Here is a 94,234-nt window from a genome sequence, read left to right as displayed (position 1 = left end):
CCGCAAGGCCAAGACCGACCCCGACGCCCTGCCCTCGGACGTGGACGGGCTGGAAGGGCGCCCCGAGGCGCGCAACCTGGTCAACATCTATGCCGCGCTCAGCGATCAGACGGTCGAGCAGGTTTTGGCCGAGGTCGGTGGCAAGCAGTTTGGTGAATTCAAGCCGATGCTGGCCGATCTTGCAGTCGCAAAGCTGTCGCCGATCTCGACCGAGATGGCGCGGCTGATGGGCGATCAGGCCGAGATCGACAGGATCCTGGACCGTGGCGCGGAACGGGCGCGGGAGATCGCGGCTCCGATCCTCAGCCGCACCTACGAGATCGTGGGGATGGTGGGCGCCGGCCGCGCCTGAGAACCAGATGGAAACAGCAACGCCGCCCCGGATCCGGGGCGGCGTTTTTCGTTGCAGATCAGGCAGCCTGCGGGTGAAGTTTTTCCTCGACGATGGATTCAGCCACCACATGGGGGCTGACGCCATCCACCTTGGCGCGGGTCAGGATGCGGTCCATCGTCCGCTCCAACGCCTCGAGCCGCTGACCGACCCAAGCTTCGCGGTCCTTGATCTTCAGGATTTCGGTCGCCACGTTCACGATCCCGCCGCCATTGGCCACGAAATCCGGGGCGTAAAGGATGCCGCGGTCATGCAGTCGCTGCGCGTCGACATCGGTTGCCAGCTGGTTGTTGGCCCCTCCGGCCACTGCGCCGACCTTCAGCAGCGGAATGCTGGTTTCGTTCAGGATGCCGCCGATCGCGCAGGGCGCGAAAATATCCGCCTCGGCTGCATAGACCGCATCGGGCGCGACGGCCTGCGCCGCGAACCGGTCCGCCAGCCGGGCAGTCTGGCCCGCATCGATGTCGGTAATCACCAGTTTCGCCCCTGCGTCATTCAGCAGCGCACACAGGTGTTCGCCCACATGGCCCAGCCCTTGCACCGAGACGGTCTTGCCGCTCAGGTCGTCGGACCCGAACCGATGCCGCGCAGTCACGCGGATGGCGTTGAAGATCCCGCGGGCGGTGATGGGCGACGGGTCGCCGCTGGCGAACGGGCCATCGGGCAGACCGGCGACATATTCGGTTTCGGTGCCGATCTGGGCCATGTCGGCCGGGGTCATCCCCATGTCCTCGGCCGTCCAGTACCGGCCACCAAGGCTTTGCACAACGCGCCCGAAGGCCTGCAACAGCCGGGGCGTCTTGTCCGCGCTCGGGTCGCCAATGATAACGGCCTTGCCCCCGCCCAGCGGCAGATCGGCCGCTGCGTTCTTGTAGGTCATGCCCCGCGACAGGCGCAGCGCATCGTCCAGCGCCTCGGACGGGTGACCATAGGTGCGCATCCGCACGCCGCCCGCTGCAGGCCCCAATTGCGTGGAATGGATCGCCACAAAGCCCGAAAGCCCGCTAGCGGCGTCTTTGAATTCGACCACACGCTCGTGATCTGGCGCGTCAATCGTGGTTATTTCCATTTTGCTCCTCCGGAAAGACAGATAGAGTTTGCCACATCGGACCGAGCGATTTTCGCCAATAGATGCTGGTCAGAACATACCTCTTGGCGATAATAATAATCTAAGCCGACTATTTTAGGGATTTTCTCCATGGACCAGATCGACCGCAAGATCGTGCGCGCGCTACAACAGGACGGGCGCATGACCGTTCTGGACCTGGCCGAAAAGGTGGGCCTGTCGCCCACACCCTGCGCGCGACGCCTGGAGCGCCTGCGCCGCGACGGGGTGATCACCGGATATTCGGCGCAGGTCGACCCCGAGAAGTTGGGCTTTGGCGTCACGATTTTCGTGTCTGTCGAACTGGAGAAACAGGACCGCAACGCCATCGACGCATTCGAACGCGCCATCCTGCGCTGTGACGAGGTGATGGAGTGTTACCTCATGACCGGCTCGCGCGACATCCTGCTGCGCGTCGTGGCGCGTGACCTGACCGCCTTCGACGCGTTTCTGGAGAACCGGCTGATGCAGATTCCGGGCATCCGCAACCTACGCTCCAACTTCGCCCTGCGCGCGATGGTCAAGCGCGACGTGTTGCCATCGTCGGCCGGATAATCTGCTGGACCTCGGGCGCGCGCGCTCCTACGGTTCGGCGGAATTGACGGAGGGCACAATGGCAGTCGGCAAGAATATCCGCACCTATTTCGATGGAACATGGCACGATGGCGATGCCCCGATCATGCGGGCCGCGGACCACGGGGCCTGGCTGGGATCATCGGTGTTTGACGGCGCGCGCTATTTTGACGGAATGGCGCCCGATCTGGCGGCGCATTGCGACCGGGTGAACCGCTCGGCCGAGGCGCTGATGCTGACCCCAACGGTGTCAACGGAACGGATGGGCGAGCTGGTCCAGGAAGGGCTGGCGACCTATCCCAAGGATGCCGCGGTTTACATCCGCCCAATGTACTGGGGCATCGACGGCGACGCGACCGCGATCGTGCCGCAGGCCGGAAGTACCGGGTTCGCGATCTGCCTGGAAGAGATCCCGATGGCCCCCGAAACCGCCTCGGCCACCCTGACCACCACGCGGTTCCGCCGGCCGGTCCTGGAAAACGCCGTGGTCAACGCCAAGGCCGGGTGCCTGTATCCCAACAACGCGCGCATGCTGACCGAGGCCCGCTCCAAGGGGTTTTCCAACGCGCTGGTGGCCGATGCCCTTGGCAACGTGGCCGAAACTGCAACCGCCAACATCTTCATGGTTAGGGATGGCGAGGTCTTTACCCCCATTCCCAACGGCACCTTCCTTGCCGGCATCACCCGCGCGCGGCACATCGACAACCTGCGCCGCGACGGGGTGACCGTGCATGAAACGGTGCTGTCCTTCGACGATTTCCGTGCGGCGGACGAGGTGTTCATGTCCGGCAACATGAACAAGGTCACACCGGTGACGGCCTTTGACGACACCCAGTACCAAGTCGGCCCCGTCACGCGCCGGGTGCGATCCTTGTACTGGGACTGGGCCGCAAGCGCCCGTTAGTCGGCCCGACCGAGTTGCCAGACTGCGAAGGCTCGGGCATGATCGCCAAAATCTTGAGAGGACAGTCATGCGCAAGTTCCTTGTAGTTCTGGATGACAGCCGCGAATGCCTGAATGCCATGCGCTTTGCTGCCATGCGGGCGGCGCATACGGGCGGCGGCGTGACCATCCTGTCGGTCATTCCGCCGGATGAGTTCAATCACTGGATCGGCGTGTCCGAAGTGATGCGCGAAGAGGCCCGCGAACGCATCCACGCCCATTTCGAGGTGTTCGCGAAATGGATGCGCGACAAGCAGGGGATCGAACCCGAACTGGCGATCCGCGAAGGCGAGCCGGTGGCCCAGATCATCGAACATATCCGCTCGGACCCGGAAATCGGGGTTCTGGTTCTGGGGGCCGGCACGGGCAAGAAGGGGCCCGGGCCGCTGGTCACACAACTGACCCGCAACGCCGGCGGCTTGCCGATTCCGATCACCATCGTGCCGGGCGACCTGAGCAAAGAAAAGCTCGAAGAGATCACCTGATGCCCGCCACCCTGCACTTCTGGTTCGATTTCGCCTCGACCTATTCTTACCTAAGCGCCATGCGTGTAGAACGGGAGGCGGCGCGGCGCGGGGTGCGCGTGGAATGGCAGCCATTTCTGCTGGGTCCGATTTTTGCCGAACAGGGCTGGACCACCTCGCCTTTCAACATCTACCCGACCAAAGGCCGGTACATGTGGCGCGACATGGAGCGGCTGTGCGCCTTGCGCGGCCTGCCGCTGACCCGTCCGGACCCGTTTCCGCAGAACAGCCTGAAAGCGGCGCGCCTGGCGCTGGCGCTTCCAGACTCCGGCCCACGGGCCGCGTTCGCGCGGGCCGTCTTCTCGGCCGAATTCGGAGATGGCCGCAACATATCCGACGACACAGTCCTGCAGGATGCGCTGTCCCAGGCAGGCGCCGCACCCGAGATGCTGGACCAGCTGTCAGATCCGGCCATCAAGGCCGCCCTGTTCGAACAGGTCGACCGCGCCAAGGCATTGGGCCTGTTCGGCGCGCCCAGCTTCGTGGCCGGCTCGGACCTGTTCTGGGGTGACGACCGCCTGGACATGGCGATCGAGCATGCAGCCCTGGATTAGAATCGTTCCAAATCTTGACTTCCCCGCGCCCGGCGCGCATATCAGACGCAAGCGATACGGAGCGCCGCCATGTTCATCCAGACCGAATCCACGCCGAACCCGGCAACTCTGAAATTCTTGCCCGGCCAGACCGTGCTCGAGGCGGGCACAGCGGATTTCCCGACGGCCGAGGCCGCCGAAAACTCGCCGCTGGCCAAACGCATCTTTGCGGTAAAGGGCGTAACGGGTGTGTTCTTCGGCAACGACTTCGTGACCGTAACCAAGGATGACGACGTTCAGTGGGACCACATCAAACCCGCGATCCTGGGCGCGGTGATGGAGCATTACCAATCCGGCCAGCCGGTCATGGGGGCCGGGGCGGATGCGGCCTCGGGTCACGCGGAACACACCGGCGAAGATTCTGAAATCGTCAATCAAATCAAGGAACTGCTTGACAGCCGTGTCCGCCCCGCCGTGGCGCAGGACGGTGGCGACATCACGTTCCACGGATTTGATCGTGGCGTTGTCTATCTGCACATGCAGGGGGCCTGCGCGGGCTGTCCGTCTTCGACCCTGACTCTGAAGATGGGGATCGAGAACCTGCTGCGCCACTACATTCCCGAAGTGACCGAGGTTCGCCCCGTTGCCGTCTGAGCCCAAGGTTCTGGCCTTTGACACATCGGCCGCGCATTGCGCGGCCGCTTTGATTTGCGGCCCGGACATCATCGCCAGCCGTGCCGAACCCATGGCCCGCGGTCAGGCCGAGCGATTGATGCCCTTGCTGCAGGACATCCTGACCGAGGCCGGGCTGGACTGGTCCGGGCTGGACGCGATCGGCGTCGGAACCGGGCCAGGAAACTTCACCGGCATCCGCATTTCGGTCTCGGCCGCGCGTGGTCTGGCGCTGGGCCTGAACAAACCCGCAGTCGGGGTGTCGGGGCTCGAAGCCCTGGCCGCGCTGGCCCCTTCGGGCCACATTCCGGCCATCCCCGCCCCGCGGGACCAGGTCTATTTGCAGAAGCCGGGCGCCGCACCGCAAGTTCTGCCTCGGGATCAGGCAGAATCACTGGGGCCGCTGTTTACCAACGACGACCCGGAGCAGCTGGCCTGCGCGATCGCGCGCATCGCCGCGCAACGCCGGACCCTGCCGCAAACACCGCCCGCGCCGTTGTATCTGCGCCCGGCCGATGCCGCGCCGTCGCGCGACGCGCCGCCGGTCCTACTGGATCCATGACGCCACAGGAGATGGCCGAAACCCATGCCGCGGCCTTTACCCAGTCGCGCCCCTGGACCGCGTCGGAGTTTGCCGATCTGACTGCAGGCCGTTTCACGCATGTGCTCGGAAACAAATCTGCTTTTGCCCTGTTCCAGGTCATTGGCGACGAGGCCGAGCTGCTGACCATTGCAACCCATCCCGACCGCCAGAGGCAGGGACTGGCGCGGGCGCTCATGCAGGGCTGGCAGACGCGCGCCAGCGCTCTGGGCGCGTGCCGCGCCGTTCTGGACGTCGCGGCCGACAACATTCCGGCCATTGCACTCTATCAAAGTTGCGGTTATGCGCCCTGCGGTCTGCGCCGGGCCTATTACAGGCGTCCCGGGGCGAACAATGTCGATGCAATTGTGATGGAGCGCACGCTGCCCTGACGAAAGCCGAGCGATTCCGAGACCAATTGGTCAAAAAGCGGTTGACCATGTCAGTTTCAGACGGCCTTAATTGCCGCTATCACAGCAGTTCTGCTCGCTCTGAGCGGGGCTGGGCGTAAGACCCGGTCCCGAAGTCATAATAAACAACGGGAGTATATGATGACCCTGATGAAATCCTTGATGGGCGCAGCCGCCGCCTTTGCACTGACGGCAGGCGCAGCCATCGCCGAACCGGCAATCATCTTCGATCTTGGCGGCAAGTTCGACAAATCGTTCAACGAAGCGGCCTATAACGGCGCCAAGCGCTGGGCCGACCAGACCGGCAAATCCTTCCGTGAAATCGAGCTGCAGTCGGAAGCGCAGCGCGAACAGGCCTTGCGCCGTTTTGCCGAAGCTGGTTCCAACCCGATCATCACCATGGGCTTTGCCATGGCCGATCCGCTGGCCGCTGTCGCGCCCGATTACCCGGACACCAAGTTCGTCGCTGTTGACGTAACCTGGCTGGACGCGCCCAATATCCGCCAGATCGGTTTTGCCGAGCATGAAGGTTCGTACCTGGTAGGCATCCTGGCGGCCATGGCCTCGAAAAACGGCACCGTTGGCTTCATCGGCGGTATGGATATCCCGCTGATCCGTCATTTCGGGTGCGGCTACGCCCAGGGCGCCAAATCGGTGAACCCCGATATCAACGTCGTCGCCAACATGACCGGCACCACCCCGGCCGCATGGAACGACCCGGTGAAGGGCTCGGAGCTGACCAAGGCGCAGATCAGCCAAGGCGCTGACGTGATCTATGCCGCGGCCGGCGGCACCGGCGTGGGTGTCCTGCAGACCGCTGCAGACGAAGGCATCCTGTCGATCGGCGTAGACAGCAACCAGAACCACCTGCACCCGGGCAAGGTTCTGACCTCGATGCTCAAGCGCGTGGACGTCGCCGTGTATGACGCCATGAAAGCAGGCGAGGACGTCGAAACTGGCGTGTTCACCATGGGTCTGGCCGAAGACGGCGTGGGCGTGGCCATGGACGAGAACAACGCGCCGCTGGTGACCGACGAGATGATGGCCGCCGTTGAGAAGGCGCGCCGCGACATCATCGACGGCAATGTCACCGTCGTCAGCTACTACGAGAACGACAGCTGCCCGGCACTGCAGTTCTGATATCGCACGGGGCGGGGGAGGGCCTCCCGTCCCGCATCCACTCATGCCGCTGTTTCGCAACGACCCGATGATCGCGAGTTCAGCGCAGCTTTTTCGGCAATCGAGGACAAGACATGACAGTCCCCGCCATCGAGCTCAAAGGGATTTCCAAAGCCTTTGGGCCAGTTCAAGCGAACAAGGACATCTCGATCAGCGTCGCCCCCGGCACGATCCACGGGATCATCGGTGAAAACGGTGCGGGCAAATCCACGCTGATGAGCATTCTTTACGGCTTCTACAAGGCCGACAAAGGTGAAATCTGGATCAACGGCAAAAAGACCGACATTCCCGACAGCCAGGCCGCGATCGCCGCGGGTATCGGCATGGTCTTTCAGCATTTCAAGCTGGTTGAAAATTTCACCGTTCTGGAAAACATCGTTCTGGGCGCCGAAGATGGCGGGCTGCTGGCCCCCTCGCTGGCCAAGGCCCGCAAAGAACTGAAAGAGCTCGAGCAGGAATACGAGCTCTTCGTAGACCCCGACAAGCGCATCGACGAGATCGGCGTGGGCATGCAGCAGCGGGTTGAGATCCTCAAGGCGCTGTATCGCAAGGCGGAGATCCTGATTTTGGACGAACCCACCGGGGTGCTGACCCCGGCCGAGGCCGACCAGCTGTTTCGCATCCTCGATCGGCTGCGCGCCGAAGGGAAGACCATCATCCTGATTACCCACAAGCTGCGCGAGATCATGGAGGCCACCGATACGGTGTCGGTGATGCGCCGCGGCCAAATGACCGCCACGGTCAAGACCGCCGAGACCAACCCCGAGGAGCTGGCCGAGCTGATGGTCGGGCGCAAGGTTCTGCTGCGCGTCGACAAGGTGCCGGCCAAACCCGGCAAGCCCATTCTGGAAATCGAGAACCTGCGGGTGACGGATTCAACCGGTGTCGAGCGCGTCAAGGGCATCGACCTGACGGTTCGCGCGGGCGAGATCGTAGGCATCGCGGGCGTCGCCGGAAACGGGCAGTCCGAGCTGCTCGAGGTGTTGGGCGGAATGCGCCCCGGATCGGGGACGATCAGGATGAACGGCGTTCCTCTGGCGTTGAGCGGGCCAGGGTCGGACGGGCAAGCGCGCCGCTCCCAGGGCATCGCCCATGTGCCCGAGGACCGGCAGCGGGAAGGCTTGATCATGGATTTCCACGCCTGGGAAAACGTGGCGTTCGGCTATCACCGCGACCCGGCCTATCAGCGCGGGATCTTCATGGACAACGCCGCCCTGCGCGCCGACACCGAACGCAAGATCGAGAAATTCGATGTGCGTCCGCCGAATGGCTGGCTGTCGGCCAAGAATTTCTCGGGCGGGAACCAGCAGAAGATCGTCGTGGCGCGCGAAATCGAGCGAAACCCCGACCTGCTGCTGGTGGGTCAGCCGACCCGCGGTGTGGACATCGGGGCGATCGAGTTCATTCACAAGCAGATCGTCGCCCTGCGCGACCAAGGTAAGGCGATCCTGCTGGTCTCGGTCGAACTGGAAGAGATTTTCTCTCTGTCTGACCGGATTGCCGTGATGTTCGACGGACATATCATGGGCGAGCGCCTGCCCCATGAAACGGATGAAAAAGAACTGGGCCTGTTGATGGCCGGTGTTGCGGGGGAGGCCGCGTAACATGGACAAGATGCCAAAATGGGCCGACGTCATTCTGATCCCGCTGATCAGTCTGATCCTGGCCGCGATCCTGTCGACCCTGGTCATTCTGGCCATCGGCGAAAACCCGGTCGAGGCGGTGAACCTGATGGTCACCGGCGCGCTTGGGTCGACCTATGGCTGGGGCTACACCCTGTATTATGCCACCAACTTCATGTTCACCGGTCTGGCGGTCGCGGTGGCATTCCACGCGCGTCTGTTCAACATCGGCGGCGAAGGCCAGGCAATGTTGGGCGGACTGGGCGTCGCCATGGTTTGCCTGTATGTGCCGTGGCCGCACTGGAGCATCGCCCTGCTGGCGGCCATGGCCGCCGCGATGCTGTTCGGGGCGGCCTGGGCGGCGATTCCGGCCTATCTGCAGGCCAAGCGCGGAAGCCATATCGTGATCACCACGATCATGTTCAACTTCATCGCTGCGGCATTGCTGAACTACATGCTGGTCAACGTGATGCGGCCAGCCGGTTCGCAAGACCCGGCAACCGCCCGCTTTGCCGAGGCGGTACATCTGCCCACGCTGCACGAGATGCTGGCACCGATAGGAATCAACTTCTCCAAGGCCGCCCCGGCCAACATTTCGCTGATCGTGGCGCTGTTGGCCTGTGTCGTGGTCTGGGCGCTGATCTGGCGCACCCGTCTGGGCTATGAAATCCGGGCCTATGGGCATTCGGAGACCGGTGCGGTCTATGCCGGTATCTCGCCGGTGCGCATCACCATCGTGGCGATGCTGATCTCGGGCGCTTTGGCGGGTCTGATGGCGATCAACAACGTCATGGGCGAGGCCGAGCGGCTGGTTCTGAACTCGACCGAGGGCGCAGGCTTCATCGGCATCGCCGTGGCCCTGATGGGCCGCTCGCACCCGTTCGGCGTGTTCCTGGCGGCCATCCTGTTCGGCTTTCTGTACCAGGGCGGCGCGGAACTGGCGCTGTGGACCTCGATCCCGCGCGAACTGATCGTGGTGATCCAGGCGCTGGTGATCCTGTTCACTGGGGCGCTGGACAACATGGTGCGCATGCCGCTTGAAAAGCTGTTCCTGGCCCTGCGCAAGGAGGCGAACTAATGGACTCCTTCCTGACACTGATTCAAGTTCTGGATTCGACCGTCCGCTTGGCCACGCCGCTGCTGCTGGCCTGTCTGGCAGGGCTGTATTCGGAACGCGCGGGCATTTTCGACATCGGCCTCGAGGGCAAGATGCTGATGGCTGCGTTCTTCTCGGCGGCGGTTGCGGCCGTCACCGGATCGGTCTGGCTGGGCCTGCTGGCCGGGATCGCAGCGTCGCTGGTGTTGTCGGCCCTGCACGGGCTGGCCTCGATCACCTTCCGCGGCAATCAACTGATTTCGGGCGTGGCGATCAACTTTCTGGCGGCAGGCCTGACCGTGCTGATCGCACAGGACTGGTTCCAGCAGGGCGGCCGCACGCCCTCGCTGTTCGGAGGCGGCCGGTTCGAACCGATCACATTCCCCTTTGCCGAGGCGCTGAGCGGCGTCCCGATCATCGGGCCCATCTACTCCGAACTGCTGTCGGGCCATTCGATTCTTGTATATGTGGCGTTTCTGATGGTTCCTGCCACGTGGTGGGTGCTGTTCCGCACCCGTTTTGGGCTGCGGCTGCGCGCGGTCGGGGAAAACCCCGCCGCCGTTGATACCGCAGGGGTTTCGGTGGTCGGCCTGCGCTATGCCGCCGTGGCCATCTGCGGTGTTCTGTGCGGGATCGCCGGGGCCTATCTGGCAACCGGGTTGCAGGCCGGTTTTGTCAAGGACATGACCGCCGGCCGCGGGTTTATCGCACTGGCAGCCCTGATCTTCGCCAAGTGGCGCCCATGGCACGCCATGTGGGCCTGCCTGCTGTTCGGGCTGCTGCAGGCGGTGGCGCTGCGGTTCCAGAATATCGATCTGGGAGGCATCGTGATCCCGGTGCAGGCCATGGACGCGCTGCCCTATATCCTGACGGTCGTGATCCTGGCCGGTTTCGTCGGCAAGGCCATTCCCCCGAAGGCAGGGGGCGAGCCGTACATCAAGGAGCGATAAGGCCAGTTCGGGACTGATTGGCAGTCCTGTTCGCTGCACAGCGGCATGCAGAGTTGATTTTGCATGCCGCAACCGCTCTAAAGGGGTATGCACGTCTACCATCCCATTGCCGAAGTGTCCGTGAGCCCCTTCCTTTTGCTGGGGACCGGAATCACGGTCGGATTCCTGTCGGGAATGTTCGGCGTGGGCGGCGGCTTCCTGATAACCCCGCTGTTGTTCCTGATCGGCATTCCGTCGGCCGTCGCCGTGGCGACCTCGGCCAATCAGGTGGTGGCATCTTCGTTTTCGGGTCTACTGGCCCATCTGAAAAGACGCACCGTCGATCTGAAGATAGGATCGATTCTGCTGGGCGGCGGCCTGCTGGGCGCCACGATCGGAATGATCGCTTTCAACGCCCTCAAGCATCTGGGACAGGTCGATCTGGCGGTCCAGCTTTGCTATGTGGTGTTCCTGGGCCTGATCGGCAGCATGATGTTCGTTGAAAGCGTGCTTTCCATCCGTCGGGCTCGGCAGGCAGGCGGTACCGTTTCCGCGGGCCGCCATCGGCGCGGATGGATTCATGGCATGCCGTTCAAGACCCGGTTCAGGGCCTCGAACCTTTATGTCTCGATCATCCCGCCGGTGATGGTGGGCTTTGGCGTCGGGGTCTTGTCGGCCGTCATGGGCGTGGGCGGTGGGTTCATCATGGTGCCGGCCATGATCTATATCCTGGGGATGCCGACCAAGGTCGTAATCGGGACTTCTCTATTCCAGATCATCTTCGTCGCCGGCTTCACGACGATAATCCATGCCTCGACCAATTTCAGCGTCGATATCATCCTTGCCCTTTTCCTGTTGATCGGAGGCGTCGTCGGCGCCCATTTCGGAACCGGTTTGGGCGCCCGCCTGAAGTCCGAGCAGCTGCGCATCCTTCTGGCGGTGATGGTCATGATCGTCGCCGCCAAGGTTGGGCTGGACCTGACCATCGATCCTGTCGAACACTACAACCTGTCTGAATTTCTTGGATAGAACTTATGGTCCGGCACCGCTTCGACACTCACTCACGACCGCCCCGAGAATCCACTGGGCTTGGGCCGGCACTGTCTCCGGCCCCCGCGTTCAGCCCTGCCCCCGCAGATTCAGGAGCGTGTTGACAGCATGTATATTTACCTTCCCATTGCCGAAGTCTCCGTAAATGCCTTTCTTCTGTTGGGGCTGGGCGGAATGGTGGGCATCCTGTCGGGCATGTTCGGCGTCGGCGGAGGCTTTCTGATGACCCCGCTGTTGTTTTTCATCGGCATCCCGCCGGCCGTCGCGGTCGCCACCGAGGCCAACCAGATCGTGGCGTCGTCATTCTCGGGGGTGCTGGCGCATTTCCGACGAAAGACTGTCGATCTGAAAATGGGCTGCGTTCTGCTGGTGGGCGGCCTGTTAGGGGCTGCGCTGGGTGTCCTGGTGTTCAACTACCTCAAAAGCCTCGGCCAGGTCGATCTGCTGGTCAAGCTTTGTTACGTGGTATTCTTGGGCGTCGTCGGCGGCCTGATGTTCATCGAAAGCCTGAACGCGCTGCGCAAATCCCGCCGGGCCGGAGGGCCGGTGGCCAAACGCCGTCAGCGCGGATGGATCCATGCCCTGCCCTTCAAGATGCGGTTCCGGACCTCGGGCCTGTATATTTCGGTGATCCCGCCGGTTCTGGTGGGTCTGTGCGTCGGCGTACTGTCGGCCATCATGGGGGTCGGCGGTGGCTTCATCATGGTGCCTGCAATGATCTATCTGCTGGGCATGCCGACCAAGGTGGTCGTAGGGACATCGCTGTTTCAGATCATCTTCGTCACCGCCTTCACCACAATGTTGCATGCCACCACGAACTATACCGTGGATATCGTGCTGGCGGTGCTGCTGCTGGTCGGAGGTGTGATCGGCGCGCAAATCGGCACCGTCATCGGATCACGCATGCCCGCCGAACAGTTGCGCGTGCTGCTGGCCGCGCTTGTTCTCGCGGTCTGCGCCAAACTGGCACTGGATCTGCTTCTCCAACCGGCCGAGCTCTATTCGCTCGGCACCGACGGAGGGCACTGACGTGTTGCGCTGGATTCTAGCCATGGTGTTGCTGTCCCTGCCCGCTGCGGCAGCGCAGGAACAGGTCGTTCTGGGCCTCAGCCAAGACCGGGTCGCCATCACCGCCGATTTCGACGGTTCCGAAATTCTGATTTTCGGCGCCGTCAAGCGCGAGTCGCCCATTCCCGACGGGCCGCCGCTGGAGGTGATCGTGGCCGTGGCCGGCCCGTCCGAACCGGTCATGGTCCGCCGGAAGGAAAAGAAATTCGGCATCTGGGTCAACACCGACAGCGTCCTGGTCGATTCCGCGCCCAGCTTTTATGCCGTGGCGACCAGCGCCCCGTTCAACGAGATCATCAGCGACACCGAGGACCTGCGCTATCGGATCTCGATCAAGCGCGCGATCCGCTCGGTCGGGGCCGCGATGCATATCCGGCAGGCGCAGGACTTTGCCGAGGCGGTCGTCAGAATCCGCGAGGACGAAGGCCTGTACTCGATTCGTGAAAACACCGTTGCCGTGGATGAACAGACGCTGTTCCGCACCTCGATCGACATGCCCGCTGACCTGACCGAAGGCGACTATCTGACCCGCATCTTCCTGATGCGCGGCGGTCAGGTGATTTCGGAATTCGAAACCACTATCGACGTACGCAAGGTCGGGCTGGAGCGGTTCCTGTACAACATGTCCCGCCAGCAGCCTGTCTGGTACGGGCTGATGTCGCTGGTGATCGCGATCGCGGCGGGATGGGGGGCATCCACGGCCTTCCGGCTGCTGCGTGAAAGTTGAGGCCTAGCCGCGGCCGATATAGGGCATCGTGGTCGCCATGACGGTCATGAACTGAACATTCGCCTCGGGCGGCAAGCTGGCCATGTGCAGAACCGACCGCGCCGCATCCTCGACCGCCATCGTCGGGTCCGGCTCGCGCCCTTCGGCAATGGCCCGTTCAACCAGACCCTGCACCATCGGGGTACGCGCGTTTCCGATGTCGATCTGACCGCAGGCAATGCCGAAGGCCCGCCCGTCCAAGGACAGGCTGCGCGTCAAACCGGTTATGGCATGTTTGGTAGCGGTATAATGCACCGAGTTCGGACGCGGCACATGCGCCGCGATCGAGCCGTTGTTGATGATGCGTCCACCTTGCGGGCTCTGCCGCCGCATCGCACCGAACGCGGCGCGGGCGCACAGAAACATCCCATTCAGATTCACGTTGACGCTCTGATACCAGTCGTCCAGCGCGATCTCGTCGATCGTTCCGGCGGGCGGAAAAATGCCGGCGTTGTTGAACAGAACATCCAACCGTCCGGCCTGCACCTGAAACGCATCGAACGCTGCCGACACCGCTTGGGGGGCCGTCACGTCGGCCAACAGCGGAATAGCGTTTTCGCGCGCGGCGGCCATCTGGTTCAGCTTGTCCGCACTGCGCGCCAGCAGGCCGACCTTCCAGCCCTGATCCAGAAACAGTTCGGCGGTGGCTCGCCCGATCCCCGAGCTGGCACCGGTTACGATGATCGTCTTCATGTCTCCTCCGCCTCCAGCGTAAGTTTTGCGGCCGGGACCGCGCGCAGGTCGTCAACCTGCAACGGGTGGCTCGGCTTCGAAAGCCTATTTCGCACCACCCAGATCAGCCGCTCTTGCGCCCGGGTGATGGCCACATAGGCCAGCCGTTTCCAAAGGGGTTGCCCGGCCTCAGTCCGGCCCATCCGGGCGGCGGCGTAAAGGTCAGGGGCAAAGACCTGCACCGTGTCCCACTGCGAGCCCTGCGCCTTGTGGATCGTCACGGCGGCCCCATGCAGAAACGTGGCCCCCATGCGCGCGGCAAAGGGGATGAAGGGCTCTTCCTCGTCCGGTTTTTCGATCTGCACGATCGAAGCGGCGCTCACCTGCGGGTCCTCGGCCCCCATGACATGCAGCCGCGAGAACCCCGGCTTGCGCCCCGGTCCCAGATAGATCACCTGCGCGCCCTTGATCAGCCCGCGCGCCTCGAGGTCGAGCCGCTTCTTGCGGTGCTTCAGCGGCAGCTCGATCCCATCGCAAATCAACGGTTCGCCTTCCAACAGCTCGGTCTCGGGGGCCCCATGCACCTGGCGGAAGGCCTGGATCAGCCGGATACGCGTCGCGTTCCGCCAGACCAGAACCGGGCTGCGGGCCATCAGGTCGACCTCGACCCGCTGGCCCCAGACCACGCGGTCATCCGTGCGGGCGGTCTGCTCGACAAGGCGTTCGAAATCCTCGAACCCCATCGCCGGATCGGCCAGCGCATGGGCCAGGTCCAGAATGGGGTTGTCGGCCTCTTGCCGGTGCACCCGGTGCAGGATCAGCTTGCGAGGTTCCGGCAAAGCATCGAACACCATCGACCCGGACTGGTTCACCGGCGCCAACTGCGCCGGATCGCCGAACAGCAACAGGGTGGGAAAGATCTCCTTGAGATCCTCGAACTGCCGGTCATCCAGCATCGAGGCTTCATCGACGAACCCAATATCCAGCGGCTCGTCGCGCCGTTTCCAGCCGGTGATGAAATCCGACCCGCGCAGGCCGGCGGCGGCCAGAGCACCGGGGATGGACTTGTTGTTGGCGTAAAACGCGGCGGCGCGGTCCAGCGCCTCGTCGGTCAGGCCTTCAATCTCGGGGCGGTCGTCGTTGCCCGCCAGCCATTCGGCGATCCGCTCGTATTCCGGATCATAGACCGGCGTGTACAGAATCCGGTGAATGGTGGTGGCCGGAACACCGCGCAACCGCAACACGCTGGCGGCCTTGTTGGTCGGGGCCAGAATGGCAAGGCTGCGCTTGTCCTTCGATTTGCGGCTTTCATAGTCGCCCGAGACGATCTGAACTCCGGTCTCGGCCAGCGCCTTGTAGAGTTCGGCCAACAGCAGTGTCTTGCCCGACCCGGCCTTGCCGATCACCGCCATCACCCCCGACTCGCCTTGGCCGGGCAGCTTGAGCAGCGCATCGTCTTCCAGGTCCACGCCTGCGGTTTTCAGCATCTGGGCGATGCTGTCGAAGGCGGCGGCCTGATCTTCGGAAAATGTGACCTTGGGCAGAGACATGGCGCGACCCTACAAGGCCGCGCCAGTCTGCGCCAGATGCGGAATCCAACGTCAGGCAGACAGTGCGAACCGATGCCGCGCGGTGGACCCAAAGGCTGTTCGGAACCACAGCCGCGACAGCTCGCGCGGGATGCCCGCCCGCTCGGCCACACGGTTGCAGTCCTCGGCCGAATAGGGCCACAGTCCGACCGAGATCTGGTCGCGCCCAGTTCCCTCCGAGCCCAGCACGATCGGAGACGACCCGATCAGGCGATAGATGCGAATCATGCGCGCATCAAAGACCCCCGCGATGTGGGTCAGGCCAAAGCCCTCCATCACTTCGCCGCCGCTCAGCATGATGGCACCGGCCGTGTGCGGGCTGGCCCCGCGCGACAGGCAGAATCGGGTCACTTCCCAGATCAGGGGGCTGCAAATCGGCCGACCTCCGGTCAGATGTCCAAACACGTCATTCACCATGACCGAGCCCGTCGTCGGCAGAATTCGCATGGACCCGCCATGGCTGCCATCCGGCTCCTCCCAGATCACATACAGCGGGTTCAGATCATCATACTGGTCCCGCTCCTCGCCTTTTTCGTTGACGTGAACGTCCCACCCCAGGCGGGTCTTGAATTGATCGGCGCGGTCGCGAAACATCCCCTCGGCCAATTTCGGAAATTTATGAAGTTCGTCAGCGTATAAATAACGCAGCATGACTTTTCCCCTTGTCGTCCAGTGCTGGAACGAAGGGGGTACAAAGCCATGGTTAATTTACTGTGTTTGGGGCGCGCGGCCCTTAAACCACTATTAATCCCCGGCTCAGGGCTTTTGCGATGGCGTGCGTGGTGTTCAACGCCCCCAGCTTGGCCCGCGCGCTTTCGATATAGACCCGCAGCGTGTGTTCGGAAATCGACAGGGAATGGGCGACCTGCGCCCGACTGTAACCAAGGGCCAAAAGTGTCATGGCATCAATCTCGCGCGGCGACAGCGAACGGGGCGAATCCGGTTGCCGGGACCGCTCGAATTCCAGCGCCTTTCGGTTGAAGTAATGCGCGATCAGGATCAGTTCGCGGCCATATGCGCCGATGAAGGCCTGCCACGCGTCATCCGTACATGAATGGTTCACGGTAAAGAGGGCAAACTGGCCATTCGGGCCGCGGATAGGTATCGAGTAGCCTTGATTGCCGACCCCGTGCGCCAATGCATCCTTCAAAAAGGCCTTGGCGACCTTGCCCGACCAGTCCAGCGCCTTCCAGTCAACCGGCTGGAACCGTTGGAAACAGCCCAGAATGACCGGATCGATGCGATGATAGTTGCGCTCCTGATAGCGCTCGGCCCAGGCGTCGGGATAGGTCGTGCACCCATATTGGTCGCCGCCGCCATCGACCCAGTGATACACGATGTGATCGATTTTCAGCTTGTCGCGAAGCCCGACGGCAACCGCGCCCAGCTCGTCAAGCGTGCTGGTGTTTTCCAAGTCCTCCAGGACCTGACTCAAATCGACCTGCGTTCCCATTCGACGGTGCCCGCGCCTCACGCTCGAGGGACGCAATCTCGGCCGCTGCAATCAGCTTCGTGTCATCAAGCTGTTCGGCCAAAGCCGTCAGCCCATTGGCAACTGCGAAGGCGTTGAGGTCCGACAGTACGTCCAGTATCCACTCATTCTGCGCCATCAGGGTCGCTCCGAAACAGTTAACGAAGGGTTAACACAACCATAACATGTGTGTGAATTTGTTGCATATTCACTTCTTTCTACTCCCCAAAAATGGCGGGTCCGCAATCTCCAAGCGACTGAAGTTCAAGCAGGGGCTGCAAAACAGAAAACGCCCGCGAGTCGCCGGAACGATTCGCGTGCGTTAATGTGTTTCAATGCCCCGCTCAACCGCGGGCGTCCAAGACCTCCTCGAGGGTGCGCAGCCCGGTGCGCGGCGCCTGAACCAGAACCGACATGTTTCCTGGCTTGTGCTCGTTGCGCATCATCTTCATGTGGGCTTCGGGCAGTTCGTTCCAGGGGAACACCTCGGACATGCAGGGATCAAGCCGCCGTTCGAGCATAAGTCGGTTCGCCGCCGAGGCCTGCTTGAGATGCGCGAAATGCGACCCCTGCAAGCGTTTCTGGTGCATCCACATGTACCGAACGTCGAAGGTCAGGTTGTAACCGGTGGTGCCGGCGCAGATGACCACCATGCCGCCCTTCTTCACCACGAAGGTCGAGACCGGGAAGGTGGCTTCGCCGGGGTGCTCGAAAACCATGTCGACATTCACGCCCTTGCCGGTGATGTCCCAGATCGCCTTGCCGAATTTGCGGGCTTCCTTGAACCATTCGGCGTATTCGGGTGTGTTGACCGTAGGCAACTGACCCCAACAGTTGAAATCCTTGCGGTTGATGACACCCTTGGCGCCCAGCCCCATGACGAAGTCGCGCTTGCTTTCGTCCGAGATCACGCCGATTGCGTTGGCGCCCGCCGTGTTGATCAGCTGGATCGCGTAGGAGCCCAGACCGCCCGACGCGCCCCAGACCAGAACGTTCTGGCCCGGCTTCAGGTCATGCGGTTCATGCCCGAACAGCATCCGATAGGCAGTGGCCAGCGTCAGCGTGTAGCAGGCGCTTTCCTCCCAGGTCAGATGCTTGGGGCGCGGCATCAGCTGCTGCGCCTGCACGTTGGTGAATTGCGCAAACGACCCATCGGGCGTTTCATAGCCCCAGATCCGCTGGCTGGGTGAATACATCGGGTCACCGCCGTTGCATTCCTCGTCGTCGCCGTCGTCCTGGTTGCAGTGGATCACGACCTCGTCGCCGACCTTCCAGCGTTTCACCTTGTCGCCCACCGCCCAGACGATGCCTGATGCATCCGAGCCCGCGATGTGATACGGGGCCTTGTGGCCATCAAAGGGGCTGATCGGTTTGCCGAGCGAGGCCCAAACGCCGTTGTAGTTGACGCCCGCCGCCATCACCAGAACCAGTACTTCGTGGCTGTCCAGCTTGGGCACATCGACCACTTCCAGCTGCATCGCAGTGTCGGGCTCACCGTGGCGCTCCTTACGGATGGCCCACGCATACATCTTCTTCGGCACATATCCCATCGGCGGGATTTCACCCATTTCGTAGAGGTCTTTTTCCGGTGCCTCGTAGGACGCGATGCCGCTGTCGGTGTCCAAAGCCATTGTGGCCTCCTCTGTCAAACATGTTCGCCGCGACGCAGAATCGCGCGCTTCATAGGCTGGAATATTGGCCCATGAGTAATTTTGCAACCCATTTCGGATCATTATTGAAATTTTATGACCCAGCAGCCGCAGAAATTTCTTTTGCAGCCGCAGAACCATCCGGGTCTTCGCTGATGGGCGCTGAGGCGGCATAATACTGCATCAGATCCAGCCGCTCGACCGATGGCGACAGCATACCGTTGTTTCTGCTCAGTATTCGCCGTTCGACCAGTTGTTCGATCGCTGGCGGGATGGCCTTCAGGTCTTCGTCTGTGGCGCCCTCCCGCCGCATCAGCTCGGCGATCCGTGACTGAACGTCAGACTCGGAGATGGTGCCGTTCTCGCGAACGAGCCAACACGCGGCGGGCGCTGGTACCAAAGGAATCGCCCGACCGATCCGACGCATCAGTTCTCGGGCCAGATCCGTCATCAAGTCCGGGCCAGCTTGTTTGCGGAACTCCTGCAGCGAAATGGGCAGGCCGTACCGAACCGAGGCCAAGCCGAACCGCTTGTAGCGCCCGATGATACGGCGCCATACCTGTTTCAGGCTCCACCTTGTGATCACGCCGATCCGAGCGCGAAACCGCCGTTCGCTGCCTAGGGCGGCAGCGGTCAGGATCGTATCCTCCAGCACCCTGTCATAGTTCAGCGCAACCGGCACGAACACCACATCCCGCCCATCGGGGCTGGTGCCGTCGATGATGTATTTCAGCAGCCCCAGCTTGGGTCGGCCCAGCGCCCCGGTCAGGCTTAGGCCACCTTCAGGAAACATCGCCTGCGTGACACCGGCATTGGTGGCCAAGCGCACATAGCTGGCCAGAACCTGCCGGTAGAGTTCGCTGCCGGACTTGCGCCGGATGAAATAGGCTCCCATCGCGCGGATCAACCGGCTGAGCGGCCAGACCCGTGCCCACTCGCCCACCGCATAGGACAGCGCCGACTGTTGCGCGGCCAAATAGGTCACCAGAACATAATCCATGTTGCTCCGGTGATTCATTACAAAGACCACGGTTGCTTTGGGATCGATCTCCTTCAATGCGGCCTCGTCCTCGTGGCTGAGGCGGACATTGTAGAACGCGTTGCTCAACCATCGAGCCAACCGAATGGCAAAGCTGAAATACATGAAGGCCGAAAACGACGGGACGATTTCCCGGGCGTATCGCCGGGCCTGCTCGAACGCGACCGCTTCGGGGATACCATGTTCTTCGGCGTGGTGCTGAACAGCCTGACCAACCTGCGGGTCATAGATCAGGCGTTGGATCATGTCATGACGCTCGGCCAGTTTGAACGGCTGGATTGGCCGTTGCAGGCGCTGGTTCAACCGTTCAACAGCCCGTTCAAGCCGGCGGCGAAAGAACCAGCGCACCGACGGGAACAGGAAATGCGAGGCAAAAGTGACCGCGGCAAACACCACGATCAGAACAAACAGCCAAATCGGTAGCTCAACGGTCTGCGTCATGCCGGCACAGTGCCATCAAACCGCCGCCGTCACAATCGGCAGCACACCGTACATGCCGCAACGCAGCGAATTGACATGTGCTGAAAATTGCGCTTTAGAACCCATGAGAGAAATATTGTTACCCATCTACGCATGAGGCTCTGACCATGACGCAGACGCAGAAAGACCGCCCCTGGCTCATCCGAACCTATGCCGGTCATTCCACGGCCAAAGCCTCGAACGCGCTGTACCGGTCCAACCTGGCCAAAGGGCAGACCGGTTTGTCGGTGGCCTTCGATCTGCCGACGCAGACGGGTTATGACAGTGATCACACTCTGGCCCGGGGCGAGGTCGGCAAGGTCGGGGTGCCGGTCTGCCACCTGGGGGACATGCGGGTTTTGTTCGATCAGATCCCGCTGGAGCAGATGAACACGTCGATGACGATCAACGCCACAGCCCCTTGGCTGCTGGCGCTGTATATCGCGGTGGCCGAGGAACAGGGCGCCGATGTGTCCAAGCTGCAGGGCACGGTACAGAACGATCTGATCAAGGAGTATCTCAGCCGCGGCACTTATGTCTGCCCACCCAAGCCCTCGCTCAAGATGATCGCGGATGTGGCCGAGTACTGTTATTCGAACGTACCGAAATGGAACCCGATGAACGTGTGTTCCTATCACCTGCAAGAGGCCGGCGCGACGCCCGAGCAGGAGCTGGCCTATGCGCTGGCCACCGCCATCGCGGTCCTGGACGAGTTGCGTCCCCGCGTTCCGGCCGAGGATTTTCCGGCGCTATGCGGCCGCATCTCGTTCTTCGTGAATGCGGGCATCCGATTTGTCACCGAAATGTGCAAGATGCGGGCCTTTGTCGACCTTTGGGATGAAATACTGCAACAACGTTATGGCGTGGAAAACCCCAAGTTCCGCCGATTCCGCTATGGCGTTCAGGTCAACTCGCTGGGCCTGACCGAGCAGCAGCCCGAGAACAACGTCTATCGCATCCTGATCGAGATGCTGGCCGTGACCCTGTCGAAAAAGGCGCGCGCCCGGGCGGTGCAATTGCCCGCTTGGAACGAGGCACTGGGCCTGCCGCGCCCCTGGGACCAGCAATGGTCGATGCGAATGCAACAAATCCTGGCCTATGAGACAGACTTGCTGGAATATGACGACCTGTTCGACGGCAACCCGGTGGTCGATGCCAAAGTCGAGGAACTGAAGCAGGGCGCCCGGGCCGAGCTGGCCAATCTGGAGTCGATGGGCGGTGCGGTTGCGGCGATCGACTACATGAAATCGCGGCTGGTGGATTCCAACGCCGAGCGGCTCAACCGGATCGAGCGCAACGAGACCATCGTCGTCGGCGTGAACCGCTGGACCGAGGGTGAGCCCTCGCCGCTGCAGACCGAGGATGGCGGGATCATGGTCGTCGATCCGGCGGTCGAACAGGAACAGATCGATCGCCTGAACGACTGGCGTGCCGCCCGCGATGACGCCGCCGTGAGCGCGGCGCTGGCCGATCTGCGCGCCGCCGCGCAATCGGGCGCCAACATCATGGAGCCCTCGATCGCCGCGGCCAAGGCCGGCGTCACCACCGGCGAATGGGCCGAAGAGATGCGGCGCGTCTTTGGCACCTATCGTGGCCCGACGGGCGTTTCGGGGTCGGTCTCGAACAAGACCGAAGGCTTGGACGACCTGCGCGCGGCGGTGGATGCGGTCAGCGACCGCCTGGGGCGTCGCCTGAAATTCCTGGTGGGCAAGCCGGGGCTGGACGGCCATTCCAACGGTGCCGAGCAGATCGCCTTCCGCGCCCGCGACTGCGGCATGGACATCACCTATGACGGCATCCGCCTGACCCCCGAGGAAATCGTGAAGTCGGCCAGGGATCAGCAAGCTCATGTGATCGGCCTGTCGATCCTGTCGGGCAGTCACCTGCCGTTGGTTCAGGAAGTTATGACACGCCTGCGCGAAGCTGACTTGGGTGATATTCCTGTTGTCGTCGGGGGCATTATCCCGGACGAAGACGCGGATCGCCTCAGATCGATGGGTGTTGCCAATGTCTATACTCCCAAGAATTTCGAACTGAATGCGATCATGGGAGACATCGTGGCGTTGGCAGATCGAAAAACGATCGCCGCAGAATAAAACAGAAATGAGCGCGCTTATTATTCGATTTCAGTAAAAAAGATTAGAAAACAAAGAAAGTTCTCCTTACCGTGTGCGGACAATTCGCAACCGAAATTGACAGGTACGGGGAAAATGGCGATCAATCTTGAAAAAATGTCGCGTCAGGAACTTCTGGAATTGCGCGGCCAAATCGACACGGCCTTGGAGAATGCCGAGGCCCGCGAGCGCGAAGAAGCCCTGAAAGCGGCTGAACAGGCCGCGGCGGCTTATGGGTTCTCGCTGTCGGACCTGACGGTGAAGGCGTCCAGATCTGGAAAGAGCGGCAAAGCCAAGGCAAAATACCGGAATCCGGCTGACCCTTCGCAAACTTGGACGGGGCGCGGGCGCAAACCGAAATGGGTACACGAAGCGCTGAAAGCCGGAGCAGACATAACCGATCTCGAAATCTGAATGAGGGTTTTGTACCAAAATGACAATTCACATTGGCGCCGAAAAAGGTGAAATTGCCGAAACCGTGCTTTTGCCCGGCGACCCCTATCGCGCGAAATGGGCAGCGGAAACTTTCCTGAGCAATGTCCGCCAGATCAACGATGTGCGCGGAATGCTGGGATTCACCGGCGAATGGAAAGGCAATCCGGTCACCATTCAAGGCAGCGGAATGGGAATGCCCTCGCTGTCTATTTACGTCAATGAACTGATCCGGGACTACGGCGCGAAAACCCTGATCCGCATCGGCTCGTGCGGTGGCATGCAGGAAAACGTCAAACTGCGCGATGTGATCATTGCGATGACGTCAACGACGCTCAGCACGCCGTCTCGGGGCATCATGAAAGAGATCAACTTCGCGCCCTGCGCCGACTGGTCGCTGTTGCAGGCGGCCGTGCAGGCGGCCGAGGCGAAAGGAACCCCGATGCATGTCGGCGGTATCTACTCGTCGGACGTGTTCTATGACGAACGCCCCGACCTGAACGAGCAGATGGTGCGCCACGGCATCCTGGGTGTCGAGATGGAGGCCGCCGAGCTGTATATCCTGGCCGCACGGCACAAATGCCGCGCTCTGGCGGTTCTGACCGTGTCCGATCACCTGCTGACCGGCGAGGCCCTGCCCTCGTCCGAGCGCCAGAGCAGCTTTGGCGACATGGTGGAAATTGCGCTGCACGCCGCCTTCCCGAACGCCTGAAGCCAACCGGCCCGGGGCTATTCCCGGGCCTCAGCGCCCGTGCGAGCGGTCATAGCCATTGGGCGCCGGGCTTTGCCATCCGGTCAACGTCCCTTCGGCAGGCGCAAACACTTCGACAAGCAGCGGATGACAGGCGGCGGTGTCCGATGAATGCTCGGCCGAGCAATCCCCGCCCGGGCATGCGCTGAGGTCGCCCAGCAGATCGATTTCAGCGAAAAACTCCAGATAGTCGCCCGGACGCACCGGCGACGCCTTCATGAAATACTGCCCGGTATCGCGGGTGAAGCCGGTGCACATGAACACGTTCAGCACGTCGTGCACGGCCGGCTCGGCCTCGGCCAGCGAAAGGCCCAGATGATCGGCCAGCGCCCGGGTCAGGTTGGAATGGCAACACTGGTGATACTGCGTGCCCGACAGCAGATTGCCGGTGTAGGGGTCGCAGCGCGTTCCGATCAAGTCATGCACCGACCCGCCATATTCGTCGATGCCGTACCAGTCCAGCGTGTCGGCCACGATCGTCGCCATGGGGCGCAGATGGGGAAAGCTGGACCACAGCCGCTCGCCCGTCGTCACATGGGTTCCGTGCAGCGCGCGGGTCTTGCCCGAATAGAAACGCTCGGACAGGTCGTGCAGGTTCCAAAGATTCAGGTCACCGACCTGTGGGCCCTCGACCGAAGTAATGCGAAAGAAATGCCCAGCCGGAACCTCAAAACACCGCGCATCGCGTGGCGGGACCAAAACCTCGCCCGTTTTGCGCGCGGTTGACCGGGCCGCCCCAAGCAGCGGCATGTCCGGCGCCGACAGGCTGTCATTGGGATAGCAGATCACCGGAGCGATGGCCCGGCGGGCGGCGGCGTCGGGTGGTGGGTTCGTCATGCTGCGTCCGTCCATGTTTTCGTCACAGTGACGCAGATCGCGGCGGCGGGAAACCCCAAGGAGTCGCTGGCGCCGAAATGTCAGGTTCCGGTTCGCTCGCACTGGTTCGGCTGCGTCTCGGAACGGGACACGGCACCGCAGAATGCACAGCTCCAGATCCCGTCCTTCCGGTGTCGCCGCCACCGACAGTCCCGCGTCAGCGCCGACGTGCGCGATCGCCAAAAGAAATAGGCGAATACACCGGCGGCGAGCAGGAGCAGAAGAATAGGCATGCCCCTGCTTCGCTCACATCGTGCCGATGTTCAAGCCCAACCCCCGCCGCACATCAGGCCGCGTTGGCGTATTCGAACAGTTCGGGTTCCTTGTCCTCGGCGTGTTTTGCCGGCGCGGGTGTATAATAGGCCCAAGCCTGCTCCAGCAACTTCAGGGCTTCGGTTGTATCGGTTTTGGCGGTGCTGTTTTCGGTTTTCATCGGAGTGATCCTGTTTCCAATCCGTCACTCCTCCCCAGCGCCAAACATAAGCCCGACCGCGGCGACGCACATCCGATGATTTCACATGTGGGCCATGCACTTGCCGCAATGCGGCAAGTGCGGTCTTGGTTCGGGGTCAAACGGTGCGTTCGACCATCAGCTTCTTGATCTCGGCAATCGCCTTGGCCGGGTTCAGACCTTTGGGGCAGGTCTTGGCGCAGTTCATGATCGTGTGGCAGCGATACAGCTTGAACGGATCCTCGAGCTGATCCAGACGCTCGCCCGTGGCCTCGTCACGGCTGTCGATGATCCAGCGATAGGCATGCAGCAGCGCCGCGGGGCCAAGATAACGGTCGCCGTTCCACCAGTAGCTGGGGCACGAGGTCGAGCAGCTGGCGCACATCACGCATTCATAAAGGCCGTCCAGCTTCTTGCGGTCCTCGATCGACTGCCGCCACTCTTTTGCGGGACGGTTGGTCTTGGTTTCCAGCCACGGCATGATGCTGGCGTGCTGCGCATAGAAATGCGTCAGATCGGGGATCAGGTCCTTGACCACCGGCATGTGCGGCAGCGGATAGATCTTCACGTCGCCCTTGATCTCGTCCATGCCGTAGATGCAGGCCAGCGTGTTGATCCCGTCGATGTTCATCGCGCAGGAGCCGCAGATCCCCTCGCGGCAGGACCGGCGGAAGGTCAGCGTCGGGTCGATCTTGTTCTTGATGTAGATCAGCGCATCCAGGACCATCGGGCCGCAATCGTCCATGTCGACGAAATAGGTGTCGACCCGCGGGTTCTGGCCATCGTCCGGGTTCCAGCGATAGATCTGGAACTTGCGCACGTTGCTCGCCCCTTCGGGCTTGGGCCAGGTCTTGCCCGTCGTGATGCGCGAATTCTTGGGGAGGGTCAGTTGTACCATGTGTTCCTCTCCTTAGAAGGTCCGCGCCTTGGGCGCGATCTTTTCAAGGCTGATGCCGCCCTGTTCTTCGGGCGTCAGCGGATCGACGATGACCGGGCGATAGCTCAACTCGACCGAGTTGCCCTCGACCCGCGCCACGGTGTGCACGCGCCAGTTCTCATCGTCGCGCTCGGGGAAGTCCTCGTGCGCGTGGGCGCCGCGGGATTCCTTGCGCGCCTCGGCACCAACGATGGTGGCCAGCGCGTTGGGCATCAGGTTGGTCAGCTCCAGCGTTTCCATCAGGTCGCTGTTCCAGACCAGGCTGCGGTCGGTGACCTTCAGGTCGTCCAGCTTTGCCGCGATCGCGGTCATCTTCTCGACGCCTTGCGCCAGCGTCTCGGCGGTGCGGAACACGGCTGCATCTTCCTGCATGGTCTTCTGCATTTCCAGCCGCAATTCGGCGGTCGGGGTCGCGCCATTGGCGTTGCGCAGCGCGTCGAACCGGTCGAAGGCCTTGTCGACCGACGCCTTGTTCAGCACAGGGTTCGGCGCCTCGGGGTCCACCACCTTGCCGGCGCGGATCGCGGCGGCCCGGCCGAACACCACCAGGTCGATCAACGAATTCGAGCCCAGTCGATTGGCACCGTGCACCGAGGCGCAGCCGGCCTCGCCCACGGCCATCAAGCCGGGCACCACGGCGGTGGGGTTGTCGGCGGTCGGGTTCAGAACCTCGCCCCAATAGTTGGTCGGAATGCCGCCCATGTTGTAGTGCACCGTCGGCAGAACCGGGATCGGCTCCTTGGTCACGTCGACGCCGGCAAAGATTTTGGCCGACTCCGAGATCCCCGGCAACCGTTCAGCCAGAGCCTCGGCCGGCAGGTGCGACAGGTTCAGGTGGATGTGATCACCATTCTTGCCCACACCCCGCCCTTCGCGGATTTCCATCGTCATGCAGCGGCTGACATAGTCACGCGGCGCCAGGTCCTTGTAGTGGGGCGCATAGCGCTCCATGAACCGTTCGCCTTCCGAGTTGGTCAGATATCCACCCTCGCCGCGCGCGCCTTCAGTGATCAGACAGCCCGAGCCATAGATGCCGGTCGGGTGGAACTGCACGAATTCCATGTCCTGCAGCGGCAGACCCGCGCGGGCCACCATGCCACCACCATCGCCGGTGCAGGTATGGGCCGAGGTCGCGCTGAAATAGGCGCGGCCGTAACCGCCCGTAGCCAGCACGACCATCTTGGCGTTGAAGACATGCATGGTACCGTCGTCCAGCTTCCAGCAGACGACGCCCTGGCACTGACCGTCCTCGGACATGATCAGGTCGATCGCAAAATACTCGATGTAGAATTCCGCGTTGTTCTTCAACGACTGTCCGTACAACGTGTGCAGGATCGCGTGACCGGTCCGGTCGGCGGCGGCACAGGTGCGCTGCACCGGCGGGCCCTCCCCGAATTCAGTGGTGTGGCCACCGAAGGGGCGCTGATAGATCTTGCCTTCCTCGGTCCGGCTGAAGGGCACGCCATAGTGCTCCAGCTCATACACCGCCTTGGGCGCCTCGCGCGCCAGGTATTCCATCGCGTCGGTGTCACCCAGCCAGTCCGAGCCCTTGACGGTGTCATACATGTGCCACTGCCAGTGGTCGGGGCCCATGTTCGACAGCGACGCCGCGATGCCGCCCTGTGCCGCGACGGTGTGCGAGCGCGTCGGAAAAACCTTGGTCACGCAGGCCGTGCGCAGCCCCTGCTCGGCCATGCCCAGCGTGGCCCGCAGCCCGGCCCCACCGGCGCCGACGACAACCACGTCATATTCGTGCGTTTCGTATTCGTATGCAGCCATTTCTTTCAGCTCCGGGGTGTTAGAGGGCGATGCGGGCGATGGCAAAGATGCCAGCGGCGGCCGCGCCATAGGACAGACAGGTCACGAGGATGATCAGAACCTTTTCAAGCGTGCCGTGCACATAGTCCTCGATCATCACCTGCGCGCCATTGGCGAAGTGCTTGAAGCCAACGGCCAGCGTCAGCGCCGCAACGATGGCCGGGAACGGGCGCGAATAGTAGTCCAGCATCACGTCATAAGGCTGGCCCAAGGTCGGCCCGAAGGTAAAGACGAACAGCGGCACGAGGATCAGCAAGGCAACCGAGCTGACCTTCATCGCCCAGAAATGCTGGGTGCCGGATTTGGCCGAGCCCAGGCCAAGGGCACGCTTGCGGTCGGTAAGGTAACGCATGTCAGGCCTCCGGTTATGCAACGATCAACAGGGTGACGAGGGTCAGAACGACCGATCCGATCACGACCGCCCAACCCAGCTTGTAGGCAGTGGGCAGGTCCAGCCCGACGGCGTTGTCCCAGATCAGGTGGCGGATGCCGGCCAGGGTGTGGTACCACAGCCCCCACAGCGACAAAGCCATCACCAAGTCGCCCAGCAACGACGTAATCACGGCATTGGCGGTTGCATAGGCCTCGGGCGAGGTGGCCGCGGCCAGGAACCACCACACGATCAGCAGCGCCGCCACCAACATGGCGTTGCCGGTGATCCGCGTGAGGATCGAGGTGACAGAGGTCAACTGTGGACGATAGATCGACAGATGCGGCGAAAGCGGGCGGTTCCCCCGATTGACATCGGCCATGGCGGCTCCTTTTTGGGTTGGCTACCGAAGGTTTTACTGCTTTTTACATCTCTGTCACGCGCCGCAGGTGCAAAAAAGAGCAAATTGCGCGCAAATGACCCTATTGGCCGTTTTTTGTGATCACGCAAAATATTCCCGTGATCACAAATCTCATCGCCACCCGTCAATGTTAGCGTTTTCAGGCCGCAAGCGATGTGATCACGAATCTTTTTCCGTCACTTGACCCTGGCCGTCTGGCGGGTGACTTCGCGCAGCAGTTTCTTGCGGATACGTTCTGGATAGTCTTCAAAACCCGCAGCCGAGACCACGAAGGCACCTTCGCCCACGATGACGTTTTCATAGAAATAGGCGGTCAGATCGGGCTCGCTTTCCTCGATGGCGATGGCGTTCACGGTGATCCCCTGACGGCGCAGCAGGTCGTGTATCTCGGTCGGCTCAATGCCTTCGTTCGACACCCCGTCGCCCGAAATGTCGATCAGGCGGCGCTTGCAGTCGGGTACGTCCAGAAAACTGTTCACGGTCATTTCCAACGCCTCGCCGATCGCGGTCGAGAAGTTGCGCCACACGCGGGGATCGGTCGCCACCTGTTCCGCAAATGCGTCCACCGCGGCGAACCCGTCGATGCGGGTCCAGGGGATGGTGATGCGCTGGCGCGACGCGCCGGTCCATTGCACCAGCATCAGCCGGGCCTGGCCGCGCACCAGCGCCTCGGACACGGCCGGGTCGCGCAACCCGGCCGCCAGGCCATCCATCTGGATGCGGTATTCCGAACTGTCGACCGAGCCGGAAACATCCACGGCCAAAGCCAGCGCCAGATCGCAGGCCGACGCCGGACGGCCAAGGCAGAGCGCAGCAGCAAGGATACGCAGAAAAGACATGAGCCGAACCTAGCACGGTTCGGCCCGGTCGGAATCACAAGACTGTGGGGGTCAGCCCGCTCAGATCGGCATCAGCGCCCAATAGTCCAGATCCAGCAGCACGTCGGGGCTGTACTTTCCATCCTGGCCGCGCAAGGCAAAGGGCTCGCCGCCCTTGGTCGCCACCAGTCGCAGGCGGATGGCACCCACACCCGGCACGCCGGTTTCGGCCTTGTCCAACACCTCGGACCACGCCTTGATGGTGTCTCCGGCGAAACAGGGATTGGCATGGGCACCGCCGTTCAGGCCGACGATCATCTGCGCATTGGCCAGCCCGTTGAAGGACAAGGCGCGCGCCATCGAGATCACATGGCCGCCATAGATCAGCCGCCCATCGGGCCGGAAAGTCAGGTCGAAATGCACTTTGGCGGTGTTCTGCCACAAGCGGGTGGCCAGCATGTGCTCGGCCTCTTCCACGGTCACGCCATCGACATGGTCGATGGTTTCGCCGATCTGGTAGTCACCCCAGCGGTGCGGTTCACCTGCCAGAGCAAAGTCATATTTGCTGAAATCCAGCCCGTTCGGCACCATGAGGTCACCGGGCTCCAGCGCCTTTTTAAGGTCCGGCACCACGGTTTCCGGGGCAGGCGCGTCAAGGTTCGATTTCCGCACCATCACCCAGCGCACATATTCGATCACCACCTCGTCGCGCTGGTTCAGCCCGCGCGTGCGCACCCAGACCACGCCGGTCTTGCCGTTCGAGTTCTGTTTCAGCCCGATGACCTCGGATTCCGACCGCAGGGTGTCTCCGGGATAGACCGGCTGCAGCCAACGCCCCTCGGCATAGCCCAGGTTCGCGACCGCGTTCAGCGACACATCCGGAACCGTCTTGCCGAACACCACATGGAACGCCGCCAGATCGTCGATCGGGCTTTGCGGCAGGCCACAACTCCGGGCGAACTCGTCCGAGGAATAGAGCGCGTGGCGGGCGGGATAGAGCGCATGATAGAGCGCGCGCTCACCCACCGTCACGGTGCGGGGCACCGCATGGTGCAGCACCTGCCCGATGGCGTAATCCTCGAAAAAGCGGCCCGGATTGGTTTTTGCCATTACTGCTGTCCCAGTTTCATGTCAGGGGAATAATCGGCCGCGACCTGCTTGGTCACGGCCTGCGCACAGCGCATCTTGTTGGTGGACGGATCGAAGGCATAGGCCGGAGAGCCGTGCAGCTCCCACCCTTTGGCCAGCGCCTCGGACACCTTGTGGCAGAAGGCCGAGGTGTCCTCTTCGGTCAGCAGTCGATAAAGTTTCGCCATCAGATCACCCGCCTAGCCCGGGAACGGAGACGGGCCGACCAGCCCGTGAATGTAGCCGATGACGCCCAGCAGCACGATCGAGGCCACGAAGAACATCGCATCCTTGCCCAGCGTTCCCGGCTCGCCCGGGGTCCAGTCGGGCTCGGACTTGTTGATGACGATCACTTCGACCACCGCCCATGCCAACAGGCCGCCGAACAGGATGATCGACGCCAGATCACCATTGACCAGCAGATGCGCAAAGGCCCAGAGCTTGAACCCGCCCAACATCGGATGACGCACCTTGTTCAGCAGTCGGCCCTTGGTTCCGGCCGGGCTCATCATCCAGATCGCGATCAGCACCAGCAGGTTGTTGATGTGGATCATGAAACTGGGCGGTGCCCAGACATGGATGAAATCGGTCAAGCGATAGCCGAAAATCATCAGCAGGATCGACACGACCAGCGCACCGGCAACGGCCCCCTTGCCGGAATCGCCCATGGCCGCGCGGCGGGCGGGCATCAGGCGCTTGAACAGATGTGCGGCCCACCAAAGCGCCACACCGAGAATGAGAAGAACGAAGCCCATGCTGGCTTACCCCGCTTGCAAAGCTGATATCGCCTCTGCTTTTGCCAGAATTTCGCGGGCAGTTACAACGTGCAGATTTTCCACGATCTTGCCATCGACCACGGCAACGCCCTGCCCCTTGGCCTCGACCGCTTCGAAAGCGGCGATCTGACGGCGGGCCAGGTCGATCTCGGCTTCGGAGGGGGCGAAGGCGGTGTTGGCGGCCTCGACCTGCGCGGGATGGATCAGGGTCTTGCCGTCGAAACCCATGTCGCGGCCCTGCGCGCATTCGACGGCCAGCCCCTCGTTGTCCTTGAAGGCGTTGTAGACGCCATCGACGATCACCAGCCCCTCGGCCTTGGCGGCCAGCAGGCACAGGCCCAGCGAGGTCATCAGCGGCAGGCGGTCGGGGCGGAAGCGGGTCTGAAGCTCTTTGGCCAGATCGTTCGTCCCCATAACAAAGCCCGCCATCAGCGGGTGAGCTGCGATCTCGGCCGCGTTCAGCATGCCGCGCGGGGTTTCCATCATCGCCCAGATCGGCAGGTCGCCGGTGATTGCGGCCAGCGCATCGACATCGGCGGCCGAGTTGACCTTGGGCAGCAGCACCACGTCGGCATCCATCTCGCGCACGGCCTCGGCATCGGCGCGGCCCCAAGGGGTGTCCAGACCGTTGATTCGCACGATCTTGACGCGCGGGTCATAGCCGCCCGACGCCAGCGCGGCCTTGAGCGTTTCACGGGCATTGTCCTTTTCATCGGCGGCAACGGCGTCTTCAAGGTCAAAGATGATGGCATCGACGGGCAGCGAGCGCGCCTTGTCGAGCGCCCGTTCCTTGGAGCCTGGAATGTAGAGAACGGATCGGTAGGGGCGCTGGCGCGGGTCCATGGGAACCTCTCGTTGAAATAAAGTTGCGCAGAATGGGGCATTTTTTGCCGGAAACTTCAAGCGCAAAATCGCCGCATTGCAGCATGTGACGCGACGCCCCCCGCAACGCGCGTCGCCTTAACCGGATTTCGGCATGGTTGGGCCAGCCTTTCTCGGGCAACAGGCAGAAGGGGCTGACGATGAAAATGACGTTTCTAAAGATGACGATGGGTCTGGGCATCATGGCGCTGGCCGCGCAGCAGTTGCAGGCGCAGACGCCGAACTGTGCGCCGCGGGCCGATGCGCTGCGTCGGCTGGCCGAGACCTATGGTGAGACCCGACGCGGCATCGGCATGGTGCAGCAGGGGGCGGTGATGGAGGTCTTTGCCTCGGACGAAACCGGCACCTGGACGATCACCGTGACCTTGCCGGATGGCATGACCTGCCTGATCGCGGCAGGCGAGGCCTATGAGGTTCTGGCCGAAGCGTTGCCGCCCAATGCCTGACGTTCAGGTCAGCGCGTCCCAGATCAGTTTCGAGCCGGTCAGGGTCAACAGAACATAGGCGATGCCGAAGAAGACCCGCTCGGACATCATCCAATGGGCGCGCACGCCCAGCCAGGCGCCGAGGATGGCGAAAGGGGTCAGCAGCAGGTCGGCCCAGGCGGTCTGCAGGGTGAACATGCCCAGATAGGCATAGGGGACGAACTTGGCGATGTTGATGACCCAGAAGACCAGCACGGTGGTGGCCTGGAACTCGGTCTTCGTCAGGCGCTGTGACAGCAGATAGACGGCGGCGGGCGGGCCGCCGGCGTGGCTGACGAAGCTTGTGAAGCCGGCGACCAGCCCCGCGAACAGCCCGGCCGGAGGCGGCAGGCGGTTGGCGAAGCCGCGCACCCAGCCGCGGGTCTGCGCCACATGCCAGACAACGAAGCCCACCGAAATGCCCCCGATCAGCAGGCGCAGCAGGTCTTCATCGGTCGCCCGGTACAGCAGCGCGCCCAGCGCCACGCCCGGCACCGCGCCCAGCATCAGCAGGCGCGCGTCGGGCCAGTTCCACCGTTTCCAGTAGGGGCGCAGGGTGGCCAGGTCGATCACCATCAGGATCGGCAACATCAGCGCCAGCGCCTGCCCCGGATCAAGGATCAACGCCAGAATCGACGACGACGCAAAGGCCACGCCCGAGCCGAAGCCGCCCTTGGAAATGCCTGCAAAGATCACGGCCGGGATCGCCACGGCAAAAAACATCAGGTTCAATTCGACCATGCGGCGGCCTCGAAACGGCTTGTCCTGCGGGTGGTTTAGCGCAACCGGCCCGGGGCAGGCAAACGGTATGCGGTCGCATGCCGCGCCGCAGAACCCTTGCGCAACGGCGTTTTAGCGACTAGCACAACCGCGATTTCAAAACCGACCGGAGACAATCCAAATGGCCAGACCCAAGATCGCGCTGATCGGCGCAGGTCAGATCGGGGGCACGCTTGCCCACCTCGCAGCAATGAAGGAACTGGGGGATGTCGTTCTGTTCGACATCGCCGAGGGCATCCCGGAAGGCAAGGCGCTGGACATCGCCGAATCCGGCCCGTCCGAGGGCTTTGACGCCAAGCTGAAGGGCACCCAGTCCTATGAGGACATCGCAGGCGCAGACGTCTGCATCGTTACCGCCGGCGTGCCGCGTAAGCCGGGCATGAGCCGTGACGACCTGCTGGGCATCAACCTGAAGGTGATGAAGTCGGTCGGTGAAGGCATCGCCGCCCACGCCCCCGACGCCTTCGTCATCTGCATCACCAACCCGCTGGACGCGATGGTCTGGGCGCTGCGCGAATTCTCGGGCCTGCCCCACAACAAGGTCTGCGGCATGGCCGGCGTGCTGGACTCGGCCCGCTTCCGCCACTTCCTGGCCGAAGAATTCGACGTGTCGATGAAGGACGTCACCGCCTTTGTTCTGGGCGGCCATGGCGACACGATGGTGCCTTCGGTGCGCTATTCGACCGTTGCCGGCATCCCGCTGCCCGACTTGGTCAAGATGGGCTGGACCACGCAGGAGAAGCTGGACGCCATCGTCCAGCGCACCCGTGACGGCGGCGCCGAGATCGTCGGCCTGCTGAAGACCGGCTCGGCCTATTACGCGCCCGCCACCTCGGCGATCGAAATGGCCGAAGCCTATCTGAAAGACCAAAAGCGCGTTCTGCCCTGCGCGGCCTATTGCGATGGCGAGTTGGGCGTTAAGGGCATGTATGTAGGCGTGCCTACCGTAATCGGCGCCGGCGGCATCGAGCGGATCGTGAACATCCAGTTGAACGCGGAAGAACAGGACATGTTCGACAAGTCGGTCAACGCCGTGAAGGGTCTGGTTGAGGCCTGCAAAGGCATCGACAGCTCGCTGGCGTAACACCCGGCTCGGGTCACCGGGGCTCCGGTGGCCTCGTCAAACAATCGATCGTCGCCCCGCTGGTGCCCACCGACGGGGCGTTTCGATTGACAGGACGGTCAGCGAAACATCCCAAGCCATCGCGCCACCAGCAACAGCACCCCTCCCAGGGCCACCAGCAGCAAACAAACAACCCAGAATGCGTTCGGGTCTTGGGCCCCGGGGATACCGCCGACGTTGATCCCCAGCACGCCAGCCACCAGACCCAGGGGCAGAAATACGGCGCTGACAACTGACAATACCAGCATACGGTTGTTCATGCGTTCGGCACGTTCATCCATCAGCTGGTCGAGAATGATCTGAACCCGTTCGCGCACGGCCGCCAGATCTTCGCCAATGCGGTAGATGCGCTCCGAGGCTTCGCGCAATCTCGACCGGTCATAGGGCTGCAGCCAGGGCAAATCTTCGATCTCGAGCGTCGTCAACGCATCGCGCTGTGGCACCAGGTATCGCCGCAGAACGATGGATGACCTGCGGATCGCCGCGAGTTCGGCCCGGGAAATTTCGGCATCCGGCTCCAACAGCAACTCCTCGAGGTCATCCACGCGTTCGTTCAGATCGGTGATGGCGGGCTCGGCCCGGTCGGCCAGCCGCAAGGCCAACCGCGCGACGAAGTCACCCGGCGATCGCGGTGCCTGCCCACGATCGATTGCCGCCAGCATGTCCGCAACCGCATCCAGTGGGCGGCGCCAGACACCGATGATTTTTGTTTCCGTCAGCCAAAGTCTGACCGAGATCATGTCCTCGGGCGGCTGCCCCTCCAGCAGGTTCACGCCCCGCAGGTTCAGGATGACGCCTCCGCCATGCACGGTGCAGCGGGGCCGTGTTTCGCCGGCCATCAGCGCATCTATTACGAACTCATCCAGCCCGGCGGCGCGGAGCAGCGCAGCCGTGCATTCTCCCTCAAGACGCAAGTGCTGCCAGGCAAACTGCTCTTCCGGACCGCGGGGTGACCAAGCGGGAAAGCCATCGGCATCCAGAAGCCGCGCATTGCCAGATCCATCGAAGATCATGGTCATCGTGTCGGGAAGGGAAGGAGTGGTCACCGTCATCCGCTCAGTCATTTCTTATTCGACCCAAGTATCTTGACGGATCAAGACAGGTCCAGACAGGTTAGCGGCCAAGCGCGCCGGCGCCAAGTCATTCGAATTCGGCGAGGCCCGATACTCCACCGCGATCCGAGCCAGTACTGTTGGCGCAAACGGCTTAGAAGGCGGCTCTTGAATGTATTTTTGCGACAGATTCTCGGCGGGTCGAATCAACATCAACCAATTCATCTTTTGTGATCACACCCCAAAATGCCGTGATCACAAAAACGGAAAATCCTCGGCAAAAACCTTCTTCCGGTAAGAAAACCCTTTAATTTTGCCCGTTGGACACCCCTATAACGATCCAATCGTAGTCAGACGGGACAGTTTCGATGAACATTCACGAATATCAGGCCAAGGCCCTTCTTCGCAGCTATGGCGCGCCGGTTTCGGACGGTCGCGCGGTACTGCGTGCGGAAGAGGCGAAAACCGCAGCCGGTGAACTGGACGGCCCGCTTTGGGTGGTCAAGGCGCAGATCCATGCCGGGGGCCGCGGCAAGGGTCACTTCAAGGAACCCGACGCCGGCGACAAGGGCGGCGTGCGTCTGACCAAATCGGTAGAGGAAGCCGCCGAAGAAGCCAAGAAGATGCTGGGCCGCACGCTGGTCACGCACCAGACCGGCCCCGAAGGTAAGCAGGTCAACCGCGTGTATATCGAGGCCGGATCGGGCATCGAGCGCGAGCTGTACCTAGCCCTGCTGGTCGATCGCCAGACCAGCCGCATCTCGTTCGTGTGCTCGACCGAAGGCGGCATGGACATCGAGGAAGTGGCCGCCGCGACGCCCGAGAAAATCCTGTCCTTCTCGGTTGACCCGGCCACCGGCTATCAGCCGTTCCACGGCCGCCGCATCGCTTTCTCGCTGGGTCTGGAAGGCGGGCAGGTCAAGCAGTGCGTGCGCCTGATGGGCATCCTGTACAAAGCCTTCGTCGAGAAGGACATGGAGATGCTGGAAATCAACCCGCTGATCGTGGCCGAGGGCGGCGACCTCAAGGTGCTGGACGCCAAGCTGAGCTTTGACGGCAACGCGATCTATCGCCATCCCGACATCGCCGAACTGCGCGACACCACCGAGGAAGACCCCAAGGAGTTGGAAGCCAGCAAATACGACCTGAACTACATCGCGCTGGATGGCGAGATCGGCTGCATGGTCAACGGCGCGGGCCTGGCCATGGCCACGATGGACATCATCAAGCTTTACGGAGCCGAGCCGGCCAACTTCCTGGACGTGGGCGGCGGCGCCACCAAAGAGAAAGTGACCGAGGCGTTCAAGATCATCACCAGCGACCCGAATGTCAAAGGCATCCTGGTCAACATCTTCGGCGGCATCATGCGCTGCGACGTCATCGCCGAAGGCGTCGTCGCCGCGGTGAAAGAAGTGGGCCTGAAGGTTCCGCTGGTGGTGCGTCTGGAAGGCACCAATGTCGAGAAGGGCAAAGAGATCATCAACACCTCTGGCCTGGACGTGATCGCCGCAGACAACCTGGACGACGCCGCGCAGAAGATCGTGAAGGCGGTCAAGGGCTGAACCCGTTAACGCAGTGCGGGTCACGGCCCGCCATTCCGATGAATGCTGGCGGGTCGGACCCCGCCGAAAACAGGAGAACGCCAAATGGCAGTCCTCATCGACGAAAATACCAAAGTGATCTGTCAGGGCTTTACCGGCTCGCAGGGCACGTTCCACTCTGAACAGGCCATCGCCTATGGCACCAAGATGGTCGGCGGTGTGACGCCGGGCAAAGGCGGCATGACCCATCTGGGCCTGCCCGTGTTCAACTCGGTCCACGAGGCCAAGCACCAGACCGAGGCCAACGCCACCGTGATCTACGTGCCGCCGCCCTTTGCCGCGGATTCGATCCTCGAGGCGATCGACGCCGAGATGGAAGTGATCGTCTGCATCACCGAAGGCATTCCGGTGCTGGACATGATGAAGGTGAAGCGCGCGCTGGAAGGCAGCAAATCGCGCCTGATCGGCCCGAACTGCCCCGGTGTCATTACGCCCGACGCCTGCAAGATCGGCATCATGCCCGGCCACATCCACAAGCGTGGCTCGGTCGGCGTCGTGTCGCGTTCCGGCACGCTGACCTACGAGGCGGTCAAGCAGACCACCGATGTGGGTCTGGGCCAGTCCACCTGCGTGGGCATCGGCGGCGACCCGATCAAGGGCACCGAGCATATCGACGTGCTGGAGTGGTTCTTGGCCGATGACGAGACCGAGTCGATCATCATGATCGGCGAGATCGGCGGCTCGGCCGAGGAAGAAGCCGCGCAGTTCCTGGCGGATGAGGCCAAGAAAGGCCGCAAGAAGCCGGTCGCCGGGTTCATCGCTGGCCGCACGGCGCCTCCGGGCCGCCGCATGGGTCACGCGGGCGCCATCGTCGCCGGCGGCAAGGGCGGTGCCGAAGACAAGATCGAAGCCATGCGCAGCGCCGGCATCGTCGTGGCCGAAAGCCCCGCCAAGCTGGGCGAGGCCGTGCTGGAAGCGATCGGCAAGTAACCTGCCGGCCCGACTTGCGGGCCGGCCCCAGCGGAGCGAAACACATGACCTTCACCGAAGCCGTCAGAACGTGTTTCTCCAAGTATTTCACCTTCTCGGGGCGGGCCTCTCGCCCCGAGTATTGGTATTTTTTGCTGTTCATCGTGATCTGGAACGCGATCGCCGCGGTCATCGACTGGCAGTTCTTCACCCAGGTTACGACCATCCAGACCGAGGCCGGAACCTCGGTCACCGCGGTATCCAGCCAGCCGGTTCAGACGATTGTCGGCCTGATCGTGTTTTTCCCGCATCTGGCCGTGGCCTGGCGGCGGATGCACGATACCGGGCGCAGTGGGCTTTATGCCCTGCTACCGGTCCTTCTGATCCTTGGGGCTGCGGCCGTTCTGGTCTTTGGCATCGGCCTCGCCTCGAGCTTCCAGCATGGCGGAAACCTCGACATCCTGTTTACCCGCGCCACGCTGCTGATCGTGATCCCGACGCTGCTGGTTCTTTTCGTGTCGCCCCTGCTGGTGCTGTGGTGGCTGTCCCGCCCCAGCCAGCCGGGCACCAACAAATACGGTCCCAACCCATATGAGGTAGCCCAATGACCGAACACTCGCCCAATTCCGCCTTCCATGCCTCGAGCTTCATGCAGGGGCACAATGCCGAGTATCTGGAGCAGCTTTACGCCCAGTACACCAAGGACCCCGGCGCCATCGACGCGGCCTGGGCCGAGTTCTTCCGGCAGATGGGAGACGCAGCACCCGACGTCCAGAAAGAGGCGCAGGGCCCCTCCTGGGCGCGCCCCGACTGGCCGCCGATGCCCAATGATGACCTGACCGGCGCCCTGACCGGCGAATGGGCCGAGACCGATGCCAAGGCGGCCGGCGACAAGATCAAGGAAAAGGCCGCCAAGGCGGGCGTCGAGGTCAGCGACGAGCAGGTCAAGCGCGCAGTGCTGGACTCGATCCGCGCCCTGATGCTCATCCGGGCCTACCGCATCCGCGGGCACCTGGTTGCCGATCTCGACCCGCTCGGCATGCGCTCGACCGAGCCCCACCCCGAGCTGGACCCCAAGACCTATGGCTTCACAGACGCCGACATGGACCGGCCGATCTTCATCGACAACGTGCTGGGTCTGCAGGTCGCCAGCATGCGCCAGATCGTCGAGATCGTGAAGCGCACCTATTGCGGCACCTTCGCACTGCAGTACATGCATATTTCCGACCCGGAACAGGCCGCCTGGCTGAAGGAACGGATCGAGGGTTACGGCAAGGAAATCGCCTTTACCAAGGAAGGCCGCAAGGCGATCCTGAACAAGATGGTCGAGGCCGAAGGCTTCGAGAAGTTCCTGCACGTGAAATACATGGGCACCAAGCGGTTCGGCCTGGACGGGGGCGAGGCGCTGATCCCGGCGATGGAGCAGATCATCAAGCGCGGTGGCGCGCTGGGTCTGAAGGAAATCGTCATCGGCATGCCGCACCGCGGCCGTCTGAACATCCTGGCCAACGTGATGGGCAAGCCTTACCGCGCCATCTTCAACGAATTCCAGGGCGGCAGCTTCAAGCCCGAGGACGTGGACGGCTCGGGCGACGTGAAATACCACCTGGGCGCCTCGAGCGACCGCGAGTTCGACGGCAACACCGTGCACCTGTCGCTGACGGCGAACCCCTCGCACCTGGAGGCGGTAAACCCGGTTGTTCTGGGCAAGGTCCGCGCCAAGCAGGACCAGCACGGCGACACCGAGCGCACCCAGGTCATGGGCGTTCTGCTGCACGGAGACGCGGCCTTTGCCGGTCAGGGCGTGGTGGCCGAGGGCTTTGGCCTGTCGGGTCTGCGCGGCCACCGCACCGGCGGCACCATGCATATCGTGGTGAACAACCAGATCGGCTTTACCACCGCGCCGCATTTCTCGCGTTCGAGCCCCTATCCGACCGACATCGCGCTGATGGTCGAGGCCCCGATCTTCCACGTCAACGGCGACGACCCCGAGGCGGTAGTGCATGCCGCCAAGGTGGCGACCGAGTTCCGGCAGAAGTTCCACAAGGACGTGGTCATCGACATGTTCTGCTATCGCCGGTTCGGTCACAACGAGGGCGACGAGCCCATGTTCACCAACCCGATCATGTACAAGAAGATCAAGACCCACAAGACCACGCTGTCGCTGTACACCGAGCGGCTGGTCAAGGACGGTCTGATCCCCGAGGGCGAGATCGAGGACATGAAGGCCGCGTTCCAGGCGCATCTGAACGACGAGTTCGAGGCCGCCAAGGAATACAAGCCCAACAAGGCCGACTGGCTGGACGGGCGCTGGTCGCATCTGGACAAGAACAAGGAAGAATATGTCCGCGGCGAAACCGCGATTTCGCCCGACACCCTGGCCGAGGTCGGCAAGGCGCTGGTGAAGGTGCCCGAAGGCTTTGCCCTGCACAAGACGGTGGGCCGCCTGCTGGAACACAAGAAGCAGATGTTCGAAACCGGTCAGGGCTTTGACTGGGCCACCGGCGAGGCGCTGGCCTTCGGGTCGCTGCTGACCGAGGGCTACCCGGTGCGCCTGTCGGGGCAGGACGCTACCCGCGGCACCTTCAGCCAGCGCCATTCGGGCTTTATCAACCAGGAAACCGAAGAGCGCTACTATCCCCTGAACCACATCCGCTCCGGACAGGCCCAGTACGAGGTAATCGACTCGATGCTGTCGGAATACGCGGTTCTGGGCTTCGAATACGGCTATTCGCTGGCCGAGCCCAACGCGCTGGTTCTGTGGGAGGCCCAGTTCGGCGATTTCGCCAATGGCGCGCAGATCATGTTCGACCAGTTCATCAGCTCGGGCGAAAGCAAATGGCTGCGCATGTCCGGCCTTGTCTGCCTGCTGCCGCACGGGTTCGAGGGGCAAGGCCCCGAGCACTCGTCGGCGCGACTGGAGCGGTTCCTGCAGATGTGCGGCCAGGACAACTGGATCGTGGCCAACTGCACCACGCCCGCGAACTATTTCCACATCCTGCGCCGTCAGCTGCACCGCACCTTCCGCAAGCCGCTGATCCTGATGACGCCCAAATCGCTGCTGCGCCACAAGCTGGCGATCAGCAATGCCGAGGACTTCACCACCGGGTCCAGCTTCCACCGGGTGCTGTGGGACGACGCGCAAAAGGGCAATTCGGACACGCAACTGGTGCCCGACGACAAGATCAAGCGCGTGGTGATGTGTTCGGGCAAGGTCTACTACGACCTGCTCGAGGAGCGCGACGCGCGCGGGATCGACGACATCTATCTGCTGCGGATCGAGCAATACTATCCGTTCCCGGCCCATTCGCTCATCAACGAGCTTGAGCGGTTCAAACAGGCCGAGATGGTCTGGTGCCAGGAAGAGCCCAAGAACCAGGGCGCCTGGAGCTTCATCGAACCCAACATCGAATGGGTCCTGACCCGGATCGGCGCCAAGCATACCCGGCCCAGCTATGTGGGCCGTGCCACCTCGGCCTCGCCCGCGACGGGTCTGGCCAGCCAACACAAAGCCCAACAAGAGGCGCTCGTGAACGAAGCGCTGAGCATTGAAGGATAAGAAACGATGACGATTGAAGTTCGTGTTCCAACGCTTGGCGAGTCGGTGACCGAAGCCACCGTTGCGACCTGGTTCAAGAAGCCCGGCGACACCGTGGCGGTCGATGAAATGCTGTGCGAACTCGAGACCGACAAGGTCACGGTCGAGGTGCCTTCGCCCGCCGCCGGCGTGCTGGGCGAGATCGTCGCGGCCGAAGGCGAAACCGTGGGTGTCGATGCGCTGCTGGCCACGATCCAGGCCGGCGAGGGTGCCGCCCCGGCCAAGGCCGAAGCCGCCCCGGCGGCTGCCCCTGCGGCCTCGGGCGGCAGCGTTGACGTGATGGTGCCCACGCTGGGCGAATCCGTGACCGAAGCCACCGTTTCGACCTGGTTCAAGAAGGTGGGCGACACCGTCGCGCAGGACGAAATGCTGTGCGAGCTGGAGACCGACAAGGTCTCGGTCGAGGTTCCCGCCCCCGCCGCCGGCGTTCTGGCCGAAATCCTGGCCCCCGAAGGCGCAACCGTCGAGGCCAACGGCAAACTGGCGGTGATCTCGGGCGCTGAAGCAGGCGCCGCACCTGCTGCACCGGCCGCGGCTGCCCCTGCCCCTTCAGCAGCCGCCACCGGCAAGGACGTGGCCAATGCGCCGTCGGCCGAAAAGGCCATGGCCGAGGCCGGCCTGTCGGCCGATCAGGTCACTGGCACCGGCCGCGATGGCCGCATCATGAAGGAAGACGTGGCCCGCGCCGTCGCAACCGCCGCAGCCCCTGCCGCGGCCGCCCCGGCACCGGCCGCAGCCCCGCGCGCACCCGTGGCCGCCGAGGATGCCGCGCGCGAGGAACGCGTGCGCATGACGCGCCTGCGCCAGACCATCGCCAAGCGCCTGAAGGACGCGCAGAACACCGCCGCGATCCTGACCACCTACAACGAGGTGGATATGACCGAGGTGATGTCCATCCGCAACCAGTACAAGGACCAGTTCGAGAAGAAGCACGGCGTGCGCCTGGGCTTCATGTCCTTCTTCACCAAGGCCTGCTGCCACGCTTTGAAAGAAGTGCCCGAGGTCAATGCCGAGATCGACGGCAATGACATCGTCTACAAGAACTATGTCCACATGGGCGTCGCCGCCGGCACCCCGCAGGGTCTGGTGGTTCCGGTGATCCGCGACGCCGACCGGATGTCGTTCGCCGAGATCGAGAAGGCCATCGCCGAGAAGGGCAAGCGCGCCCGCGAAGGCAAGCTGAGCATGGCCGAGATGCAGGGCGGCACCTTCACCATCTCCAACGGTGGCGTCTATGGCTCGCTGATGTCCTCGCCGATCCTGAACCCCCCGCAGTCGGGCATCCTAGGCATGCACAAGATCCAGGAACGCCCGATGGTCATCAATGGCGAGATCAAGATCCGCCCCATGATGTATCTGGCCCTGTCCTATGACCACCGGATCGTCGATGGCAAGGGCGCGGTCACCTTCTTGGTGCGCGTGAAAGAGGCGCTGGAAGATCCGCGCCGCCTGCTGATGGACCTGTAATCGCATGGCAACGCATGTTCTATGGCAGGCCGACGTGGCCGATTTCGACGCCTGGCTGAAGGTGTTCCGCGAGGATCAGCCCATGCGCAAGGCGGCCGGGATCGTCGACCTGCATGTGTGGAAAGACCCCGATCAGCGTGACCACGCGGTGGCGCTGTTCGCAGTCGCCGACCTGGACAAGGCCCGGGCGTTCTTCGACTCGGAAGAACTGGCCATGCATCACGAACGCGGTGGCGTGGCACATATCCAGGTCAAGCTGCTGACACCGGTCTAGGCCGAAACACCGGCGGCCCGCACTTCGGGTCGCCGTTCAAAATACACTCCGCGGATTTGGGAGAACAAAATGGCTAACTATGACGTCATCGTAATCGGCGCCGGTCCCGGCGGCTATGTCTGCGCCATCCGCTGCGCGCAGCTGGGCCTGAAAACCGCCGTCGTCGAAGGGCGCGAGACGCTGGGCGGCACCTGTCTGAACGTGGGCTGCATCCCCTCGAAGGCGCTGTTGCATGCCAGCCACCAACTGCACGAGGCCGAGCACAACTTTGCCAAGATGGGCCTCAAGGGCAAAAGCCCCTCGGTCGACTGGAAACAGATGCAGGCCTACAAGCAGGACGTGATCGACACCAACACCAAAGGTGTCGAGTTCCTGTTCAAGAAGAACAAGATCGACTGGCTCAAGGGCTGGGGCTCGATCCCTGCGCCCGGCAAGGTCAAGGTCGGTGACGACGTGCACGAGGCTAAGAACATCATCATCGCCACCGGGTCCGAGGCGGCCTCGCTGCCCGGCGTCGAGGTGGACGAGAAGGTCGTCGTAACCTCGACCGGCGCGCTGGAATTGGGCAAGATCCCGAAAAAGCTGGTGGTGATCGGCGCAGGCGTGATCGGGCTGGAACTGGGCTCGGTCTACCAGCGTCTGGGCGCCGAGGTGACGGTGATCGAGTACTTGGACGTCATCACCCCGGGCATGGACCCCGAGGTGCAGAAGACCTTCCAGCGCATCCTGAAAAAGCAGGGCCTGAACTTCGTCATGGGCGCCGCGGTGCAAAAGACCGAGGCGACCAAGACCAAGGCAAAGGTGACCTACAAGCTGCGCAAGGATGACAGCGAGCACGTGATCGAGGCCGATACCGTTCTGGTCGCCACCGGGCGCAAGCCGTTCCATGACGGTCTGGGGCTGGATGCGCTGGGGGTCGAGCTGACCCCGCGCGGCCAGATCAAGGTCGGCAAGGACTGGCAGACCAACGTGCCGGGCATCTACGCCATCGGCGACGTGATCGAAGGCCCGATGCTGGCTCACAAGGCCGAGGACGAAGGCATGGCCGCCGCCGAAGTGGTCGCGGGCAAGCATGGCCATGTGAATTATGGCGTCATTCCGGGCGTGATCTACACCTGGCCCGAGGTTGCCAATGTCGGCGAGACCGAAGCCACCCTCAAGGAGCAGGGCCGCGCCTACAAGGTCGGCAAGTTCAGCTTCATGGGCAATGGCCGCGCCAAGGCGAATTTTGCTGCCGACGGGTTCGTCAAGATCCTGGCCGACAAGGAGACCGACCGTATCCTGGGCTGTCACATCATCGGCCCCGGTGCGGGCGACCTGATCCACGAGGTCTGCGTGGCGATGGAATTCGGAGCCTCGGCCGAGGATCTGGCCCTGACCTGCCACGCGCACCCGACCTATTCCGAGGCCGTGCGCGAGGCCGCGCTGGCTTGCGGCGACGGTCCGATCCACGCCTGATGAGTTCGGCTCCGGCGGTCAGGCCGCCGGAGTCAGCCACGCCCGCAGATAGGTTTCCAGCCGGTCGGTGAATGTCGTCGCCGAATGCAGGGCGCAGAATTTCAGTGACATGGCCTGAATGGCAAAGGCCTGCACGCCCTCAGCCAGCAGGTCGGTCGACACGTCCTGTCGGACCTCGGCCTGATCCAGCCAAATCATCACGATCCGGAAGTATTTCTCGAAGCAATAGGCGATCGGCCCGATTTCAGAGATCGCGGCGGCACCGGAATAGCGGATCAGCAAGTCGAACACATAGCGTTCGGACATCATGAAATCATGCACCGGGGCCAGTGCATCGATGATCTGGGGCACGGTTTTCGGCGCGTCCGCCGCCTGCGCCTGATCCAGACAGGCGTCCAGTTTTTCGCCGATCAGGATCTCCATCAGCGCGTCCTTGTCGTGGAAATGGGCAAAGAAGGTTCCCTTGGCCACACCGGCGGCCTGTACCACCTCTTCCACGCGCAACGCCTGGTATCCGTTCTTTTGCACCACATCCGCCGCCGCCTGCAGCAGCTTGGCGCGGGTTTTCAGGGTTCGTTTCTGAATTGTCTTTTGCATGAGGCTTGTTCGCATGTTTTTTGACCGTGGTCAAATTTTATATTGACCGTGGTCATTTTTTGATTCTATAAAATGACCGTGGTCAATTTTAGGAGAACTCCGATGCAACCCAAGAAAATTCTCATTCTCGACGGTCACCCCGCCGAAAGCAGCCTGTCGCGCACCTTTGCCGACACCTATGCCCAAGCCGCCCGCGCAAAAGGTCATGACGTGAAAACCGTTCACCTCAGCGATCTGGAGTTCGATTTCGATTTCGGACAGGGCAACTATCATGATTTCAAACCGCTGGAGCCGGTTCTGGAACAGGTTCTGCAGGATTTCGAATGGAGCGATCACCTAGTACTGACGATGCCCATGTGGTGGGGCGGCCTGCCCGCCAAGCTCAAGGGGCTGATCGACCGGATGTTCATCCCGGGCCGCACGTTCGACACCCGCAATCCCAACAAGCTGGGGCTGCCGGCGCCGATGCTGGGCGGGCGGACCGCGCGGGTCATCATCACCTCGGACACGCCGGGCTGGTTCATGCGGCTGGCCTATCGCCGGGCGCTGATCCACCAGATGCGCGGACAGGTTCTGGGGTTCGTCGGGTTCAAGCCGACACGGTTCACCTGGTTTTCCGGCGCCAGCTACCCCAAGCAGGACAGCGTCCAGAAATGGATCGCGCGGGTCACCCGGCTGGGCGCAGCGGCAGCGTGATCACCACATCGTCTTTGCGGCGCGCGCACCCCATTCCCGGTCGTAGCGTGCGCCGCCTTCCTCGCCCTGCGACACCTCGGCCAGGATCTCGCCCACTGTCGGCAATCCGGCACTGCGATCGCCGCCGGTCCAGGTTTCGGCCCGCATCAGCGCGCGGGCGCATTGCGTGTAGATTTCCCCGATTTCGATAACGATCACGGTGGTCGGTTGCTTGCCCTTTTTCTCGAACCGGGCGCGCAGGTCGGAATCGGCCGTCAACCGGGCAGTGCCATTCACCCGCACCACGTTGTTCGAGCCGGGCACCATGAACATCAGCGCCACACGCGGATCGCGCACGATGTTGCGCAGGCTGTCCAGGCGGTTGTTGCCGCGCCAGTCGGGCAAGGCAAGGGTGCCGGGGTCAAGTTCCGTGACAACCGGGCCGTCATCACCCCGGGGTCTGCCATCCACCCCTTCTGGCCCCACCGTGGACAGCACGCACAGACGCGACGCCATAATCCATTTACGGTAAAGCGGCGTCAGCTGCCGCGCGACCTTGCGCAACGAGGCCGCGCCGGGGGTGCCGTACAACGTCTCGAGCGCGGTGATGTCATTGATGTACCGCATCCGGATCAAACCCAACTTCGCGCATCAATTCGTTCGAGCGCGTCTCGATCACTTCTTCCAGCCTGGCCAGAAAGTTTTCGCGATCGACACCCGGTTCGATCGGGTCGAGGAACTCGACGATTGCATGGCCGGGTTTACGCAGAATTCCCGACCGGGGCCAGAATACTCCCACATTGGTGGCCGCCGGCACGCAGGGGAAGCCCAGCCCCTCGTACAGAACGGCGGAGCCGACCTTGTAGGGCTTGTAGACCCCCGGCGCCACGCGGGTGCCCTGCGGATAGATCACCAGCTGTCCGGGTTCGGTAAACTCCTTGGCGACGTCCTTGACCATCTTGGCCACCGCGGCGCCGCGTTTGCCTCGATCGACCGGTATACAACCCAGTCGACGTGCGTACATACCGATGATTGGAGTCCACAGCAGTTCGCGCTTCATGATGAACTTGCCGTGGGGAACCGCGTCAAAGATCAGGATGATGTCGAAGAATGACTGGTGCTTTGCGGCGATCACCACCTCGCCCGTGGGCACGTTGCCGCGCACCTCGCCGCGAATGCCCACCATCCAGCGCGCCAGCCAAATAGTGGTGCGCGCATAGATCTTGCAGGCGCGCAAGGCCCCGCGCTTGGAGAACAGCGCATAGGGCGCGAAGACCAGGCCCAGAACCGCCATCCATGCGTAGATCGTGACCATGAAGATCAGAGAGCGTACCCATTGGAACGCCATTGCCATCACGAAAGCTCCTTCAATTTGCGACGGGCCGCCGACCATGTCGCGGCAAAGGCCACTGCCGCGCCCAGAATGGGGATTACGGCGGGCAGTAGCCAATCGAGTCCCTGAAACCCAAGGCCGGTCAGGAAACCGCCCGCGTCCGAGGCCTCGGGCAGCAGCAGCACCCCGGTCAGGCCCAGAACCGCCCCCACCACGGCACCGAAAAACGCGCGCCAGGTAAACCGCCGCACGAAAGCGCCGGCGATGAAACGGTCGCGCGCGCCGACCTGACGCAACACCTCGATGATCTGGGCGTTGGCCGCAAGCGAGGCATTGGCCGCAAGCGTGATCATCGCCGCCGTGGCCCCACCGATCAGCAAGATCGAGATCCAGCCCAACCGCCGCAACGAGGTAGCCGCATCGACCAGCGGCTCGCGCCAGCGGGAATGGTCATCCAGAACGGCTCCGGGCACCTCGGCCGCCAGCCGCAGGCGCAGGCCCATCGTGTCCAGCCCTGGCTCGCCCTCGATGATTTCGATCAGCTGCGGCACCGGCAGCGTGTCCAGCGGCAGGTCTGGTCCAAACCAGGGGGCCAGCAGCGCGGCCTGCTCCTCGGCGCTGATCGCGCGGGCCGAGGCCACGCCGGGGGTCTGTTTCAGAACCTCCAACGCCGCCTGCGTCTGCGCGGCGCGCTGTTCAGCGGGCGCATTGATCCGCAGAGTGGCCGCTCCGGCCAGCTCCGAAGCCCAGCGATCGGCCAACCGGCCTGCGGCCAGCGACAGCGCCAGCGCGAACACGGCCAGAAACGCCATCGCGCCCGAGACGAACAGGGTCAGATGGGCGGTGAAGCCGGTGGGCGGCACCACGCGGTCTGCCCTTGTGTCGCGGCGCAACAGTGTGCGGATGTCCTGCCCGATCATAGGTCTGCCCCCGCCAGATGCAGCCGCCGCTGCGAGATCCGCAGCACCCGCGCCTGCACATGGCTTTTGGCCGCCCGGATCAGGCTCAGGTCATGGGTGGCGATCACCACCGTCTTGCCCATGCGGTTCAGCTCGATCAACAGCTGCATCAGCCGCTGCGACATCTCCCAATCTACGTTTCCGGTGGGCTCATCCGCCAGCACCACGTCGGGCGACAGGATCACCGCGCGGGCCAGCGCAGCCCGTTGCCGCTCGCCGCCCGACAGTTCGGGCGGCAGGGCTTCCATGCGGCTGCCGAGGCCGACCCATGCCAGCAATTCGGCAAGATCGGCACCGTGGGACTCCTCCGCGCGGCCTGACACCATCAACGGCAGGGCCACGTTCTCGGCGAGGGTCATGTGATCCAGAAACCGGCAATCCTGATGCACCACCCCGATCCGGCGCCGCAGCAGGGCCATCTGATCGCGGTCCAGCCGGGCGATGTCCTGATCAAAGGCGCTGATCCGCCCCGAACTGGCCAGCAGCGCGCCATAGCACAGCTTCAGCAGCGTGGTCTTGCCAGCCCCCGACGGCCCGGTGAGGAAATGGAAAGACCCCGGCTGCAACTGAACCGAGACATCGCTCAGCAGCTCACCGCCACCATAGCCGTAGCTGACATTTTCCAGCTCGATCACGCCTGCCCCCATTTTCGGTTGCGCCCTTCTTGCCCGAGCCCGCCCCCGGTTTCAATGCCCGCACCGGGTCCATTTGGCGACACTTGGCACGACCTGCGGAAATCGCGCTTTGCTGATATGTCTTAACGGACTATCATCCTTGGAAAAATGACGAACTGGCCCATGCCGGCCGCGGAGGCTGTATGCGACTAACATGCCCGAACTGTAACGCCCAGTACGAAGTGCCGGACGATGTCATTCCGGAAACCGGTCGGGACGTGCAATGTTCCAATTGTGAACAGACATGGTTCCAACCCAAGCATCCCGACAGGGTCGGTCAGACGGATGTGGCCGAAAATGAGCCCGCACCGACCTCGACCGAGACGCCGCCTGAAGACCCAGACGAGCCTACCGCGCCCAAGCCGGAAGACACGGCCAGACCTGCGCCCGGATCCGAAGCCCCGAAACCGGAGCCGCGCAGCAGCGTGGACCCCACGGTCGCCAGCATTCTCCAGGAGGAGGCCGCCCGCGAGGCGGAATTGCGCGCCAAGGAAGGCACCAGCCTTGAAAGCCAGCCGGATCTGGGCTTGGACACTCCGCCCAAACCGGCGCCCTCCACCAAGCCGCCCGCTGCCACCGAAATCGCAAGCGACGCCGCGCAGACTGGCGCCTTGCCGGACGTGGACAGCATCAATTCCAGCCTGCGCGGGGATGCGGCGGCAGACGCCGCCCCTGCAACCGAGGCGGCACCGCGCCGCTCGGGCGGGTTCATGCGCGGGTTTGCCCTGATGCTGATCATCGGCGTGGTGCTGTTTCTGATCTACGGAAATGCCCGCCATATCAGCGAGGCGGTACCGCAGGCCGAACCGGTCCTTCAGTCTTATGTGAACCTGGTCGATCAGGCCCGCGTCTGGCTGGAAACGCAGGCGGGTTCGGCAGCCGAATAGGCCGCTTCAGAACCGTTCGAGCAACCGCTTGAGATATTCGAGTTCGATCTTCGGGCGGTCTGTTTCGCCGGTGCGACGGCGGATTTCATCCAACAGCTCGCGCGCGCGACGATAGACGTCTTCGCCCTGCAGCAGGTTCTCGTCCGTCGAGATCGACCCCGCCGCGCCCGGATTCCGGCCCAGCGGATCGCGATTGTTGGCCTGCATGTCGCCATCCTGCGTGCCCTGACCCGGCTGGTTCTGCTGATTCTGGGCCATGGCTTCGCCTAGTGACCGCATGCCCTCGCGCAAGGCCTCCATCGCTTCGGACTGACGGTCGATGGCCTCGGCCAGATCCTGATCGCGCAGGGCCTGTTCGGCCTCGTCCATGGCCCGCCCGGCGCGGCCCAGCGATTCCCGTGCCGCGTCGCCTTCGGGCGTTCCGGCCCCCGGCAAGTTCTGTTGCTGGCGTCGCAATTCTTCCCGCAGCGCCTGCTGGCGATCCGCCAGCATCCCTTCACCGCTCTGGCCTTCGCCGGATTGGTCCGAGCCCTGCCCGCCTTGACCCTCGTGGCTCTGGCCCCGGCCCTGCCCGCCGGACTGGCCCTCGTTGCCCTGGCTTTCACCGGCCCGAGCCCCCGGGTTGAACTGTTCCTGCAGGTCGCGGAAGGCCTCGTCGCTCAGGCCCTGTTGTTCGCGCAGAGTTTCGGCCAAGCCTTCCATGGCTTGTTGCCCTTCCGACTGGCCGCCCTGACCCTGACCTTGGGTCACGCGCATGTTTTCCATCATCTGCTGGAATTCCTCCAGCGCCTGCTGCGCCTCGGCCATGCGGCCCTGTTCCATCAGTTCCTGAATGCGGTCCATCATGCGCTGCAGGTCATCCTGCGTCATCTGCATGGTCTCGCCGTTCTGGTTCTGCTGACCCTGCTGGCCGCCCTGATTCTCTTGCGCCAATCGCTGCAGTTGGCGCAGATATTCGTCGGTCGCCTCGCGCAGTTCTTGCATCAGATCGGCGATCTCCTCGTCGCTGGCGCCGTTCTTCATCGCCTCGGTCAGCCGTTCCTGCGCCCGGCGCATCCGTTCCAGCGCATCCGCCAGCGTGCCTTCCTCGATCAACAGGGCTAGATCCCACAGCGCCTGGGCGATTTCCTCCTGCTGTTCCGGTTTCAGACCGAACTCGGTGAAGGTTTCCAGCCGGCGCAGGATGAAGCGCAGGCGTAGATAGGCGGTTTCCGAGCGGAAGATGTCTTCGGGACGGTGTGACACGGCGCGCAGCACCTGCGCCACACGCGGCGCGTTGGCCCGCGCCCACAGCAGATCGCGCCGCTGTTCGATCACCGCCGCAGCGAGCGGGTCAAAGAACCGACGCGCGGGCAGCGCGGTTTGATAGGGTTCGGCATCCGAAGTCTGATCGGCGGCATCCTGCGCCGACAGGGTGATCCTGACCGGCAGATGCGCCCAGGGGTGCTGCGAGAAATCCTCGATAAGGTCCTCGGTGAAATCGCTGCGGTCGCCGGCGATCGGCATCGGCAGAGGAACGGTGATGGCCTCGCGCGGGTCGGGCACCGTGGCCAGGCCGTAACGGCGGTCGACCGCGGCAAGGTCCAGCTCAATCCGGGCCTCGCCCGAAACTACGCCGTAATCGTCGCGTGCCGCAAAGGGAAGTTTCATCTGCCCCCCCGCCTCGGCGGTCGGCGGCGCCGCCACGTCGATCTGCGGCCGCGTGTCAGCGATAATCTGGACCGACCAGTCGCGCCCGGCCGGACCTTCGATCGACAGGCGGCCGGATTGCTCGGCGATGAAATCCTGTTCCGGCTCCGTTGCGGCCTCAGCCCCGCCGCGCGAGGTTGTTTCCGTCAGGCTGTGCGCCCCGACCGCACCGTAGAATCGCAGGGTAACATGGCTGCCTTGCGGAATAGGCAGGGTCGAGCCGGACTGATCGGCCAGATACAGGGTCGGCAAGCCGGTATAGCGGGGCGGCTCGACCCAGCCTTCCCAGCTGGGTCCCTGACCCGCCGTCGCGGCACCCGGCGTCATTTCCGTCACCGACCCGATACGCCAGAACGAGCCGAACACCAGCCCAACCACCAGCGCCAGCATCGCGACGAAGCGCAGGCCAAAGGGATCTCTCCGGTTCAGGTCCAGATCCGGTCGGACCGGCCCGGCCTGGGCCGCTCGCGCGGCCATACGCGCCTGATGCGCTCGCCACAGCGCCACCGAATCCGGGTCCATCGCGCCGATGGCCTGATCGTCCATCAAAGCCTGGATAGGTCGTCCGGGCAGGGTTTCGTCCAACCGGACCAGTGCCTGCGCCCGGGTTGGCAGGTGAAACCTGCGCGCGCCCCAAATCAACGTCGCACACAGCGCCACGGCGGCCATCCCGCCCGCGATCCAGACCGTTTCGACGCCGACCATGTCCTGAACGCCCAGCATCAGCAGGCCCAGAACAAGCATCAGCAATGACAGGAAAGGCCAAAAGGCCCGCAACGCCTGCTCGGCCAGCATCCCGCCATGGGTCAGCCACAGGGACGCCTTGGGAATGGGCAGGTTCGATCTGTCGGTCACGGCGGGCCTCCGGGTCAGGCCCGCGCGGTCATCGCGTCAGAGCCATTCCGGTATGGTATCGCGGTTTATGATTTCGTCAAAGGTGGGCCGTTCACGAATAACCGCAAATTGATCGCCATTCACCAGAACCTCGGGGATCAACGGGCGGGTGTTGTATTCGCTGGCCATCACCGCGCCATAGGCACCGGCGCTGCGAAATGCGACCAGATCGCCTGGGGTCAGCGGCGGCATGTTGCGCTGCTTGGCAAAGGTGTCGCCGGTTTCGCAGACCGGGCCGACGATGTCATAGGGGCGCTGCTCGACCCCCGGTGCGGGTTCGATGACGGGGACGATGTCATGATAGGCATCGTACATGGCCGGACGGATCAGATCGTTCATCGCCCCGTCCAGGATCAGGAAATCGCGCCCTTCGCCCGACTTTACATAGATCACCTTCGACACCATCAGCCCTGCGTTACCCGCGATCAGGCGGCCCGGCTCGATCTCGATCTCGCAGCCCAGATGGCCCAGCGTTTCCTTGATCATCGCGCCGTATTCGACCGGCAGCGGCGGCGCCTCGTTCGAACGCGCATAGGGGATGCCCAGGCCGCCGCCCAGGTCCAGCCGACGGATGTCGTGGCCTTGCGCACGCAGCTGTTCTGTCAGCTCGGCGACTTTGGAATAGGCCAGGCGGAACGGCTCCAGATCGGTCAGTTGCGAGCCGATATGAACGTCGATGCCCACCACCTTCAGCCCCGGCAGGTTGGCGGCATGGGCATAGACCTCGGGTGCACGAGCGATCGGGATACCGAATTTGTTTTCGGATTTACCTGTGGCGATTTTGGCATGTGTCTTGGCATCAACGTCCGGATTCACGCGAACGGTGATCGGCGCGATCACGCCCAGTTCCTGCGCGACGGCGTTGATCACCTCCATCTCGGGTTCCGATTCGACGTTGAATTGGCGAATACCACCTGTCAGCGCGGTGCGGATCTCCTCGGCCGTCTTGCCGACGCCTGAGAACACGATCTTTTCGCCCGGCACACCCGCTGCCTTGGCCCGCAGGTACTCGCCGCCCGAAACCACGTCCATTCCAGCGCCCGCCTGCGCCAGCGTTTTCAGGATGGCCTGGTTGCTGGCCGCCTTCATCGCATAGCAGACCAGATGGTCGGTGCCCGCCAGGGCGTCGTCGAACAGGCGAAAGTGCCGCAGCAGCGTGGCCGTGGAATAGACATAGAACGGCGTTCCGACCGCCTCGGCGATGTGGGCGATCGGGACAACTTCGGCGTGCAGCGCGCCGTCGCGGTACAGAAAATGATCCATGTCTGCGCGCTTAGACCATAACGGCCCTGCGGATCAACGGGGTTTGCGGCGCGGGCAGGCAAACAGGGCCTAGCCCGGTGGCGCCACGCCGCCCCTCAGGCCGGTCTCGAGCAGGGCCAACGTGGCATCGCGCCGGGCCTCAAAGACATCTTCCCCGACCCCGAAGATCGCCAGATGGATCACCAGCCCGTCCAGCATCGCCGTCACCGCCTGCGCCGCGGCCTGCGCACTCAGGTCGCTGCGGATTTCACCCGCGCGGATCAAGGGGGCCAACTGATCCGCATAGTGATCGGCCAGCCAGGCGAAGAACCCGCCGATGATCTCGGCCGCGCGCGGGTCCTGGAAACCGGGGCCCAGCACGTCAGAGAACAGCCGCGTCGCCGCCAGGCGGTCGGCAGGCATGGACAGACGCAGCCCGGTCATGAACTGGTCCAGCGTCTGCGGGGCCGGGATGTCGCTGATGCGAGCGCGGATATCCTCGAAATACCGCCGCAGCAACGCCAGAAGCAAAGCCTCCTTGCTTTGGAAATACAGATACAGTGTGCCCTTGGCCATCGCGGCCTGGCGGGCCAAGTCCTGCATCTTTGTGGCGTGATAGCCCTGATCCAGAAAGCATGCCATGGCCGCATCCAATATGCGCCCCTGCATCTCTTCTCGATCGACGATCTTCGGCATCTTGCCCCTCAATTTTCTTACGGCTTTCTTACGGCGCGCCCCTCTTGACGCAGACTGGACGCAGCGTCACGCAATTTCAATTTTTTGATGACTACCGGGTCATTAAAGCCGTCTCCATTTATGACCCACCAGTCATTAATAGGGTCCTGTCATGGCGCACTCGTCACAAATCAACGCCGGCCCAACGCGGCCTGTGGCGCCCCAACACACGGCCACAGCCGCCAAACTGATGCTTCTCCTCGTCGCCAGCTTTGTCACGCTGGTCCCCGGTGGCCCGATCGAGACCCGGGACTTTTCCGGGCTGGGCGAAACAGTATTCTGGGGTTTCAACGCCTTTCTAATCGCGCTTGCTCTGCTGGCCGTGGGGTCGGCGGTGGCCATGCTGCGCGGCTCGGCCGTCGCAAGCTGGGGCGCCATCGTGGCGGCCTAGGGATACATCTTCGTGGTCCTGCTGGACCTGGGTCATATGTTCGCGACATCACCCGACCCGATCCCGCTGATGCTGGGGCTGGTCGAGATCCTGGATTTCATCCTGGCCGTCTATGTCCTGGCGCTGGCCCATCGCGGCCTGGGCGATTTCTGAACCCGCCTCACACACCCGAACCAGAGCTTGGGCCACGCCCCGACAGGCGCGGCACCGACGCCTGTTGAACATCCCAAACGAAAGGAAAACTCATGTTGTTCACGGAACAATTCAAAGTGGCGGCCTTGCCGCTGGCCCTGATCACGGCCGCCTGCAGCGGCACCGGGGCGCAACACCAACCCGTTCTGGCAGCCGAGCCGGGCCCGGCTTATGCCGCTGATCTGGACCAGTGCCGCGCCCTGGCCAAGTCCCAGAACCTGTGGAACCCGGAAACTCGGTAACAGGCCCTGATCGAGGCCGGAGTCGGCGCTCTGGCCGGTCTGTCGGACGATACGGTCGGCAACGCCGAAGGCGCTTTGGCCGGTGCGGCCGTGGGATCGGCGGCGGGGGCCGTCGCTGGCGCGGCCGAAATGCGCAATACCCGGCGCGACATCTTGATCGAGTGTCTGCGCCAGCGCGGACACTCCGTGGCCGGCTGACAAACGCAGGCAACCGATCAGAAGGTCTTTGAAATCCCTGCCCGCGCGTAACCAGAAACGGACACTCCAGCCCCTGAGCGCGCGGGCTCTTCCACAGGCTGCGACCGCTGTGCGCTCGTGGACTCGCAGGCCGCCAGTACAGCAAGCGACAAGATCAGGCCGATCAGTTTCATATCTATGCCTTTTCCTCGGGTCACATGCGACATGGTGGCTGGCGCGCCGCTTTCAAGCAGATTGCGGGATCAAATCCCGAAAAACACGCTGATCGGCCCCTTGTGCAAGCCAACCCCGCCACCGACATAAGCGCCGCTGCTCGACACGCCCACATTGGCGTTCAAGGTCGGCTGAACGGGCTCTCCGTCGGCGCCGCAGGCTGCCAAAGCCAAGGCGGCCGCGATCAGGGCAATCACGCGCAAGGTTGTCATTTCAGCAACTCCTTCCAACGGGCGATCTGAGCCCGGACCTGGTCCGGGGCCGTACCACCGTAGGACTGGCGCGAGTTTACCGAATTCTCAACGCCAAGGACAGAATAGACATCCTGCGTGATGCCCCCGTGAACCGATTGCATGTCCTCGAGCGTCAGATCGGGCAGGTCGCAGCCCTTCTTCTCGGCCATGGCGACCAGCGATCCGGTGACGTGGTGCGCATCACGGAAGGGCAGGCCCAGCACACGCACCAGCCAGTCGGCCAGATCGGTCGCGGTGGAAAAGCCCGAGCCGGCGGCAGCGGCCAGGCTGTCGCGGTTGGCGGTCATGTCCTTGACCATGCCTTCCATTGCGGCCAGCGCCAGCATCCAGTTGTCGGCGGCGTCAAAGACCTGTTCCTTGTCTTCCTGCATGTCCTTGGAATAGGCCAGCGGCAGGCCCTTCATCACCATCATCAGCGCCGTGTTGGCACCAAAGATCCGACCCACCTTGGCGCGGATTAGTTCAGCGGCGTCGGGGTTCTTTTTCTGAGGCATGATCGACGAGCCGGTCGAGAACCGGTCGGACAGGGTGACGAAACGGAACTGGGCCGAGGACCAGATCACCAGTTCCTCGGCAAAGCGCGACAGGTGCACCGCGCAGATCGAGGCCACCGACAAAAATTCCAGCGCGAAGTCCCGGTCGCTGACCGCATCCAGCGAGTTGGCGGCGGGCCGGTCAAAGCCCAGCGCCTGCGCCGTCATGTGCCGGTCGATCGGGAAAGACGTGCCGGCCAGCGCCGCAGCACCCAGCGGGCATTCGTTCATCCGGGCGCGCGCATCCCGCACGCGGCTGAGGTCGCGGCCGAACATCTCGACATAGGCCATCATGTGGTGGCCCCAGGTCACCGGCTGCGCGGTCTGCAGGTGGGTGAAGCCGGGCATGACCCAATCGGCCCCGGCCTCGGCCTGCGCCAAAAGCGCGCGGATCAGGGCCAGCAGGCCGGATCCGGCGGCGTCTAGCTGATCGCGGACCCACAATTTGAAATCGGTCGCCACCTGGTCATTGCGGCTGCGGCCCGTGTGCAGGCGGCCTGCGGGCTCGCCGATGATCTCTTTCAGCCGCGCCTCGACATTCATGTGGATGTCTTCCAGCGCAGTCGAAAACTGGAACTCACCGCGTTCGATCTCTGACAAAACGGTGAGCAGCCCTTCCCGAATGGCCTCGGCATCACTATCACTTATGACGCCCGTGGCGGCCAGCATGGCGGCATGGGCACGCGAGCCCGCGATGTCCTGGGCCGCCATCCGTCGGTCGAACCCGATCGAGGCATTGATCGCCTCCATGATCGCGTCTGGTCCGGCGGCAAAGCGGCCGCCCCACATCTGGTTCGAGGATTGTTCGGTCATGCTGGAAAACCCGGAGTTGATATGCGCCTGTTTCGTCTGATCCCCCTTTATATGGCCCTTGCGCTGGGTGCAAATGCCGCTTTGGCCGCCGACACGCAGGCCTTGGCCGACCTGCGCGAGGGCAGTCTGAAACGCCTGATCCTGCATTCCGAGCCGAAACCGGTCTCGGACGCGGAGTACCTGCTGGAAGATGACGGCGGCACGGCCACACTGGCGGACTATCGCGGCAAATACGTTCTGCTGAATTTTTGGGCCACTTGGTGCGCACCCTGCCGCAAGGAGATGCCCCAGATCGCCGAGTTGCAGGAGGAATTCGGCGGAGACCAGTTCGAGGTTCTGACACTGGCCACCGGGCGCAACTCGCCTGCGGGGATCAAGAAGTTCTTTGACGAAAACGGCATCACCAACCTGCCCCGCCACCAGGACCCGAAACAGGCCGTCGCGCGTGAGATGGGCATCGTCGGCCTGCCGATCACCGTGATCATCGACCCCGAAGGCCGGGAAATCGCGCGGCTGATCGGCGATGCCGAATGGAACTCGGACAGCGCCAAGGCGATCATCGCGGCCTTGCTGCACCCCGAAAGCTGACCGCCTGACGGGCCTTTTGTGCTAGACTGGAACCGGCCTGAACAGGGCCGGTTTTTCATTGGCAACAGACAGGAGGCTGAGATGAAACCGGTGGTTTTGCTGATCGGCCGGCTGCCCAACGTGATCGGCGATGTGGCGCGGCAACTGGACCACCTTCCGATCCGGTGGCTGGGCGCGCATGATCCGGACGAGGTGCGGCGGCAACTGGACGCCGAACCGCGCATCGCCTGCGCGATCATGGGCGCGGGCCTCGATGACAAGGTGCGCGGCGAACTGTTGGGTATCATCGCGGCGCGGCGGCCGGATATCTGCATTCACCTCAAGGATCGCGCCTCAGGGCCCGAGGGGCTGGTGCCCTTCGTCGAGCGCGTTGTCCGACACGAACTGCTGGAGCCGCACGACGGCACCTGACGCAACGCCACCTTTGACAGGGCCTGACCCCGCTTGCACTCTGCCTGCGGGAGGACATCATGCCGCTGGAAATCCTGCTGGTTCTGGTGGTCGGTGGCATTGCCGGCATCACCGCACTGCTGCATCTGACGGGCAAATCGCGCCTGCGCGTGCTGAGCGCCGACAGCGCGCGCGCCGAATGGGTGCGCCATTTTCCCGACGACACCATCATCGACGTCACCCTGACCCATGACGGCCACGCGGCGCTGGTGCGCACCGAGACCGGGCCGGGCCTGTTGTGGTCCTTTGGCGCCGACACGGTGGCCCGCCACCTGCGCGATTTCGACTGGATCGACCACCCCGAGGGCATCGAGGTCCAGTTCCACGACTTCGCCACCCCCGGCGTCACCGTCCGCCTTGACGAAACCGAGCGCCGCCACTGGCGCCACCGGCTGGAGCCCGCATGACCGACCAGATCAGTTTTCCCGATGTCGTCCAATGGGCAGTCCCGTTCTTCATCGCCGCCATCCTGGCCGAATTTCTATGGATCGCCATGAAGGGCCGTGGCGGCCGGTATGAAACCCGCGACGCCGTGACCTCGCTGATTATGGGGGCAGGCAACATCGCGTCCGGGTTCCTGCTGGGCTTCATCGCCTATGGATTCTTCATGTGGCTGTGGAAGATCACGCCCTTGGATCTGGGCACATCGATTCCGGTGATCATCCTGTGCTTTGTGCTGGATGACCTGCGATATTACTGGGTGCACCGGTTCGGGCACCGCATCCGCTGGGTCTGGGCCAGCCATGTGAACCACCACAGCTCGCAACACTACAACCTGACCACCGCCCTGCGGCAGACCTGGACCTATACCTTCACCTTCATGATGGTCGTGCGTGCGCCGCTGATCCTGCTGGGGTTCCACCCGGCGATGGTGCTGTTCTGCGGCGGCCTGAACCTGATCTACCAGTTCTGGATTCACACCGAGGCCATCGGCAAGATGCCCCGCTTGTTCGAGGCGCTCATGAACACCCCCAGCCACCACCGCGCCCATCACGGCCGCAACGCGCGCTATCTGGATTGCAACTATGCCGGGGTGTTCATCATCTGGGACAAGCTGTTCGGCACCTTCGTCCCCGAGCAGGAGCACGACCGGGTCGATTATGGCTTGGTGCATAATATCGGCACCTTCAACCCGCTGCGCGTGGCCTTTCACGAATGGGTGGCCATTTGGCGTGACGCGACCCAACCGGGCCTGACCCTGAAACAGCGGCTGGCCTATTGTTTTGCCCCGCCGGGCTACAGCCATGACGGCAGCCGTGACAGTTCCGAGCAGATCAAAGCCAAGCACCTGGCCCGCCACCCCGAAGATCGCGGAACACCCGGTTTCGTGCAACTCGATAAAAATCTGCCCAACCAACAAGCGGAACGGGCCTGATCACGCGGCGGTGATTGCAGGCCGGCCTTGAATCTCCGCCCCCCGGAACCACATCACCTTGGGTAAATTTGCCCAACCCGGAGGTCCCGATGACACGATTCACAGCTTGCTCGACCATCGTCGGTCTGTTGGGTCTGGCCACCGCAATGCTCAGCGCACTGGCCGCGCAACCGCTGTCGGGGCTTCTCGTTCTGGGTCTGGCCGGTATGGGGTTCGGGATGCTGGGCGCTGTCATCGGCGCCGTCGTGGCAATGCAGCCAATCACCTCGTCCACCCGCTGAAGCGGCCCGCCCTTAACCGCAAATTCACCTGTTGCACGCGAAACTGAGAGGGAACCGATTTCGGTGTCTCAGAAGGATTCGGCGCGATGGGGAAAAAGGATTTGTCAGATCTGCCGGAAGGCGCGGACAGCCCGCTGAATTCGGCCGTCTCTGCGCGCGACAGATCGGCCGTACAAATGGCGACCGAGGCGGTCAGGCACAGGCAATGCCACCTGGCCTATCAACCGGTGATGCAAGCCCGGCCGCCCCACGGGGTCGCCTTCTACGAAGGGTTCATCCGCGTTCTGGATGAAACCGGCCGGGTGATTCCCGCGCGGGAATTCATGCCGCAGGTCGAAAACACCCCGATCGGGCGCGATCTGGATTGCGTGGCGCTGGAAAAAGGCTTGCGGGCAATGGCCCGCAACCCCGAAATCCGACTGGCCATCAACATGTCCGCACGCTCGATCGGCTATGCGCGCTGGTCGCGCGTGTTGGAGCGGTTTTTGAAACGCGACCCCACCATCGGCGAACGGTTGATCCTGGAAATCTCCGAGGATTCCGCCATGCAGGTGCCGGAACTGGTGATCGACTTCATGGACCGACTGCAGGGCAAGGGGGTCGCCTTCACGCTGGATGATTTCGGAGCCAGCAACTTCAGCTTCCGCCATTTCCGCGAGTTCTTTTTCGACGCCGCCAAGATCGACGGACAATTCGTGCGCGGCATCAGCACCAACCCCGACAATCAGGCGCTGGTCCGCGCCCTGATCGCTGTGGCCCGCGAATTCGAAATCCTGGTGGTCGCCGAATCGGTCGAGACCCGGGAGGACGCCGAGTTCCTGATGGCCAGCGGCGTGGATTGCCTTCAGGGTTTTCTGTTCGGCGCCCCGTCGGTCAAACCACCGTGGGAACAGAAAAGCGCCGAGAAAACCGCAAGTTGAGCGCCTCATGACCGCACCACCCCGTCCCCCGGTCGCCGTCTGAGACAAGCTGTCCGTTGCTGCACATGCAGCGTTGCGCTATTGCAGAGGGGCTGGAGCGGGGGATCACGAGGCGCTCTTGCATCGTCAGAGAGGCTCTCTGCGACCTGCGCCGTCAGATTTCCCATTAGGACCATGACGGTAAAGGAATGACTAAATGACAAACGTTGTAATCGCATCCGCCGCGCGTACGGGCGTCGGCAGTTTTGGCGGTTCGTTCGCGAACACCCCCGCACATGATCTGGGCGCGGCCGTTCTGGAAGCCGTCGTCGAACGCGCCGGGATCGATAAGGCTGAGGTGAGCGAGACCATCATGGGCCAGGTCCTGACCGCGGCACAGGGCCAAAACCCCGCCCGTCAGGCCCACATCAACGCCGGCTTGCCCACGGAAAGTGCGGCTTGGGGCATCAACCAGGTCTGCGGCTCGGGGCTGCGCGCCGTCGCACTCGGCGCTCAGCACATCCAGCTGGGCGATGCCGAGATCGTCTGCGCCGGCGGACAGGAAAACATGACCCTGTCGCCCCATGCGGCATCGCTGCGCGCAGGCCACAAGATGGGCGACATGACCTATATCGACACGATGATCCGCGACGGTCTGTGGGATGCGTTCAACGGCTACCACATGGGTCAGACCGCCGAGAACGTGGCCGAGAAGTGGCAGATCAGCCGCGACATGCAGGACGAATTCGCTGTGGCCAGCCAGAACAAGGCCGAGGCCGCGCAGAAGGCCGGCAAGTTCAAGGACGAGATCTTGCCCTTCACCATCAAGACGCGCAAGGGCGACATCGTGATGGACAGCGACGAATACATCCGCCACGGCGCCACCATCGAAGCCATGCAGAAGCTGCGCCCGGCCTTCACCAAAGACGGAACCGTGACGGCGGCAAACGCGTCCGGCCTCAATGATGGCGCGGCGGCGACCCTGCTGATGTCCGCCGACAACGCGGAAAAGCGCGGGATCGAGCCGCTGGCCCGCATCGCGTCCTACGCAACCGCCGGGCTGGACCCGTCGATCATGGGCGTCGGGCCGATCTATGCCTCGCGCAAAGCGCTGGAAAAGGCCGGCTGGTCGGTTGACGACTTGGATCTGGTCGAGGCCAACGAGGCCTTTGCCGCACAGGCCTGCGCCGTGAACAAGGACATGGGCTGGGATCCCTCGATCGTAAACGTCAACGGCGGCGCCATCGCAATCGGCCACCCGATCGGTGCGTCGGGCTGCCGGGTTCTGAACACCCTGCTGTTCGAAATGAAGCGCCGGAACGCCAAAAAGGGCCTGGCAACCTTGTGCATCGGCGGCGGCATGGGCGTTGCCATGTGCGTGGAGCGTCTCTGAGGCCGAAGCCGGGTAGCCGGCCCCGCCGTACCGCCTTTGGGGTGGCCCTTGCGCGATGGATCGCAAGGGCCACAAGGATGACGCAACCCGGCAACTCTTCTGCGGCGCGGCAATTTTCCGAAGAAAGATTATTGCGTAGCTGTAGCGGTTTTTGTAGCAACATTATCAAGCCATATTTTCAATGGAGGAGTCCTAAATGGCACGAACAGCTCTCGTAACCGGCGGCACCCGCGGCATCGGCGCGGCGATTTCCAAGGCGCTGAAGGCCGAAGGATACAATGTCGCCGCCTCGTATGCGGGGAATGACGAGGCCGCGGCCAAGTTCACCGAAGAAACCGGCATCCCCACCTACAAATGGAACGTCGCGGACTATGACGAGTCCAAGGCCGGGATCGCAAAGGTCGAAGCGGATCTGGGGCCGATCGACATCGTGGTCGCCAATGCTGGCATCACCCGCGACGCGCCGTTCCACAAGATGACCCCCGAACAGTGGCACCAGGTGATCGACACCAACCTGACGGGCGTGTTCAACACCGTCCACCCCGTCTGGCCAGGAATGCGTGAGCGCAAGTTCGGCCGGGTGATCGTAATCAGTTCGATCAACGGTCAGAAGGGCCAGTTTGCCCAAGTGAACTATGCCGCCACCAAGGCGGGCGATCTGGGCATCGTCAAGTCGCTGGCCCAAGAGGGCGCAAGGGCGGGCATCACGGCCAACGCGATCTGCCCCGGCTACATCGCGACCGAGATGGTCATGGCCGTTCCGGAAAAGGTACGCGAGGCCATCATCGGCCAGATCCCAGCCGGTCGCCTGGGCGAACCGGAAGAAATCGCCCGCTGCGTGGTGTTCCTTGCTTCCGACGATTCGCAATTCATCAACGGTTCGACCATCTCGGCCAACGGGGCGCAGTTCTTCGTCTGATCGCGCTTGAAAAACGAAATCGGGCCGACCCCTTGGGCCGGCCCTTCTTATATCCCGTAAGAACGCGCGCGCTGCGCTCAGCGGGAACCCGTGACCCATTTCCAGAAACTCCGGACCAGCGCGCCACGCTCTTGATGAGCGCGTAGAATCGCCTTTTGCGCGGCGGGGTTTGTCGTCATCTCGATCATGGCGGTCCCTTTCTGATTAAATTCAACTTGACTTGCACTAAATATGACTTTTGCTTTTAAGGGGCGCAAACGAGAGTTTTTCCCATGTCGCATAAGAATTTCTGAACCGAAATGAGTGATCGCCTTCCCCCGCTGACCGCCCTGCGCGCCTTTGACGCCGCCGCCCGACACATGTCCTTTGCCAAGGCCGCGGACGAGCTGAACGTCACGCCGGCAGCCTTGTCGTTTCAGATCAAGTCGCTGGAGGAACACCTAGGCCAGCCGCTGTTCCGCCGCCTGAACCGCGCGGTCGAACTGACCGAGGCCGGGCGGACTCTCGCCCCCGGCGCGGCCGAGGGCTTTGCCCGGCTGCAAGCCGCCTGGGCCGCGACGCGCCGGTTGCAGGACAACACGTCACTGACGATCACTGCGGGTCCGGCCCTGACGGCCAAGTGGCTGGCGCCGCGCCTTTATGAATTCGCCCGTGCACATCCCGAGATCGACCTGCGGTTCTCGGCCACCTTGCGCAACCTGGATTTCGACCGCGACGACGTGGATGTGGCGATCCGGTTCGGCTATGGGCAGGATGACGGACTGTATTCGGTTCCGGTGCGGCCCGAGTGGTTGACCCCGGTCATGACACCCGAACTGGCCGAGCGGTATCCGACGCCGCAAAGCTTGACCGAGGCGCCCCTGATCCATGACGACTCGATCGGTTTCCTGAACCCGCCCTGTGACTGGCCCGCGTGGTTCCGTGCGGTCGGGGTGGACTTCACGCCGACCCATGGCACGCATTTTTCAAACGCCGACCATGCCATCGACGCGGCGGTGGCGGGGATGGGCGTTGCGCTTGGGCGGCGGCCCATGATCATCAAGGACGTGATCGAGGGCCGACTGGTCACCCCGTTCAGGATCGCTATCGAAACCAAGGCCCGGTTCCGGTTCCTGTGCCGCAAGGGCGAAGAGACCCGTCCTCAGATCGCAGCCTTTCGCGATTGGTTCCTTGCGGAAATCGAAAAAACTGCGCACATATCCGACGGTTTCACAATCATCCCGGTCGAGGACATTTCCCCCGCATGACCAAGACCCGTGCCACCGCCGTCGGTTTTGTCGCCGTATTGTTGTGGGCCTTGCTGGCCCTGTTCACCGTTGGCTCGGCCCCAACTCCGCCGCTGTTGCTGAACGCGATCTGTTTCAGCATCGGCGGCACGCTGGGGCTGATCTGGGCATGGCGCAGCGGCGGGTTGACCCAGTTGCGTCAGATCAGCTGGAAGGTGTTCACCTTCGGCACCTTGGGGTTGTTCGGGTATCACGCGCTGTATTTCTCGGCCCTGCGCATGGCGCCTGCAGCTGAGGCAGGTTTGATCGCCTATCTCTGGCCGCTGCTGATTGTGCTGTTCTCGGGACTGCTGCCCGGAGAGACCCTGCGCGTGGGGCATCTGCTGGGGGCCTGTCTGGGCTTTTCCGGCGCCGCGCTCATCATCACCGGCGGCGGCAGCACCGGATTTCGGGCGGAATACCTGCCCGGCTATGCTCTGGCGCTGCTGTGCGCGCTGACATGGTCGGGGTATTCCGTGCTCTCGCGGCGGTTGGGCCGGACACCCACCAGCTCGGTCGCGGTATTCTGCGTGTTGACCGCGCTTGCCTCGTGGGCGCTGCATTTCGTCCTCGAGCACACAGTTTGGCCGCAAGGCACATTGGGCTGGGCCTCGACCGTCGCGCTGGGGCTGGGGCCGGTGGGGCTGGCCTTCTATGTCTGGGATATCGGAGTCAAGCAGGGAGACATCCAAATGCTTGGCACCAGTTCTTACGCGGCGCCACTGCTGTCGACCCTAGTGCTGGTTGTGGCCGGGATCGCCGCGCCCTCGTGGACGCTGGCGATCGCGGCCGTTTTGATAACCGGCGGCGCCGCGATTGCGGCGCGGGCCAGCCTCAGGCGCTGACGGAGAGACGCTCGATCTCTTCCTTCAGCTTCAGCTTCTGTTTCTTCAGTTGGGCAATGTGGAGATCGTCAATCCCGGGCGCGCGCTGGGCTTCTTCGACCTGGAGACTGAGGCTTGCGTGCTTCTTCTTCAGTTCACTCAGATGTGCGCTAACGCTCATGGCGATCCTCCTTCTCTGTTGATCTATCTGACATGGGAAGTTGACCACATCATTTCCACCCTGTCACGCCGCAGGCGCACAGAATCTGTCACAAATCCGACAATTTCGGCTGGTCTTTGCCTAAAGCTGCCCGGGCCAGCGCAGCGGCCGCCCGTGTCGCAGGACATCGGACACCGCGGGCGCATAGCTGTCCTCGTCGCGCTCATGGCGGTCGCCTTGATGCAGAATCAGCGGCGCATGCAGGCGAAACGCAGCCCGCCCGCCTTTGCGCGCGCGCAAGATCACCAATTCGGCGGCCCGTCCTCGGCGCGGCGCCAGGGGCAGGATTTCGAGCGACCCCAGCCGATCCGTGCAGGCGGCCATAAGGTCCGGCAGGCGGTCGGCGCGTTGTATCATGTGCAGATAGCCGCGCGGCGCCAGACGACGGGCCGCGGCCTCGACCCATGCGACCAGCGGGGTTTGTTCACCCAGCGCGATGCGCCGACCGGCATCCGCGGCGGCGCTGTGCGCACCGGCACGGTAATAGGGCGGGTTCGCGATGACGTGATCGAACTGAAGCTGGCGCAGCTCGGACGGCAACTGGGCCAGATCAGCGGCGTAGGCCGACAGGGCAATGCCGTTTTCGCGTGCGTTCCGCCGGGCCAGATCCGCATAGGCCGGCTGCAATTCCACACCATTCAGGCGTAGATCAGGAACCCGGGCACCGAGGCAAAGAACCGCAGCTCCGGCCCCGCACCCCAGTTCCAGCACGGACTGGCCGGGGCTGGCCGGAACCGCCGCGGCAAGCAGAACCGGATCGACCCCGGCCCGATATCCGTCGCGCGGCTGCCACAGGCGCAGGCGCCCGCCCAGAAAATCGTTGCAGGTCAGATCGGTATCGGCAAACGCGGTCATCGCCCCAAGGGAATGTCGTTGTCGCGCATTACGCGCTGCGCGCGCGAGAGATCTTCGGTCCGGACCATCAGCCTGCGGGGGAAGATGCCGATGCCGCCTTCGAGCACGCTCATATTTACGTCCATCTCAAAGCAGTCTATATCCTCGCCCTCAAGGAGAGCGGACGCAAAGGCCATGACGGTCGGATCGGTGCTGCGCAGAAGTTCTTTCATGGGGATGGATGTAAGGGCAAGGCGGGGCGAAAGTCGAGCCTTGTGACAGGAGTGTGATGGACATCGGCACGATCTCGAAACCGCATGAGCGACTGGCCGAGCTGCTGGCCGGCGAAATGGACGCGGTGAACACGTTGATCCGCACCCGCATGGCCTCGGAGCACGCGCCCCGCATCCCCGAGGTGACCGCGCATCTGGTCGAAGCGGGCGGCAAGCGCCTGCGCCCGATGCTGACCCTGGCTGCCGCGCGGCTGTTCGGCTATGACGGCGATCATCACATCCGCCTGGCCGCCACGGTCGAATTCATCCACACCGCCACGCTTTTGCATGACGACGTCGTGGACGAGAGCGCCCAGCGGCGCGGCCGGCCCACCGCCAACCTGCTGTGGGACAACAAGTCCAGCGTGCTGGTCGGCGACTACCTGTTTTCGCGCAGCTTCCAGTTGATGGTGGAAACCGGGTCTTTGCGGGTTCTGGACATTCTGGCCAATGCCTCGGCCACCATTGCCGAAGGCGAGGTGCTGCAGATGACCGCTGCCACCGACCTGCGCACCGACGAGAGCGTGTATCTGCAGGTCGTGCGCGGCAAGACCGCGGCGCTGTTTTCCGCGGCGACCGAGGTGGGCGGCGTGATCGCCGGCGCCTCCGAGGAGCAGGTTCGGGCGCTGTTCGCCTATGGCGACGCGCTGGGCATCGCCTTCCAGATCGCCGACGACCTGCTGGACTATCACGGCGACAGCGAGGCCACCGGCAAGAACGTGGGCGACGATTTCCGCGAGCGCAAACTGACCCTGCCCGTCATCAAAGCGGTTGCGCAGGCCACCCCCGAGGAACGCGCCTTTTGGGAGCGCACCATCGAAAAAGGCCGCCAGCAGGATGGCGACCTGCAACACGCGCTGGGCCTGATGCGCAAATACCGCACGCTGGACGCCACCCGCGCCGATGCGCTGGGCTGGGCCGCCAAGGCCAAGGCGGCGCTGGCGGTTCTGCCCGACCATGAAATCCGCGACCTGTTGCGGGATATGGCCGACTATGTCGTAGCGCGCCTCAACTGAGCGTCACCGCCCGGCACCACCAATCCGCCTGCGCAACGCCGATCTCGTAAGCTGCGAAATGCGCGGCCTTCATCGTTGGGTACAGCGCGAAACAGGTCGACCCCGACCCGGACATCCGCGCTAGCAGCGCATCCCGCGTACCTGACAACGCATCCAGAACATCCGCGATTTCCGGAGCAAGACCAATCGCTGCGGGCTGCAGGTCGTTGCGCTGCCCGCGCAGCCAGTCGGCGCAGTGTTCCGGCCCGTCAAACGCCGGCAGGTCGGCCGGCATTGCAGGATTGTCGTGCGCGGCCAAGGCCTTGAACACCGGCCCAGTGGGCACCGGCACACCGGGATTGACCAACAAGGCGGGAAGCGGCGGCAAAGCGACCGGGCTGATCCGGTCCCCGATGCCCTGCATCCGCGCCGCGCGGCCCAAGGTGCAGACCGGAACATCGGCGCCCAGGGCCAGCGCAATGTCCAGCGGGATCTCGGCGCCTTCGGGTGACAGAAGCCGCAAGGTGGCCGCCGCATCCGACGACCCGCCGCCAATTCCGCCCCCGTGCGGCAGCACCTTGTCCAGATGAACCCGCCCCCGCCAGCCCATCGCCTGTGCCGCCTTCCAGACCAGGTTTCTTGCGTCGGTCGGCACGCCTTCGGCATGTTCGCCAGACACCGCGATTGAAAGATCAGGGCCTGGCTCCAGGGTCAGCCTGTCGCCCAGATCGGCGAAAGCCGTCAGCGAATCCAGCAGGTGATAGCCATCGGCGCGTCGGCCGGTCACATGCAGGGTCAGGTTGATCTTGGCGGGTGCGAAACCCTCAATTGCCATTGGCGACCTTCAGCGGTTCGGCCCCCTCTTCGGCCAGCACAGCGTCGAGGCCGATCTCGAGCTTGCGGCGGATGCGGTCCGGGTCCGCCTCGCCATCGGTGTCTTCGGGGTCGATGAAGGACAGGGCGCGCTTCCATTGGGTCTCGGCCTCACGCAGGCGTCCGACGGCCCAGTAGACATCGCCCAGATGGTCGTTCACTACCGGATCCACCGGCATCAGCTCGACCGCGCGTTCCATGTGTCCGACCGCCTCGTCATAGCGGCCCAGCCGGAACAGCACCCAGCCCAGACTGTCGACGATATAACCGCTGTCGGGTTGGGCCGCCACGGCGCGTTGGATCATCTCAAGCGCCTCGTCCAGCTTTTCCCGCCGCTCGACCAGCGAATAGCCGAGGTAGTTCAGAACCTGCGGCTGATCCGGGTTCAGTTCAAGCGCCTTGCGGAAATCGGCCTCGGCCTTGTCCCAGTTCTTCAGTCGCTCGTGGCTGATGCCGCGCGCATAGTACAGAAACCAGTTGCCGTCGGAGTTCGCCTCGGTCAGTTCGATTGCGCGGTCATAGGCGGTGACGGCCGCGGCATAGTTCTCCTGCCGCCGCTGAAGGTCGGCCAGCGCGACGTGAACACCGGGCAGGTCGGGCTGCCGCGCGGCCAGGTTTTCCAGCACTTCGGCGGCGGCGTCGGTCTTACCCATCCGGGCAAGGACATCCGCCCGGCCCAGTTCGGCAACATGGAAATCACTGCTGGATGGCGGCACCATCCGATAGGCGGCAACCGCCAGATCATGCTGCTCCAACTCCTCCAGCAACTCGGCGCTGAGGAGAATGGCGTCGATGTGATCGGGCCGCAGATAGGTCGCCACGCGGGAATACAAAAGGACATAATCATGCGCCGCCTCGGTGTTCAGCGCCGCGCCGACGGTAAAAAAGACCTCGGCCACGCCGTCCTGCGCCGACCGGACATGCGTGAAAGGCAGGGTTTCCTCGGCCTGCAACCGGGCTGTATAGGCCTCGATGGTCGGATCGCTGCCCGAAGCAAAGACCGTTTCAAGGAATTGCAGCGCGTCGGCGTTGCGGTCCAGTTGCGACAGAATCTCGACTCGCGCCAGTGCCGCCCGGCGCGAGAACCGCGCGACGCGCCCCTCATCGGCGCCGAAAATCGCTTCGGCGCCTTCGAAATCACCCACCGAGGCAAGCGCCAGCGCCTTGTGATACAACGCAAATTCTCGCAGCCCGTCCTGCGCGGCGACGGTATCGAACTGCTCCATGGCCTTGGTCATCTCGCCCTGGCCGATATGCGCCCAGGCCAGCATCAGCCCGTCAACCAGCGGGCCCACGCCTTGGCTCTCGGGGTCGCGGGCCATAAGTTCGGCGAATTGCCCGCGTTGCACCAGATCGGCGGCGATGACCATGCGCGCAGCCTGATTGACGAAACCGTCGGCCTCCATCTCTTGCGCCAGGGGCAGGGCCCGTTCGATTTCGCCCAGGGCCACGCGGGCCAACAGGACGCTTTCCATCAAACGCTGATTCTGGGGATCGAATGCCAGCGCCCTGGTGTAGTATCTTTCGGCGGCGGCATAATCGCTTTCATAAATCGCCTGCCGGCCGGCCAGATAAGCCCCTGCACCGGTGTCCGCCACCGCCGAAACACTCAGAGACATTCCGAGAACCGCGGCCCATGCCGCACGATGCACCAGAGAAACCACCAAGAACCTGCCTTGTCTGCCTGTACCTGCAGCACAAGCTAGGGCCTTGGCCGACCAGAGGCAATGGCCCAGCGGTCACGGCTGTGCCATTGCCCCGTTTCCTGCCTACATGTTGGGATAGTTCGGACCGTCCCCACCCTGCGGCGTGGTCCAGTTGATGTTCTGGCTGGGATCCTTGATGTCGCAGGTCTTGCAGTGCACGCAGTTCTGGAAGTTGATCACAAAACGCGGCTGATCCTCGTCGCGCACGATCTCGTAGACGCCCGCCGGGCAGTACCGCTGGGCGGGTTCGTCATATTCCGGCAGGTTCACTTTCACCGGGATCTGGGGGTCGGCCAGCTTGAGGTGGCAGGGCTGGCTTTCCTCGTGGTTGGTGAAGGAAAACGCCACATTGGTCAGCCGGTCGAAGGACAGGGTGCCGTCGGGTTTCGGATAGTCGATGGGCTGATGCTTGCTGGCTTCTTCGGTGGCTTCGGCATCGGTCTTGCCGTGACCTAGCGTGCCGAACAGCGAAAAGCCCAGTGTGTTGGTCCACATGTCCAGACCACCCAGAGCCAGCGAGGCGGTCAGGCCCCATTTTGACCACATCGGCTTGACGTTGCGGACCTTTTTCAGATCGGCGCCGATGGCACCGTTGCGCACTTCGGTCTCGTAATCGGTCAACTCGTCGCCACCGCGGCCGGCCTTGATGGCCTCGAACGCGGCCTCGGCGGCTGCCTTGCCCGACAGCATCGCGTTGTGGTTGCCCTTGATCCGAGGCACGTTGACCATGCCCGCCGAACAGCCCAGCACAGCCACGCCCGGCGCCACCAGCTTCGGCATCGACTGGTACCCGCCCTCGGTGATCGCGCGGGCGCCATAGGCCACGCGCTTGCCGCCTTTCAGCAGGTCGGCCACCATCGGGTGATGCTTGAACCGCTGGAATTCCATGTAGGGAAACAGGTGCGGGTTCTTGTAGTTCAGGTGCACCACGAAGCCCACATAGACCTGGTTGTTTTCCAGGTGATAGATGAACGACCCGCCCCCGGCATTGCCGCCCAGCGGCCAGCCCATCGTGTGGGTGACGCTGCCTTCCTTGTGCTTGGCGGGGTCGATCTCCCAGATCTCTTTCATGCCGATGCCGTATTTCTGCGGCTCTTTCCCGGCCTGCAGGTCATATTTGGCGATCACTTCCTTGGACAGCGACCCGCGCACCCCTTCCGACAGGAAGACGTATTTGCCGTGCAGTTCCATCCCCGGTTCGGTGTTGGGGCCATATGATCCGTCAGGCTCCAGCCCGAACACGCCGGCCACGACACCCTTGACCTCGCCATTGTCGCCATAGACCAGTTCTGAACAGGCCATGCCGGGGAAGATCTCGGCGCCCAGCGCCTCGGCCTGTTCGGCCATCCATCGGCAGACATTGCCCATCGAGACGATGTAGTTGCCGTGATTGTTCATCAGCGGCGGCATCGGCCAGTTCGGGATGCGCAGCTGGCCGGCCTCGCCCAACATATAGAAATTGTCTTCGCGCACAGGCACGTTCAGCGGCGCACCCTTTTCCTTCCAGTCGGGGATCAGCGCATCCAGGCCGCACGGGTCCAGCACCGCGCCCGACAGGATATGCGCGCCCACTTCCGAGCCCTTTTCCAGCACGACCACGTTTAGGTCGGCGTCCAGCTGTTTCAGACGAATGGCCGCAGACAGGCCCGCGGGGCCTGCGCCCACGATCACCACGTCGTATTCCATCGCTTCGCGTTCAATTTCGGCCATCGTGGGCTCCTCCGCTAACTATCCGAATTGGCGCCTGGGGCGCGGGCTCGGCGAAATTTTGTTTCCCGGCTGATTACCTGCTGGAAAAGACCTTGGTCAATCAAAACACGGCGTAACATTGCTGCAATGCGGCAGATCAGCCCTCGGGCGCGTCACCCATCAGGTACCTGGGACCGCTACCATAGGTTTTTGCCCGGTCGTCGGGGTTGTAGAGCGCGCATTTCGGCAGGCTCAGGCAGCCGCAGCCGATGCAGCCGTCCAGATTGTCACGCAGACGCAGCAGAGTATCGATTCGCTGATCCAGATGCGCGCGCAGGCCAAGGCTGATCTTTTTCCAATCCGCAGGTGTAGGCGTGCGGTTGTCGGGCAGCCCGGCCAGAACCTCGCGGATTTCAGGCAGGGTCAGGCCGAACTGCTGGGCGATCATCACGAAACTCAGCCGACGGATGTCGGCGCGCTGGTACCTCCGCTGACCGCCCGGATTGCGCCACGGGGAAATCAGCCCCTGCGCCTCGTAATAGCGGATGGCGGATACCGCCAACCCCGTGCGGCGAGCCAGCGCGCCGATGGAAAGGCCCTCGGATGCGGGCATGATCTCCTCCCGAAAAAATCTCTTGAGCTAAAGTTAGGTTTAGGAATTACGGTGAGTCGAAACAAGCCTGAACATGAAAAGGAGACCCCATGATGGCGACGCTGGAACACACGAACTTCACCGTCCGCAACCCGCAGGCGACCGCCGTCTGGATGCAGGACGTATTCGGATGGAAAACCCGATGGGAAGGCCCGGCCATCGCGGGCGGCTATACCGTGCATGTGGGCAGCGCGCATACCTATCTGGCGCTTTACGCCCCGGCCGACCCGAAACCGTCGGGCGAAAGCAGCTATGACACCATCGGCGGGCTGAACCATGTGGGCGTGCTGGTCGAGGACATCGACGCAACCGAAGCCAAGGTCCGCGCCGCGGGCTTCGAGCCGCACAACCACGCCGACTATGAACCCGGTCGCCGGTTCTATTTCGACGACGACAACGGCATTGAATTCGAGGTCGTTCAATATGATTGAGATGCTCTGGTTCGGCGCCGAGGCGCATCGTTGGAAACGCGGTGATCTGCTGGGGCATCGGCACAATCGGAAACCCCCACCACCCCGACGGCGTTAAGTTGCGGATTGCAGGGGCCAAACCCCTTGGCCTCTTGCATTTCACGCCATATTTGGGTCAGGTAATTGCCAACCCATCTTTCGCCCCGACGCTGGTCTCATGCGGCGGGGCGACTCAATTTGTGCGTGGAAAAAAGAAGATATGGAAAAGATCCCCATGACGCCCGCGGGCTTTGCCGCGCTCGAGGCAGAGCTCAAGCAACTCAAGTCCGTTGAACGCCCCGCGATCATCGAGGCCATCGCCTCGGCGCGCGAACTGGGCGACCTGAAGGAAAACGCAGAATACCACTCGGCCCGCGAAAAACAGGGCTTCATCGAAGGCCGCATCAAGGAACTGGAAGGCGTTCTGTCGCTGGCGGACGTGATCGATCCGACCAAACTGTCGGGCGCGATCAAGTTCGGTGCCAAGGTCACGCTGGTGGACGAGGACACCGACGAGGAAAAGACCTGGCAGATCGTGGGAGAGCACGAGGCCAATATCGAAAAGGGCCTGCTGAACATCAAATCGCCCATCGCCCGTGCCCTGATCGGCAAGGAAGAAGGCGACAGCGTCGAAGTGCGCACCCCCGGCGGCGTGCGCTCGTACGAAGTGCTGAGCATCCACTACGCCTGATCGGAGCGCGCCATGTCGGGCCAAGACCCTGATCCGGACAGCAAACGGCCCACCTGGCTGGGCATCTATGACCGTCCGGGCCGCCCCAGCGTCACCGGGATCGAGATTGCGGCCGCGGCCCTCAGCCTGATCTGGCTGGTGGTGGCCGTGGTCTTTCTGGTGCTGCCCGAGCAGACGCAGGCCGGCAGTTTCATCGTGATGCTGCTGGCCGTGTTCATGCCGGTGGCGATGATCTGGGTCGGGGCGCTGGCCATGCGCGCCAGCCGCATCATGCGCGAAGAAAGCGCCCGGCTGCAGACCGCGATCGACGCGATCCGCCAGGCGTATGTATCGCAGCAACAGCGGTCGGCCAGCACCTACGAACCCGCGGTGGCCCGGAAACTGGATGAAATCGCTGCGGCTGCCCGGCACACCCAAAACACGCTGGCCACGTTCTCCAGCAAGCGGCGGGATCTTGCGCCGCAGGCAAGACCTGCTGCGCCCTCGGGCCAAACCTCGTTGGAACTGGGCACCCCGGCCGAAGAGTTAGCGACTCCTCTGCCCACCGACATTTTCATCCGCGCGCTGAACTTTCCCGAAACCGCCGAGGACACCGAAGGCTTCAACGCCCTGCGCCGCGCCATGAAAGACCGCAAAACCGCGCAACTGGTGCAGGCCGCCGAGGACGTGCTGACCCTGCTCAGCCAGGAAGGCATCTACATGGACGACCTGCACCCCGACATGGCCCGCCCCGAGGTCTGGCGGCAGTTCGCCAAGGGCGAACGCGGACGTGCGGTCGCCGCGTTGGGCGGTATCCGCGACCGGTCGTGCCTGGCGCTGACCTCGGCGCGGATGAAGCAGGACCCGATCTTTCGCGATGCGGTGCATCACTTCCTGCGCCGCTTCGACACCATGATCGTCGAGTTCGAACCTCAGGCCAGCGACGCCGACCTGACCGCTTTGGGCGACACGCGCACGGCGCGCGCCTTCATGCTGCTGGGCCGGGTGGCCGGAACCTTCGACTAGCCACCGTCCGGCACCACCCACCGCATTTTCGTGGCCGAACTGAAGCCGAACAGGTGTTTGAACGGGCCGGTACGGTCCTGCCCGATCGCCTGAAGCCCTTCGCGCTCGTACAGGATACGCTCGCGCGGGTTGGTGTCGATCACGTCCAGTTGCACCTCGTGCATGCCCAGCCCCTGTGCCTCGTCCTTGATCGCCCGCAGTAATAGGGTCCCGACACCCTGCCCGCGCGCCTCGGTCGCTACGCATATGCCATCCAACTGGAACACGCCCGGCTTCAGGTCGCGCTCCAGAACGCTCAGGATCAGGCCGCGCCATAGGGCGCCGAACCAGCCATAGACCCGGGCCAGATCCGCCGGCCCGCCCCCAGCCCGCCCTGCGTCAGCCCGCCGTCGCGGGTCTTTTACCCCGCCAACCCCGGCATCCGACCATCCGCATCCCGCGCCACCAGAGCGAAATCGGGGTTCAGCGCCCGTTCGAAAAAAGGCCATGCCGCGCGCGTCCGGCCTCATGACGCGCGACAGTTTGCCCAAAAACGCCTGCCAGAACCGCTCAGCCGCCCGCGCGGGCGCATCGGGGGAAAACCCGCGAGAGACCGAAACCGTCACAGGCCGAAACTGCCATAGGGTATGAAGCGAACCGGGTCTCCGGGCTGGATGTCCAGCGGGCCGTCCGGCAGTTCGACCAGCCCTTCGGCCCAGCTGAGCCCGCTGATGCGACCCGACCCTTCCGAGTGGAACACCTCGACCCGACCGTCGCGGACCCGGGCGCGCAGGTATTCACGGCGGCCCGGTTTCTTGCGCTTGGCGAACGCGGCGGGCAAGTCAAAGCCCTGCGGCTGCTGCCAACCCTCGCCCGCCATCAGGCCCAGCGCGGGCCGGGCAAAGATCAGAGTGCAGATCATCGCCGCCACCGGATTGCCCGGCAGGCCGAACACCGGCGTGCCCCGCCACAGGCCCAGCGCCAGCGGGCGGCCCGGCTTCAGCGCGATGCGCCATTCCTGCAAGGCTCCCGTCGCCCGCAACAGGGCCGAGACATGATCCTCGTCCCCCGCCGAAGCGCCGCCGCTGGTCAGGATCGCGTCAGTCTGTTGCGCGGCCTGGTCCAGCCGGTCTCGCAGCACGGTCCGGTCGTCACCCACGCGGCCCAGATCGACCGGCACAAAGCCCATCCGTTGCAGCATCGCCAACAGCATCGGGCGGTTCGCATCATAGATCTGACCCGGCCCCGCGGCCTGGCCCGGATCCCGCAATTCATCGCCGGTAGACATAACCCCCACGCGCAAGGGGGTGCGGACCGGGACCTCGGCCACGCCCACCGCCGACAGCAGCGCCAGATCGGCGGGTGTCAGGCGTCGCCCGGCAGGCAGAACCAAGGCTCCAGCCTGCACGTCTTCGCCCGCCTTGCGCGTGTTGGCACCGGCCTTCAAAGGCCCATTGAAGGCGATGTGGCCGTCCTGCACGGCCACATCTTCTTCGAGAATGACGGTGTCCACCCCCTCGGGCAGCGGTGCGCCGGTCAGAACGCGCAGCGCCTGACCCGCCGGCACAATCCCCGCGAAAGGCACACCCGCCGCCGCGCGCCCCTCGGTCAGCAGCAAGACATTCGGGCCCTCGGGCCGACCACCGGCAAAGCCGTACCCGTCCACCGCCGTGTTGGGCAGCGGCGGATTCGACCGTTGTGCGATCACGTCCTGCGCTAGAACGCGCCCGCAGGCTTGACCAACGGGCAGGGTCTCGACACTGGCCACCGGGTGCAACCGGTCGCGCAACAGGGCCAGCGCGTCATCGACCGGGGTCCATTCGACCCCCGGCGGCAGGGCGAAACAGTCGTTTTTCAGCGGTGGAGGCGCAATCTTCGGCATGATCCGGTCCTCGGGCATGGTCAGGGGCTGGGCCGCGGCCCCAAGCCGACCTCGGTCAGGATGAAATCGGCAATGGCCGGCGTGTCGTTCAGATCGAAGACCGGACGGTCCAGATCCAGCGGCGTGTCGCTGGCCACCGCGCGGATCGTCGGATCGTCGGCGGCGATCAGCGGGTTTCTGGGCTGGGCGCGAAAGGCCTCGACCTTGGGGTGGCGCGCGCGCTTGTAACCCTCGACCAACACCAGATCGACCGGGGACAGACGCGCCAGAAGGTCGTCCAACGGCGGCTCGGGCGCGCCGCGCAGCTCTTGCATCAAGGCGATGCGGCGGCTGGATGCCAGCAGGACCTCGGACGCCCCGGCGGTTCGGTGACGGTGGCTGTCGGTGCCCGGCTGGTCCACGTCAACCGCGTGGTGAGCGTGTTTGACGGTCGAGACACTGAACCCGCGTCCGGTGATCTCAGCCACTAGCCGCTCCATCAATCCGGTCTTGCCCGCATTCTTCCAGCCGGTAACGCCATAGACCTTCATGCCCGCTCCAACAGTTGCTGCGCCCGGATCAGATCTTGTGGCGTGTTGACGTTGAAGAACGGATCGAAAGGATCGGCCGAAAACAGCGCCTCGCGCCCGTCATGGCGGTCGGTCCACAGAACCACCTTGCGCAACCCGTCCGTCAGGGCCGCGCGCAGGTCGTCGCGCAGAGCCACCGGCCACAGGCCAAAGGTCGGGTGCCGGTTGACCCGGCGGCCACCGCCGGATTTCAGCGCCTCGTCACCGGTGCGCGGCGTGGTGGCCAGAACCAGCGGATGAGCCTGCCCCTGCGCCGCCAGCACTAGCCGGTCGACCAGATCGCGCGGGAAGAACGGCGTGTCGGCGGCAGCGGTGACGATACAATCAGCGCCCTGCCCCGCCGCCCAATCCAACCCGGCCAGCACACCCGCCAAGGGACCAGCGTAACCCGCGATGCTGTCCGGCAGGACCGGCAGGCCAAGATCAGCAAAGCGTGCCGGATCGCCATTGGCGTTCAGCGCCAGCCCGGCCACCTGCGGCACCAGCCGGTCGGTCACATGCGCCAACAAGCTTTGCCCACCCAGTTGCAACAACCCCTTGTCGCCGCCGCCCATCCGCGTGGCCAGACCCCCCGCCAGTATGACGCCGAGGGGGCGTGATGCTTCAACTCCCATTGGCACTTTTCCTTCGGTGCTTCGGGTCCTCGACCGGCACGCTGGCCGGGTCCGCGTCGCGCAGCAGCCGGTCTTCGCCCGACAGGCACACAAAGCGCTGGCCGCGCATCCGGCCGATCAGGGTCAGGCCGACCTCGCGCGCGATTTCGACGCCCCAGGCCGTAAAGCCCGATCGCGAGGCCAGAACCGGGATGCCCATCATCGCCGTCTTGATCACCATCTCCGAGGTCAGCCGCCCGGTGGTGTACAGGATCTTGTCGCCGGCCGCCTCGCCTTCGGACAGCATCCAGCCGGCGATCTTGTCCACCGCGTTGTGGCGGCCCACGTCCTCCATATAGACCAGCGGGCGACTCTCGCGGCACAGAACCGTGCCGTGGATCGCCCCGGCCTGCAGGTACAGCGACGGCGTGCGGTTGATCTTGGCCGCCAGATCATACAGCCACGAGGTGTGCACCTGAACCTGCGGCAGGCGCACATTCTCAAGCCCCTCCATCATGTCGCCGAACACCGTGCCCACCGCGCAGCCGCTGGTGCGGGTCTTTTTCTTCAGCTTGTCCTCGTACGAGGTTTCGCGGGCGGTGCGCACCACCACGGTCTCCAGATCGTCATCGTAATCGACGCGCGTGATCTCGTCATCGGGGCGCAACATGCCCTGGTTGCGCAAAAATCCCAGCGCCAGATATTCGGGGTAATCGCCGATGGTCATTGCGGTCACGATCTCTTGCGAATTGAGGAAGATCGTCAGCGGGCGCTCTTCGACAACCGAGATACGGCTGACCTCGCCATTCTGGTCCACCCCCTCGACCGCGCGGGTCAACCGCGCCGCGCCCGGATCGGGGGCGATGATGTATTCCGACAGATCGACTTCAGTGGCCAATTGCAACCCTCTCTCTGACCCGCTACTGCTGCGCAGACCACCATAGGATCTAGCCATGGCAACCTCCACATCCAAGTCATACTATTGGCAGGGTTTTCGCGACGGGACCCCGTTCGTCTTCGTGGCGGTGCCTTTCGGGACCCTATTCGGCGTCTTCGCGACCGAGGCCGGGCTGAACATCGTGCAGTCCATGGCCTTTACTTCAACCGTGTTCGCGGGGGCCGCGCAGTTCGCCGCCCTGCAACTGCTGCAGGACGGAACGCCCACCGCGATCATCCTGATCTCGGCCCTGGCGGTGAATCTGCGGATGGCGATGTACTCGGCCTCGCTGACGCCCTATCTGGGCGCGGCGCCGCTGTGGCAACGCGCCTTCGCCGCCTATCTGACGGTAGACCAGTCCTATGCCTGCTCGATCGTGCAGTTCGAGAAGGAACCAGGCATGACCGTCGCCCAGCGCATGGCGTATTTCGTCGGCTCGGTCACGCCGATCACGCCGCTTTGGATACTGGCCACCTATCTGGGCGCGGTTCTGGGCACGCGAATTCCCGAAAGCTGGGCGCTGGATTTCGCTCTGCCGATCACCTTTCTGGCGATGATCGGCCCGATGATGCGCACCCCGGCTCATGTGGTCGCCGCGCTGGTGGCCATCATCGTGTCGCTGCTGTGCGCAGGGGTGCCGTACAATCTGGGCCTGCTGATCGCAGGCTGCGCGGGCATGGTGGCCGGAGCGCAGGCCGAGGTGATGCTGGAACGTAGAAAGGCCCTGCCATGAGCGCGCCCGATCCGATCACCATCTGGACCATCATCCTCGGGCTGGCGATCGGCAGCTACGGCTTGCGTTTCGTCTTCATCGGCCTGATCGGAGACCGGCCGATGCCGCCTTGGCTGCTGCGGCATCTGCGCTATGCCGCGGCGGCAATTCTGCCGGCGCTGATTGCGCCGCTGGTGGTCTGGCCGACCGCAACGGGTGGCCAGCCCGACCTGCCCCGTATGTCGGCCGCGGTGGTCGCGCTGAGCGTGGGCCTGATCACCCGAAACGTGCTGGCCGCGATCTTTGCCGGGGCCGGCACGCTGTACGGGATGCTCTACCTACTGGGCTGAGGCCGTCTCAAGCTGGTTGAGCAGCGCATTGTTCGCGGCCAACCCGGCCTGCAGATCGGCGCTGTCATTTTCCCGGTATTCCGTCGTGACGACCCCTGGAATCTGTCCGAACTGATCGGACAGCTTGACCGGATAGAAAGTGGTCTTGATCTGTTCGAACCCTGGCACCTGCTGCAGCAGCCGCGCGGCCGAGTGGGCGCAGTAGGCCCCCGGAACCGGACCCAACTGTTTGGCCACTTGATAGGCGATCTCGGCCTGCTGGGGCGTCACCTGGATGGTCTGGATGCGCGCATAATGCGTCTCACGCGCGTGCGAACTGCGATAGGCGCGCTCGACCGCGGGGGTGATGCCATAAAGAACGTCATCCTTGATCGGCACCACATCGGCACGGAATGACCCGGCCGGGTCGAAGATCACCCGCTCGCTGGCGCTGATCATCAGCGACGTGTGCGCTCCGGCCCCCGTGCGCGTGTTGATCATCGTGTAGAGGGTCAAGGTCGGCGGACCCGAATCGCGGTACGACCGCGCCACTATCTCGGCCGGATCGGCCTGAGGGCGTTGCGAGCCAGTACAGCCCGCCACCGCAACCGCCAGCAGGGAGGCGATCAGAATTCGCAACATGCCGATCTTTTCTGGATCAGGCCGCGAAGATCGCGAGGAACAGAAGAACGAAGAAGATCACCGCCACCGACCAGGTGGTGAACTTGACGAAACCGTTGAAAGTTTTGCTCTGTTCGGTGATGTCCATCTCGCCGTGCTTGTAGTCAGCCATGTGTCCAAGAATCCCAATTCGCGTGTTTGCCCGATTGGATAAATGATATTTTCGGCCGTGTCACGACGTCAATCGCGCGCAGTTAGACCATCTTGATCCTGCCCCGGTGGTTCTCCGGCAAATATCGAACAGTCCGGGTAGCCAAACCCCCAGCGCCACGGCAGTCCGGTGCAGGGCCCGCCGCCGAAACGCACCGCCATATACATCGCCTCGGCCGTGATCGACATGGCCGAAATCACCTGTTGGGGCGTCATGTCATAGCGGGCGGCATAGTCCTGGGCCTGAGCGGCCCCGAAATCCTTGACGCATTGGCGCAAGGCCCGGTCGGCGGCGAGGCGCGCGTCATAGCTGGCCTCGGGCGTCACTGCCCCGCCCGCATCGTGATAGGCACGGTCATGTGTTACGCAGCAGGATTCCCACGGCGGGTGTGCCTCGTAGACCGCGGCGAAGCTGGGAAAAGTGTCCGCGACCAATCGCCAGCTGGCCGACATGCCGCCTGAACAGCCGTCGCTTTCGAACGGCGTCAGCGATTGACCCACCGATTGAGAGATCAAGGCCCGGTGCGCCGGCAGTTCCACACTGCGCATCACGTCTTGCGCGGCAACGGGCAGGGCCAGGCAGGCCAGAAGCGGCCACAGCTTACGGGCTTTCATCGCGCATCGCCTCGGTATCGACCGACAGGCCAAAGGTCGTGGCCAACCACAGCAGCAGCCGCTCGCCAGGTTCCATTTCGGCGCGGACACGCAGCACCTCACGCGCCATGGCAGGGCGGTCGGTGATCAGACCATCGACTCCCATCGAGGCCATCGACGACATCTGCAGCGGGTCATTCACCGTCCAAACATAGATATCCTTGCCTGCATCATGGACCGAGCGGATCAGCCCGGGCGTGACCATCCCGGCATTCACCGCGACGAAATCGCCCTCCAGCCCGGTCAGATCGCCCACCGCCGTGGCGGCCAGAACGCCGGCGCGCCAGTCCGGGCGCAACGCCTTCATCTTCTGCACCGCCGGGTATTTGAGCGACATGGTGGCGATGTCCTGCTCCATCCCAAATTCTTCGACGATGGCGGCCACGCGGTTTTCCAAGTCCACGTCATGGCCATAGTATTTCAGTTCGATGATGACCTTGGATTTACCATTCGCAGCTTGAAGAACCTCGCGCAGGGTCGGAGTGCGCTGATCGGCATATTCAGGCCCGAACCAACTGCCGATGTCGATCTGCGCCACATCCTCCATCGTGGCATCCCAGACCTTCAGATTGACCCCGCCCAGCTTCATGAAGTCGCTGTCATGGGCCACGATCACCTCACCGTCGGCGCTTTCCTGTACGTCGATCTCGACCCAGTCGGCCCCGTCTTCGATGGCTTTCAGCACAGCAGCCATCGTGTTTTCCGGCCGCAGCGCCGCCGCGCCCCGGTGGCCGATCACGTCGGCATGATCGGGCGCCGATACCCGGTCCAGCACGTCCTGGCTGAACCAGATACCGGCCAGAAGGGCGGCGACGGCGGCGGCGACGGTCACCAAAACCGGGGCACGCAGGTTTCCGGCTTCAGGATGAGGAAGCTCTGCCGCCCGCGGTTCAAAAAACGCATCCAGCAGAACCGCCAGCGCGCCCAGCGCCACCGCCGCCAGCACCAATCCGGCCAGAGACCACAGCCCGGCCACCAGCAGGCTGAGCGTCAGGGCAAACCGCAGGTTCGTGCCCTGTTCGAGAGGTACAAGGTGGAACAACAGGCTGGCCACGGCGGCAATCAGCGCGGCGATCGCCAAACGTACGACCAGCCACAGCCCCAGGTCGATCTTCAACCGGCCGCGCTTGCCCTCCATTCGCCGGGCGCTTTCGGCAAAGGCCCCTGAAGGGGCAACGCCCTCGAACAACACCAGATGCAGGGCCAGCGCCCACGCCGACAGGCGGCGGATCAGCACCCAAGCCAACGCCAGCACCACGAGTCCGATCAGCGCGACGGCTACCCGGAAAGCGGGCGGGTGGAAGGTCAAGTAATAGTTGATGTCGTATTCGGTCAGCGTCCACCACGCGATCAGGCCCGCGACCGCCACGAAGGGCACCGCCAGGACAAGAACGCGCAGAATGAAGCGCACCGCGAAGGAAAACAGCGACGGCAGGCGCGACAGGATCAACCGCAAGGCCGACCCGCCCGCCCGCCATGGGTCACTGTCGCCGATCCTGAGCGATCCGGCCATGACCGAAAAGACGAACACCTCGGCCAGCAGGAACAGGCCCAGAATGACCACCGCCGCCACGAAACCAACCGGCGACAGGATGAACATCGCGATGTCCTGATCGGTCAGCGCTGTTTGATCGGACATCATCACCGCCAGGTTCACGGTGAAAGCGACACCGGGTGCGATCAGCGCGATCAGCAGCAGCCGCACCGCCAGATAGATGGGGACAAAGGTCCGGCGCCGGGCCCACGCCCCGCGATAGGCTTCTGTTACGGTTGAGAAATGTGACACGCTGGCCCCCTTCGAATGCTGAATTCATTCAAGGCCGCGCAGATGCGAATTGCAAGCGTGACGCTCAGCCTTCCTCGAGCTTGGCCGCCAGGCGGAAGCCGATGCGGGTGGCGGGCTTGTCCTCGACCGTTTTGGGCAGGGCGCGCAGCATGACGTTCAGCTGGCTGACATGCTGCACCAGCTGGGTGCGTGCGCCCGAACCGTCCGAGCCGTAGAAAGTGATCACGTCGGGGTCGAAATATCCCATCCCCTCGATCCGCATCACACCGGCGTCACCGCCGGTAAAGCCCATGGCGACCTCGTGATCGGCATCCAGCGTTTCTTCGAAATTCTGGATGTACAGGATCAGCCGCTCATACGCCCATTGGGCGGGGCTTTTGCTGTTGACCGGCTGGCGCAGGGGTTCGGGCAGATCCTTGGTGCCCGACGTGCTGTCCGGGTCGGCATGCACCTCATAAAACCGGGGCAGAGCCGCCGCTTCGGCGGCCTCGGCCGAGGTTTCGATCTTGTCCTGCATCGTCTCAACCTTTGCGCTGATACACCCATGCGCCGTCCTCACGGCGCGCCCGGGTCACGGCTCCAGTGTGATAAAGATGGTTCAGATGCGCAACCGCCTCGACCAGAGCAAGACCGTATTCACCTTCACGGATGGAACGTTTGAACAGGGGCACAAAACAGTCCGACGCCGCCTTGGGCGCGTTCAGATCGTCCAGCAGGCGTGCAAGAGCGCTGTGATGGTTCTCGATTAGTTGTTTCATGCGGATCGGCAGGCCGACAAAGGGCAGCTTGTGCCCCGGCAACACCAATTGATCGGGCCGCGCCAACTGTTGCAGGCGCTCGCAGGCTTCCAGCCAGTCAGCCACCGGGTCGGCCATCGGTTCGGTGGCATAGACGCCCAGGTTCGGGCTAATCGAGCTGAGGATCTGGTCGCCCGAGATCACCAGATTGTCGTCGCGGCTCCAGAACGTGGCGTGTTCGGGGGCATGACCATTGCCCATATGCACGTCCCAATCACGCCCGCCCATGCGGATCACGTCGCCCTGTTTGATGCGGACAAAGCCCAGAGGCATCGGATAGACCGTGTCGGCAAAATTGAAGGGCCGCTCGGACATGCGCTTGGCCAAGATCTCGGGGGCCATGCCGGCGCTGCGGTAGAACTCCAGCGTCTCCTCCGGCCAGCTCTCCTGCACGTCCAGCGTAAGCATTCGCGCAAACAGCCATGCGGTGCGGCTCGAGACCAGATCAGCGCCGTGCTCCGACTGGAACCACCCGGCATTGCCGACGTGATCAGGGTGATGATGCGTAACCACCACCCGGGTCACCGGCTTGCCCGCAAGCGGCCCGGCCATCAGGTCGGACCACAGGCCGCGTGTCTTCTTCGATGAAATCCCGGTGTCGATCACCGTCCAGCCATCGCCGTCATCAAGCGCGTAGACGTTAACGTGGTCCAGCGCCATCGGCAGCGGCAGGCGCATCCACAGCACGCCCTCGGCGATTTCGGTGGCCTGTCCGGGCGCGGGCGGCTCGGGCCAGGGATGGCGAAACGCCGGAGGCCGCGCGCCGTCCATCACGCGGCCAGTTCGTCGGCGCTGAGCGCGAACAGGTCTTTGGCCCCGATCTGCACCTGATCCAGCAGGCCCGCGTATTCCGGCAGGCGCGCGGTGATGTAGTACCGCGCCAGCTTGGCGCGCGGACCATCCGGATCGGCCAAAGCGGCGATCAGGTGGTAATGCGCGCCCAGCACGCGAGCAAAAGCGTTCAGATAGGCCACGGCCCCGGCAAAGCGGTTGTTCATGTCCTCTTGCGCCACCAGCCACTCGGTCGCCTCGCGCAGGGATTCGGTCGCCTCCCATACCGGGCCGGCCAGCTCGGGCACGGTGGCGCGGGCGCGCTCGGCGTGATCTTCGATCTCGTCCAGCAGGCGGGCGGCGGCTTCGCCCCCGTCCATCATCTTGCGGCCAACAAGGTCCATGGCCTGAATGCCGTTAGTCCCCTCGTAGATCGCAGTCACGCGGACATCGCGGTAATACTGCGCGGCGCCGGTTTCCTCGATATATCCCATGCCGCCATGCACCTGCAGGCCGGTTTCGGCCACGCGCATGCCGGTCTGGGTGCCGAAGGCCTTGCAGATCGGGGTCAGCAGGGCCGCCCGCGCGGCCCAGTCGGCGTTGCCGGTGGCCTTGGCCATGTCGATGGCCGCGGCATTTGCCAGCATGATCGCACGGGCGGCGAACAAGTCGGCCCGCATGTCCATCAGCATCCGTCGCACATCGGCATGATCGATGATCGTGCCCGAGGGCGTCTTGCCCTGCTTGCGTTCCAGAGCATAGGCCAGCGCGTGCTGATAGGCGCCCTCGGCCGCGCCCACGCCCTGCCCGCCGACGCCAAGGCGCGCGTTGTTCATCATGGTGAACATGGCGGCCATGCCCTTGTGCTCCTGGCCAACCAGCCAGCCCTTGGCGCCGTCATACTGCATCACGCAGGTGGGCGAGCCATGCAGGCCCATCTTGTGTTCCAGCGACACCACCTTCAGGTCATTCGCCACGCCCGGATTGCCGTTATCATCGGGGATGAACTTGGGCACCAGGAACAGGGAAATCCCCTTGGTCCCCGGCGCGCCATCGGGCAGACGGGCCAGAACCAAGTGGCAGACATTCTCGCAGAAGTCATTGTCGCCCCACGAGATGTAGATCTTCTGCCCGGTCACCGAATAGGTGCCATCGCCGTTGGGTTCGGCCCTGGAGGTCAGCGCGCCCACATCCGACCCGGCCTGCGGTTCGGTCAGGTTCATCGTACCCGACCATTCGCCCGACATCAGCTTGGGCAGGTACAGCGCCTTGAGTTCCTCGCTGGCGTGGTGTTCCAGCGCCTCGATCTGACCCTGACTCATCAGCGGGGCCAGTTGCAGCGACAGGCAGGCGGCGCTCATCATCTCGTTCACCGCGGTGGTCACGGTCATGGGCAGGCCCATGCCGCCGTATTCCGGATCACCGCTCATGCCGATCCAACCACCCTCGGCGATGGCTTTCCAGCCATCGGCATAGCCCGGCGAGGTCCGCAGAACCCCGTTTTCCAGCCGCGCGGGGTGCAGATCGCCGGGGCGCTGCAGCGGGGCCATCACCTCTTCGCACATCTTGCCGGCCTCGGTCAGGATGGCGCTGACCACGTCCGGGGTGGCCTCGGCGAATTTCTCGGTCGCGGCGACGTCCTTGAAGCCCACGACGTGGCCCAAAAGAAACTCGTAATCGGAAATAGGCGCGCGATATGGCATGGTTTCCCCCGGAAATCCTGTGTTGGTCGCATTGTCGGGCTTGGCTTCCACGGCCCGCGTCGGTATTCATCCAAGCTTGTTCGATTACCTATCCGTCCGCCTGTTGCAAGCAACCAAAACGCCGCGTCACCAGCCATGAGCTTCCAGAACACGCAGAGTCTGACCGCCGATGCCGCCGGAATCGCCGACGCTGCCGAGTTGCTGCGCCAGGGCCGGCTGGTCGCCTTTCCGACCGAGACGGTCTATGGGCTGGGCGCCGATGCCCGCAACGGCAACGCGGTCGCGGCGATCTATGCCGCCAAGGGCCGGCCCAGCTTCAACCCGCTGATCGCCCATGTCGCCTCAGTCGAGGCGGCGCAGCGCCACGTGGAGTGGTCGGATCAGGCCCAGCAGCTTGCGGATGCCTTCTGGCCCGGCCCACTGACGCTGGTGCTGCCGCTGCGGGCGGGGCACGGGGTGTCGTCGCTGGTGACGGCGGGGCTGGACACGCTGGCCGTTCGGGTGCCGGCCCACCCCACCGCACAGGCGCTGCTGCGCGCGGTCGACGGACCCGTGGCTGCGCCGTCGGCCAACCCATCGGGGCGGATCAGCCCCACCACCGCGGCCCATGTACGCGAAGGTCTGGACGGGCGCATTGCCGCGATCCTGGATGATGGCCCCTGTGCCGTAGGCCTGGAATCGACCATCGTCGGGCTGGCTGGCGCACCGGCCCTGCTGCGCCCGGGCGGTGTCGCCGCCGAGCAGATCGAAGCCGTTCTGGGCACGAAGCTGAGCCATCACAAGCCCGGTGACCTGCTGACCGCACCGGGCCAGTTGCAGTCGCACTACGCCCCGGACGCCGCTGTTCGACTGAACGCCGAACAGCGCCGAGGGGACGAGGTGCTGCTGGGCTTCGGGCCGGTGGCCTGCGATCTGAACCTGTCGGAACGGGGCGACCTGCTCGAGGCTGCCGCGAACCTGTTCGCCTATCTGCACAAACTGGACAAATCCGGGCGTCCGATCGCGGTCAGCCCGATCCCCGGCCACGGCTTGGGCGCCGCAATCAACGACCGCCTGCGCCGCGCCGCCGCCCCGCGCAATTCCTGATCAGGCCCGCCCGGCGCTGGCCGACAGAGTCAGCGGATCGACCCCCAGCGTAGCCAGTGCGGCCTCCCACTTGTCATCGTCGGGCAGATCAAAGACCAGTTTCGAGGTCGCCTCGGCGGTCAGCCAGCCATTCAGGCCGATCTCTTCTTCCAGCTGCCCCGGCCCCCAGCCGGAATAGCCCAACATCAGCATCGCGTTCAGCGGCCCCTTGCCCGCGGCGATATCCTCGAGCACGTCCAGCGTGGCGGTCATGCTGAAATCGCCGGCCACATGCAGCGAATGCAGGTTCGCGTCATAGTCGGAACTGTGCAGAACGAACCCGCGCGACAGCTCGACCGGGCCGCCGAAATGCACGAGGCGCTCGCCCACGATCGGGATCTGACAGGGGATGTTCAACTGGCCCAGCAACGTCTTGACCCGCAGGTCCGACGGCTTGTTCACGATCAGACCCATCGCGCCATCCTCGCCATGGCTGCAGATGTAGACCACCGAGTGGTCAAAGCGGGGATCGCCCATTCCGGGCATCGCGATCAACAGTTTTCCGGTCAGATCCATCGGTTGAAGACTCTTTCTTCGTATTCCCCCACAATGGCCCCGCGTGCCCCGGATTGGCAAGGGATCACGCCAGATTTCGCAGCTTTGCCGCAGGTGAACGGAACGTGACTTGGCAAACCGGGCCACAACACGCATGTATGAACCATGACCAGCATGTTCAAATCCCTTGCCACGATCCTGTCGACCTGCCTTTTTCTGGCCGCGCCGGTCCGGGCGCAGGGCGTGGACGACATCGTGCAACTCGACATCCTGGATGGAGGGCTGTCGCAGGACGGCACCTATCTGGGCGCTCTGCGCCTGCGGCTCGAGGATGGCTGGAAGACCTATTGGCGCGCGCCCGGCGATTCCGGCATTCCCCCTCAGTTCGACTGGGGCCGGTCCGACAATGTCGGCGCGGTGTCCGTCATCTGGCCCGCACCCGAGGTATTCGACCAGAACGGCCTGAAATCGATCGGCTACGCCAGGCAGGTCGTGCTGCCGATCAAGATCACGCCCAAGACCGCTGGCCAGCCGGTTCGGCTGAGGGGCGAGGTCGATCTGGGCGTCTGCAAGGACGTGTGCATTCCGGCCACGCTGGGCTTTGACCACGCGCTGGACGCGGGCGCGCCTCGCAATCCCGCCATTGCCGCGGCGTTGGCACAGAGGCCCTATTCCGAGCGCGAAGCCGGCGTATCATCCGCCACCTGCCACCTGAAACCCACGGCGGATGGCCTGTCGGTGCAGGTCAGGATCTCGATGCCGCCGGCCGGCGGTGCCGAAGTGGCGGTGATCGAACCGGGCAACCCCGCGCTGTGGGTATCACCGGCCGAAACCATCCGGCAGGGCGGCACCCTGATTGCCTCGGCCGAGGTGGTCAGCGCCGACGGCAGGCCCTTTGCTCTGGACCGGTCCAACCTGCGGATCACGGTTCTGGGCGCGCGCCACGCAGTCGACATCCGCGGCTGCAGCGCCGGTTGACCCCTATGAGCCGGTTCCCCCGAATCGGCGCCCTGGCCGTGGTGGTGCAGGACGGGCAGGTGCTGCTGGTACAGCGCAGCAAGACCCCAGATGCGGGGCTTTGGGGATTTCCCGGTGGGCATGTGGAGTGGGGCGAGACCGTCCTGCAGGCCGCAGCCCGCGAGTTGCTAGAGGAAACCGGCGTGACCGCCAGCCCGCAGCACTATCTGGGCAACCTGGACCTGTTGCACCGAGACGAGACCGGGCAAGTCCGCGCGCACTACCTGCTGGTGGGGGTGGCCTGCCGGTTCGAGTCGGGCACACCCAAGGCCGGCGACGACGCGCTCGACGCGGCCTGGTTTCCCACCGAACGTATCCTGAGCGGCGCCCTGCCGATGAGCGCGCGCGTGCCGGAACTGCTGATTCAGGCCCTCGCCCGGGCCGAGAACCGCGCATAGAGCAGGCTCGACACCAGCATCCCGACGACCAGAATGACCACGGCTCCTGCCGCAAAGGCACCCAGCCCCATGCGCAGGATCGCAGGCCCGTCAGGCCCGCCGTAAAAGCCCGCGACAACCCCGGCCGGGGCGCCCGCAACCAACGGCCAGACCATCGTGACCATCATCCACATCAGCATCGCGGCACCGGTACCCATGGCCGAGGCGCGCACCACCCGGTCCGGCGCGCGCAGCGCCCTGCGCATCGCGGTCATGGGGCGGGCAACGTCATTCAGTATGGCCAGCAGCGCCGGCACCAGCAACAGAACCAGAACCATGCCGAACGCCAGCCCATAGACCAGCGTGATCACCGTCGGCTTGAGGAACTGAGCCTGTTGCGACCCTTCGTACAGAAGTGGGGTCAGCCCCAGAACCGTAGTCAGCGTGGTCAGCATCACGGGCCGCAGACGGTCGGCCGTGCCTTCGATGATCGACGGCACCAGCCCGCGCTCCTGCCGGTACTGGTCGATGGTCGTGACCAGCACGATCGAGTCGTTGATGATGATCCCGGTCATGCCCAGCAACCCCACCACAGTGAACATGCTGAGCGGAACATCCCAGATGTAGTGACCCCAGATCGTGCCCACCAGGCCGAAGGGGATGATCGACATCACCACCAGCGGTCGGGTCCAGCTGGCGAAGACCCAGGCTAGCACAAGGTAGATCCCGGTCAGGCACAGGATCAGCCCGGTTCGGGCCTCGGCCAGGAATTCGTTTTCCTGTTCGCTCAGGCCGGCCATGCGCCAGTCGACCTGTTTGTCGGCGGCGATCTTCGGTAGAATCTCGTCGTGCATGGCGCGGGCGATTTCCGCAGCGCGGGCCGGGTCATCCTCGGAGATGTCGCCCTTGACCGTCACGACCCGCAGCCCGTTCTCCCGGCGTACCGTCGAGAACCCCGACTTGCGCTGAACCGAAACGATGTCGGCCAACGGCACATAGACACCCTCGGGCGAACGCATCAGGGTGCGTTCCAGAAAATCGGCCGTCAGTTCGCCTTCTGGCAGCTCGACCCGGATCTCGGCACTGCGGGGTCCGTCAGGGAAGGTCGCGGCCTCGATCCCGTTCAGGCGGTTGCGCAGCACCCGGCCCAGTGTCTCGATGCGAAAGCCCAGCGCCTCGCCCTGGGCCGTCAGGTCCAGAACGAACTCTTCCTTGTCATAGGCCAGGTTGTCTTCAAGCGCCGAAACCTCGGGGTATTTCGACAGCTCGGCTTGCAGCGCCTCGGACGCAGCCTTCAACGTGCTCACGTCGGCGCCATAGAACTGTACGTCGATCGCATCGCCCCCTGGACCCGAACGCCAGCCCCGGAAGCTGAGCAACTCGACCTTTGGGTGGCGCGGCGCGAATTCCTGCAGCTCGCCCACGAATTCGAAACTGGAAAAGGGGCGCAGGTCGGCGTCGATCAATTCGATCGAGATGCCACCCAGCAGATCGCTGTCCTTGCCCTGCGCGGCCGACAGGCCATAGCCGGCGCTGCCGCCGACCTCGGCCAGAACATAGTCGATGGGGTTGCGGCCATGGCGTTCTTCGTAGATCCGGCCCAGTTCCTCGGTCGCGCGCTGCAGCATGTGCATCATTTCCAAGGTATCCGCGCGGGTGGCGCCCTCGGCCATGATGAAATTGCCGGTGACCGAGCCGCGCTCGGGGGCGTTGAAGAACCGCCAGGTCACGTCGCCCCGGATGAACAGCGCGATCTGGCTGGCCAAGATGGCGACCATCAGCGCCACCACCACATAACGCGCCCAGATGGCCCAGGCGACCAGCGGGCGGAACAGATGGTCGCGCACCCAGCGAAAGCCCCGGTTCACCACCCGGTTGGGCCAGTCGTACCAGTGTTCCTTCGCTGAATGCGCAATGGCGTGGGACATGTGCTTGGGCAGGATCAGAAAGCATTCGACCAGCGAGGCGGCCAGCACCGCGATCACGGTAAAGGGAATGTCGCGGATCAGCTCGCCGAACCGGCCGCCGATAACGGTCAGGCCGAAAAAGGCGATCACCGTCGTGACGGTGGCGGCAAGGACTGGCATCGCCATGTGCCGGGCCGCGCGTTCAGCGGCAACCACCGGTGGCTCGCCCAGGCGGCGGGCGCGGAAATCGGCATGTTCGCCCACTACGATCGCGTCATCGACTACGATGCCCAGCGTGATGATCAACCCGAACAACGAGACCATGTTGATCGACAGCCCGCCGATATACATCAAGGCGATGGCAGCCGACATGGCCACCGGAATGCCTGCGGCCACCCAGAAGGCAATGCGGGCGTTCAGGAACAGAAACAGCAGGCCCACCACCAGGCCCAGCCCCATCAGGCCGTTGTCGATCAGGATGTCCAGCCGGTCGGTGATGGCCTGCGCGCGGGTGCGGATCAGGTCGATCGTGATGCCTTCAGGCAGGGTGGCCTGCATCTCGGCCACCACGTCTTCGACCGTGTGCTGAATGCCGATCGCGTCGCCCAGGTTCGACCGGTCCACGCGGATCGACATGGCCGGGTTCTCGCCCACGAAATAGCTGCGGTTACGGGTCACCCCCTCGAGCCGGATCCGCGCCACGTCGCGCACCACCAGCTTGGACCCATCGGGATAGTTGCGCAGCACGATGCCCTCGATCTGTTCGGGGCTACGCTTTTCGATCCCGGTACGGATCCGGGCATTGGCCCCAGACACATCGCCCGCGGGGTTGACGGTGACTTCGGCGGCAATGGCGGCGGCGATCTCGGACATCGTGATGTCGCGGGCGATCAACTGCGCGGTGGGAACCTCGACCACGATGCGGGGTGCGGCCAGCCCCCGGATCGTGGTACGGGTCACGCCGGCCGCGAACAGACGGTTGATCAACTCGTCCGTCAGCCGGGCCAGCTGCTCGGCCTCAACGGGGCCGGTGATGACCACATCCGTCACCCGATCGCTCCATGCTGACCGCCGGATCGAGGGCTCTTCGGCGTCCTCGGGCAGGTTGGTGACGCTGTCGATGGCGGTGCGCACGTCTTCGATCGCGCGGGCCATGTCCCAGTTCGGTTCGAATTCCAGCGCGATGTTCGCGGTTCCCTCGCGCGAAGTCGCTTCGGTGGTGGCGACGCCATCGATCCCCTTCAGCGCGGGTTCAAGGATCTGGACGATGCCACTGTCCATGTCCTCGGGACCGGCGCCGTCCCATTCGACGTCGATTTCCACCCATTGCATCACGACATCGGGAAAGAACTGCGCCCGCATGTTCGGGGCCGCGGCCGCCCCAAGGACCAGCATCACCACCAGCAAAAGGTTGGCCACGGTCCGGTGCCGGGTGAAATAGCTCAGCAGGCCGCCGGCCGCATCCGGGATCCCGCGCATCATCGCGCTAGCCCCCCGTCCGGGTTTCCAGGCGCTGCACCAGTGACGCAGGCACCTTCGAGGCGGCCAACTGGTTCAGCACCCGGGTCTTGACCTCTTGCGGCATACGCTCACTGGCCTCGACTTGGGCCACCAGCCGCGCGCGCTGTTCGTCGCTAAGCTCGACCATGTCGGGGTCGGCGGCCGCGCTGTCCTCGATGCGGACGGGGCGCACCCGGACACCGGCGCCTAGCAGCGGCGTGCGCGCCACCACCACTTCGCGCCCGGCAAGGCCTTCCCCGCGCAACAGAACCGCGTCACCCTGTCGGCGCACCAGCTCGACGGGTAGAACCGCAAGGCGGTCCTCGCCCTCGAGCACAAGCACCGTGCCCTGCGCATCCAGCGCCGAGGCCGGCAGGCGCACCACGTTTTCCAACGGCTGTTCCTGCACCGAGACGGTGACGAAATCGCCCGGCTTGAACCCCGTCGTCTGATCCAGCCGCGCAAAGATCAGACGCCCAGTCTGGCCTTCGCCAGCCGAACCGCTGTCACGGCTGATGCGTCCGGTGGCGACCAGATCGGTCCCCGTCACCTCGAGCGAGACCGTGACCGGCGCCGTGATCAGCGCGCCCCGCTCGTCCAGCAGGCGCACATATTGCGCGGTGGACACCCGGAACGCGACCTCGAGCGCCTGCGGATCCACCAGTTCGGCCAGCTTTTCGTTCGCGGTCACCAGCCCGCCCTCGACCAGCGACACACCCGAAAGCGTGCCGTCGAACCCGGCCCGGATCGTCATGTCATCGACATCGCGTTCGGCCGAGTCCAAGGCGATCTGGGCGCGCGCCAGCAGCGTGGTCGCCTGATCGACCCGCGACTCGGCCTGGGCCAGCGCGATCCGGCGCGACAGAACCGTCTGGCGGGCCGAGGCGGCAGCCAGTTCCGCCTCTTCGACGCTGGCCGTTGCCCCGACCCCGCGCTCCAGCAGATCCTTCTGGCGTTGCAAGGCCCGTTCGCGCAGGTCGGATTGCGCCTGCGCGGCGCGCAGTTCGTCCTGCGCCAAAAGCAGCGCGCGTTCCGCGTCGCGCTGTTCGAACTGCGCATCAAGCAGATCCGATCGCGCCCGTTCAAGCACGGCCAACGCATCGGCGGGGTCCAGTTGCACCAGAACCTCGCCGGCGCGGACTTCGCCACCCTCTTCGAAATTCTCCGCCAGGCTGATCACGCGCCCGCCAAGCGCAGCCCGCAACTCCAGCCGGCGGCGGCTCTGGACCTGTCCAAAAGCCTCGAGATACGGGGTGGCCGTCGTCACCTCGGCCTTCTGGACGGTGACGGCAAACACCCGTTCGCGCGGGGGCGGCGGGTCGGAATCGCGGGTCATCACCTCTTGCACGGCACCGGTGATCAGTTGCGCGGCCACCAGCAGCAACGCCAACATCAGCGACGCCAGAAAGATACCGACAAGGCTTTGCCGCAGAAATCGCATCGATCATTCACTCCGGTCGCAGCAGGCTGCCATGCACACGAACGTAGCCTGACAGCAAAAAATGCCAAGCCACAAGGCAGTTAACCCACCTGAAACGCACGACCAGTCT

Annotated in this window: 101 protein-coding genes and 2 pseudogenes (1 of these 103 only partly in view); 50 read left to right on the top strand and 53 right to left on the bottom strand. The window is 63.8% G+C overall.

Translation table 11 applies throughout. The features are described 5' to 3' along the window. Positions 1 to 352 (top strand): annotated as a pseudogene (locus AC2FMM_RS12730) (tryptophan--tRNA ligase); the annotation flags it as partial. Between the two features lie 58 nt (positions 353 to 410). Here AC2FMM_RS12730 and AC2FMM_RS12725 read toward each other — a convergent pair. Next, on the bottom strand, positions 411 to 1,460 hold the full coding sequence (locus tag AC2FMM_RS12725; protein ID WP_496712939.1) for a Glu/Leu/Phe/Val family dehydrogenase: 1,050 nt from the start codon (positions 1,458 to 1,460) through the stop codon (positions 411 to 413). A 129-nt stretch (positions 1,461 to 1,589) separates the two neighbouring features. Between AC2FMM_RS12725 and AC2FMM_RS12720 the strand changes: the two genes are divergently transcribed. From AC2FMM_RS12720 to AC2FMM_RS12655, 14 genes are all read left to right on the top strand, one after another. Further along, positions 1,590 to 2,051, top strand: coding sequence for an Lrp/AsnC family transcriptional regulator (locus tag AC2FMM_RS12720; protein ID WP_496682099.1), 462 nt, complete (start codon positions 1,590 to 1,592; stop codon positions 2,049 to 2,051). Positions 2,052 to 2,109: 58 nt separating this feature from the next. Beyond that, a complete protein-coding gene (locus tag AC2FMM_RS12715) occupies positions 2,110 to 2,973 on the top strand; it encodes a branched-chain amino acid aminotransferase (protein WP_496796745.1) in 864 nt (287 codons plus the stop codon). A gap of 67 nt (positions 2,974 to 3,040) precedes the next feature. Beyond that, entirely contained in the window at positions 3,041 to 3,496 is a 456-nt protein-coding gene (locus AC2FMM_RS12710; RefSeq protein ID WP_005978853.1) for a universal stress protein, read from the top strand. After that, a complete protein-coding gene (locus tag AC2FMM_RS12705; protein ID WP_496682103.1) occupies positions 3,496 to 4,089 on the top strand; it encodes a 2-hydroxychromene-2-carboxylate isomerase in 594 nt (197 codons plus the stop codon). The genes AC2FMM_RS12710 and AC2FMM_RS12705 overlap by 1 nt, the downstream gene beginning before the upstream one ends. A gap of 69 nt (positions 4,090 to 4,158) precedes the next feature. Beyond that, positions 4,159 to 4,722 carry a NifU family protein gene (locus AC2FMM_RS12700; protein WP_496682105.1) on the top strand — a complete coding sequence of 188 codons (564 nt, stop codon included), beginning with the start codon at positions 4,159 to 4,161 and terminating at the stop codon, positions 4,720 to 4,722. Further along, on the top strand, positions 4,712 to 5,302 hold the full coding sequence (gene tsaB, locus AC2FMM_RS12695) for a tRNA (adenosine(37)-N6)-threonylcarbamoyltransferase complex dimerization subunit type 1 TsaB (protein WP_496682106.1): 591 nt from the start codon (positions 4,712 to 4,714) through the stop codon (positions 5,300 to 5,302). The genes AC2FMM_RS12700 and tsaB overlap by 11 nt, the downstream gene beginning before the upstream one ends. Continuing rightward, positions 5,299 to 5,712, top strand: coding sequence for a GNAT family N-acetyltransferase (locus AC2FMM_RS12690; protein WP_496796744.1), 414 nt, complete (start codon positions 5,299 to 5,301; stop codon positions 5,710 to 5,712). Before tsaB ends, AC2FMM_RS12690 begins: the two co-directional genes overlap by 4 nt. Positions 5,713 to 5,871: 159 nt before the next feature. Further along, positions 5,872 to 6,870 (top strand): BMP family lipoprotein, encoded by a 999-nt coding sequence (locus AC2FMM_RS12685; RefSeq protein WP_496682109.1) that lies wholly within the window; start codon positions 5,872 to 5,874, stop codon positions 6,868 to 6,870. Between the two features lie 113 nt (positions 6,871 to 6,983). Next, positions 6,984 to 8,513 carry an ABC transporter ATP-binding protein gene (locus tag AC2FMM_RS12680; RefSeq protein ID WP_496682111.1) on the top strand — a complete coding sequence of 510 codons (1,530 nt, stop codon included), beginning with the start codon at positions 6,984 to 6,986 and terminating at the stop codon, positions 8,511 to 8,513. A 1-nt stretch (position 8,514) separates the two neighbouring features. After that, positions 8,515 to 9,609: an ABC transporter permease gene (locus tag AC2FMM_RS12675; RefSeq protein ID WP_496682113.1), complete on the top strand. Its 1,095-nt coding sequence runs from the start codon at positions 8,515 to 8,517 to the stop codon at positions 9,607 to 9,609. Further along, positions 9,609 to 10,577, top strand: coding sequence for an ABC transporter permease (locus tag AC2FMM_RS12670; RefSeq protein ID WP_496742208.1), 969 nt, complete (start codon positions 9,609 to 9,611; stop codon positions 10,575 to 10,577). The genes AC2FMM_RS12675 and AC2FMM_RS12670 overlap by 1 nt, the downstream gene beginning before the upstream one ends. Before the next feature lie 87 nt (positions 10,578 to 10,664). Beyond that, the gene (locus AC2FMM_RS12665; protein WP_496796743.1) at positions 10,665 to 11,585 is read left to right on the top strand and encodes a sulfite exporter TauE/SafE family protein; all 921 of its coding nucleotides are present in this window, start codon (positions 10,665 to 10,667) and stop codon (positions 11,583 to 11,585) included. Positions 11,586 to 11,714: 129 nt separating this feature from the next. After that, positions 11,715 to 12,635: a sulfite exporter TauE/SafE family protein gene (locus AC2FMM_RS12660; RefSeq protein WP_496796742.1), complete on the top strand. Its 921-nt coding sequence runs from the start codon at positions 11,715 to 11,717 to the stop codon at positions 12,633 to 12,635. Positions 12,636 to 12,657: 22 nt separating this feature from the next. Continuing rightward, on the top strand, positions 12,658 to 13,401 hold the full coding sequence (locus AC2FMM_RS12655; protein WP_496688192.1) for a TIGR02186 family protein: 744 nt from the start codon (positions 12,658 to 12,660) through the stop codon (positions 13,399 to 13,401). 3 nt (positions 13,402 to 13,404) lie between these two features. Here the strand turns inward: AC2FMM_RS12655 and AC2FMM_RS12650 are convergent, their stop codons facing one another. The 6 genes from AC2FMM_RS12650 to AC2FMM_RS12625 form a co-directional block, all read right to left on the bottom strand. Continuing rightward, complete coding sequence (locus tag AC2FMM_RS12650) at positions 13,405 to 14,133, bottom strand: SDR family oxidoreductase (RefSeq protein ID WP_496796741.1); 729 nt, start codon at positions 14,131 to 14,133, stop codon at positions 13,405 to 13,407. After that, on the bottom strand, positions 14,130 to 15,662 hold the full coding sequence (locus tag AC2FMM_RS12645) for an ATP-dependent DNA helicase (RefSeq protein WP_496682124.1): 1,533 nt from the start codon (positions 15,660 to 15,662) through the stop codon (positions 14,130 to 14,132). The genes AC2FMM_RS12650 and AC2FMM_RS12645 overlap by 4 nt, the downstream gene beginning before the upstream one ends. Positions 15,663 to 15,713: 51 nt before the next feature. Further along, a complete protein-coding gene (locus AC2FMM_RS12640) occupies positions 15,714 to 16,352 on the bottom strand; it encodes an acyl-homoserine-lactone synthase (protein ID WP_496682126.1) in 639 nt (212 codons plus the stop codon). Between the two features lie 82 nt (positions 16,353 to 16,434). Continuing rightward, positions 16,435 to 17,154, bottom strand: coding sequence for a helix-turn-helix transcriptional regulator (locus tag AC2FMM_RS12635; protein ID WP_496796740.1), 720 nt, complete (start codon positions 17,152 to 17,154; stop codon positions 16,435 to 16,437). 362 nt (positions 17,155 to 17,516) lie between these two features. Next, entirely contained in the window at positions 17,517 to 18,803 is a 1,287-nt protein-coding gene (gene ccrA / locus AC2FMM_RS12630; protein WP_496682128.1) for a crotonyl-CoA carboxylase/reductase, read from the bottom strand. A gap of 112 nt (positions 18,804 to 18,915) precedes the next feature. After that, positions 18,916 to 20,301, bottom strand: a complete 1,386-nt coding sequence (locus AC2FMM_RS12625; protein WP_496796739.1) for a 1-acyl-sn-glycerol-3-phosphate acyltransferase — start codon at positions 20,299 to 20,301, stop codon at positions 18,916 to 18,918. Between the two features lie 146 nt (positions 20,302 to 20,447). On the opposite strand from AC2FMM_RS12625, the gene AC2FMM_RS12620 reads away from it, so the two are divergent. From AC2FMM_RS12620 to deoD, 3 genes are all read left to right on the top strand, one after another. Beyond that, positions 20,448 to 22,415 (top strand): protein meaA, encoded by a 1,968-nt coding sequence (locus tag AC2FMM_RS12620; protein ID WP_496796738.1) that lies wholly within the window; start codon positions 20,448 to 20,450, stop codon positions 22,413 to 22,415. A gap of 114 nt (positions 22,416 to 22,529) precedes the next feature. Further along, a complete protein-coding gene (locus tag AC2FMM_RS12615; RefSeq protein WP_496682133.1) occupies positions 22,530 to 22,847 on the top strand; it encodes an H-NS histone family protein in 318 nt (105 codons plus the stop codon). A gap of 19 nt (positions 22,848 to 22,866) precedes the next feature. After that, a complete protein-coding gene (gene deoD, locus AC2FMM_RS12610; protein WP_496682136.1) occupies positions 22,867 to 23,577 on the top strand; it encodes a purine-nucleoside phosphorylase in 711 nt (236 codons plus the stop codon). 30 nt (positions 23,578 to 23,607) lie between these two features. Here deoD and AC2FMM_RS12605 read toward each other — a convergent pair whose 3' ends face one another. The 11 genes from AC2FMM_RS12605 to AC2FMM_RS12555 all read right to left on the bottom strand — a co-directional run bounded on the left by AC2FMM_RS12605 (position 23,608) and on the right by AC2FMM_RS12555 (position 32,054). Then, positions 23,608 to 24,453 (bottom strand): urea carboxylase-associated family protein, encoded by an 846-nt coding sequence (locus AC2FMM_RS12605; RefSeq protein ID WP_496796737.1) that lies wholly within the window; start codon positions 24,451 to 24,453, stop codon positions 23,608 to 23,610. A gap of 325 nt (positions 24,454 to 24,778) precedes the next feature. After that, positions 24,779 to 24,925 (bottom strand): hypothetical protein, encoded by a 147-nt coding sequence (locus AC2FMM_RS12600; protein ID WP_496796736.1) that lies wholly within the window; start codon positions 24,923 to 24,925, stop codon positions 24,779 to 24,781. A 136-nt stretch (positions 24,926 to 25,061) separates the two neighbouring features. Continuing rightward, positions 25,062 to 25,841, bottom strand: coding sequence for a succinate dehydrogenase iron-sulfur subunit (locus tag AC2FMM_RS12595; protein WP_496683194.1), 780 nt, complete (start codon positions 25,839 to 25,841; stop codon positions 25,062 to 25,064). A gap of 12 nt (positions 25,842 to 25,853) precedes the next feature. Beyond that, the gene (sdhA, locus tag AC2FMM_RS12590; protein WP_496683195.1) at positions 25,854 to 27,659 is read right to left on the bottom strand and encodes a succinate dehydrogenase flavoprotein subunit; all 1,806 of its coding nucleotides are present in this window, start codon (positions 27,657 to 27,659) and stop codon (positions 25,854 to 25,856) included. Between the two features lie 19 nt (positions 27,660 to 27,678). Further along, the gene (gene sdhD / locus AC2FMM_RS12585) at positions 27,679 to 28,050 is read right to left on the bottom strand and encodes a succinate dehydrogenase, hydrophobic membrane anchor protein (RefSeq protein ID WP_496796735.1); all 372 of its coding nucleotides are present in this window, start codon (positions 28,048 to 28,050) and stop codon (positions 27,679 to 27,681) included. Positions 28,051 to 28,063: 13 nt separating this feature from the next. Continuing rightward, entirely contained in the window at positions 28,064 to 28,450 is a 387-nt protein-coding gene (gene sdhC, locus AC2FMM_RS12580; protein ID WP_149776949.1) for a succinate dehydrogenase, cytochrome b556 subunit, read from the bottom strand. 215 nt (positions 28,451 to 28,665) lie between these two features. Next, positions 28,666 to 29,328: a DUF1194 domain-containing protein gene (locus AC2FMM_RS12575; protein WP_496711663.1), complete on the bottom strand. Its 663-nt coding sequence runs from the start codon at positions 29,326 to 29,328 to the stop codon at positions 28,666 to 28,668. 60 nt (positions 29,329 to 29,388) lie between these two features. Continuing rightward, complete coding sequence (locus AC2FMM_RS12570) at positions 29,389 to 30,417, bottom strand: MaoC family dehydratase (RefSeq protein WP_496796734.1); 1,029 nt, start codon at positions 30,415 to 30,417, stop codon at positions 29,389 to 29,391. Beyond that, positions 30,417 to 30,623 (bottom strand): DUF1737 domain-containing protein, encoded by a 207-nt coding sequence (locus tag AC2FMM_RS12565; protein WP_496683208.1) that lies wholly within the window; start codon positions 30,621 to 30,623, stop codon positions 30,417 to 30,419. Before AC2FMM_RS12565 ends, AC2FMM_RS12570 begins: the two co-directional genes overlap by 1 nt. A 12-nt stretch (positions 30,624 to 30,635) precedes the next feature. Then, positions 30,636 to 31,190, bottom strand: a complete 555-nt coding sequence (locus AC2FMM_RS12560) for an NnrU family protein (protein ID WP_496796733.1) — start codon at positions 31,188 to 31,190, stop codon at positions 30,636 to 30,638. 6 nt (positions 31,191 to 31,196) lie between these two features. Beyond that, positions 31,197 to 32,054 carry an HpcH/HpaI aldolase/citrate lyase family protein gene (locus AC2FMM_RS12555; RefSeq protein ID WP_496796732.1) on the bottom strand — a complete coding sequence of 286 codons (858 nt, stop codon included), beginning with the start codon at positions 32,052 to 32,054 and terminating at the stop codon, positions 31,197 to 31,199. 179 nt (positions 32,055 to 32,233) lie between these two features. On the opposite strand from AC2FMM_RS12555, the gene AC2FMM_RS12550 reads away from it, so the two are divergent. Further along, positions 32,234 to 32,539 (top strand): hypothetical protein, encoded by a 306-nt coding sequence (locus tag AC2FMM_RS12550; protein WP_496741588.1) that lies wholly within the window; start codon positions 32,234 to 32,236, stop codon positions 32,537 to 32,539. A 3-nt stretch (positions 32,540 to 32,542) separates the two neighbouring features. Here the strand turns inward: AC2FMM_RS12550 and AC2FMM_RS12545 are convergent, their stop codons facing one another. After that, a complete protein-coding gene (locus AC2FMM_RS12545) occupies positions 32,543 to 33,298 on the bottom strand; it encodes a sulfite exporter TauE/SafE family protein (RefSeq protein WP_496796731.1) in 756 nt (251 codons plus the stop codon). A 160-nt stretch (positions 33,299 to 33,458) separates the two neighbouring features. On the opposite strand from AC2FMM_RS12545, the gene mdh reads away from it, so the two are divergent. Continuing rightward, a complete protein-coding gene (gene mdh / locus AC2FMM_RS12540; RefSeq protein ID WP_496683221.1) occupies positions 33,459 to 34,421 on the top strand; it encodes a malate dehydrogenase in 963 nt (320 codons plus the stop codon). A 98-nt stretch (positions 34,422 to 34,519) separates the two neighbouring features. Here mdh and AC2FMM_RS12535 read toward each other — a convergent pair whose 3' ends face one another. After that, entirely contained in the window at positions 34,520 to 35,512 is a 993-nt protein-coding gene (locus AC2FMM_RS12535) for a zinc transporter ZntB (protein ID WP_496796730.1), read from the bottom strand. Positions 35,513 to 35,880: 368 nt separating this feature from the next. Here AC2FMM_RS12535 and sucC point away from each other — a divergent pair, with 368 nt between their 5' ends. The 7 genes from sucC to lpdA all read left to right on the top strand — a co-directional run bounded on the left by sucC (position 35,881) and on the right by lpdA (position 44,819). Continuing rightward, positions 35,881 to 37,074: an ADP-forming succinate--CoA ligase subunit beta gene (gene sucC, locus AC2FMM_RS12530; RefSeq protein ID WP_496688061.1), complete on the top strand. Its 1,194-nt coding sequence runs from the start codon at positions 35,881 to 35,883 to the stop codon at positions 37,072 to 37,074. An 84-nt stretch (positions 37,075 to 37,158) separates the two neighbouring features. Further along, positions 37,159 to 38,043, top strand: a complete 885-nt coding sequence (gene sucD, locus AC2FMM_RS12525) for a succinate--CoA ligase subunit alpha (RefSeq protein ID WP_496683228.1) — start codon at positions 37,159 to 37,161, stop codon at positions 38,041 to 38,043. 44 nt (positions 38,044 to 38,087) lie between these two features. Continuing rightward, positions 38,088 to 38,630 carry a DUF805 domain-containing protein gene (locus tag AC2FMM_RS12520; RefSeq protein WP_496688058.1) on the top strand — a complete coding sequence of 181 codons (543 nt, stop codon included), beginning with the start codon at positions 38,088 to 38,090 and terminating at the stop codon, positions 38,628 to 38,630. Then, a complete protein-coding gene (locus AC2FMM_RS12515; protein ID WP_496683233.1) occupies positions 38,627 to 41,581 on the top strand; it encodes a 2-oxoglutarate dehydrogenase E1 component in 2,955 nt (984 codons plus the stop codon). The genes AC2FMM_RS12520 and AC2FMM_RS12515 overlap by 4 nt, the downstream gene beginning before the upstream one ends. 6 nt (positions 41,582 to 41,587) lie before the next feature. Next, entirely contained in the window at positions 41,588 to 43,087 is a 1,500-nt protein-coding gene (odhB, locus tag AC2FMM_RS12510; RefSeq protein WP_496796729.1) for a 2-oxoglutarate dehydrogenase complex dihydrolipoyllysine-residue succinyltransferase, read from the top strand. Between the two features lie 4 nt (positions 43,088 to 43,091). Beyond that, positions 43,092 to 43,361, top strand: a complete 270-nt coding sequence (locus AC2FMM_RS12505; RefSeq protein ID WP_496711656.1) for a hypothetical protein — start codon at positions 43,092 to 43,094, stop codon at positions 43,359 to 43,361. Between the two features lie 69 nt (positions 43,362 to 43,430). Then, positions 43,431 to 44,819, top strand: a complete 1,389-nt coding sequence (lpdA, locus tag AC2FMM_RS12500; protein ID WP_496688049.1) for a dihydrolipoyl dehydrogenase — start codon at positions 43,431 to 43,433, stop codon at positions 44,817 to 44,819. A gap of 18 nt (positions 44,820 to 44,837) precedes the next feature. On the opposite strand, the gene AC2FMM_RS12495 is transcribed toward lpdA, so the two are convergent. Continuing rightward, positions 44,838 to 45,416, bottom strand: a complete 579-nt coding sequence (locus tag AC2FMM_RS12495; RefSeq protein WP_496796728.1) for a TetR/AcrR family transcriptional regulator — start codon at positions 45,414 to 45,416, stop codon at positions 44,838 to 44,840. A gap of 102 nt (positions 45,417 to 45,518) precedes the next feature. Here AC2FMM_RS12495 and AC2FMM_RS12490 point away from each other — a divergent pair, with 102 nt between their 5' ends. Beyond that, positions 45,519 to 46,112, top strand: a complete 594-nt coding sequence (locus tag AC2FMM_RS12490) for an NAD(P)H-dependent oxidoreductase (protein ID WP_496711654.1) — start codon at positions 45,519 to 45,521, stop codon at positions 46,110 to 46,112. Here the strand turns inward: AC2FMM_RS12490 and AC2FMM_RS12485 are convergent, their stop codons facing one another. The 4 genes from AC2FMM_RS12485 to AC2FMM_RS12470 are packed head-to-tail and all read right to left on the bottom strand — an operon-like array spanning position 46,113 to position 49,018. Continuing rightward, a complete protein-coding gene (locus tag AC2FMM_RS12485; RefSeq protein WP_496796727.1) occupies positions 46,113 to 46,718 on the bottom strand; it encodes a pyridoxamine 5'-phosphate oxidase family protein in 606 nt (201 codons plus the stop codon). Continuing rightward, positions 46,702 to 47,445 (bottom strand): lysophospholipid acyltransferase family protein, encoded by a 744-nt coding sequence (locus AC2FMM_RS12480; protein WP_496741577.1) that lies wholly within the window; start codon positions 47,443 to 47,445, stop codon positions 46,702 to 46,704. Before AC2FMM_RS12480 ends, AC2FMM_RS12485 begins: the two co-directional genes overlap by 17 nt. Further along, entirely contained in the window at positions 47,445 to 48,344 is a 900-nt protein-coding gene (locus AC2FMM_RS12475) for a cell division protein FtsX (protein ID WP_496796726.1), read from the bottom strand. Before AC2FMM_RS12475 ends, AC2FMM_RS12480 begins: the two co-directional genes overlap by 1 nt. Further along, on the bottom strand, positions 48,341 to 49,018 hold the full coding sequence (locus AC2FMM_RS12470; protein WP_496796725.1) for a cell division ATP-binding protein FtsE: 678 nt from the start codon (positions 49,016 to 49,018) through the stop codon (positions 48,341 to 48,343). The genes AC2FMM_RS12475 and AC2FMM_RS12470 overlap by 4 nt, the downstream gene beginning before the upstream one ends. A 182-nt stretch (positions 49,019 to 49,200) precedes the next feature. On the opposite strand from AC2FMM_RS12470, the gene AC2FMM_RS12465 reads away from it, so the two are divergent. After that, on the top strand, positions 49,201 to 49,944 hold the full coding sequence (locus tag AC2FMM_RS12465; protein ID WP_496796724.1) for a zinc-ribbon domain-containing protein: 744 nt from the start codon (positions 49,201 to 49,203) through the stop codon (positions 49,942 to 49,944). Between the two features lie 6 nt (positions 49,945 to 49,950). On the opposite strand, the gene AC2FMM_RS12460 is transcribed toward AC2FMM_RS12465, so the two are convergent. The 3 genes from AC2FMM_RS12460 to AC2FMM_RS12450 all read right to left on the bottom strand — a co-directional run bounded on the left by AC2FMM_RS12460 (position 49,951) and on the right by AC2FMM_RS12450 (position 54,465). Then, on the bottom strand, positions 49,951 to 52,488 hold the full coding sequence (locus AC2FMM_RS12460) for a TIGR02302 family protein (RefSeq protein ID WP_496796723.1): 2,538 nt from the start codon (positions 52,486 to 52,488) through the stop codon (positions 49,951 to 49,953). 36 nt (positions 52,489 to 52,524) lie between these two features. After that, a complete protein-coding gene (gene lysA, locus AC2FMM_RS12455) occupies positions 52,525 to 53,790 on the bottom strand; it encodes a diaminopimelate decarboxylase (protein WP_496796722.1) in 1,266 nt (421 codons plus the stop codon). 69 nt (positions 53,791 to 53,859) lie between these two features. Beyond that, positions 53,860 to 54,465, bottom strand: a complete 606-nt coding sequence (locus AC2FMM_RS12450; RefSeq protein WP_496796721.1) for a TetR/AcrR family transcriptional regulator — start codon at positions 54,463 to 54,465, stop codon at positions 53,860 to 53,862. Between the two features lie 151 nt (positions 54,466 to 54,616). On the opposite strand from AC2FMM_RS12450, the pseudogene AC2FMM_RS12445 reads away from it, so the two are divergent. Together AC2FMM_RS12445 and AC2FMM_RS12440 are read left to right on the top strand one after the other, a co-directional pair. After that, positions 54,617 to 55,048: pseudogene (locus tag AC2FMM_RS12445) on the top strand (DUF8051 family protein). Between the two features lie 92 nt (positions 55,049 to 55,140). Then, on the top strand, positions 55,141 to 55,329 hold the full coding sequence (locus tag AC2FMM_RS12440; RefSeq protein ID WP_496711646.1) for a hypothetical protein: 189 nt from the start codon (positions 55,141 to 55,143) through the stop codon (positions 55,327 to 55,329). Positions 55,330 to 55,769: 440 nt separating this feature from the next. Here AC2FMM_RS12440 and AC2FMM_RS12435 read toward each other — a convergent pair whose 3' ends face one another. Further along, on the bottom strand, positions 55,770 to 55,952 hold the full coding sequence (locus AC2FMM_RS12435; RefSeq protein ID WP_496682971.1) for a hypothetical protein: 183 nt from the start codon (positions 55,950 to 55,952) through the stop codon (positions 55,770 to 55,772). After that, entirely contained in the window at positions 55,949 to 57,340 is a 1,392-nt protein-coding gene (gene argH, locus AC2FMM_RS12430) for an argininosuccinate lyase (protein ID WP_496796720.1), read from the bottom strand. The genes AC2FMM_RS12435 and argH overlap by 4 nt, the downstream gene beginning before the upstream one ends. Positions 57,341 to 57,361: 21 nt before the next feature. Here argH and AC2FMM_RS12425 point away from each other — a divergent pair, with 21 nt between their 5' ends. The 10 genes from AC2FMM_RS12425 (at position 57,362) to yddG (ending at position 65,355) form a co-directional block, all read left to right on the top strand. Beyond that, positions 57,362 to 57,928, top strand: coding sequence for a TlpA disulfide reductase family protein (locus AC2FMM_RS12425; RefSeq protein ID WP_496796719.1), 567 nt, complete (start codon positions 57,362 to 57,364; stop codon positions 57,926 to 57,928). 81 nt (positions 57,929 to 58,009) lie between these two features. After that, positions 58,010 to 58,339, top strand: a complete 330-nt coding sequence (locus AC2FMM_RS12420) for a hypothetical protein (RefSeq protein WP_496688017.1) — start codon at positions 58,010 to 58,012, stop codon at positions 58,337 to 58,339. A gap of 59 nt (positions 58,340 to 58,398) precedes the next feature. Then, on the top strand, positions 58,399 to 58,785 hold the full coding sequence (locus AC2FMM_RS12415; RefSeq protein ID WP_496796718.1) for a hypothetical protein: 387 nt from the start codon (positions 58,399 to 58,401) through the stop codon (positions 58,783 to 58,785). Further along, positions 58,782 to 59,753 carry a sterol desaturase family protein gene (locus AC2FMM_RS12410; protein ID WP_496796717.1) on the top strand — a complete coding sequence of 324 codons (972 nt, stop codon included), beginning with the start codon at positions 58,782 to 58,784 and terminating at the stop codon, positions 59,751 to 59,753. The genes AC2FMM_RS12415 and AC2FMM_RS12410 overlap by 4 nt, the downstream gene beginning before the upstream one ends. A gap of 89 nt (positions 59,754 to 59,842) precedes the next feature. Next, positions 59,843 to 60,034 carry a hypothetical protein gene (locus AC2FMM_RS12405; protein WP_496711640.1) on the top strand — a complete coding sequence of 64 codons (192 nt, stop codon included), beginning with the start codon at positions 59,843 to 59,845 and terminating at the stop codon, positions 60,032 to 60,034. Positions 60,035 to 60,120: 86 nt separating this feature from the next. Next, positions 60,121 to 60,954: an EAL domain-containing protein gene (locus AC2FMM_RS12400; RefSeq protein ID WP_496796716.1), complete on the top strand. Its 834-nt coding sequence runs from the start codon at positions 60,121 to 60,123 to the stop codon at positions 60,952 to 60,954. A gap of 196 nt (positions 60,955 to 61,150) precedes the next feature. After that, a complete protein-coding gene (locus AC2FMM_RS12395) occupies positions 61,151 to 62,326 on the top strand; it encodes an acetyl-CoA C-acetyltransferase (RefSeq protein ID WP_496796715.1) in 1,176 nt (391 codons plus the stop codon). Between the two features lie 196 nt (positions 62,327 to 62,522). Continuing rightward, entirely contained in the window at positions 62,523 to 63,245 is a 723-nt protein-coding gene (gene phbB, locus AC2FMM_RS12390) for an acetoacetyl-CoA reductase (RefSeq protein ID WP_496682989.1), read from the top strand. A gap of 299 nt (positions 63,246 to 63,544) precedes the next feature. Continuing rightward, positions 63,545 to 64,492, top strand: coding sequence for a transcriptional regulator GcvA (locus AC2FMM_RS12385; RefSeq protein WP_496682990.1), 948 nt, complete (start codon positions 63,545 to 63,547; stop codon positions 64,490 to 64,492). Further along, complete coding sequence (gene yddG, locus AC2FMM_RS12380; RefSeq protein ID WP_496796714.1) at positions 64,489 to 65,355, top strand: aromatic amino acid exporter YddG; 867 nt, start codon at positions 64,489 to 64,491, stop codon at positions 65,353 to 65,355. The genes AC2FMM_RS12385 and yddG overlap by 4 nt, the downstream gene beginning before the upstream one ends. On the opposite strand, the gene AC2FMM_RS12375 is transcribed toward yddG, so the two are convergent. The 3 genes from AC2FMM_RS12375 to AC2FMM_RS12365 form a co-directional block, all read right to left on the bottom strand. After that, the gene (locus AC2FMM_RS12375; RefSeq protein ID WP_496682994.1) at positions 65,345 to 65,515 is read right to left on the bottom strand and encodes a YdcH family protein; all 171 of its coding nucleotides are present in this window, start codon (positions 65,513 to 65,515) and stop codon (positions 65,345 to 65,347) included. The two genes, yddG and AC2FMM_RS12375, sit on opposite strands and share 11 nt — an antisense overlap. A 120-nt stretch (positions 65,516 to 65,635) precedes the next feature. Then, positions 65,636 to 66,409, bottom strand: a complete 774-nt coding sequence (locus AC2FMM_RS12370) for a tRNA1(Val) (adenine(37)-N6)-methyltransferase (protein ID WP_496796713.1) — start codon at positions 66,407 to 66,409, stop codon at positions 65,636 to 65,638. Then, the gene (locus tag AC2FMM_RS12365; protein WP_496683000.1) at positions 66,406 to 66,621 is read right to left on the bottom strand and encodes a putative signal transducing protein; all 216 of its coding nucleotides are present in this window, start codon (positions 66,619 to 66,621) and stop codon (positions 66,406 to 66,408) included. The genes AC2FMM_RS12370 and AC2FMM_RS12365 overlap by 4 nt, the downstream gene beginning before the upstream one ends. 56 nt (positions 66,622 to 66,677) lie before the next feature. On the opposite strand from AC2FMM_RS12365, the gene AC2FMM_RS12360 reads away from it, so the two are divergent. Beyond that, positions 66,678 to 67,676 carry a polyprenyl synthetase family protein gene (locus tag AC2FMM_RS12360; RefSeq protein ID WP_496796712.1) on the top strand — a complete coding sequence of 333 codons (999 nt, stop codon included), beginning with the start codon at positions 66,678 to 66,680 and terminating at the stop codon, positions 67,674 to 67,676. Here AC2FMM_RS12360 and AC2FMM_RS12355 read toward each other — a convergent pair. From AC2FMM_RS12355 to soxR, 4 genes are all read right to left on the bottom strand, one after another. Beyond that, positions 67,669 to 68,490, bottom strand: coding sequence for a 4-(cytidine 5'-diphospho)-2-C-methyl-D-erythritol kinase (locus AC2FMM_RS12355; RefSeq protein ID WP_496796711.1), 822 nt, complete (start codon positions 68,488 to 68,490; stop codon positions 67,669 to 67,671). The two genes, AC2FMM_RS12360 and AC2FMM_RS12355, sit on opposite strands and share 8 nt — an antisense overlap. Then, positions 68,480 to 70,147 carry a tetratricopeptide repeat protein gene (locus tag AC2FMM_RS12350; protein ID WP_496796710.1) on the bottom strand — a complete coding sequence of 556 codons (1,668 nt, stop codon included), beginning with the start codon at positions 70,145 to 70,147 and terminating at the stop codon, positions 68,480 to 68,482. Before AC2FMM_RS12350 ends, AC2FMM_RS12355 begins: the two co-directional genes overlap by 11 nt. 150 nt (positions 70,148 to 70,297) lie before the next feature. Further along, positions 70,298 to 71,944: an electron transfer flavoprotein-ubiquinone oxidoreductase gene (locus AC2FMM_RS12345; RefSeq protein ID WP_496796709.1), complete on the bottom strand. Its 1,647-nt coding sequence runs from the start codon at positions 71,942 to 71,944 to the stop codon at positions 70,298 to 70,300. Between the two features lie 136 nt (positions 71,945 to 72,080). Beyond that, positions 72,081 to 72,536 carry a redox-sensitive transcriptional activator SoxR gene (gene soxR / locus AC2FMM_RS12340; RefSeq protein WP_496683011.1) on the bottom strand — a complete coding sequence of 152 codons (456 nt, stop codon included), beginning with the start codon at positions 72,534 to 72,536 and terminating at the stop codon, positions 72,081 to 72,083. A gap of 89 nt (positions 72,537 to 72,625) precedes the next feature. Here soxR and AC2FMM_RS12335 point away from each other — a divergent pair, with 89 nt between their 5' ends. The 3 genes from AC2FMM_RS12335 to AC2FMM_RS12325 all read left to right on the top strand — a co-directional run bounded on the left by AC2FMM_RS12335 (position 72,626) and on the right by AC2FMM_RS12325 (position 74,720). Continuing rightward, positions 72,626 to 73,006 carry a VOC family protein gene (locus tag AC2FMM_RS12335; protein WP_496687993.1) on the top strand — a complete coding sequence of 127 codons (381 nt, stop codon included), beginning with the start codon at positions 72,626 to 72,628 and terminating at the stop codon, positions 73,004 to 73,006. Positions 73,007 to 73,244: 238 nt separating this feature from the next. Then, the gene (gene greA, locus AC2FMM_RS12330; RefSeq protein ID WP_496683017.1) at positions 73,245 to 73,715 is read left to right on the top strand and encodes a transcription elongation factor GreA; all 471 of its coding nucleotides are present in this window, start codon (positions 73,245 to 73,247) and stop codon (positions 73,713 to 73,715) included. Between the two features lie 12 nt (positions 73,716 to 73,727). After that, positions 73,728 to 74,720 (top strand): hypothetical protein, encoded by a 993-nt coding sequence (locus AC2FMM_RS12325; protein ID WP_496796708.1) that lies wholly within the window; start codon positions 73,728 to 73,730, stop codon positions 74,718 to 74,720. Here the strand turns inward: AC2FMM_RS12325 and AC2FMM_RS12320 are convergent. The 5 genes from AC2FMM_RS12320 to AC2FMM_RS12300 form a co-directional block, all read right to left on the bottom strand. After that, positions 74,717 to 75,208, bottom strand: a complete 492-nt coding sequence (locus AC2FMM_RS12320) for a GNAT family N-acetyltransferase (RefSeq protein WP_496796707.1) — start codon at positions 75,206 to 75,208, stop codon at positions 74,717 to 74,719. The genes AC2FMM_RS12325 and AC2FMM_RS12320 overlap by 4 nt on opposite strands. 113 nt (positions 75,209 to 75,321) lie before the next feature. Next, the gene (locus tag AC2FMM_RS12315; protein WP_496796706.1) at positions 75,322 to 76,581 is read right to left on the bottom strand and encodes a molybdopterin-binding protein; all 1,260 of its coding nucleotides are present in this window, start codon (positions 76,579 to 76,581) and stop codon (positions 75,322 to 75,324) included. A gap of 20 nt (positions 76,582 to 76,601) precedes the next feature. Beyond that, a complete protein-coding gene (gene mobB / locus AC2FMM_RS12310; RefSeq protein WP_496741532.1) occupies positions 76,602 to 77,111 on the bottom strand; it encodes a molybdopterin-guanine dinucleotide biosynthesis protein B in 510 nt (169 codons plus the stop codon). Next, complete coding sequence (gene mobA, locus AC2FMM_RS12305; RefSeq protein ID WP_496741530.1) at positions 77,108 to 77,764, bottom strand: molybdenum cofactor guanylyltransferase MobA; 657 nt, start codon at positions 77,762 to 77,764, stop codon at positions 77,108 to 77,110. Before mobA ends, mobB begins: the two co-directional genes overlap by 4 nt. Beyond that, complete coding sequence (locus AC2FMM_RS12300) at positions 77,754 to 78,698, bottom strand: formate dehydrogenase accessory sulfurtransferase FdhD (protein ID WP_496796705.1); 945 nt, start codon at positions 78,696 to 78,698, stop codon at positions 77,754 to 77,756. The genes mobA and AC2FMM_RS12300 overlap by 11 nt, the downstream gene beginning before the upstream one ends. Here AC2FMM_RS12300 and AC2FMM_RS12295 point away from each other — a divergent pair. Together AC2FMM_RS12295 and AC2FMM_RS12290 are read left to right on the top strand one after the other, a co-directional pair. Beyond that, the gene (locus AC2FMM_RS12295; RefSeq protein ID WP_496796704.1) at positions 78,697 to 79,413 is read left to right on the top strand and encodes an AzlC family ABC transporter permease; all 717 of its coding nucleotides are present in this window, start codon (positions 78,697 to 78,699) and stop codon (positions 79,411 to 79,413) included. The two genes, AC2FMM_RS12300 and AC2FMM_RS12295, sit on opposite strands and share 2 nt — an antisense overlap. Further along, positions 79,410 to 79,742, top strand: a complete 333-nt coding sequence (locus AC2FMM_RS12290; RefSeq protein ID WP_496796703.1) for an AzlD domain-containing protein — start codon at positions 79,410 to 79,412, stop codon at positions 79,740 to 79,742. Before AC2FMM_RS12295 ends, AC2FMM_RS12290 begins: the two co-directional genes overlap by 4 nt. Here AC2FMM_RS12290 and AC2FMM_RS12285 read toward each other — a convergent pair. From AC2FMM_RS12285 to AC2FMM_RS12255, 7 genes are all read right to left on the bottom strand, one after another. Next, complete coding sequence (locus AC2FMM_RS12285; protein WP_496683037.1) at positions 79,731 to 80,363, bottom strand: hypothetical protein; 633 nt, start codon at positions 80,361 to 80,363, stop codon at positions 79,731 to 79,733. The genes AC2FMM_RS12290 and AC2FMM_RS12285 overlap by 12 nt on opposite strands. A gap of 16 nt (positions 80,364 to 80,379) precedes the next feature. Then, positions 80,380 to 80,514 (bottom strand): aa3-type cytochrome c oxidase subunit IV, encoded by a 135-nt coding sequence (locus AC2FMM_RS12280; RefSeq protein WP_496683040.1) that lies wholly within the window; start codon positions 80,512 to 80,514, stop codon positions 80,380 to 80,382. Positions 80,515 to 80,582: 68 nt separating this feature from the next. Further along, entirely contained in the window at positions 80,583 to 81,167 is a 585-nt protein-coding gene (locus tag AC2FMM_RS12275) for a hypothetical protein (RefSeq protein ID WP_496796702.1), read from the bottom strand. Further along, positions 81,154 to 82,992: a glycerophosphodiester phosphodiesterase family protein gene (locus AC2FMM_RS12270; RefSeq protein WP_496796701.1), complete on the bottom strand. Its 1,839-nt coding sequence runs from the start codon at positions 82,990 to 82,992 to the stop codon at positions 81,154 to 81,156. Before AC2FMM_RS12270 ends, AC2FMM_RS12275 begins: the two co-directional genes overlap by 14 nt. A gap of 64 nt (positions 82,993 to 83,056) precedes the next feature. Beyond that, complete coding sequence (locus AC2FMM_RS12265) at positions 83,057 to 83,509, bottom strand: DUF6173 family protein (RefSeq protein WP_496683048.1); 453 nt, start codon at positions 83,507 to 83,509, stop codon at positions 83,057 to 83,059. Positions 83,510 to 83,513: 4 nt separating this feature from the next. After that, positions 83,514 to 84,560: an MBL fold metallo-hydrolase gene (locus tag AC2FMM_RS12260; RefSeq protein WP_496796700.1), complete on the bottom strand. Its 1,047-nt coding sequence runs from the start codon at positions 84,558 to 84,560 to the stop codon at positions 83,514 to 83,516. Beyond that, on the bottom strand, positions 84,560 to 86,263 hold the full coding sequence (locus AC2FMM_RS12255) for an acyl-CoA dehydrogenase (RefSeq protein WP_496796699.1): 1,704 nt from the start codon (positions 86,261 to 86,263) through the stop codon (positions 84,560 to 84,562). The genes AC2FMM_RS12260 and AC2FMM_RS12255 overlap by 1 nt, the downstream gene beginning before the upstream one ends. Positions 86,264 to 86,398: 135 nt before the next feature. Between AC2FMM_RS12255 and AC2FMM_RS12250 the strand changes: the two genes are divergently transcribed. Then, entirely contained in the window at positions 86,399 to 87,349 is a 951-nt protein-coding gene (locus tag AC2FMM_RS12250) for an L-threonylcarbamoyladenylate synthase (protein WP_496727579.1), read from the top strand. Here the strand turns inward: AC2FMM_RS12250 and AC2FMM_RS12245 are convergent, their stop codons facing one another. Next, the gene (locus AC2FMM_RS12245) at positions 87,350 to 87,904 is read right to left on the bottom strand and encodes a YqgE/AlgH family protein (protein ID WP_490359821.1); all 555 of its coding nucleotides are present in this window, start codon (positions 87,902 to 87,904) and stop codon (positions 87,350 to 87,352) included. Positions 87,905 to 88,048: 144 nt separating this feature from the next. Between AC2FMM_RS12245 and AC2FMM_RS12240 the strand changes: the two genes are divergently transcribed. Both AC2FMM_RS12240 and AC2FMM_RS12235 read left to right on the top strand, forming a co-directional pair. Next, positions 88,049 to 88,861, top strand: a complete 813-nt coding sequence (locus tag AC2FMM_RS12240) for a protein-disulfide reductase DsbD domain-containing protein (RefSeq protein ID WP_496796698.1) — start codon at positions 88,049 to 88,051, stop codon at positions 88,859 to 88,861. Between the two features lie 5 nt (positions 88,862 to 88,866). Then, positions 88,867 to 89,298, top strand: coding sequence for an NUDIX hydrolase (locus tag AC2FMM_RS12235; protein ID WP_496683059.1), 432 nt, complete (start codon positions 88,867 to 88,869; stop codon positions 89,296 to 89,298). Here the strand turns inward: AC2FMM_RS12235 and AC2FMM_RS12230 are convergent. The 3 genes from AC2FMM_RS12230 to moaB all read right to left on the bottom strand — a co-directional run. Then, entirely contained in the window at positions 89,265 to 92,666 is a 3,402-nt protein-coding gene (locus AC2FMM_RS12230) for an efflux RND transporter permease subunit (RefSeq protein ID WP_496796697.1), read from the bottom strand. The two genes, AC2FMM_RS12235 and AC2FMM_RS12230, sit on opposite strands and share 34 nt — an antisense overlap. Positions 92,667 to 92,670: 4 nt before the next feature. Further along, positions 92,671 to 94,125, bottom strand: a complete 1,455-nt coding sequence (locus tag AC2FMM_RS12225) for an efflux RND transporter periplasmic adaptor subunit (RefSeq protein ID WP_496796696.1) — start codon at positions 94,123 to 94,125, stop codon at positions 92,671 to 92,673. Positions 94,126 to 94,232: 107 nt separating this feature from the next. Next, on the bottom strand, positions 94,233 to 94,234 hold a 2-nt sliver of the coding sequence (gene moaB, locus AC2FMM_RS12220; RefSeq protein ID WP_496684345.1) for a molybdenum cofactor biosynthesis protein B. It continues 541 nt past the right edge of the window; a 2-nt sliver of its 543-nt coding sequence is all that appears in the window; its start codon lies beyond the right edge, outside the window — the gene reads right to left on this strand; the stop codon is cut by the window's right edge — 2 of its three bases fall inside, at positions 94,233 to 94,234.

The organism is Ruegeria sp. BHSC043 (assembly GCF_059612985.1).
Note: the sequence above shows the minus strand (reverse complement) of the source record. Positions and strands in the feature narration are given on the sequence as shown.

Bases quoted from the DNA above. Each gene is read 5' to 3' on its own strand.
- AC2FMM_RS12680 (WP_496682111.1), top strand. From the start codon at position 6,984: ATGACAGTCCCCGCCATCGAGCTCAAAGGGATTTCCAAAGCCTTTGGG.
- AC2FMM_RS12355 (WP_496796711.1), bottom strand. From the start codon at position 68,490: ATGGCAATTGAGGGTTTCGCACCCGCCAAGATCAACCTGACCCTGCAT.
- AC2FMM_RS12245 (WP_490359821.1), bottom strand. From the start codon at position 87,904: ATGGATCTGACCGGAAAACTGTTGATCGCGATGCCCGGAATGGGCGAT.
- AC2FMM_RS12250 (WP_496727579.1), top strand. From the start codon at position 86,399: ATGAGCTTCCAGAACACGCAGAGTCTGACCGCCGATGCCGCCGGAATC.
- AC2FMM_RS12440 (WP_496711646.1), top strand. From the start codon at position 55,141: ATGTTGTTCACGGAACAATTCAAAGTGGCGGCCTTGCCGCTGGCCCTG.
- mobA (WP_496741530.1), bottom strand. From the start codon at position 77,764: ATGGGAGTTGAAGCATCACGCCCCCTCGGCGTCATACTGGCGGGGGGT.
- sdhC (WP_149776949.1), bottom strand. From the start codon at position 28,450: ATGGCCGATGTCAATCGGGGGAACCGCCCGCTTTCGCCGCATCTGTCG.
- AC2FMM_RS12300 (WP_496796705.1), bottom strand. From the start codon at position 78,698: ATGGCTAGATCCTATGGTGGTCTGCGCAGCAGTAGCGGGTCAGAGAGA.
- AC2FMM_RS12335 (WP_496687993.1), top strand. From the start codon at position 72,626: ATGATGGCGACGCTGGAACACACGAACTTCACCGTCCGCAACCCGCAG.
- AC2FMM_RS12420 (WP_496688017.1), top strand. From the start codon at position 58,010: ATGAAACCGGTGGTTTTGCTGATCGGCCGGCTGCCCAACGTGATCGGC.
- AC2FMM_RS12350 (WP_496796710.1), bottom strand. From the start codon at position 70,147: ATGTCTCTGAGTGTTTCGGCGGTGGCGGACACCGGTGCAGGGGCTTAT.
- AC2FMM_RS12365 (WP_496683000.1), bottom strand. From the start codon at position 66,621: ATGAAAGAACTTCTGCGCAGCACCGATCCGACCGTCATGGCCTTTGCG.
- AC2FMM_RS12295 (WP_496796704.1), top strand. From the start codon at position 78,697: ATGGCAACCTCCACATCCAAGTCATACTATTGGCAGGGTTTTCGCGAC.
- AC2FMM_RS12385 (WP_496682990.1), top strand. From the start codon at position 63,545: ATGAGTGATCGCCTTCCCCCGCTGACCGCCCTGCGCGCCTTTGACGCC.
- AC2FMM_RS12515 (WP_496683233.1), top strand. From the start codon at position 38,627: ATGACCGAACACTCGCCCAATTCCGCCTTCCATGCCTCGAGCTTCATG.
- AC2FMM_RS12565 (WP_496683208.1), bottom strand. From the start codon at position 30,623: ATGGCGAAACTTTATCGACTGCTGACCGAAGAGGACACCTCGGCCTTC.
- AC2FMM_RS12635 (WP_496796740.1), bottom strand. From the start codon at position 17,154: ATGGGAACGCAGGTCGATTTGAGTCAGGTCCTGGAGGACTTGGAAAAC.
- AC2FMM_RS12465 (WP_496796724.1), top strand. From the start codon at position 49,201: ATGCGACTAACATGCCCGAACTGTAACGCCCAGTACGAAGTGCCGGAC.
- AC2FMM_RS12400 (WP_496796716.1), top strand. From the start codon at position 60,121: ATGGGGAAAAAGGATTTGTCAGATCTGCCGGAAGGCGCGGACAGCCCG.
- mobB (WP_496741532.1), bottom strand. From the start codon at position 77,111: ATGAAGGTCTATGGCGTTACCGGCTGGAAGAATGCGGGCAAGACCGGA.
- AC2FMM_RS12435 (WP_496682971.1), bottom strand. From the start codon at position 55,952: ATGACAACCTTGCGCGTGATTGCCCTGATCGCGGCCGCCTTGGCTTTG.
- AC2FMM_RS12720 (WP_496682099.1), top strand. From the start codon at position 1,590: ATGGACCAGATCGACCGCAAGATCGTGCGCGCGCTACAACAGGACGGG.
- AC2FMM_RS12690 (WP_496796744.1), top strand. From the start codon at position 5,299: ATGACGCCACAGGAGATGGCCGAAACCCATGCCGCGGCCTTTACCCAG.
- AC2FMM_RS12605 (WP_496796737.1), bottom strand. From the start codon at position 24,453: ATGACGAACCCACCACCCGACGCCGCCGCCCGCCGGGCCATCGCTCCG.
- AC2FMM_RS12535 (WP_496796730.1), bottom strand. From the start codon at position 35,512: ATGACGGTGACCACTCCTTCCCTTCCCGACACGATGACCATGATCTTC.
- AC2FMM_RS12320 (WP_496796707.1), bottom strand. From the start codon at position 75,208: ATGGCCTTTTTTCGAACGGGCGCTGAACCCCGATTTCGCTCTGGTGGC.
- AC2FMM_RS12575 (WP_496711663.1), bottom strand. From the start codon at position 29,328: ATGTCTTTTCTGCGTATCCTTGCTGCTGCGCTCTGCCTTGGCCGTCCG.
- AC2FMM_RS12725 (WP_496712939.1), bottom strand. From the start codon at position 1,460: ATGGAAATAACCACGATTGACGCGCCAGATCACGAGCGTGTGGTCGAA.
- AC2FMM_RS12505 (WP_496711656.1), top strand. From the start codon at position 43,092: ATGGCAACGCATGTTCTATGGCAGGCCGACGTGGCCGATTTCGACGCC.
- AC2FMM_RS12655 (WP_496688192.1), top strand. From the start codon at position 12,658: ATGGTGTTGCTGTCCCTGCCCGCTGCGGCAGCGCAGGAACAGGTCGTT.
- AC2FMM_RS12395 (WP_496796715.1), top strand. From the start codon at position 61,151: ATGACAAACGTTGTAATCGCATCCGCCGCGCGTACGGGCGTCGGCAGT.
- AC2FMM_RS12685 (WP_496682109.1), top strand. From the start codon at position 5,872: ATGACCCTGATGAAATCCTTGATGGGCGCAGCCGCCGCCTTTGCACTG.
- AC2FMM_RS12255 (WP_496796699.1), bottom strand. From the start codon at position 86,263: ATGCCATATCGCGCGCCTATTTCCGATTACGAGTTTCTTTTGGGCCAC.
- AC2FMM_RS12555 (WP_496796732.1), bottom strand. From the start codon at position 32,054: ATGGACCCGCGCCAGCGCCCCTACCGATCCGTTCTCTACATTCCAGGC.
- AC2FMM_RS12705 (WP_496682103.1), top strand. From the start codon at position 3,496: ATGCCCGCCACCCTGCACTTCTGGTTCGATTTCGCCTCGACCTATTCT.
- AC2FMM_RS12665 (WP_496796743.1), top strand. From the start codon at position 10,665: ATGCACGTCTACCATCCCATTGCCGAAGTGTCCGTGAGCCCCTTCCTT.
- AC2FMM_RS12450 (WP_496796721.1), bottom strand. From the start codon at position 54,465: ATGCCGAAGATCGTCGATCGAGAAGAGATGCAGGGGCGCATATTGGAT.
- deoD (WP_496682136.1), top strand. From the start codon at position 22,867: ATGACAATTCACATTGGCGCCGAAAAAGGTGAAATTGCCGAAACCGTG.
- AC2FMM_RS12615 (WP_496682133.1), top strand. From the start codon at position 22,530: ATGGCGATCAATCTTGAAAAAATGTCGCGTCAGGAACTTCTGGAATTG.
- AC2FMM_RS12600 (WP_496796736.1), bottom strand. From the start codon at position 24,925: ATGAAAACCGAAAACAGCACCGCCAAAACCGATACAACCGAAGCCCTG.
- AC2FMM_RS12260 (WP_496796700.1), bottom strand. From the start codon at position 84,560: ATGGACGGCGCGCGGCCTCCGGCGTTTCGCCATCCCTGGCCCGAGCCG.
- sucD (WP_496683228.1), top strand. From the start codon at position 37,159: ATGGCAGTCCTCATCGACGAAAATACCAAAGTGATCTGTCAGGGCTTT.
- argH (WP_496796720.1), bottom strand. From the start codon at position 57,340: ATGACCGAACAATCCTCGAACCAGATGTGGGGCGGCCGCTTTGCCGCC.
- AC2FMM_RS12475 (WP_496796726.1), bottom strand. From the start codon at position 48,344: ATGATCGGGCAGGACATCCGCACACTGTTGCGCCGCGACACAAGGGCA.
- AC2FMM_RS12325 (WP_496796708.1), top strand. From the start codon at position 73,728: ATGTCGGGCCAAGACCCTGATCCGGACAGCAAACGGCCCACCTGGCTG.
- mdh (WP_496683221.1), top strand. From the start codon at position 33,459: ATGGCCAGACCCAAGATCGCGCTGATCGGCGCAGGTCAGATCGGGGGC.
- AC2FMM_RS12495 (WP_496796728.1), bottom strand. From the start codon at position 45,416: ATGCAAAAGACAATTCAGAAACGAACCCTGAAAACCCGCGCCAAGCTG.
- phbB (WP_496682989.1), top strand. From the start codon at position 62,523: ATGGCACGAACAGCTCTCGTAACCGGCGGCACCCGCGGCATCGGCGCG.
- AC2FMM_RS12230 (WP_496796697.1), bottom strand. From the start codon at position 92,666: ATGATGCGCGGGATCCCGGATGCGGCCGGCGGCCTGCTGAGCTATTTC.
- yddG (WP_496796714.1), top strand. From the start codon at position 64,489: ATGACCAAGACCCGTGCCACCGCCGTCGGTTTTGTCGCCGTATTGTTG.
- AC2FMM_RS12375 (WP_496682994.1), bottom strand. From the start codon at position 65,515: ATGAGCGTTAGCGCACATCTGAGTGAACTGAAGAAGAAGCACGCAAGC.
- AC2FMM_RS12485 (WP_496796727.1), bottom strand. From the start codon at position 46,718: ATGCGGTACATCAATGACATCACCGCGCTCGAGACGTTGTACGGCACC.
- AC2FMM_RS12675 (WP_496682113.1), top strand. From the start codon at position 8,515: ATGGACAAGATGCCAAAATGGGCCGACGTCATTCTGATCCCGCTGATC.
- lysA (WP_496796722.1), bottom strand. From the start codon at position 53,790: ATGGATCATTTTCTGTACCGCGACGGCGCGCTGCACGCCGAAGTTGTC.
- AC2FMM_RS12560 (WP_496796733.1), bottom strand. From the start codon at position 31,190: ATGGGCTTCGTTCTTCTCATTCTCGGTGTGGCGCTTTGGTGGGCCGCA.
- odhB (WP_496796729.1), top strand. From the start codon at position 41,588: ATGACGATTGAAGTTCGTGTTCCAACGCTTGGCGAGTCGGTGACCGAA.
- AC2FMM_RS12235 (WP_496683059.1), top strand. From the start codon at position 88,867: ATGAGCCGGTTCCCCCGAATCGGCGCCCTGGCCGTGGTGGTGCAGGAC.
- AC2FMM_RS12415 (WP_496796718.1), top strand. From the start codon at position 58,399: ATGCCGCTGGAAATCCTGCTGGTTCTGGTGGTCGGTGGCATTGCCGGC.
- AC2FMM_RS12660 (WP_496796742.1), top strand. From the start codon at position 11,715: ATGTATATTTACCTTCCCATTGCCGAAGTCTCCGTAAATGCCTTTCTT.
- AC2FMM_RS12545 (WP_496796731.1), bottom strand. From the start codon at position 33,298: ATGGTCGAATTGAACCTGATGTTTTTTGCCGTGGCGATCCCGGCCGTG.
- AC2FMM_RS12240 (WP_496796698.1), top strand. From the start codon at position 88,049: ATGACCAGCATGTTCAAATCCCTTGCCACGATCCTGTCGACCTGCCTT.
- AC2FMM_RS12710 (WP_005978853.1), top strand. From the start codon at position 3,041: ATGCGCAAGTTCCTTGTAGTTCTGGATGACAGCCGCGAATGCCTGAAT.
- AC2FMM_RS12595 (WP_496683194.1), bottom strand. From the start codon at position 25,841: ATGGTACAACTGACCCTCCCCAAGAATTCGCGCATCACGACGGGCAAG.
- AC2FMM_RS12640 (WP_496682126.1), bottom strand. From the start codon at position 16,352: ATGCTGCGTTATTTATACGCTGACGAACTTCATAAATTTCCGAAATTG.
- AC2FMM_RS12275 (WP_496796702.1), bottom strand. From the start codon at position 81,167: ATGAAAGCCCGTAAGCTGTGGCCGCTTCTGGCCTGCCTGGCCCTGCCC.
- AC2FMM_RS12650 (WP_496796741.1), bottom strand. From the start codon at position 14,133: ATGAAGACGATCATCGTAACCGGTGCCAGCTCGGGGATCGGGCGAGCC.
- AC2FMM_RS12425 (WP_496796719.1), top strand. From the start codon at position 57,362: ATGCGCCTGTTTCGTCTGATCCCCCTTTATATGGCCCTTGCGCTGGGT.
- AC2FMM_RS12225 (WP_496796696.1), bottom strand. From the start codon at position 94,125: ATGCGATTTCTGCGGCAAAGCCTTGTCGGTATCTTTCTGGCGTCGCTG.
- AC2FMM_RS12625 (WP_496796739.1), bottom strand. From the start codon at position 20,301: ATGACGCAGACCGTTGAGCTACCGATTTGGCTGTTTGTTCTGATCGTG.
- soxR (WP_496683011.1), bottom strand. From the start codon at position 72,536: ATGCCCGCATCCGAGGGCCTTTCCATCGGCGCGCTGGCTCGCCGCACG.
- AC2FMM_RS12715 (WP_496796745.1), top strand. From the start codon at position 2,110: ATGGCAGTCGGCAAGAATATCCGCACCTATTTCGATGGAACATGGCAC.
- AC2FMM_RS12405 (WP_496711640.1), top strand. From the start codon at position 59,843: ATGACACGATTCACAGCTTGCTCGACCATCGTCGGTCTGTTGGGTCTG.
- AC2FMM_RS12570 (WP_496796734.1), bottom strand. From the start codon at position 30,417: ATGGCAAAAACCAATCCGGGCCGCTTTTTCGAGGATTACGCCATCGGG.
- AC2FMM_RS12645 (WP_496682124.1), bottom strand. From the start codon at position 15,662: ATGTCTCTGCCCAAGGTCACATTTTCCGAAGATCAGGCCGCCGCCTTC.
- greA (WP_496683017.1), top strand. From the start codon at position 73,245: ATGGAAAAGATCCCCATGACGCCCGCGGGCTTTGCCGCGCTCGAGGCA.
- lpdA (WP_496688049.1), top strand. From the start codon at position 43,431: ATGGCTAACTATGACGTCATCGTAATCGGCGCCGGTCCCGGCGGCTAT.
- AC2FMM_RS12280 (WP_496683040.1), bottom strand. From the start codon at position 80,514: ATGGCTGACTACAAGCACGGCGAGATGGACATCACCGAACAGAGCAAA.
- AC2FMM_RS12670 (WP_496742208.1), top strand. From the start codon at position 9,609: ATGGACTCCTTCCTGACACTGATTCAAGTTCTGGATTCGACCGTCCGC.
- sdhD (WP_496796735.1), bottom strand. From the start codon at position 28,050: ATGCGTTACCTTACCGACCGCAAGCGTGCCCTTGGCCTGGGCTCGGCC.
- AC2FMM_RS12550 (WP_496741588.1), top strand. From the start codon at position 32,234: ATGAAAATGACGTTTCTAAAGATGACGATGGGTCTGGGCATCATGGCG.
- AC2FMM_RS12285 (WP_496683037.1), bottom strand. From the start codon at position 80,363: ATGTTGCGAATTCTGATCGCCTCCCTGCTGGCGGTTGCGGTGGCGGGC.
- AC2FMM_RS12490 (WP_496711654.1), top strand. From the start codon at position 45,519: ATGCAACCCAAGAAAATTCTCATTCTCGACGGTCACCCCGCCGAAAGC.
- sucC (WP_496688061.1), top strand. From the start codon at position 35,881: ATGAACATTCACGAATATCAGGCCAAGGCCCTTCTTCGCAGCTATGGC.
- sdhA (WP_496683195.1), bottom strand. From the start codon at position 27,659: ATGGCTGCATACGAATACGAAACGCACGAATATGACGTGGTTGTCGTC.
- ccrA (WP_496682128.1), bottom strand. From the start codon at position 18,803: ATGGCTTTGGACACCGACAGCGGCATCGCGTCCTACGAGGCACCGGAA.
- AC2FMM_RS12265 (WP_496683048.1), bottom strand. From the start codon at position 83,509: ATGCAGGACAAGATCGAAACCTCGGCCGAGGCCGCCGAAGCGGCGGCT.
- AC2FMM_RS12290 (WP_496796703.1), top strand. From the start codon at position 79,410: ATGAGCGCGCCCGATCCGATCACCATCTGGACCATCATCCTCGGGCTG.
- AC2FMM_RS12620 (WP_496796738.1), top strand. From the start codon at position 20,448: ATGACGCAGACGCAGAAAGACCGCCCCTGGCTCATCCGAACCTATGCC.
- AC2FMM_RS12700 (WP_496682105.1), top strand. From the start codon at position 4,159: ATGTTCATCCAGACCGAATCCACGCCGAACCCGGCAACTCTGAAATTC.
- AC2FMM_RS12370 (WP_496796713.1), bottom strand. From the start codon at position 66,409: ATGACCGCGTTTGCCGATACCGATCTGACCTGCAACGATTTTCTGGGC.
- AC2FMM_RS12360 (WP_496796712.1), top strand. From the start codon at position 66,678: ATGGACATCGGCACGATCTCGAAACCGCATGAGCGACTGGCCGAGCTG.
- AC2FMM_RS12520 (WP_496688058.1), top strand. From the start codon at position 38,088: ATGACCTTCACCGAAGCCGTCAGAACGTGTTTCTCCAAGTATTTCACC.
- AC2FMM_RS12315 (WP_496796706.1), bottom strand. From the start codon at position 76,581: ATGCCGAAGATTGCGCCTCCACCGCTGAAAAACGACTGTTTCGCCCTG.
- AC2FMM_RS12480 (WP_496741577.1), bottom strand. From the start codon at position 47,445: ATGGCAATGGCGTTCCAATGGGTACGCTCTCTGATCTTCATGGTCACG.
- AC2FMM_RS12410 (WP_496796717.1), top strand. From the start codon at position 58,782: ATGACCGACCAGATCAGTTTTCCCGATGTCGTCCAATGGGCAGTCCCG.
- AC2FMM_RS12345 (WP_496796709.1), bottom strand. From the start codon at position 71,944: ATGGCCGAAATTGAACGCGAAGCGATGGAATACGACGTGGTGATCGTG.